The sequence below is a fragment of the Streptomyces sp. NPDC031670 genome (assembly GCF_055580545.1).
In genome coordinates this window covers 562,977-658,684 of the sequence record NZ_JBVILC010000001.1, presented here as the reverse complement: position 1 = coordinate 658,684, position 95,708 = coordinate 562,977, and the positions used below count along the sequence as shown (strand labels likewise).

78 protein-coding genes and 2 pseudogenes are annotated in these 95,708 nt (G+C 73.3%); 44 read left to right on the top strand and 36 right to left on the bottom strand.

Going from position 1 to position 95,708, the window contains the following annotated elements; all coding sequences use genetic code 11:
* Nucleotides 1–212: 212 nt before the first annotated feature.
* Both ACZ5ID_RS02930 and ACZ5ID_RS02925 read right to left on the bottom strand, forming a co-directional pair.
* On the bottom strand, nucleotides 213–749 hold the full coding sequence (locus ACZ5ID_RS02930) for an ATP-binding protein (RefSeq protein ID WP_406553280.1): 537 nt from the start codon (nucleotides 747–749) through the stop codon (nucleotides 213–215).
* Between the two features lie 145 nt (nucleotides 750–894).
* Nucleotides 895–1,221: a hypothetical protein gene (locus tag ACZ5ID_RS02925; RefSeq protein ID WP_468892814.1), complete on the bottom strand. Its 327-nt coding sequence runs from the start codon at nucleotides 1,219–1,221 to the stop codon at nucleotides 895–897.
* A 286-nt stretch (nucleotides 1,222–1,507) separates the two neighbouring features.
* Here ACZ5ID_RS02925 and ACZ5ID_RS02920 point away from each other — a divergent pair, with 286 nt between their 5' ends.
* A complete protein-coding gene (locus tag ACZ5ID_RS02920; protein WP_468892813.1) occupies nucleotides 1,508–2,605 on the top strand; it encodes a PLP-dependent cysteine synthase family protein in 1,098 nt (365 codons plus the stop codon).
* A 54-nt stretch (nucleotides 2,606–2,659) separates the two neighbouring features.
* On the opposite strand, the gene ACZ5ID_RS02915 is transcribed toward ACZ5ID_RS02920, so the two are convergent.
* Together ACZ5ID_RS02915 and ACZ5ID_RS02910 are read right to left on the bottom strand one after the other, a co-directional pair.
* The gene (locus tag ACZ5ID_RS02915; protein WP_468892811.1) at nucleotides 2,660–3,151 is read right to left on the bottom strand and encodes an SRPBCC family protein; all 492 of its coding nucleotides are present in this window, start codon (nucleotides 3,149–3,151) and stop codon (nucleotides 2,660–2,662) included.
* Between the two features lie 72 nt (nucleotides 3,152–3,223).
* A complete protein-coding gene (locus ACZ5ID_RS02910) occupies nucleotides 3,224–4,084 on the bottom strand; it encodes a DeoR/GlpR family DNA-binding transcription regulator (protein WP_406553284.1) in 861 nt (286 codons plus the stop codon).
* A 193-nt stretch (nucleotides 4,085–4,277) separates the two neighbouring features.
* Between ACZ5ID_RS02910 and ACZ5ID_RS02905 the strand changes: the two are divergent.
* Nucleotides 4,278–6,652 (top strand): annotated as a pseudogene (locus ACZ5ID_RS02905) (hypothetical protein).
* Here ACZ5ID_RS02905 and ACZ5ID_RS02900 read toward each other — a convergent pair.
* From ACZ5ID_RS02900 to ACZ5ID_RS02885, 4 genes are all read right to left on the bottom strand, one after another.
* A complete protein-coding gene (locus ACZ5ID_RS02900) occupies nucleotides 6,622–9,027 on the bottom strand; it encodes a right-handed parallel beta-helix repeat-containing protein (RefSeq protein WP_468892809.1) in 2,406 nt (801 codons plus the stop codon). The pseudogene ACZ5ID_RS02905 and the gene ACZ5ID_RS02900 overlap by 31 nt on opposite strands.
* Nucleotides 9,028–9,118: 91 nt before the next feature.
* Complete coding sequence (locus ACZ5ID_RS02895; protein ID WP_468892808.1) at nucleotides 9,119–9,724, bottom strand: Rv1733c family protein; 606 nt, start codon at nucleotides 9,722–9,724, stop codon at nucleotides 9,119–9,121.
* Nucleotides 9,725–9,866: 142 nt separating this feature from the next.
* A complete protein-coding gene (locus tag ACZ5ID_RS02890) occupies nucleotides 9,867–10,700 on the bottom strand; it encodes an MOSC domain-containing protein (RefSeq protein WP_468892806.1) in 834 nt (277 codons plus the stop codon).
* Nucleotides 10,701–10,785: 85 nt separating this feature from the next.
* The gene (locus ACZ5ID_RS02885) at nucleotides 10,786–11,241 is read right to left on the bottom strand and encodes a DUF6643 family protein (RefSeq protein ID WP_468892805.1); all 456 of its coding nucleotides are present in this window, start codon (nucleotides 11,239–11,241) and stop codon (nucleotides 10,786–10,788) included.
* A 231-nt stretch (nucleotides 11,242–11,472) separates the two neighbouring features.
* Here ACZ5ID_RS02885 and ACZ5ID_RS02880 point away from each other — a divergent pair, with 231 nt between their 5' ends.
* Entirely contained in the window at nucleotides 11,473–12,777 is a 1,305-nt protein-coding gene (locus ACZ5ID_RS02880) for a TerD family protein (RefSeq protein WP_468892803.1), read from the top strand.
* A gap of 95 nt (nucleotides 12,778–12,872) precedes the next feature.
* On the opposite strand, the gene ACZ5ID_RS02875 is transcribed toward ACZ5ID_RS02880, so the two are convergent.
* Entirely contained in the window at nucleotides 12,873–14,048 is a 1,176-nt protein-coding gene (locus ACZ5ID_RS02875) for a glycosyltransferase (RefSeq protein WP_468892801.1), read from the bottom strand.
* Between the two features lie 58 nt (nucleotides 14,049–14,106).
* On the opposite strand from ACZ5ID_RS02875, the gene ACZ5ID_RS02870 reads away from it, so the two are divergent.
* Together ACZ5ID_RS02870 and ACZ5ID_RS02865 are read left to right on the top strand one after the other, a co-directional pair.
* Nucleotides 14,107–14,892, top strand: coding sequence for a glutamate racemase (locus ACZ5ID_RS02870; protein WP_468892800.1), 786 nt, complete (start codon nucleotides 14,107–14,109; stop codon nucleotides 14,890–14,892).
* A 66-nt stretch (nucleotides 14,893–14,958) separates the two neighbouring features.
* A complete protein-coding gene (locus tag ACZ5ID_RS02865; protein WP_468892798.1) occupies nucleotides 14,959–15,543 on the top strand; it encodes a hypothetical protein in 585 nt (194 codons plus the stop codon).
* A gap of 199 nt (nucleotides 15,544–15,742) precedes the next feature.
* On the opposite strand, the gene ACZ5ID_RS02860 is transcribed toward ACZ5ID_RS02865, so the two are convergent.
* Nucleotides 15,743–16,804 (bottom strand): O-antigen ligase family protein, encoded by a 1,062-nt coding sequence (locus tag ACZ5ID_RS02860; protein ID WP_468892796.1) that lies wholly within the window; start codon nucleotides 16,802–16,804, stop codon nucleotides 15,743–15,745.
* Nucleotides 16,805–17,027: 223 nt separating this feature from the next.
* Between ACZ5ID_RS02860 and lnt the strand changes: the two genes are divergently transcribed.
* From lnt to ACZ5ID_RS02840, 4 genes are all read left to right on the top strand, one after another.
* Nucleotides 17,028–18,668 carry an apolipoprotein N-acyltransferase gene (lnt, locus tag ACZ5ID_RS02855; RefSeq protein WP_468892794.1) on the top strand — a complete coding sequence of 547 codons (1,641 nt, stop codon included), beginning with the start codon at nucleotides 17,028–17,030 and terminating at the stop codon, nucleotides 18,666–18,668.
* Between the two features lie 2 nt (nucleotides 18,669–18,670).
* A complete protein-coding gene (locus ACZ5ID_RS02850; protein ID WP_468892792.1) occupies nucleotides 18,671–19,150 on the top strand; it encodes an NUDIX hydrolase in 480 nt (159 codons plus the stop codon).
* A 55-nt stretch (nucleotides 19,151–19,205) separates the two neighbouring features.
* A complete protein-coding gene (locus ACZ5ID_RS02845; protein ID WP_468892790.1) occupies nucleotides 19,206–20,009 on the top strand; it encodes a 3-hydroxybutyrate dehydrogenase in 804 nt (267 codons plus the stop codon).
* Between the two features lie 129 nt (nucleotides 20,010–20,138).
* A complete protein-coding gene (locus ACZ5ID_RS02840; protein ID WP_468892789.1) occupies nucleotides 20,139–22,055 on the top strand; it encodes a helix-turn-helix domain-containing protein in 1,917 nt (638 codons plus the stop codon).
* Here the strand turns inward: ACZ5ID_RS02840 and ACZ5ID_RS02835 are convergent.
* From ACZ5ID_RS02835 to ACZ5ID_RS02820, 4 genes are all read right to left on the bottom strand, one after another.
* Nucleotides 22,045–23,412 (bottom strand): MFS transporter, encoded by a 1,368-nt coding sequence (locus tag ACZ5ID_RS02835; RefSeq protein WP_468892788.1) that lies wholly within the window; start codon nucleotides 23,410–23,412, stop codon nucleotides 22,045–22,047. The two genes, ACZ5ID_RS02840 and ACZ5ID_RS02835, sit on opposite strands and share 11 nt — an antisense overlap.
* A 167-nt stretch (nucleotides 23,413–23,579) precedes the next feature.
* On the bottom strand, nucleotides 23,580–23,861 hold the full coding sequence (locus ACZ5ID_RS02830) for a nuclear transport factor 2 family protein (protein ID WP_468892786.1): 282 nt from the start codon (nucleotides 23,859–23,861) through the stop codon (nucleotides 23,580–23,582).
* Nucleotides 23,858–24,745, bottom strand: a complete 888-nt coding sequence (locus ACZ5ID_RS02825; RefSeq protein WP_468892784.1) for an SDR family oxidoreductase — start codon at nucleotides 24,743–24,745, stop codon at nucleotides 23,858–23,860. Before ACZ5ID_RS02825 ends, ACZ5ID_RS02830 begins: the two co-directional genes overlap by 4 nt.
* Before the next feature lie 170 nt (nucleotides 24,746–24,915).
* Nucleotides 24,916–25,365: a MarR family winged helix-turn-helix transcriptional regulator gene (locus tag ACZ5ID_RS02820; protein WP_468892783.1), complete on the bottom strand. Its 450-nt coding sequence runs from the start codon at nucleotides 25,363–25,365 to the stop codon at nucleotides 24,916–24,918.
* Between the two features lie 158 nt (nucleotides 25,366–25,523).
* Between ACZ5ID_RS02820 and ACZ5ID_RS02815 the strand changes: the two genes are divergently transcribed.
* Both ACZ5ID_RS02815 and ACZ5ID_RS02810 read left to right on the top strand, forming a co-directional pair.
* Nucleotides 25,524–27,047, top strand: a complete 1,524-nt coding sequence (locus ACZ5ID_RS02815) for an MFS transporter (protein WP_468892781.1) — start codon at nucleotides 25,524–25,526, stop codon at nucleotides 27,045–27,047.
* 241 nt (nucleotides 27,048–27,288) lie between these two features.
* Nucleotides 27,289–27,888, top strand: coding sequence for a hypothetical protein (locus tag ACZ5ID_RS02810; protein ID WP_468892780.1), 600 nt, complete (start codon nucleotides 27,289–27,291; stop codon nucleotides 27,886–27,888).
* On the opposite strand, the gene ACZ5ID_RS02805 is transcribed toward ACZ5ID_RS02810, so the two are convergent.
* Complete coding sequence (locus ACZ5ID_RS02805; RefSeq protein ID WP_468892778.1) at nucleotides 27,854–29,752, bottom strand: ABC transporter ATP-binding protein; 1,899 nt, start codon at nucleotides 29,750–29,752, stop codon at nucleotides 27,854–27,856. The two genes, ACZ5ID_RS02810 and ACZ5ID_RS02805, sit on opposite strands and share 35 nt — an antisense overlap.
* 226 nt (nucleotides 29,753–29,978) lie before the next feature.
* Entirely contained in the window at nucleotides 29,979–31,337 is a 1,359-nt protein-coding gene (locus tag ACZ5ID_RS02800; RefSeq protein WP_468892777.1) for a DUF6777 domain-containing protein, read from the bottom strand.
* A 375-nt stretch (nucleotides 31,338–31,712) separates the two neighbouring features.
* On the opposite strand from ACZ5ID_RS02800, the gene ACZ5ID_RS02795 reads away from it, so the two are divergent.
* A complete protein-coding gene (locus tag ACZ5ID_RS02795) occupies nucleotides 31,713–32,936 on the top strand; it encodes a streptophobe family protein (RefSeq protein ID WP_468893170.1) in 1,224 nt (407 codons plus the stop codon).
* A gap of 3 nt (nucleotides 32,937–32,939) precedes the next feature.
* Here the strand turns inward: ACZ5ID_RS02795 and ACZ5ID_RS02790 are convergent, their stop codons facing one another.
* From ACZ5ID_RS02790 to ACZ5ID_RS02765, 6 genes are all read right to left on the bottom strand, one after another.
* Nucleotides 32,940–33,932, bottom strand: a complete 993-nt coding sequence (locus ACZ5ID_RS02790; RefSeq protein WP_468892775.1) for a serine/threonine-protein kinase — start codon at nucleotides 33,930–33,932, stop codon at nucleotides 32,940–32,942.
* The gene (locus tag ACZ5ID_RS02785; RefSeq protein ID WP_468892774.1) at nucleotides 33,932–34,555 is read right to left on the bottom strand and encodes an SH3 domain-containing protein; all 624 of its coding nucleotides are present in this window, start codon (nucleotides 34,553–34,555) and stop codon (nucleotides 33,932–33,934) included. Before ACZ5ID_RS02785 ends, ACZ5ID_RS02790 begins: the two co-directional genes overlap by 1 nt.
* Nucleotides 34,556–34,564: 9 nt before the next feature.
* Nucleotides 34,565–36,916: an ABC transporter ATP-binding protein/permease gene (locus ACZ5ID_RS02780; protein WP_468892772.1), complete on the bottom strand. Its 2,352-nt coding sequence runs from the start codon at nucleotides 36,914–36,916 to the stop codon at nucleotides 34,565–34,567.
* Nucleotides 36,917–37,069: 153 nt separating this feature from the next.
* A complete protein-coding gene (locus ACZ5ID_RS02775; protein ID WP_468893168.1) occupies nucleotides 37,070–37,861 on the bottom strand; it encodes an amino acid ABC transporter ATP-binding protein in 792 nt (263 codons plus the stop codon).
* Between the two features lie 37 nt (nucleotides 37,862–37,898).
* Nucleotides 37,899–38,699, bottom strand: a complete 801-nt coding sequence (locus ACZ5ID_RS02770; protein ID WP_468892771.1) for an amino acid ABC transporter permease — start codon at nucleotides 38,697–38,699, stop codon at nucleotides 37,899–37,901.
* Complete coding sequence (locus ACZ5ID_RS02765; RefSeq protein WP_468892770.1) at nucleotides 38,696–39,526, bottom strand: ABC transporter substrate-binding protein; 831 nt, start codon at nucleotides 39,524–39,526, stop codon at nucleotides 38,696–38,698. The genes ACZ5ID_RS02770 and ACZ5ID_RS02765 overlap by 4 nt, the downstream gene beginning before the upstream one ends.
* A 224-nt stretch (nucleotides 39,527–39,750) precedes the next feature.
* On the opposite strand from ACZ5ID_RS02765, the gene ACZ5ID_RS02760 reads away from it, so the two are divergent.
* Complete coding sequence (locus tag ACZ5ID_RS02760; protein WP_468892769.1) at nucleotides 39,751–40,581, top strand: SAM-dependent methyltransferase; 831 nt, start codon at nucleotides 39,751–39,753, stop codon at nucleotides 40,579–40,581.
* Between the two features lie 178 nt (nucleotides 40,582–40,759).
* On the top strand, nucleotides 40,760–41,431 hold the full coding sequence (locus tag ACZ5ID_RS02755) for a DUF6445 family protein (RefSeq protein WP_468892768.1): 672 nt from the start codon (nucleotides 40,760–40,762) through the stop codon (nucleotides 41,429–41,431).
* Between the two features lie 16 nt (nucleotides 41,432–41,447).
* Here ACZ5ID_RS02755 and ACZ5ID_RS02750 read toward each other — a convergent pair whose 3' ends face one another.
* Entirely contained in the window at nucleotides 41,448–42,242 is a 795-nt protein-coding gene (locus tag ACZ5ID_RS02750; protein ID WP_468893166.1) for a putative protein N(5)-glutamine methyltransferase, read from the bottom strand.
* Between the two features lie 128 nt (nucleotides 42,243–42,370).
* On the opposite strand from ACZ5ID_RS02750, the gene ACZ5ID_RS02745 reads away from it, so the two are divergent.
* Complete coding sequence (locus ACZ5ID_RS02745) at nucleotides 42,371–42,694, top strand: putative quinol monooxygenase (RefSeq protein WP_468892767.1); 324 nt, start codon at nucleotides 42,371–42,373, stop codon at nucleotides 42,692–42,694.
* A gap of 31 nt (nucleotides 42,695–42,725) precedes the next feature.
* Here the strand turns inward: ACZ5ID_RS02745 and ACZ5ID_RS02740 are convergent, their stop codons facing one another.
* The gene (locus ACZ5ID_RS02740; RefSeq protein ID WP_468892765.1) at nucleotides 42,726–43,145 is read right to left on the bottom strand and encodes a hypothetical protein; all 420 of its coding nucleotides are present in this window, start codon (nucleotides 43,143–43,145) and stop codon (nucleotides 42,726–42,728) included.
* Nucleotides 43,146–43,279: 134 nt separating this feature from the next.
* Between ACZ5ID_RS02740 and ACZ5ID_RS02735 the strand changes: the two genes are divergently transcribed.
* Nucleotides 43,280–43,993: a class I SAM-dependent methyltransferase gene (locus ACZ5ID_RS02735; protein ID WP_468892764.1), complete on the top strand. Its 714-nt coding sequence runs from the start codon at nucleotides 43,280–43,282 to the stop codon at nucleotides 43,991–43,993.
* A gap of 165 nt (nucleotides 43,994–44,158) precedes the next feature.
* Nucleotides 44,159–44,347: a hypothetical protein gene (locus ACZ5ID_RS02730; protein ID WP_406555849.1), complete on the top strand. Its 189-nt coding sequence runs from the start codon at nucleotides 44,159–44,161 to the stop codon at nucleotides 44,345–44,347.
* Between the two features lie 19 nt (nucleotides 44,348–44,366).
* Here the strand turns inward: ACZ5ID_RS02730 and ACZ5ID_RS02725 are convergent, their stop codons facing one another.
* Nucleotides 44,367–45,884: a carotenoid oxygenase family protein gene (locus tag ACZ5ID_RS02725; protein ID WP_468892763.1), complete on the bottom strand. Its 1,518-nt coding sequence runs from the start codon at nucleotides 45,882–45,884 to the stop codon at nucleotides 44,367–44,369.
* 229 nt (nucleotides 45,885–46,113) lie between these two features.
* Here ACZ5ID_RS02725 and ACZ5ID_RS02720 point away from each other — a divergent pair, with 229 nt between their 5' ends.
* Nucleotides 46,114–46,530, top strand: coding sequence for an SsgA family sporulation/cell division regulator (locus ACZ5ID_RS02720; protein ID WP_468892761.1), 417 nt, complete (start codon nucleotides 46,114–46,116; stop codon nucleotides 46,528–46,530).
* Between the two features lie 26 nt (nucleotides 46,531–46,556).
* Here the strand turns inward: ACZ5ID_RS02720 and xylB are convergent, their stop codons facing one another.
* Entirely contained in the window at nucleotides 46,557–48,029 is a 1,473-nt protein-coding gene (gene xylB / locus ACZ5ID_RS02715; RefSeq protein ID WP_468892759.1) for a xylulokinase, read from the bottom strand.
* 186 nt (nucleotides 48,030–48,215) lie between these two features.
* Between xylB and xylA the strand changes: the two genes are divergently transcribed.
* Nucleotides 48,216–49,385, top strand: a complete 1,170-nt coding sequence (xylA, locus tag ACZ5ID_RS02710; RefSeq protein ID WP_468892758.1) for a xylose isomerase — start codon at nucleotides 48,216–48,218, stop codon at nucleotides 49,383–49,385.
* Nucleotides 49,386–49,434: 49 nt separating this feature from the next.
* Here xylA and ACZ5ID_RS02705 read toward each other — a convergent pair whose 3' ends face one another.
* Nucleotides 49,435–50,661: an ROK family protein gene (locus tag ACZ5ID_RS02705; RefSeq protein ID WP_468893164.1), complete on the bottom strand. Its 1,227-nt coding sequence runs from the start codon at nucleotides 50,659–50,661 to the stop codon at nucleotides 49,435–49,437.
* 94 nt (nucleotides 50,662–50,755) lie between these two features.
* Here ACZ5ID_RS02705 and ACZ5ID_RS02700 point away from each other — a divergent pair, with 94 nt between their 5' ends.
* From ACZ5ID_RS02700 to ACZ5ID_RS02685, 4 genes and pseudogenes are all read left to right on the top strand, one after another.
* Nucleotides 50,756–51,418 (top strand): LUD domain-containing protein, encoded by a 663-nt coding sequence (locus tag ACZ5ID_RS02700; RefSeq protein WP_468892756.1) that lies wholly within the window; start codon nucleotides 50,756–50,758, stop codon nucleotides 51,416–51,418.
* Between the two features lie 296 nt (nucleotides 51,419–51,714).
* Nucleotides 51,715–53,136 (top strand): annotated as a pseudogene (locus tag ACZ5ID_RS02695) (alpha-amylase); the annotation flags it as partial.
* Between the two features lie 97 nt (nucleotides 53,137–53,233).
* On the top strand, nucleotides 53,234–58,627 hold the full coding sequence (gene pulA / locus ACZ5ID_RS02690; protein ID WP_468892754.1) for a pullulanase-type alpha-1,6-glucosidase: 5,394 nt from the start codon (nucleotides 53,234–53,236) through the stop codon (nucleotides 58,625–58,627).
* A 76-nt stretch (nucleotides 58,628–58,703) separates the two neighbouring features.
* Nucleotides 58,704–60,596: a cellulase family glycosylhydrolase gene (locus tag ACZ5ID_RS02685; protein WP_468892752.1), complete on the top strand. Its 1,893-nt coding sequence runs from the start codon at nucleotides 58,704–58,706 to the stop codon at nucleotides 60,594–60,596.
* On the opposite strand, the gene ACZ5ID_RS02680 is transcribed toward ACZ5ID_RS02685, so the two are convergent.
* On the bottom strand, nucleotides 60,583–60,888 hold the full coding sequence (locus tag ACZ5ID_RS02680; RefSeq protein WP_468892750.1) for a MazG nucleotide pyrophosphohydrolase domain-containing protein: 306 nt from the start codon (nucleotides 60,886–60,888) through the stop codon (nucleotides 60,583–60,585). The two genes, ACZ5ID_RS02685 and ACZ5ID_RS02680, sit on opposite strands and share 14 nt — an antisense overlap.
* A 185-nt stretch (nucleotides 60,889–61,073) precedes the next feature.
* Between ACZ5ID_RS02680 and ACZ5ID_RS02675 the strand changes: the two genes are divergently transcribed.
* The 7 genes from ACZ5ID_RS02675 to ACZ5ID_RS02645 all read left to right on the top strand — a co-directional run bounded on the left by ACZ5ID_RS02675 (nucleotide 61,074) and on the right by ACZ5ID_RS02645 (nucleotide 66,804).
* Nucleotides 61,074–61,394 carry a hypothetical protein gene (locus ACZ5ID_RS02675; protein WP_468892748.1) on the top strand — a complete coding sequence of 107 codons (321 nt, stop codon included), beginning with the start codon at nucleotides 61,074–61,076 and terminating at the stop codon, nucleotides 61,392–61,394.
* A gap of 181 nt (nucleotides 61,395–61,575) precedes the next feature.
* Nucleotides 61,576–62,952 (top strand): ATP-binding protein, encoded by a 1,377-nt coding sequence (locus ACZ5ID_RS02670; RefSeq protein ID WP_468892747.1) that lies wholly within the window; start codon nucleotides 61,576–61,578, stop codon nucleotides 62,950–62,952.
* Nucleotides 62,949–63,371, top strand: a complete 423-nt coding sequence (locus tag ACZ5ID_RS02665) for a roadblock/LC7 domain-containing protein (protein ID WP_406557338.1) — start codon at nucleotides 62,949–62,951, stop codon at nucleotides 63,369–63,371. Before ACZ5ID_RS02670 ends, ACZ5ID_RS02665 begins: the two co-directional genes overlap by 4 nt.
* Nucleotides 63,368–63,727 carry a DUF742 domain-containing protein gene (locus tag ACZ5ID_RS02660; protein WP_406557337.1) on the top strand — a complete coding sequence of 120 codons (360 nt, stop codon included), beginning with the start codon at nucleotides 63,368–63,370 and terminating at the stop codon, nucleotides 63,725–63,727. Before ACZ5ID_RS02665 ends, ACZ5ID_RS02660 begins: the two co-directional genes overlap by 4 nt.
* Nucleotides 63,702–64,334 carry a GTP-binding protein gene (locus ACZ5ID_RS02655; protein WP_406557336.1) on the top strand — a complete coding sequence of 211 codons (633 nt, stop codon included), beginning with the start codon at nucleotides 63,702–63,704 and terminating at the stop codon, nucleotides 64,332–64,334. The genes ACZ5ID_RS02660 and ACZ5ID_RS02655 overlap by 26 nt, the downstream gene beginning before the upstream one ends.
* Complete coding sequence (locus tag ACZ5ID_RS02650) at nucleotides 64,331–65,578, top strand: cytochrome P450 (RefSeq protein WP_468892744.1); 1,248 nt, start codon at nucleotides 64,331–64,333, stop codon at nucleotides 65,576–65,578. Before ACZ5ID_RS02655 ends, ACZ5ID_RS02650 begins: the two co-directional genes overlap by 4 nt.
* On the top strand, nucleotides 65,575–66,804 hold the full coding sequence (locus ACZ5ID_RS02645) for a cytochrome P450 family protein (RefSeq protein ID WP_468892742.1): 1,230 nt from the start codon (nucleotides 65,575–65,577) through the stop codon (nucleotides 66,802–66,804). The genes ACZ5ID_RS02650 and ACZ5ID_RS02645 overlap by 4 nt, the downstream gene beginning before the upstream one ends.
* Nucleotides 66,805–66,901: 97 nt before the next feature.
* On the opposite strand, the gene ACZ5ID_RS02640 is transcribed toward ACZ5ID_RS02645, so the two are convergent.
* Nucleotides 66,902–67,618, bottom strand: a complete 717-nt coding sequence (locus ACZ5ID_RS02640; RefSeq protein WP_468892741.1) for a flavodoxin family protein — start codon at nucleotides 67,616–67,618, stop codon at nucleotides 66,902–66,904.
* Between the two features lie 112 nt (nucleotides 67,619–67,730).
* Nucleotides 67,731–68,240 (bottom strand): Asp23/Gls24 family envelope stress response protein, encoded by a 510-nt coding sequence (locus ACZ5ID_RS02635; protein WP_406553737.1) that lies wholly within the window; start codon nucleotides 68,238–68,240, stop codon nucleotides 67,731–67,733.
* Between the two features lie 282 nt (nucleotides 68,241–68,522).
* Between ACZ5ID_RS02635 and ACZ5ID_RS02630 the strand changes: the two genes are divergently transcribed.
* The 4 genes from ACZ5ID_RS02630 (at nucleotide 68,523) to ACZ5ID_RS02615 (ending at nucleotide 74,323) form a co-directional block, all read left to right on the top strand.
* On the top strand, nucleotides 68,523–70,073 hold the full coding sequence (locus ACZ5ID_RS02630; RefSeq protein ID WP_468892740.1) for an FG-GAP-like repeat-containing protein: 1,551 nt from the start codon (nucleotides 68,523–68,525) through the stop codon (nucleotides 70,071–70,073).
* Nucleotides 70,074–70,282: 209 nt separating this feature from the next.
* A complete protein-coding gene (locus ACZ5ID_RS02625; RefSeq protein ID WP_468892738.1) occupies nucleotides 70,283–71,479 on the top strand; it encodes a glycoside hydrolase family 64 protein in 1,197 nt (398 codons plus the stop codon).
* 128 nt (nucleotides 71,480–71,607) lie between these two features.
* Complete coding sequence (locus ACZ5ID_RS02620; RefSeq protein ID WP_468892736.1) at nucleotides 71,608–72,657, top strand: glutathione S-transferase family protein; 1,050 nt, start codon at nucleotides 71,608–71,610, stop codon at nucleotides 72,655–72,657.
* 142 nt (nucleotides 72,658–72,799) lie between these two features.
* Nucleotides 72,800–74,323 (top strand): beta-ketoacyl-[acyl-carrier-protein] synthase family protein, encoded by a 1,524-nt coding sequence (locus ACZ5ID_RS02615; protein WP_468892734.1) that lies wholly within the window; start codon nucleotides 72,800–72,802, stop codon nucleotides 74,321–74,323.
* A gap of 76 nt (nucleotides 74,324–74,399) precedes the next feature.
* Here the strand turns inward: ACZ5ID_RS02615 and ACZ5ID_RS02610 are convergent, their stop codons facing one another.
* The 3 genes from ACZ5ID_RS02610 to ACZ5ID_RS02600 form a co-directional block, all read right to left on the bottom strand.
* Complete coding sequence (locus tag ACZ5ID_RS02610) at nucleotides 74,400–76,715, bottom strand: glycosyl hydrolase family 18 protein (protein ID WP_468892732.1); 2,316 nt, start codon at nucleotides 76,713–76,715, stop codon at nucleotides 74,400–74,402.
* 175 nt (nucleotides 76,716–76,890) lie between these two features.
* On the bottom strand, nucleotides 76,891–77,751 hold the full coding sequence (locus ACZ5ID_RS02605) for an alpha/beta fold hydrolase (RefSeq protein ID WP_468892731.1): 861 nt from the start codon (nucleotides 77,749–77,751) through the stop codon (nucleotides 76,891–76,893).
* Nucleotides 77,744–78,337 carry a TetR/AcrR family transcriptional regulator gene (locus ACZ5ID_RS02600; protein ID WP_468892729.1) on the bottom strand — a complete coding sequence of 198 codons (594 nt, stop codon included), beginning with the start codon at nucleotides 78,335–78,337 and terminating at the stop codon, nucleotides 77,744–77,746. The genes ACZ5ID_RS02605 and ACZ5ID_RS02600 overlap by 8 nt, the downstream gene beginning before the upstream one ends.
* Nucleotides 78,338–78,531: 194 nt before the next feature.
* On the opposite strand from ACZ5ID_RS02600, the gene ACZ5ID_RS02595 reads away from it, so the two are divergent.
* Genes ACZ5ID_RS02595 through ACZ5ID_RS02580 form a run of 4 tightly spaced genes read left to right on the top strand, consistent with a single transcriptional unit; the run spans nucleotide 78,532 to nucleotide 82,947 of the window.
* Nucleotides 78,532–79,581, top strand: coding sequence for a PP2C family protein-serine/threonine phosphatase (locus ACZ5ID_RS02595; protein ID WP_468892727.1), 1,050 nt, complete (start codon nucleotides 78,532–78,534; stop codon nucleotides 79,579–79,581).
* A gap of 33 nt (nucleotides 79,582–79,614) precedes the next feature.
* Complete coding sequence (locus ACZ5ID_RS02590) at nucleotides 79,615–79,971, top strand: hypothetical protein (RefSeq protein WP_365101350.1); 357 nt, start codon at nucleotides 79,615–79,617, stop codon at nucleotides 79,969–79,971.
* A 34-nt stretch (nucleotides 79,972–80,005) separates the two neighbouring features.
* Nucleotides 80,006–81,751, top strand: a complete 1,746-nt coding sequence (locus ACZ5ID_RS02585; RefSeq protein ID WP_468892725.1) for a sodium/solute symporter — start codon at nucleotides 80,006–80,008, stop codon at nucleotides 81,749–81,751.
* On the top strand, nucleotides 81,748–82,947 hold the full coding sequence (locus ACZ5ID_RS02580) for a sensor histidine kinase (protein ID WP_468892724.1): 1,200 nt from the start codon (nucleotides 81,748–81,750) through the stop codon (nucleotides 82,945–82,947). The genes ACZ5ID_RS02585 and ACZ5ID_RS02580 overlap by 4 nt, the downstream gene beginning before the upstream one ends.
* A gap of 53 nt (nucleotides 82,948–83,000) precedes the next feature.
* On the opposite strand, the gene ACZ5ID_RS02575 is transcribed toward ACZ5ID_RS02580, so the two are convergent.
* On the bottom strand, nucleotides 83,001–83,534 hold the full coding sequence (locus tag ACZ5ID_RS02575; RefSeq protein ID WP_468892722.1) for a GNAT family N-acetyltransferase: 534 nt from the start codon (nucleotides 83,532–83,534) through the stop codon (nucleotides 83,001–83,003).
* A 186-nt stretch (nucleotides 83,535–83,720) separates the two neighbouring features.
* Here ACZ5ID_RS02575 and ACZ5ID_RS02570 point away from each other — a divergent pair, with 186 nt between their 5' ends.
* Entirely contained in the window at nucleotides 83,721–84,608 is an 888-nt protein-coding gene (locus ACZ5ID_RS02570; protein WP_468892720.1) for a phosphatidylinositol-specific phospholipase C, read from the top strand.
* Nucleotides 84,609–84,748: 140 nt separating this feature from the next.
* Nucleotides 84,749–86,803 carry a SpoIIE family protein phosphatase gene (locus ACZ5ID_RS02565; RefSeq protein WP_468893162.1) on the top strand — a complete coding sequence of 685 codons (2,055 nt, stop codon included), beginning with the start codon at nucleotides 84,749–84,751 and terminating at the stop codon, nucleotides 86,801–86,803.
* 62 nt (nucleotides 86,804–86,865) lie between these two features.
* On the opposite strand, the gene ACZ5ID_RS02560 is transcribed toward ACZ5ID_RS02565, so the two are convergent.
* Nucleotides 86,866–88,473: a phosphodiester glycosidase family protein gene (locus tag ACZ5ID_RS02560; RefSeq protein WP_468892719.1), complete on the bottom strand. Its 1,608-nt coding sequence runs from the start codon at nucleotides 88,471–88,473 to the stop codon at nucleotides 86,866–86,868.
* Between the two features lie 443 nt (nucleotides 88,474–88,916).
* On the opposite strand from ACZ5ID_RS02560, the gene ACZ5ID_RS02555 reads away from it, so the two are divergent.
* A complete protein-coding gene (locus tag ACZ5ID_RS02555) occupies nucleotides 88,917–91,037 on the top strand; it encodes a SpoIIE family protein phosphatase (protein WP_468892717.1) in 2,121 nt (706 codons plus the stop codon).
* Here ACZ5ID_RS02555 and ACZ5ID_RS02550 read toward each other — a convergent pair.
* Nucleotides 91,024–92,037 (bottom strand): LacI family DNA-binding transcriptional regulator, encoded by a 1,014-nt coding sequence (locus ACZ5ID_RS02550; protein ID WP_468893160.1) that lies wholly within the window; start codon nucleotides 92,035–92,037, stop codon nucleotides 91,024–91,026. The genes ACZ5ID_RS02555 and ACZ5ID_RS02550 overlap by 14 nt on opposite strands.
* A 374-nt stretch (nucleotides 92,038–92,411) precedes the next feature.
* Between ACZ5ID_RS02550 and ACZ5ID_RS02545 the strand changes: the two genes are divergently transcribed.
* The 3 genes from ACZ5ID_RS02545 to ACZ5ID_RS02535 all read left to right on the top strand — a co-directional run bounded on the left by ACZ5ID_RS02545 (nucleotide 92,412) and on the right by ACZ5ID_RS02535 (nucleotide 95,689).
* Complete coding sequence (locus ACZ5ID_RS02545) at nucleotides 92,412–93,698, top strand: ABC transporter substrate-binding protein (RefSeq protein WP_468892715.1); 1,287 nt, start codon at nucleotides 92,412–92,414, stop codon at nucleotides 93,696–93,698.
* Nucleotides 93,699–93,869: 171 nt separating this feature from the next.
* Nucleotides 93,870–94,739, top strand: a complete 870-nt coding sequence (locus tag ACZ5ID_RS02540) for a carbohydrate ABC transporter permease (RefSeq protein WP_468893158.1) — start codon at nucleotides 93,870–93,872, stop codon at nucleotides 94,737–94,739.
* Between the two features lie 104 nt (nucleotides 94,740–94,843).
* Nucleotides 94,844–95,689, top strand: a complete 846-nt coding sequence (locus ACZ5ID_RS02535) for a carbohydrate ABC transporter permease (protein ID WP_468893156.1) — start codon at nucleotides 94,844–94,846, stop codon at nucleotides 95,687–95,689.
* Nucleotides 95,690–95,708 lie beyond the last annotated feature (19 nt).

The window sequence follows — 95,708 nt, the reverse complement described above, 5'->3', positions numbered from 1 at the left end:
TCTGGTCTTGGGGGGAAAGGGGGGGGGGGGGGGGGGGGGGGGGGATTGCTGGTGTCCTTCGGCGGGGGAGGGGGGTTCCGACGACGAAAAGCCTCCCCCCCCCCCCCCCCCCCCCCCCGCGCCCCCGCCGCCCGGCCCGATGGGGCGCGGGCGGCGGGGGCGTGGCGAGGAGCGGGCCGGCCGCCACCGCGCGGTCCGGCCCGTACGCCCGGTCAGCCCGCGGCGGGCAGCCGGGCGGGAGTGCGCGGATGGCCGCCGCGGCCTTCGGCGCGTACCAGGGCGGGCCGCTTGTGCAGGCACGGCCCGGCCGTCTTCGTCCCGTACGCCGGACGGGACGGCAGCGCCACCGGGGCCGGCGGCGCGGGAAGCGTGAACCATACGGTCTTGCCCGAGGCGCCCAGCGGGCGCACGCCCCAGCTCTCGCTGACCGCCGCGATCATCGCGAGTCCGCGGCCATGGGTGGCGAAGGGGTCGGTGCTGCGGACGACGGGCATCCGCGGGTCGTGGTCGTGGACGGACACCGTGAGCCGGTCGCGCAACAGCTCGATCTCCACGGTGCAGAGTTTGTCCGGTTGGGCGTGCCGGTGGACGTTGGTCAGCAACTCGGTGACGCCCAGCGCCGCCTCGTCGATCAGAGGATCGAGATGCCAGTAACGCAACTGTGCTGAAACGATTCTGCGGACCTGTCCGATCCGCGACGGCAGGGCTTGGAGCTCCACCGTGCAATGCCTGCTCGACTGGCTGATCACGGCTGCGACTCCCCGATTGAGGTCCGGAAGAAGCTTGTCTGTCCGGCGGGCTGGATCACAGCGTGACCGCCGGTAAACCCTCAGTGATGTGAGACCAGGGTGGCTCAGGGGTGGACCCTCCGCAACTCGCGCCCCGCCCGCCCCCTCAGCCGCGCGACCCGCTCGCCGGGCGCACCGCCTGCAGAAAACGCTGCGCGAGCTCCGCGCCGCGCGGCCTCCCGGGCTGCTGGCCCATGGTCAGCCGGTAGCGGTGGCCGTTGAGCCTGGCCACCGTGCGGTCGGCCTTGGCGGCCCACGGCAGCAGCGGCTTGCCCGCGCTCACCGCACGCAGCGGCGCGCTGTCGATCTCCCGCCCGTTGCTGGTGAGCAGGGCGAGCCGCCCGTCCTTGATCAGGACCTGCCCCGCCCTGGTCAGTGAACGCGTCCACCGTTCGATCCGCACACCCCTGGCGCTGAACTCCGGCTCGGTCATGGCCGCTGTGCCCCCTTCGTACCGTTCCTGCTGGGCAGTCTGCACAACGATCGCCGTACGCACCAGGGCGCACGTCGGATCGGCCGTCGCCCGTTGCCGCACGCCCCCCTCCAGGGTGTCCCACAAGCCACCCCTATGGATCCTCAAAGGGAAGGTTTGTGCAGGTGAGGGCGGTATTGTCAAGTGGCGGAGCCGCGCCTTTCCAGCCGACTTCCGCCAGCAGCTTCACGATCTTTCCAGCCCAGGGCGCCGCCGCCCCCGGAGCGCCGACACATGGAGGAGTGGCATGGAGACCATCGACGTGGACCGCAGCGACGCGGCCTACCGGGCGTGGCTGAAGGACGCCGTGCGCAAGGTCCAGGCCGACGCCAACCGCTCCGCCGACACCCATCTGCTGCGCTTCCCGCTGCCCGAGCGGTGGGGCATCGACCTGTACCTCAAGGACGAGTCCACCCACCCCACCGGCAGCCTCAAGCACCGCCTCGCCCGCTCGCTCTTCCTGTACGGGCTGTGCAACGGCTGGATCCGGCCCGGCAAGCCGGTCATCGAGGCCTCCAGCGGCTCGACCGCCGTCTCCGAGGCGTACTTCGCGGGCCTCGTCGGCGTGCCGTTCATCGCCGTCATGCCGCGCACCACCAGCGCCGAGAAGTGCCGTCTGATCGAATTCCACGGCGGCCAGTGCCACTTCGTGGACGACTCGCGCAAGATGTACGAGGAGGCCGCGGCCCTCGCGCTGGAGACCGGCGGCCACTACATGGACCAGTTCACGTACGCGGAGCGGGCCACCGACTGGCGCGGCAACAACAACATCGCCGAATCGATCTACCAGCAGCTGAGGCTGGAGCGCTACCCGGAGCCCGCCTGGATCGTGGCCACCGCCGGCACCGGCGGCACCTCCGCCACCATCGCGCGCTATGTGCACTACATGCAGTTCGACACCCGCATCTGCGTGCCGGACCCGGAGAACTCCTGTTTCTTCGACGGCTGGACCCGGGGCGACGCGTACGCGACCAGCGACTGCGGCTCACGCATCGAGGGCATCGGGCGTCCCCGGATGGAGCCGAGCTTCCTGCCCGGCGCCATCGACCGGATGATGAAGGTCCCGGACGCGGCGAGCGTCGCGGCCGTACGCGCCCTCGAAGCGGCCATCGGCCGCAAGGCCGGCGGCTCCACCGGCACCGGCCTGTGGTCCGCCCTGAAGATCGTCTCCGAGATGGTGGCCGCCGGGCGCACCGGCAGCGTCGTCACCCTGCTCTGCGACCCGGGGGACCGCTACCTCGACAAGTACTACTCGGACGCCTGGCTGGCCGAACAGGGCCTGGACATCGCGCCGTACGCGGCGACGATCGACACCTTCCTGGCGAGCGGAGTGTGGCCGGAGTAGACCGGTCGGGCCGGGGCCCGACGGCCGGAAGCGGCCGGAAACGCCCGGTGCTTTCTAGGACGCCGCCGACGGGCCGGCGCCGGGCGCCGCGAGGCGGCGGTCCAGTGCCCGCACCGCGTCGCGGAACGCCCGGTCGAAGCCGGCCCGGCCCAGCCGCAGGGCGAACCGCACGGGTGCGCCGGCGTCGGCCGCGAAGGTCCACCGCACCCGGGTGCCCCCGGCGGTGGGGGTGAGGCGCCACTCCTCCAACAGGGCACGCAGTCCGGGGGCGTTGGTGGCGTCGACCCGGTAGGCGTAGCGCGCGCGGGGCTCGGCGGCCATCACCGTCTCCCGGAACCGGGTGCCGCCGCGCAGCCGGACCTCCCGGCCGCCGTCGGTGGCCCGCGCGTGGGTCACGGCCGTGAACCACGTCGGCCAGGCCCCGGTCTCCTCGGCGAGCGCGCGGTAGAGGGCGTCCGCCGGGGCGACCGCGTCGGCGGTGAAGACCAGGCGCAACGGGGCGGACTCGACGAAGTCGAGCTCCACGGGACGGAGTCGGCGAGCCATCGGGCCGCACCTCCAGTGGTCGGTGTGGACGGGCACGGGCGAGCGGGCCCGCACACCCTAACTGTCGGTGCGTCAGATGTCTTCGGCGGGGCCCGGCTCCGCCTCCGCCCCGTCGTCCTCGCCCGCCACGAGCAGCCCCGGCAGATGCTCGGCCATCTCCTCGCGCGCCGCGTCCGTCAGCCCCGCGTCCGTCACCAGCGTGTGCACCTCGTCCAGCGAGGCGAACGAACTCAGCCCCACCGTGCCCCACTTGGTGTGGTCCGCGACCACCACGACCCGCCGCGCGGACCGCACGAACCGGCGGTTGGTCTCCGCCTCCGCCAGGTTCGGCGTGGACAGCCCCGCCTCCACCGAGATGCCGTGCACCCCGAGGAAGAGCACATCGAAGTGGAGCGAGCGGATCGCCTGGTCCGCGACCGGCCCCACCAGCGAGTCCGACGGGGTCCGCACTCCACCGGTGAGCACCACGGTCGCCGCCCCCGGCCGGCTGCCCGAGGAGCCCGCGGCCCGCTGCGCCGCGTGGAAGACGTCCGCGACCCGCACCGAGTTGGTCACCACCGTCAGATCCGGGACGTCCAGCAGCCGGTGGGCCAGGGCGTACGTCGTCGTACCGCCCGAGAGCGCGATGGCGCTGCCCGGCACCGCCATCGCCGCCGCCGCGCGCGCGATGTCCTCCTTGGCGTTCAGCTCCAGGCCCGACTTGGCCTCGAAACCGGGCTCGTGCGTGGAGGCCTCGACCACCGGCACCGCCCCGCCGTGCACCTTCTCGATCACACCCTGGCGGGCCAGCGCGTCCAGGTCCCGGCGCACCGTCATGTCCGAGACGTTCAGCTTCCGGGTGAGCTCGTTGACCCGGACACCGCCGCGCCGTCTGACCTCGTCGAGGATCAGGGCGCGACGCTGCTCCGCGAGCAGGTTCTGGTTGTCGCTCACTGCCGGGTCGGTCCTTCCGCGTGGCCGTACATGTCGTCGCCGTACATCCGAATCCTGTCACGGGGAGATTCCGTGAGGACACCGCACTGCGCCCCCCGATCCGAGATCCTGGAGAACCCGCATGCCACGGCCGCGCGCCGGGGCAGGACGGCCCCCGCACGACGCCCGACCCGCACGATCCGCGATCCGCACGATGCCCCGCCGTGTCCCGCCGCCGATCCTCCCACCGCGAGAGCGAGTCACAGAAGTGTCCCGTGCCACACCGGCCGCCGACGACGGCGGGCCCGCGCTCGAACTCCTCGTCCACGGCGTCGGCGGCGCCACCCCGCAGTCCATGCTCGACGACCCGCGTACGGTCCGGGTCACCGGGGACGAGACCGCCGCCGTGTACCGCCGCGCCGACGACGCCGACGCCGAGGACCACCCCGAGCGCCACCGCGAGGGGCCGGTCGCCGAGGCGTACTGCTGGGCCAACCTCACCTCCGGCAACGGCGCCCGCGCCCTGTGGCTGCTGCTCCTGCCGTTCATGGTGGTCAACCTCGCGCACTGGATGCGCCCGCCCGCCCGCGACTCGGCCCGCGCGGTGCGGCTCTACGGAGTGCTGGTGCGGCTCGTCGCCCTCAGCCTCACCGTGCTGCTCACCGCCGCCGTCTGCGAGGTCGCGCTCGACCTGGCCGCCTGGCAGTGCGCGGGCACGGCCGGCTGCGCCGAGGGGAAGTCCTGGCTGGGCTTCCTGTCGCCCTCGCGGCACGGCTGGTGGAGCGCGCCCGGCCGCCGTCTGGCGCTGGCCGCGCCGGTCCCCGCCGCGCTGACCGGCCTGCTCTGGTACCTGTCCAACCGCACCTGGAGCGCGTACGAGTCGCAGCAGCCGCTCGGCGCCGCCGGGGACGAGGGCGAGCCGGACGCGCCCGCGCTGAGCCGCCCCGGCTTCTGGTACGGACGGCGGCTGGTCGCCCGGCTGCGCGCCGCCCACACCGCCGCCGGGTTCCTCACCGTCGCCGCCGCCGTCACCACGGCCGCCGCCCGCCACGACCGGGCCGCCTCGAACACCTCCCTCGACGTGCTGGGCCGCGCCCTGACGGCCGCTCTGCTGGTCGGCGCGGCCGTGGTGGTGGGTGTGGTGTGCGGCCGTGGCCGCAGCGAGTCGCGCCTCGACGAGCACCTGGACCGGGCCGTCGTCACCTTCCTGCCCACCGCCGCCCTCGGCCTGCTGGCCCTGTCGATGGTGTACGCGTCGTGGGAACGGCCCGGCTGGACCTCGCACTCCACGCTCCCCGGCGACCGCACCTTCGGGATCATCGCGCTCGGCCAGGGCGTCCTGGTCGTGCTGCTCGCCGGGGTGGCGTTCGTGCTGCGGCGCCGCGCCCATGACTCCCGTACCGCCCTGACCGGCCTCGGCGGCCCCGCCGTGGCCCTGCTGGCGTGTGCACTGGGCGGGGTGATGACGGGCGGCGTCGCCCAGCGCGTGGCCGACTGGCTGGACGGCGCGGGCACCCCCGGCGTGGCCCGGGACGGCTTCGCGGGGCCGCCGCCGCTGCTCACCTGGCAGGCCTCGGTGATCCCGGCCCTGCTCGTCCTCCTCGTCCCGGCCGTCGTGTACTTCGCGTTACGCACCTGGCGCGTCGCGCGCGCCGAGGAGCCGCGGCTGCTGGCCGACTACCCGGGAGAACTTCCCGACGCCGCCCGCTCCCGGCGGATCGCCACCGTCCGCGCGCGGGCCCGGCTCACCGACCGCGCACCCGTCTTCGTCGGGATCGTCGGCGCCGCCACCCTGCTGCTCGGCGGGGGCGCGCTCGCGGGCTCCTGGGCCACCGGACAGGTCCCCGGGCGGGCGGCGGCCGACGCGCCCGGCGTGGTCTCCTCGGCCGCCGACACCATCCAGGGGCTCGGCTCCTGGTTCACCGGCCTCGGCTTCCTGCTCTTCGTCACCTGGGGGCGGCGCGCCTACAAGGACGCGGCGGCCCGGCGCACCATCGGCATCCTGTGGGACGTGGGCACCTTCTGGCCGCGCGCGGCCCACCCCTTCGCGCCTCCCTGCTACGCCGAGCGGGCCGTGCCCGACCTCGCCTGGCGGATGAACACCTGGACCGGACGTACCGGGGGCCGTCTGGTCATCTCCGGCCACTCCCAGGGCAGCGTGCTGGCCGCCGCGGCCGTCTGGCAGCTTCCCGCCCGGACCCGCCGAAGCGTCGCGCTGCTGACCTACGGCTCGCCCCTGGAGCGTCTGTACGGACGCTGGTTCCCCGCCTACTTCGGGCGCCCCGAGCTGACCGCCCTCCACCGGGAGCTGCACTGCTGGCGCAACCTGTGGCGGGCCACCGACCCGATCGGCGGACCGGTGCTGCCCGGCACGAACGTCGACCGGGGCCCGCTCCTGGACCCGCTCGCCTTCGGACGTACACGCCGGCAGCCGCTGCCCGCGCCCATCCTGGCCCACTCCGACTACCAGGCCGACCCGGTCTTCGCCGAGGAGCGCACCGGACTCTTCGACGCACTGTCACCGAAACTCCCGCGCCAGCGCTGACGCGCCCTGGCGCTCAGGGCAGTTCGGGCAGATCGTCCGGGTAGAGCAGGCTCAGGTCGTCCGGGCTCGCGTCCGCGAACTGGGCGACCCGGCCCGCGTGCCGCTCCACCATCGACTCGAACGTCTGGCGCGCGGTGCGGCCGTTGCCGAACGCCGGGCCCTTGGGCAGCACCGTGAAGTACTTGAGAAGCGCCTCGCCCGTCCCGCTCCCGAGCCGGTACTCGTGCTCCTCGGCCTGCTGCTCCACGATCCGCAGCAGCTCCTCCGGGTCGTAGTCGCTGAAGGTGATGGTCCGTGAGAAACGGGAGGCCACCCCGGGGTTGACGCTCAGGAAGCGTTCCATCTCCGCCGTGTACCCCGCGACGATCACCACCACGGCCTCGCGGTGGTCCTCCATCAGCTTCACCAGCGTGTCGATGGCCTCGCGCCCGAAGTCCCGGCCGGAGTCCTCGGGCGACAGCGCGTACGCCTCGTCGATGAACAGCACTCCGCCCCGGGCCCGGTCGAACGCCTCCTGGGTACGGATCGCCGTCGACCCGATGTGCTCGCCCACCAGATCGACCCGGGACACCTCCACGAGGTGGCCGCGCTCCAGGACCCCGAGCGAGGCCAGGATTGCGCCGTAGAGCCGGGCGACGGTGGTCTTGCCGGTGCCGGGGGAGCCGGTGAAGACCAGATGGCGGCGGACGGACGCGGCCTTGAGACCGGCCCGCTGCCGTTTGCGGCCCACCTCGATCATGTCGGTCAGCGCCCGCACCTCGCGCTTGACGCTCTCCAGGCCCACCAGGGCGTCGAGTTCCCCGAGCACGTCCTGCGAGGAGCGCGCCGGAGCGGCGGCGGGCTCCGGCGCCGCGGCGGCCTCGGTGGGGCGCTGCGCCGGAACCGCGGTGAGCAGGCCCAGGGTCTGGGTCGCGGTCTGCGCGGCGGCCGACTGCGCCGGCCCGGTGCGCACACCGCTCTCGTCGCTGGTGCACTCCTCGGACACCGGCCCGTCCTCGCCGAACTCGTACCCCCCGCGCGCGCAGCGCTCCGTACGGCAGCGGGTCAGCGTCGTACGGCAGCCGTCCACGACATGGAAGCCGTAGCCCCCGCTGCCGGTGACCCGGCAGCCGTGGAAGGTGCCCCGGCCCTCGGCCGAGACGTAGAACCCGGCCTCCGCGGGCGCGGACACCGTGCAGCGCTCGATCCGGGGATCGGCCCCCTTGGTGACGATCACGCCGGTCTGCGCCGCGTCGATGGTGCAGTTGGCGAGCGTGCCGCCGCTGCCGTGGTCGCGGAACCAGGCGCCGGTGGAGACCTCCCGGATCCGGCAGTCGTCGAGCTGCGCGGTGGCCCCGTCGCTCACCGACACCGCCGTGTTGCGCACCTGCGAGATGTCGCTGTCGACGACATCGGCGCGCGAGCCCCGGTCGAGCACGAACAGCGCGTCCGGCACGTCGTGGACCCGGCAGGACTCCAGTACCGCGGTGGCGCCGTCGCTGACCCACACCGCCGGGTAATCGCCCGTACTGTCGTGGATCTCGCACTGGTTGGCGTCCACCCGGGTCCCCGGGTCCCACACCGACAGGCCGTTGCGGCCGAAGCCGCGCACCACCGAGCGGGTCAGGGTCAGCACCGAACGGGAACGCAGGTCCACCGCGTTCTCGGGGATGTCGTGGATGTCGCAGTCCGCGAGCGTGAGCACCGCGTCCGTGTCGAGGGTGACCCCGTCCGCCGAGGTGCGGTGCACCGTGCAGTCGGTGAGGTGCGCGGTGGCGCGCGCGGCGATCTGCACCCCGGCGCCCTTGATCTCGTACACCTCGCAGCCCAGCGCCTCCAGACCGGTGCCCTCCCCGGTGACCGACAGACCCGCGCCCGAGGCGTGGTGCACCCGGCAGCGCTCCAGCCGGGGATGGGCGCCCGCGCGGACCGAGACGCCCGACTGACCGGCCGCGACCACCTCGCACTCCTCGAAGAGGCCGCCCGCGCCGTCCAGTACGCCGATACCGACGCCGCCGGGGTTGTCCACCGTGCACCGGCGGACCGTGGGGCGGGCGGCGCCGCGCACCTCGATGCCCACCGCCGACCGGGTCACCACCCGGAGGTCGCACAGCTCGGGCGCGCCGTCCTCGATCAGCAGGGCGGGCGCCGCCGCGTCCTGCCCCTCCAACTGGAGGTCCTGGACGGTGGCGGAGGCCCGCACCGTCAGCGGTACACCGTCGACCGGGGCGATCCGCACCGAACCGGCCGACCCCTCGGGGCCACGCAGGGTCACGGCCCGCCGGAGGACCAGGTTCTCGCGGTAGGTGCCGGGCGCGACCGTGAGGACGTCGCCGTCGGCGGCGGCCTCCAGGGCTGCGGCGAGCGAGGCGTATTCGCCGGTACGGCGCCGCCACCTCGAAGTGCCCGTGTGGGTTACCTGGACCGTGCCCTGAGCCATGGCGCTGCTCTGCCCCCACCTCGTGCGTGCGAACGCTGTACGTGCGACTGATGGTCCACCGTAGCGCGCGCGGGGCCGCGGGGTTGACCGCTCAGCTGCCCGCTCCCGCACGGCCCCAGTCCGGACCGTATCGGGCCCAGGCGCGGTCGAGACGGGCATACCGCCGTCGCATCAGACGCCATACGACCAGCCGCCGCACGACCTCCAGGAGGCCGGCCGCCGCCGCAGCCGCGCCGAGGCCCGCGAACACCGCGTGCGCGTGCGCGGTCGTGGGGTCCAGGGGGCGCCCGGTGCGTATACCGCGGCGGTCCGTCCATATGCGGAAGGTGGAACCCACCGGGGCCGCCCGCCTGGGGGCCGCGACCGTGCCGGTGTGGAGCGTGCCGTCGTACGCCGTCCAGTTGGCCCTGACCCGGATCCGGCCCTCACGGCCGCCCGCGCCCTGTGTGTCGGCGAGCGAGCCGCGCTCCTGGGCCGCACCGATCACCACGGCCGTCGTCGGATGCCGCTCGCGCTGCTCCCTGGCCGCCGTGCGCTGCAGGGCATGGTCGGTGACCGCCCCGCACACGCCGCCCAGCACCGGTGAAGCCACCACCATCAGCACCAGGGCGACCAGCGCCACCCATGCCTCGACCAGGTCCGTACGGCGGCATAAGCGGTTCCTCCGCCAGCGCCACACCCCGACTGCGGATCGCACCGGATCGCACCCCCTTCCGCTTGCGTCCTGGCCCCGCACGGCATGCCCTACGCGTGAGCGGGCCCGGAAGAGAGCAACATCACCCGGTCCCTCTCCCGCACAACGCGTCCGCTGCTCCCACGAGTTCCCGCCGACGGGTGCCTTACGCGAGAACGCGCAGGGGATCACCGGTGCGGATGACGCCGGGGCGCTCGGGGACCAGGTTCTGCCCGAACACCAGCTGGCTGCCGAAGCGGCGGTGGCGGCCCAGGGTGCGCAGCGGCTCACGGCCGCGCTCGGCGGTCGCCTGGTCCGTGGTGGTGATGACACAGCGCCCGCAGGGCTTGGCGACCCGGAAGACGACGTCGCCCAGCGCGATGCGCGACCAGTCGTCCTCGGCCCAGGCCTCGGTGCCCTCGATCACCACATTGGGGCGGAACCGGTTCATCGGCAGCGGGCCCTCGTCCGGGCGATCGCCCCGCGCGATCAGGGCGTTCAGGGCGTCCAGTGAGGCCGTGGTGGCGATCAGGAGCGGGAAGCCGTCGGCGAAGCTCACCGTCTCGCCGGGCACGGCGAAGTCCGGGTCGATGGGCCGCCGGGTCGCGGGGTCGTCGAGGTGGACCAGCCGGACCTCTGCCCCCAGGTGGTCGCTGAACCACGCGTGCGCGGCCTCGTCCGCCGCTATCGCCTCGACCTTCTTGCCGAAGAGCGTCACCGTGACCGGCGCGATCGGCTCGGGCACGGCGACGGTCAGATCCTCCTTGCCGGGCGCGGACACCCGGACGGCGCCGTCCGGGAGCGCCCGGGCGGCGGCCAACGCGAGCCGCGCCTTCTCCCGTTGGGTCACGGCCTTCCCGGCGGCGTCGACGACCATCCAGCGGCGGTCACCGACCGGCCCCCAGGGCTCGACCGCCACCTCGTCGAGTCGGTACCCCCGGACCGACTTGACGGGGTAGACGTTGATGTGGCGCACGACGGGCTGAACCGGACTCTCCATGAGCCAATCCTGCCAGCCGCCTCGGACATCCGGCCGGACCCCTGGGAGCGGGGGGCGGTAGGCCGTCCCGCTCGGTGGTTCCCGCTCAGTACCCCGTGTTCTGGTACGGCTGCTGGTAGCCGTCGTAGTAGGGCGTCGGGGCGGGCGCGGGCCGCGGGGCCGCGGGGCGCATCGCCTCGTAGCCGGACGGGGCAGGCGGGCGCTGCTGCTGGACCTGCGGGCCCGGGTAGGCGCGCGGGGCCCCGGTCTGCTGCGGGATGTAGGGCGCGGGCGCGCTCTGCAGCGGCATCGGCTGCGGTGCCTGCTGGTAGCCGTACGACGAGGCGTAGGCAGGCTGCTGGGAGGGGCCGGCGGGCAGGGCGGGAAGCGCGGCCGGGAGGGCAGGCAGATAGCTGCCGGCGGTGTCGTACAGGGCGGGTACTCGGATCGGGGCGATCTGAGGCGTACCCCGTTCTGCGACGAGGGAGTCGTAGATGGGGGTGTCCGGGAAGGACGGCGCGGAGTAGTAACCGCCGCCATAGGTGGAGCGGGGGGAGGTCATGGCACATAAGTTAAGCCCACGATGTGGTCGTTGGGGAGCCCGATAAGGGGGTTGTTTTACGGGTTCGGAGTGACCGCATCGCCCCAATGCGAGCGAACGTGGGAAAATCGGTCGCCCGGGAACGCATGGATCCTGTAAAGGCCGAGCTCGGGAGGGGTTACCGGCGGGTGCCGGAACGTCCGGCGGGGTTTAGGTTGACGGTGCGGAAAATCTTCGGCACCCCGACTCGCGATGGGGGCGAGCATGTCCATGCTTAAAGGGTCCAACGTTCCGGTGCCGGCGCCGGTCGTCCGGGTGGAACTGGCCTGGCGTTCGGGTCCCGGGGTGCCGGACGCCGACGCCTCGGCCCTGCTGATCTCGGCGGGCACCGGCAAGGTCCGCTCGGACGCCGACTTCGTCTTTTACAACCAGCCGGCCCATTCCTCCGGCGCGGTACGGCACGAGGGCAAGCGGAGCTCGGCCGAGGAGGTCACGGACACGCTCCTCGTCGACCTCGCGCGCGTGGAGGGCGAGGTGGACCGCGTGGTGCTCGCCGCGTCCGCCGATGGAGGAACGTTTGGCCGCGTCCCGGGGCTGCGCGTCCGCGTCCTGGACGCGGCGAGCGGCGCGGAGCTCGCCCGCTTCGACAGCGCGGACGCGACCGTGGAGACGGCGTTCATCCTGGGGGAGCTCTACCGGCGTCAGGGCGACTGGAAGTTCCGCGCGGTGGGCCAGGGGTACGACTCCGGACTCGAAGGGCTCGCAACGGACTTCGGGATCACCGTCGACCGGCCGGGCACGGCGGCCCCCGCTCCTGCTCCCGTACCGGCCGCCCCCGCTGCCGCACCCGCAGCGACCACCCCCGCCTTCCCGGCGGCGACCCCGCCGCCTCCGTCCGTGCCGCCCGCCGCCACCCCCGTACGGCTGTCGAAGGTGACCCTGACGAAGGCCGCCCCCACCGTCTCGCTGGCCAAGCAGGGCGGCAGCTCGGGCGCGCTGCGGGTCAACCTCAACTGGCAGACGCGCAAGCAGTTCTCCGGCTGGGGCGCCAAGCTCGGCAGGGCCGTCGCCAACCACGCCGACCTCGACCTGGACCTGTGCGCCCTCTACGAGCTCACGGACGGGCGCAAGGGGGTCGTCCAGGCACTCGGCAACGCCTTCGGCTCGCTCAGCGGACCGCCGTACATCCACCTCGACGGCGACGACCGCACCGGCGCCCTCACGTCCGGCGAGAACCTCACGGTCAACCTCGACCACAAGGACCGGCTCCGCCGCGTCCTGATCTTCGTGACGATCTACGAGGGCGCGCGCAGCTTCGCCGACCTGCACGCCACGGTCACCCTCCAGCCGCAGCACGGCGCGGCGATCGACTTCTCGCTCGACGAGTGCACCGTGCCCTCCACGGTCTGCGCCCTCGCCCTGCTCACCAACGACGGCGGCGACCTCGTCGTCCAGCGCGAGGCCCGCTATCTGGTGCCCGCGCGCGGTGTCAGCCCGCAGCGCACCGTCGACCAGGCGTACGGGTGGGGCATGAACTGGACGCCCGGCCGCAAGTGACGCGCGCGTGGTCGCGGTTCCGGCCCGGCCCGCAGCCGCGAGCCCGGATCGAAAGCCGGCGGAGGCCGTGTGGGCCGGCGCCCGGCCGTCCCGGCTCACTGATCGGGTGCGGCCTCCGGACGCGCATAGGTGCGCCCCTTCCACGCCGCCCCGCGCCCCCGGTAGTGCTGGACGGCCGAGTCCACCGTCATCAGGAGGTACAGGAACGCGGAGAACGGCAGCAGCGGGGCCAGCGCCGCCGACTGGCGGTAGTAGCGCAGCATCGGTACATACGTCCCGGCCATCACCAGCCACGCCAGCCCGCCCGCCCAGCCAGCCGCCGCGTCGCCCAGGACCACCCCGGCGACGACCGCGACCGGGGGCGCCAGGTAGACGAGCGCGAGCCCCGCGACCGTGCCGAGCAGCAGGAGCGGACTGTGCCGCAGCTGGGCGTAGGCGCTGCGCGCGATCATCCGCCACAGGTCGGCGAGGCGCGGATAGGGGCGCACGCTGTCGACGCGCTCCGCCAGCCCCAGCCAGATCCGTCCGCCCGAGCGGCTCACCGCCCGCGCCACCGACACGTCGTCGATGACCGCCTGGCGCACCGACTCCGGAATGCGGGCCCGCTCCGCGGCCTCCGTGCGCAGCAGGACGCAGCCCCCGGCCGCCGCCGCCGTGCGCGCGCCGGGGCTGTTGATCCAGCGGAAGGGGTAGAGCTGCGCGAAGAAGTAGACGAAGGCCGGCACCACCAGCCGCTCCCAGCCGCTCGCCACCCGCAGCCGCGCCATCTGCGACACCAGGTCGAGGCCGCCCGCGCGGGCCGCGGCCACCAACTCCCGCAGGCTGTCCGGCTCATGGGCGATGTCGGCGTCGGTGAGCAGCAGGTACTCGGGCTCGCGCGCGCGGGCCAGGGCGATGCCCTGCCGCAGCGCCCACAGCTTCCCCGTCCAGCCGGGTGCCGGCTCGCCCGGCTCGACCACGGTCAGCGGCAGCGCGCACTCCTCGCGCGCGGCCAGCGCCCGCGCCAGCTCACCCGTGCCGTCCGAACTCCCGTCGTCGACGAGGAAGATCTCCGCCTCGCCCGGATAGTCCTGGGCGAGGAGCGTGGGCAGACTGTGCGGCAGGACCTGGGCCTCGTCCCTGGCCGGGACGACGACAGCGACATACGGCCAGTCCGACGGGGCGGACCGGGCGGGCAGCCGCTGGTCGGTGCGCCAGAAGAAGCCCTGGCCGAGCAGCAGCCAGAGCCAGCAGACGAGGGACACCGCGGCGATCCATGCGAGGGCGCTCATCCGCCGCAGTCTGCACCACCTGAGCCGGTGCGCAAGGGCGGTCGACTATGGTGACCGGGTGAAGATCGCGCTCATGGACTCCGGAATCGGCCTGCTGGCGGCAGCCGCCGCCGTGCGCCGGCTGCGGCCGGACGCCGACCTCGTCCTCTCCTCCGCCCCCGACAGCATGCCGTGGGGCCCGCGTACGCCCGAGGACGTCACCGCCCGCGCGCTCGCCGTGGCGCGCGCCGCGGCGGAGTTGCGGCCGGACGTCCTGATCGTGGCCTGCAACACCGCCTCGGTGCACGCGCTTCCGGCGCTGCGCGCCGAGCTCGAACCGGGTATCCCGGTGATCGGGACCGTACCGGCGATCAAGCCGGCCGCGGCCCACGGCGGTCCCGTCGCCATCTGGGCCACCCCGGCCACCACCGGCAGCCCCTACCAGCGCGGGCTGATCCGTGAGTTCGCCGCCGGTGTCGAGGTGACCGAGGTGCCCTGCCCCGGCCTCGCGGACGCGATCGAGCACGGCGACGAGCCCGCCATCGAACTGGCCATCGCCGCGGCGGCGGAGCGGACCCCCGAGGACGTAAGGGACGTCGTCCTGGGCTGCACCCATTACGAGCTGGTCGCCGAGCGGGTCCGTGAGGCCGTCCGCCGGCCGGGTCGGGCCGCACCCGGTCTCTACGCCAGTGCCCCGGCCGTCGCCGCCCAGGCGCTGCGCAGGGCCGGAATGGAGGCCGCCCCGGACGCGGCCCCGACCGGGGAGCTGACCGTGCTGCTCAACGGCCGCACGGGCACCCTCTCGGACACCGCGCTCGGTTATCCGGAAGGCCGGCTCCTGCAGAAGGTCACCGTCTCCGGCTGACCGTGACACCGGTCACTGAGAGTGGCGTCACTGCCGGTTCAGGGGATTCTGAGTACTCTGCTAGGCATGAGGGACCCTTCCCCCGAGCCTCCGGCGCACGATCGCGACCCCTGTGCGCCGACGCTCACTCCGCAGCCGGCGATCTGGACCGGTCGTGCGACCAATCGTGTCCAGTGGCTGCTCGCCGCGGCGGGCGCGGCCTGTGTGGCGCTCGGCGTGGAGCTGGCCGTCGACTCCACCTGGACGTCCGGTGTCGCCCCACTGCTCATGTCCGTGATCGGCTGTGTCGCCGCCGGGCTCCTGGTCATCTACGGAACGCTCGCGTTCGTCCATGTGGCGGTCAAGGTGGAGGACGACTGCCTGGAAGTGCGCTGCGGCCACATCGGGCTGCCGCGCCGCCGCATCTCGCTCGCGGAGGTGGTGGACGCGGACTTCGCGCCCCGTGTCACCCCGCGCCAGTGGGGCGGCTGGGGCTACCGCTGGCGCCCGGAGAAGGGCACCGCCGTGGTCGTACGCCGGGGCGAGGGCCTGGTGCTGCGGCTCGGGGACGGCCGCGTCTTCACCGTGACGGTGGACGACGCCGAGGCCGCGGTCCGCGTCATCCGCGCCCGTCTGCGCCTCCTCGGCACCACCGAGCGCGCCGGGGCCTGACCTGCCCCCGGGGGCGCACTCCCGGGCTTCCCCTTCTGTACGTATGCCGCAGGTATGTCGCCCTGTCATCCGTCGCTCTGTCTTACGCCGCGCTGCCATCCGTACGGACCACGTGCGGACCCCCCCCAGCACCGCGCACCCGAAAGCGGCACCTACGCGCGCGTACGCGACCACACCCGACCCGTTCGCGCGTACGCCCTCACCCGCCCGCGTGCACGACCTCACCATCCCGCTCCGCCTCCTGCTGACCGTCCCCCTGCGGGCGCGCGGTCGCCAGGCCCGCCAGCAGGCCCGCGCCCATGGTCACCGGGGAGAAGCTCAGCGCGTTGCCGACGCAGGCGAAGGCGGCCAGCGCGGTGAGCGCCGCGCCGGCCGTGAGCACGACGGGGGTGGCGCGGGGCGAGCGCCACAGCGCGTACAGGATCCAGCCGTAGGTGGCCGCGAGCAGCCCCGTGCCCACCACGCCCTGCTCGGACGCCTGCTGGAGCAGGGCGGAGTGCGGCTTGCCGGCGGCGACCGGCGACTGCCGCGCCACCGGGCTCAGCCCGCCGAACCGGTCGGGGCCCGTGCCCCGCAGGGGATGCTCCTCGGCCAGGTCCACCGCGTCCCGCCACAGCAGCACGCGCTCCGGGGTCAGCTGGCCCTCCAGGGAGACGGTGAGCCCGGCGGGCAGCACGTCCTCCGCCACCGCGACCGAACCCATCGCCACCAGTGCGGCGACCGCCGCGAGACCGGCGAGACCCACCGTCCGGTGCCGCATCCGGGCCGCCGCCAGCGAGCACAGCAGGATGCCGAGCGCCGCCGCGCACCCCGCCGCCGAGCCGAGCGCGAGGGCCGTGCCCGCGCACCCCGCGGCCAGCAGCCGCAGCGTGAGGCGGGCCGCCGCCGTACGGGCCGCCCAGGCGCCGCAGCACGCCGCGCCGGCGGCCAGCGCCGGAAGCGCGGCGGAGACGCCGATGTGGCCGGGGAGGGGATCCACCGTGGCGCCGGGAGCGCCGTCCCGGGAGGCGTAGGCGAGGAACAGGCCCGTGGTCGCGGCGCAGGTCGCCGTCGCCACGGGCACCAGGCTGCCGCTGATCCTGCCCAGCGCGTACCCGGCGGCCACCGCGAGCACCGCCAGCAGGACGCCTTCCGGCCGGGCCTCCCGCCCGGCCGCCGTGACCAGCGACCATCCCGCGCAGGCGCCGAGTGCCAGGACGCCGGCGAGATCCGGCCCGGTCCGGCGTCCGGGTGCGGCGGACCGGCCTGTCGCTGCGCTCATCCCCGCCCCCCGGCCGTCTACGGACTGCGCACACCGTAGTGGTGTCGGGCACGATCTGGGTACAGATCGTGCGGAAACGTTCCGGCGCCGTGTGCGGACCGCAGCCCCTACGCGCGCGTACGTACTGTCGCGCGCGCTCCCCGGTGGTGCTCGTGCGCATATGGACGGTTACTGTACGAACCGGTCTGACGCCGACACAGCTCGCGGCCGTAGACTCCGCCGGGTGAGCACGACCACCACCCCCACAGCCGAGCCAGAGCAGCTCGAACCGCAGCCCGCCCCCGCCTCGCGCGGCCGTCGCCTGCTGCACCGGCTCGTCCGGCCCGCCACGGCCGCGCTGTCCGGTGTGCTCCTGTATCTGAGCTTCCCGCCCCGGCCGCTGTGGTGGCTGGCGGTGCCCGCCTTCGCCCTCCTCGCCGGATGTCTGCGCGGGCGCACCTGGAAGGCCGGGTTCGGTCTCGGCTACCTCTTCGGCCTCGGCTTCCTGCTGCCGCTGCTCGTCTGGACGGGCGTGGAGGTCGGCCCCGGCCCCTGGCTGGCCCTCGCGGCCATCGAGGCGCTCGGGGTCGCCGCCGCCGGTGCCGGGATGGCGGTGGTGTCACGGCTGCCCGGAGCACCGGTGTGGGCCGCGGCCATGTGGATCGCCTCCGAGGCGGCACGCGCGCGTGTGCCCTTCGGCGGCTTCCCCTGGGGCAAGCTCGCCTTCGGTCAGGCCGACGGGGTGTTCCTGCCGCTGGCCGCCCTGGGCGGCACCCCCGTCCTCGGCTTCGCCGTCGTCCTGTGCGGCTTCGGGCTGTACGAGTGCGTGCGCCAGGCATCCCGCCTGCGCGCCTCCGGCGCCGTGCGCAAGGGAGCCGCGGCCGTCGCCCTGGCCACCCTGCTCGCCCCCGTCGCCGCCGCGCTCGCGGCGACCGGGCTGGTCAGCGACGCGGCCGAGAAGGGCACCGCCACGGTCGCCGTGATCCAGGGCAACGTGCCGCGCCTGGGCCTGGACTTCAACGAGCAGCGCCGCGCGGTGCTCGACTACCACATACGCGAGACCCTGCGCCTCGCCGACCGGGTCCGGGCGGGCAAGGCCGCCAAGCCCGACTTCGTGCTCTGGCCGGAGAACTCCTCGGACGTCGACCCGTACACCGACGCCCAGGCGTACAACGACATCGACCGGGCCGCCAAGGCGATCGGCGCGCCCATCTCGGTGGGCGCGGTCGTCGAGCGCCCCGACGGACAGCTCTTCAACGAGCAGGTGCTGTGGGACCCCAGGACGGGCCCCGGAGCCACCTACGACAAGCGGCAGATCCAGCCCTTCGGCGAGTACATCCCGCTGCGCGGCCTCATCAAGCAGTTCAGTCCCGGCTATGTCTCCATGGTGCGCCAGGACTTCAGCCGCGGTACCAAGGCCGGTGTGTTCGACATGGCGGGCTCCCGGGTCGGCATCGCCACCTGCTACGAGGCGGCCTTCGACTGGGCCGTGCGCGACACCGTCACCCATGGCGCGCAGATCATCTCCGTACCGAGCAACAACGCGACCTTCGACCGCAGCGAGATGACGTACCAGCAGCTCGCCATGTCGCGGGTGCGCGCGGTCGAGCACAGCCGGACCGTCACCGTCCCGGTGACCAGCGGGGTCAGTGCGGTGATCATGCCGGACGGGGAAGTCGTCCAGAAGACCGAGATGTTCACCCCGGACTCGTTGGTGGCCAAGGTGCCGCTGCGCTCCTCCCGGACCCCTGCGACCCGCCTCGGCACCGCGCCCGAATGGGCCCTGGTGGCGCTCGCCGCGGCAGGTCTCGGCTGGGCGGTGAGCCGTACGGTCCGCGCGCGCCGCGCCCCGGGGACCGATGTCGGCGGGGGTCTAGGGTCGTAGGCATGGCGACACCAGACTTCATCCGCGAGATCCGGGCCTCGGCCGGCCATCAGCTGCTGTTCCTGCCCGGGGTCAGCGTGGTCGTCTTCGACGACGAGGGCCGGGTGCTGCTCGGCCGGCGCGTCGACACCGGTGAGTGGTCCATCATCGGCGGTATACCGGAACCGGGCGAGCAGCCCGCCGAGACGGCCGTGCGCGAGGTCTACGAAGAGGCCGCCGTGCGGTGCGTGGTGGAGAAGGTCGTCCTGGTGGACGCGCTGCCGCCGGTCACCTATCCCAACAGCGACCGGTGTCAGTTCATGGACATCTGCTTCCGGTGCCGGGCCGTCGGCGGCGAGGCGCGGGTCAACGACGACGAGTCCCTGCAGGTCGGCTGGTTCCCGGTCGACGCGCTGCCGGAGCTGGATGAGTTCGCGCTGTTCCGGATCAAACAGGCCATGACCGATGACCCCACATGGTTCGCGCCTACGACCGAGCGCTGAAGTATGGGCTCGGACCACATGGGTGGGGGCAGTCACCCTGCCTAGGGTCGACAGCATGACCACGCCCACCACACCTGGTCCCGTCCCCGCGTCCATCGACCTCGACCTGGGCGGCCGTACCGCCCTGGTCACCGGGGCCGCCGGCGGCATCGGCCGGGCCTGCGCGCTGCGCCTGGTGACCGCCGGCGCCAAGGTGAGGGCCGTCGACCGGGACGCCGAGGGCCTCGACGCCCTGGCCGCACAGGGCGCGGGCCTCGCCGGCTCGATCGAGCCACTGGTCCTGGACCTCACCGATCTCGAAGCCGCCGAGCAGGCCGCCACCGGCACCGACATCCTGGTGAACAACGCGGGGCTGCAACTGGTGCGCCCCATCGAGCACTTCCCGCCCGAGGTGTTCCACACCGTGCTCACGGTGATGCTGGAGGCGCCGTTCCGGCTGATCAGAGGCTCCCTGCCGCATATGTACGGGCAGGGCTGGGGGCGGATCGTCAACATCTCCTCGGTGCACGGACTGCGGGCCTCCGCGTACAAGTCGGCCTACGTCGCGGCCAAGCACGGCCTCGAAGGGCTCTCCAAGACCGCCGCTCTGGAGGGCGCCCCGCACGGCGTCACCTCCAACTGCGTCAGCCCCGGCTACGTCCGCACCCCGCTCGTCGAGCGGCAGATCGCCGACCAGGCGGCTGCCCACGGCATCCCGCGGGAACGCGTCCTGGCCGAGGTGCTGCTCAAGGACTCGGCGCTCAAACGGCTGGTCGAGCCGTCCGAGGTGGCCGAGGCCGTCGCCTACCTCTGCACCCCCCAGGCCTCCTTCATCACCGGCACCTCGCTCGCCCTGGACGGCGGCTGGACCGCGCACTGACGCCCGCCGGTGCGCTCCGGCACGGTCCGCCGCCGCGCCACCACCGCCCCTCCGCCTCTTGACCGGCGCCTGCCAAGAGTTGTCCACAGGGCTGGCGCGGCCGTCCGTACGGCAGGTATCCCTGTGAACATGTCCCACGATCACCCGCAGTCCACCGATTATGCGGAGGCTCCCTACCTGGAGCTTCTGGCGCGCGGCGCGGCGGCCGAGGCGTACGACCGGCCCGCGCTGCTGGCCCGCGCCGACGGGGCCGGACCCGGGGCGCTGGCCGCCCTGGAGTCCGCCCGGCAGCTCGCCCTGCGGGTCCGCGCCGACCTGGAGGGCAGAAGGCGCCGCGAGGCCGAGCTGTCCGCCCTCTTCGAGACCGCCCACGACTTGGCGGGCCTGCGCGATCTGGACGCGGTGCTGCGCGCGATCGTGCAGCGCGCGCGATCCCTGCTGGGCACCGAGGTCGCCTACCTCAGCCTCAACGACCCGGTGGCGGGCGACACGTATATGCGGGTCACCGAGGGATCGGTGGCCGCCCGCTTCCAGCAGCTGCGGCTCGGCATGGGCGAGGGCCTCGGCGGTCTCGTCGCCCAGACCGCCCGGCCGTATGTGACGTCCAGCTACTTCGACGACGAGCGCTTCCGCCACACCCGGACCATCGACACGGGGGTGCGCGACGAGGGACTGGTCGCGATCCTGGGCGTGCCGCTGACGCTCGGCAGCAGCGTCATCGGTGTGCTGTTCGCCGCCGACCGGCACAGCCGCGTCTTCGCGCGCGAGGAGATCGCCCTGCTGGGCTCCTTCGCGGCGCACGCCGCCGTCGCCATCGACACCGCCAATCTGCTCGCCGAGACCCGCTCGGCGCTGGCCGAGCTGGAGCGCGCCAACGAGATCATCCGCGACCACAGCGCGGTCCTGGAGCGCGCCTCCGAGGTCCACGACCGGCTCACCGAACTGGTGCTGCGCGGCGGCGGGGTGCACGACGTGGCGAGCGCGGTCTCCGAAGTCCTCGACGGCACGGTCGAGTTCGCCGAGCCCGACTCGGCCGCGTTCGCCGCCCTCGACCTGAGCGGTACGGACGGCCACGCGGTCCGGAACGGAAGGGACTGGGTGGCCACGGTCGCGGCGGGCAACGAGGTGCTGGGCGCGCTGGTGCTGCGCGGCCACCCGGCGCTCGACCCGGTGGACCGGCGCACCCTGGAGCGGGCCGCCATGGTCACCTCACTGCTGCTGCTCGCCCGGCGCTCGGCCGGCGAGGCCGAACAGCGCGTGCGCGGCGAGCTCCTGGACGACCTGCTCGACGCGCCGGGCCGCGACCCCCGGCTGCTGCGCGACCGTGCCGCCCGGCTGCGGGCCGACCTGGACGCGCCGCATGTGGTCCTCGCCGCCCGGATCGAGAGCCCCGAGGACGGCACCGCCGAGCGGCGCACCGCCGATCGGCAGCGGATGGGATCGGCCGCCGCGCATCTGGCGGCGACCCGGCACGGCCTGGCCGCGACCCGCGACGGCGGCACGGTGCTGCTGCTCCCGCTGGGCCCGGCCGACACCCCGGCCGAGGCCGCCCGGCAGGTCGCCAGGCAACTCGGCGGCGCTCTGCGCGAACGGGTCACCGTGGGCGCCTCGGCCCCCGTAGAGGCCCCGGCGGCCCGCCCCGGCGCGACAGCGGAGGCGTACGCGGAGGCGCGCCGCTGTCTGGAAGCGCTGCGACTGCTCGGCCGACCGGGCGAGGGAGCGGCTGCCCAGGACCTCGGCTTCCTCGGCCTGCTCCTCGCGGACACCCGGGACATCGAGGGCTTCGTCGACCGGACACTCGGCGCGGTCGTGGCGTACGACGCGAAACGCGGCACCGACCTGGTGCGCACCCTCGACGCGTACTTCGCGAGCGGGATGAGCCCGGCGCGTACCAAGGACGACCTGCACGTCCATGTGAACACCGTGGCGCAGCGGCTGGAGCGGATAGGCAGGCTGCTCGGGCCGGACTGGCAGTGTCCGGCCCGAGCGCTGGAGATCCAGTTGGCGCTGCGGCTCCATCTGATGTCGTCGGCCGTCAGACGCTGACGGAGTCCTCGGAGCGGCTCTCGGCGTCGTCCTCCGCCAGGTCGCGGTGGCGCGTCTCCTGGGCACAGACCAGCGCGATCACCGTGAGGAGGGCCGCCGCGATCACATAGAGGGCGATGGGGGTGGAGCTGTCGTAGTCCTTCAGGAGCGCGGTGGCGATCAGCGGGGCGGGCGCACCGGCCGCCACCGAGGCGAACTGCGCGCCGATCGAGGCCCCCGAGTAGCGCATCCGGGTCGCGAACATCTCGGTGAAGAAGGCGGCCTGGGGTGCGTACATGGCGCCGTGGAAGAAGAGCCCGACGGTGACCGCGAGGACGAGGTTGCCGAAGTCGCCCGTGTCGATCAGCGAGAAGAAGGGGAACATCCAGGCACCCACACCCACCGCGCCGATCAGGTAGACGGGCCGGCGCCCCACCCGGTCGGAGAGCGCGCCCCAGGCGGGGATCACCGCGAAGTGGACGGCGGAGGCGATCAGTACGGCGTTGAGCGCGGTCTGCTTGGCCATCCCTGCCGAGGTCGTCGCGTACACGAGGATGAACGCGGTGATCACGTAGTAGCTGATGTTCTCCGCCATCCGCGCGCCCATCGCGACCAGCACGTCGCGCCAGTGGTCGCGCAGCACGGCGACGAGCGGCAGCTTCTCCGCCACCCGGTCCGGCTCGGCGGCCCGCCGCGCCTCGGCGCGCGCCAACGCGGCCTTGAACAGGGGGGATTCATCGACCGAGAGCCGTATCCACAGACCGACGAGCACCAGCACGCCCGACAGCAGGAACGGCACCCGCCAGCCCCAGGAGAGGAAGGCGTCGTCGGAGAGCAGGGCGGTGAGCGCCGAGAGCACCCCGGTGGCGAGCAACTGCCCGGCGGGCGCCCCGGTCTGCGGCCAGGACGCCCAGAACCCGCGCCGCCGCGCGTCCCCGTGCTCCGACACCAGCAGGACGGCCCCGCCCCACTCCCCGCCGAGCGCGAACCCCTGCACCAGCCGCAGCGCGGTCAGCAGCACGGGAGCGGCGGAGCCCACGGTGGCGTGCGTCGGCAGCAGCCCGATGGAGAAGGTCGCGCCGCCCATCATGAGCAGACTCAGCACGAGCAGCTTCTTGCGCCCGACCCGGTCCCCGAAGTGCCCGAAGACCAGCGCGCCAAGCGGCCGGGCGGCGAAGCCGACGGCATACGTCAGGAACGAGAGCAGCGTGCCGACGAGCGGGTCGGAACCGGGAAAGAACAGCTTGTTGAAGACGAGCGCGGCGGCCGACCCGTACAGGAAGAAGTCGTACCACTCGATGGTGGTGCCGATGAGGCTGGCGGCGACGATGCGGGGGAGGTTGGAGCGGGCTGGGGGAGAGGCCGAGGGGGAGGACATCAGCACCACTTCCTGGCGTTCGCGGGGACGGTTGGGTGTGGCCATACCGTAGGAACGCGCAGGTCAGGGGCGTATGTGGTGGGGCACCATAGTTCTGGGTGGGGGAGTGCGCGCGGGCACCATGGGGGTGGGGCCGCAGACGTCCGGGCGGGGAGTGTGCCTGCCCGTCACGGGGGTGGTCGGCCGATTTGGGCGCCAGGGCCGTCCCCGGACGAGCTCATCGTCTCCCGCGCGATGCCCGCGTGCCCGCGCGCCGGGGGGATACCGGGGGAGTGGGCGAACACACCGTCCTGGGTGAAGGTCCGGGCGAAGGGCTCGGCCCGGACGGCGTCGAGGAGGTGGGCCTGGCGGGCGTAGAAGAGCTGGACCTCGGCGTAGAGCCCGGAGCGGGCGGAGTCGCCGGTCGCTGCCGTCGCCGTGGTGTCGGTGCCGTGTACCGCGGTGTTCACGATGCCTCCTCGAATGACCGCGCCCGGTCGGGGGCACCGAATGCTGCCAAGTGGTCCCGGACCCAGGTGCGGAAGGACCGGGGCGTCGATCCGGTGATCTCCCGTACGCTCGCCACGACGGGAAGCTGCCGTTCAATCAAGTAGCGCTCCACCTCCAGGAGTTGCCGGGCATAGGCCTCCGGGAGCCGTCCGGCCGCCAGGCGCACCCACTGCTCCTCCGCGATCCGTGCCACCTTCAGCTCGCGGCCGAGCACCTCGCCCAGTACCCGGACGCGCGCGTGGACGTCTAGGGCCTGGGGCCCGGAGAGCGGCAGGATCCGCACGCCGGAGGGCTCGGGCCCGAGCAGTACGGTGGCCGCGACCTCGGCGATGTCGCGCGGGTCGATCACCGGCACCGCGAGGTCCGGGTGGACGACGCCCACCACGTCACCCGCGGCGAGGGCGGGCACCCACTGCAGGGCCAGCGAGGCGAACGGCCCCGGCCGCAGCACGGTGAGCGGCACGCCCGTGGCCCGCAGGCGGGCTTCTCCCTGTACGTGCTTGACGAACAGCGGGTTGTCGAAGCCCGGTCCCCGGGGCGCGTCGGCGGAGAGCGCGACGAGCCGGCGCAGTCCCGGCGCGCGCTGTGCTGCCAGGGCGAACGCCGCGCCCGCGTCCTCGGCGCGCAGGACGAAGGCGGCGTCCACCCCCCGCAACGCCGGTTCGAGCGTGGCGCTGTCGGTCAGGTCGCCGCCCGCGATCTCCGCGCCCTCGGGCAGCAGAGCCGCCGCGCGTGCGGGGTCGCGGCACAGGGCGCGGACCCTGACGCCGTGCGCGAGCAGCCGCCCCACGAGATGGCGGTCCACCGTCCCGGTGGCCCCGGTGACCAGTACTCCGTGCCCCATGTGCCCTCCGGCGGTCGCGGGACCGGGCCGGATGCCCGATCCCGCGCACAGCTCAGAGGCGGGGGCTCGAATCCCGCTCCAGCACGGCTCGGCCGCCGACCCGGCCGTACCGGAGCCGGCCCCGGCCGGACCTGCCGGAGGGGGGCTCGGTCGGGGGCGGGGGCCGGGTCCTACTCCGTCGCGCCGGAGGCTCCGCTCTCGTACGCCTCCATGGTGCGCACGAACATGGCCCGCTCCTGCGGGGTGAGCGGGTCCAGGGCCTTCTCCCAGGCGTCGGCGCCGCGTGCGAGCCAGCTGTTGATGGCCTCGCGGGTCTCCGGGTCCTCGGTGAGGGAGACGATCGTGCGCCGCCGGTCGGAGGGGTCGGCCCGGCGCTCGACGACGCCCTGACGGTTCAGGTCCGCGACCATCAGGCTCACCGTGGTGGGGGCGACCTCCAGGCGGGCCGCGAGTTCGTTGACGAGGGCCGGGCCGTCGAAGACGAGGTGGGAGAGGAGGGAGAGGTGGCGCGGGGCGAGGTTCATCGAGCGGAGTTGCTCGGGGACGGTGGTGCGCTTCAGCCGCTGCGCGACACGCGGCATCAGCACGAGCATGGCCCGGATCGCGTCGTCCCTGCTCATCCCGGTCTCCCGGGCGGCCTGCCGCTTTCGCTCCGCCTCGCGCTCCGTTGACATCCCGCCGACCCCCCTTATAGCTTTGCTTTCAAAGCAAACTCTCTCTTTGCTCGTCCACCCTACCGGACACGTGCGCTCCGGGCCTGCTCAGGAAGGGATGGCCCATGTCCTTAGCCTCGCCTCCCACCACCGCCGCACCCGAGTTCAATCCCCGGCGGTGGGCGGCGTTCGTCGTCACGCTGTCGGCGGTCTTCATGGATCTGGTGGACACCACCGTGATCAATGTGGCGCTGCCCTCGCTGAGGGGGGAACTGCGCGCGTCGAGCACCCAGCTCGAATGGTCCATCGCCGGGTATGTGCTCGCCTTCGCCTCCGGGATGATCACCGCCTCCCGCCTCGGTGACCGGTACGGCCGACTGCGCGTCTTCCAGCTCGGCCTGGTGGCCTTCACCGTCACCTCCGCGCTCACCGGCCTCGCGGTCAACCCCGAGATGCTGGTGGCCGCCCGGATCGCCCAGGGAGCCTCCGCCGCCCTGATGGTGCCCCAGGTGCTCGCCATGCTGCGTGTGGAGTTCCCGCCCGCCGAGCAGTCCAAGGCGGCGGCGATCTTCGGCCTCAACTTCTCCATCGGAGGCGTCGGCGGCCCGCTGATCGGCGGCCTGCTGCTCAACGCCGACCTCTTCGGCCTCGGCTGGCGGCCGATCTTCTTCGTCAACGTCCCCATCGGCATCGCCGCGCTGATCGCCACGCACTACCTGTGCCGTGACTCGCGGGCCGAGCACGCGGCCACCACCGACATCCCGGGTCTGGCCATCGCCACGGCAGCCGTCCTGGCCCTGCTCTATCCCCTCGTCGAGGGCCGCACCCTGGGCTGGCCCTGGTGGAGCTTCGCCCTGATGGCGGCCTGCCCGGCGCTGCTGTGGGTCTTCGCGTGGTACGAAAGAGGTGTCACCCGCCGCGGCCATGCCCCGCTGATCGACCCCCAACTCCTGCGCGAACGCGCCCCCTTGGGCGGGCTGCTGGCCGCCGTGCTGTTCTTCGCCGGCACCGGCTACACCCTGGTGATCACCGTCCATCTCCAGAGCGGGCTGGGCTACTCGCCGCTGCACACCGCCCTGAGCATGGTGCCCTTCGCGGTCGGCGTCGGTCTGTTCACGCCCTTCGCGCCCAAGATCCGGCAGTTCGGCAGGCCGGTCGCGGCGGTCGGCTCACTGATCGCGGCGGGCGGCATGGGCCTGGTCCTCTCGGCGTTCCAGCGGTACGGGACCGGACTGCACTCCTGGCAGATCCTGCCCGGACTCCTGCTGGCCGGTCTCGGGGTCTCCATGACCTCGGGCGTACTCGTCACCACGGTCCTGGCCAAGACCCCGGGCCGGCACGCGGGAGCCGCCGCTGCACTCGTGAACACGGCGATCCAGATCGGCGTCGCGACCGGCATCGCCGTCGTCGGCACCGTGTTCTTCGGGCACCTCGACGACAACGGCGACCCCGTGGACGCGGCCGTGGCCGGTCTGGTGACCGTGGTGATCCTGTGGGTGCTGGCCGCGCCGGCCGCGTTCATCCTGCCGCCCGGCCGCCTCGTGTTCGGGCCCGCGTCCGCCCCCAAGGCCCCACAACAGGCCGACCCGCAGGGTGAGACGGCCCCCGCCGAACCGCGGCGCGTGACCGCGCCACCGGCGTCGGACTGACACCGCACCCCACAGAACGCGGCCCGCGGCATCCCCCGCACGCGGTCCGTCCGGTCTCCCCGGCCGCCCTCCATCGGCCGGGGAGACCGTTGTGCGTCCGCGCGCCATGGGCGGAGGCGGACCGGCCGGGCCGACCGGCGGCTGTCGAGCGCTCGTCAAGGCACTTTCGACCTCTACGGCCGACGCTCGGGCCCTTCGTCCGTCGCGGGGCCGTGCCGCGACACTCCCGAGGGGAGCCCCGTTGTCCGAAACTATCTCCAACCCGATGACCGACAAGCCCGGTTGGCCGCAGACCGGCTCGCTCCGCCCGGACGAGGTGGTGCCCCTGGCCGCCGAACACGCCCGCGAAGGCGACCGGGACCGGCAACTGCACCCCAAGGTCCACGAAGCGCTGCGCGGCGCGGGTTTCGCGCGCCACTTCGTCGCCGCCCGCTGGGGCGGTGCCGAAGGCGGTTTCCTGCCCTGCCTCGAAGCGGAGGCGCGGATCGCGCGGGAGGATCCGTCCGCCGGGTGGTGCGCCTCCGTCACGGCGACGCTCTCGCGGATGGCGGGCTTCCTGCCCGAGGAGGGACAGCGGACCGTCTGGGCGGACGGCCCCGTCGCGCTGGTCGTAGGGGCGCTCGTGCCCGGCGGCAGTGCCGTGGCCGCACCGGGCGGCTGGCTCCTCCGTGCGCATACTGTTGCCGCTCAGCAGCGCCCCGGCCCGCTCCCGGACCGCGGCCGGGGAGGTACCGGGAGGCTCGCCCGGCAGCCCCCGGACCCGCCCGACGGCCCCCGGGACCGAGGGGCGGGCCCCGCCCACCGTCCTAGCGGTCCTGCGACAGCGCGTGCAGCTCGCTGAACAGGCCTCCCGAGTGCAACAGGTCGTCGAAGGTGCCCTGTTCGGTGATGCGGCCCCGCTCCATCACCACGATCCGGTCCGCCGTACGGGTGTTCTCGATGCGGTGGGTGACGACGATCGTGATGCGGTCGCGGGCCATTTCCTTGAGGACCGTGAACATCCGGTGCTCGCCGCGCGCGTCCATCTCCGACGTCGGCTCGTCCAGGATCAGCACCGGCGGCCGGCGGTAGAGCGCGCGGGAACAGGCCAGGCGCTGCCACTGGCCGCCGGAGAGTTCACTGCCGCCCCACAGCTCCCGGGCCAGCAGCGTGTCGAGCCCGTGCGGCAGCTCCTCCACGGCCGTGCGCATCCCCACCGCGTCCACCGCGTCCCACACCGGGGCGTCGTGGTGGGTGCGCGGCTGGCCCAGGGTGACGTTCTCCCGTACGGCCAGCGGCCACTGCCCGAAGAACTGCGGGACCAGACCGGTGCGCCGCCAGACCGTCTCGGGGTCGGCCGTGGCCAGGTCGACACCGTCCCAGACCACCCGGCCCTTGTCGGGCAGATAGAGACCGGTGATCAGACGGGTGAGGGTGGACTTGCCCGAGCCGTTCTCGCCGACGACCGCGACGACCTCGCCCCGGCGCAGGGTGAGCGAGACGCGGTCCACGGCCGGGGCCTCCTTGTTGGGGTACTGGTAGACGACCTCGTCGAGCCGGATCTCCTCCGGTTGCTCCGGAGCGGTCAACGCGCCCCGTCTCGGGGCGCGTTCGGCCGCGAAGTCGAGGAACGCGCGCATGTCGGCCAGGTACAGACTGGTGTGGAACATCGCTGCCCCGTTGGCGACGACCTGCGACAGGGCGCCCAGCGAGCTCCGCACCGCGACCACCGCCGTCGCCGCCACCCCCAGCTCGACCCGGCCGGTGACGGCGAGCCACGCCAGGGTGGCCCAGGTGGCGAGGAGGAAGGCGCCCCCCAGCGCCGAGGTGACCAGGTCGATCCGCAGCAGCCGGGGCGCCATCGCGAGTGTGCGCCGGTCGATGCGCTCGGACAGGGAGCGGTACCAGAACATCAGATAGGCGGTCATACCGTTGGCCCGCACCTCGTCCGCGAGCTTCGGCGTGGTCACCCACCAGCGCATCATCCCGCGCACATTGCGGTCGCCCACATTGGCGTAGTGCGTCTCGTAGTCGACGCGCGCCGACATCACGGCGCCCGTCCCGGCGGGCAGCACCGCCAGCAGGAGCAGGGCGAGCATCAGGGGGTGCAGCACCGCGAGGACACCCGCCGCCGCGACCATACGGATCACCGCCGCCATGAACTGCTCCGCGTCGCGCACCATCAGATTGGTGCGCATCACCCCCATCTCGGCCGCCTCCTGGCGGTCCGCGAACCCCTCCTGGCCGTACGCGGCGGCCTCCACCCGGCACACCGCCTCGACCAGGTCGGCGTCGGCCGCCGTCGTCAGCGGCGGGGTGATCCTGCCCTCCGCGTACGACGCGAGCGCGGCGGTCACGCGCGCGACGCCGGCCGCGACGGCGATCACCACCAGCGCCGGTAACGCCGCGTCGATCCGGTCGGCCGCCCGGCCCCCGCCCAGGATCGGCGCCATGGCGCGGGCCGTGGCGCCCAGCAGCACCGCCGCCGCGACCCCGGTCACCACCTGGCAGACCAGCAGCAGCAGGACGGAGGTCCGGTCGATCCGCCACGCCATCCGGCAGGTCTGCCCCAGCACGGACGGCAGCCGCCCGCACATCTGCCGGAACGAGGCCCCGCCCAGCGGGTTCTTCCCGTAGTGCCCCGAGAACGTGATCTCCGCGGGCGGGGGCGGCGGAACCGGGGGCGGTTGGAGAGGTGGCGCCGAGGGCGCGGTCTCACCGCTCATGCCCGCCTCCCCGTATGCGTCTGATCGAACACCGGATGAACGTCTACGGCATGACCACGGGCATCCACGGCGACTCCTCGGACGGTGCTTACGGACCTGACGCAAGCAACAACGCTGCTGATCAGCGCGGCGTAACGGCCGACTCGTCGAGAAATCGTTCGACGGTGCGGGAGGAACGTTCGGGCTCCGTGGCAAGGCGCCCGTCAGACGTAGTTCGAATCGGTGCTCAGTAACCGCCCGGGGCCGAGGCCGGGGCGCTCGTCACCGGGGTGTACGGGGTCGAGTTGCCCGGAGCGGGGGCCGAGGTCGTCGGGGGCCGCGAGGCGGGGGCCTGCGGTCGCGCGGACCCGGAGGCACTGGCGGGCGAGGGGGCGCAGGACGCCGGCGCGGATGAACCGGCGTACGGCGACGCGCAGTTCGTGGGCGACGAGCCGTAGGGCATCGACGTGCTCGGCGGTGGGGTCTTCCGGTCGCTCCCGCCCGTGTCGCCCTGGGGCCGCGAGAACCACTCCTCGTGGTCCGGGTCGAACATGACGAACGTGTGGACCGGGCGGGCGGCGGGCGCGACGACGGCCACGTTCGACGGCCGGTAGGCGGGCCAGGCGTCGCCGGTGGGCTTGGGCGTGCCCCGCTGGGCGACCGGCGGCATCAGCGGGTTCCCGCAGGCGCAGCGCACCCTCGGCACGCCCCGGTCGTCCACCAGCACGGCCGTACCGGCCTGAAGGACGGCCTGGTAGGAAGTGGCGGAGCCGTTCTCGTAACCGTGGTTGGTCACCCGGGTGTCGACACGGAGCTGTACGGGGGTGAGGGCGCGCAGATATGACGGCACGCCGTCGGGCGCGATGCCGAGGACGGACGCGAACGCCTTGTTCTTCGCCGGTTCCGCCGCCAGCGCGCCGATCTGCTTCTCCACGTCGCAGCTGGCCCTGTTGCGGGTACCCCCGTACAGACCGGGGGCCGAACCGTCCACGCCGCGCGTCACATTGGCGGACGTCGGCGCCGACGCGCTGGGCAGGGACGGCGGGGACGGGGGCGGCGAGCTGTAGCGCGCGCTCGACGGGGTGAAGGGCCGCGGCCCGTCCTTCCCCGCCGCCTGGAGGAACACCTCGCCGCCGGCGTCCTTCTTCCCGGACGAGCCGTCGGGGCGGGTGAAGACGATGATCAGCGCCACGGCGGCCACGATCACGCCGGTCGTGAGGGCGACCCGGGGGGCCGAACGCCACCAGGGACGGTCGGGGCCGCCCTTGCGGGCCGGGGTGGCACCGTCGCCGGACCCTCCGCCGGGTCCGCCGGGTCCGGACGGGGGGCCGCTGCCGCGCCCGGAGTCGTCCCCGCCGCCCGAGCCGCCTCCGCCGCCAGGACCCCTGGGGCCGTACGGTCCGCCGCCCGTGCCCGTCCCGACCGCGATCGTCTCGTCGTGGCCGCCCCCGCTTCCGCGGTCGCCGCCCCCGCCGCCGCCCCGGCCCGTACCGCCCTGGTCGCCGCCGCTCGGCGGGCCCGTCGGCGGGCCGGGGCGGGAGGGGCCCGAAAGGGGGCCGGACGGGGGGCCGGTGGGTGGGCCGGACGGGGGAGGTTCGACGCTCACGAGCTCTTCTCCCGGCGTTGGGGTCCCGCGGGGTGCGGGGCGTTCGGTGCGGGGTCTGGGCCGAGGCATCCCCCCGGGACCGGGCGCCGTCGCAGCACGGTGGGTACGGCGGTACACGGCCGGGCGGCCCGGCTCGTCCCTCGCGCTGTGCGCGCGAGGCGTCCGGTATGTCCTCGACCCGCCCATTGTGTGCCCGGGGCCCGGCGGACCCGCAAGCTGACGCGGTCGGCCCCCCATGAGGGGCGGACCGGCCCGGCGCTGCTTAGCGTGACAGGCGTGAGCCAGGACAAACAGCCCGATTCGTCCTCCGTGCGGGGACGCGCGCGCCACGGCTGGGTCGAGGCCCTCGTGGCGGTGCTGACCGGTCTGATCGCCATGGCCGTCGTCGCCGCCCTCGGGCTGCTCGCCGCCGGGGCCTCCGACCTGCCCGACAACGCCTTGCCGCAGGTCGTCGCCGCCGTGGTCGTCATGGCGGTCGGCGGCTCCGTCGAGCTCAAGGGCGACGCCGGGGTGATCGGCGACACCGACGCGGGGCTGACCGTGCTCCCGCTCTCCGTCACGCTGGTCGGCGCGCTGCTCATCGCCGCCGGGTTCCTGAGGCCGCTGCGGCACCGGGCCGTGGCGAGCACCCGCGAACTGGCCCTGTGGGCCGCCCGGGTGGCCGTGCTGTGGCTCCTGGCGCTCCTCGGCCTGTCCTTCCTCGCGCGCAAACGGTTCACCATCGGGCTCGGGAACGGCGCCATCGGCGACATCGGGGATCTGCTGGGTGCCACCCCCAGGGTCGGCTTCGAGACCGATGTGCCGCTCACCCTGCTCTTCGGGCTGCTCTGGCTGGCGGGACTGCTCTTCCTCGCCCTGGTGATCTCCCGCCGGGCCCCGCTCCCCGCCCGTCTGCTGCGCTTCCAGGAGTCGGTGCGCCCGGCCGCGTTCGCGATGCTCGTGCTGCTGCTGGCGTATGTGGCGCTGGGCATCGTGGTGGGGCTGGTGGTGGCGGTGGTGCGCGGGCATACGGCCGAGACCTTCGCGGTGATACTGCTGGGCCTGCCGAACCTCGTCTGGCTCGCCTTCACCCTCGGGCTCGGCACCTCGTGGGAGGGCCGGGTGGACGGGCCGTTCGGGCTGCCCATGCCGCACGTACTGGACCAGGTGCTGCGTACGCCCGACATCTCCACCCTGAATCTGCGCACCCTCGCGGACTACGACGGACGGGTGTGGTGGCTGCTCGTCGCCGCCGCCGTACTGGTCCTGGCCGCCGGGTTCCTGATGGCGGTCCGCTCGCCCGCCCGGATCCCGGCGTGGCGGCACGCGCTGCACATGGCCCTGGCGCTCGCCCTCACCGTGCTCGCCGTCTGTCTGCTCTCCCGGATCTCCGCGCACTACGGGCTCTCGCTGCTCGGCATCGGAGACCTCGGCGGCGGTCTGTCGGGCCGGGTGTCGCTGACGCCGCGGCTGTGGACGGGGCTGGGCTTCGCGGTGCTGTGGGGGCTGGTGGCGGGCTTCCTCGGCAGTCTGCTCACCCGGCGCGTACGGCGGCGCGGGGAGGTGGCGCCGACGGGGCCGCCCCCCTCGGCCGGTCCTCCCCGGGAGCCCTCCGGCTGACGCTCACCCCGTGCCCGGGAACACCGGGCGGGCCCACTCGGGCGGTTCGGGCGGCGGCCCCGGCGCACCGGCCACCACCCGCAGATCCACCCGCGTCGGCGGGTGCCCTCCCGGCCCCACGCCCTTCGCCGCCGCGCGCAGCGCGGCCACGAACGCCAGGCACGAGTCGTACCGGTCGTCCGGGATCTTCGCCAGCGCCTTCGCCATCACCCCGTCGACCCCGGCGGCGATGTCGGGGCGCCGCTCGGTCAGCGCGGGCGGCTGGTCGTACTGGTGCGCCCACAGCAGCGCCATGTCGTCGTCGCGCTGGAACGGCGGGGTGCCCGCCATCGTCTCGTAGACCACGCACGCGAGGCTGTAGACATCGCAGCGGCCGTCCACCGGGCGACCCGAGATCTGCTCGGGCGCCACGTAGTCGAGGGTGCCCACGAACTGGCCGACCGAGGTGAACCCGGTCAGCGACAGGGACTTCTTCGTCAGGCCGAAGTCGGTGAGGTAGACGTGCTCGGGGTGGTCGCTGTCGGTGCCGGGCGCCACCAGGATGTTGCCCGGCTTCACATCGCGGTGGACGAGGTCGTGCTCATGGGCGGCGTCCAGCGCGGACGCCACCTGGGCGGCGATCCGGGCCGCCGTCGCGACCGGCAGCGGGCCCTCCTGGTCGAGCAGGGCCCGCAGATCGCGCCCGGCGACGTACCGCATGGCGATGTACAGGACACCGTCGGTCTCCCCGGCCTCGAAGACCGGCACGATGTGCGGGTGGTCGATCGCGGCGGCCACCCGCGACTCATGCGTGAAGCGCCTGCGGAAGGTGTCGTTGCGGGCCAGTTCGGGGGCGAGCAGCTTCAGCGCGACCGTCCGCTCCAGGCGCAGATCGCGGGCCCGGTAGACCACCGCCATCCCGCCGCGCCCGACCTCCCCCTCGATGCGGTACCCGGCGATCCGCCGTCCGACGAGGTCGGCGGGGCGTCCGGCGTACAGGTCGCTCTCGGGTGCCATCAGGTGTCACCGGACCAGGCGCGGGTGCCGTCCATGGCGTCGGGGTACGGCCCGCCGCCGTCCGGGCCGACCACCCGCGTCGCGTCGGCCGGTCCCGGGCCGCCGGCCGGGGATTCGGCGCTCACGCGCGCCGCGGACGGCGGCGCGGACGCCGCGAAGGTGCTCAGCCGCGTCCCGTCGCAGTACACCCACCGCTCGTGCTCCGCGTCGTACAGCCACACCGCCTCGCCGTCGACGACGATGCCCGCCCGCAGCCCGTGGGTGCGCCGCCGGAACGTCTCTCCGTCCAGGCGCCCGGCGGCCAGGTCCTCCGCCGCGCCCCGGTAGCGGTTGAGCATGTCCTGGACGCGGGCGAGGAGCGGGCGCGGGTCGGCCGTACGGGCCAGGGGAGCGCCCGCGACCGGCGGCCCCTGCGGGACGGTCACCAGGAGGCGGCCGTCGACCCAGGCCGACCAGGAGTTGGCGCACACGATGCGGGCCCAGTCGCCCCGCCGGTCGATGAGCTGCACCGGAAGCAGCGCGTCCAGCGGCACCGTGGGGCGCCCGGTGTCCGGGCTCTCCCAGGCGGCGAGTCCGCCGGGAGGGACGACATGGGTGGGACGGAAGTCCAGGGGAGTGCTCATCGGGGCCGCCTACTTCCGCATCACGGCGGGCTCGTGCCGCCGCAGCAGCCGGGCGACCGCGAAGCCGAACAGCACCGACAGGGCCACCAGCATGCCCATGTCGAGCAGCCACACGGCCGTGTCGTGCCTGAAGAGCGGATCGCCGGTCAGTTCCCCCGGCACGATCCTGGACAGCCCGATCGTGCCCGCCATCCCGCCGAGCGCCCACCGGGAGGGCACCAGCCAGGCCAGCTGCTCGATGCCCGGGACGCCGTGCAGCTTCAACAGGGCGCCGCAGAAGACCACTTGGACGATGGCGAGCAGCACCAGCAGCGGCATCGTCACCTCCTCCTTGCGCACCAGCGCCGAGACGAGCAGGCCGAGCATCATGGCGGTGAAGGAGAGCAGGGCCACCGCCACCGTGATCTCCACCAGCGGCGGCATGATCACGCCCTTGCCGCCCGGCGCGTTCAGTTTGACGCCGAAGAGGGCCACCAGGGTGAGGACCACCGCCTGGAGGACCGTGATCGTCCCCAGGACCACCACCTTGGAGAGCAGGTACGCCGATCTGGACAGCCCCACGGCCCGTTCGCGCTGGTAGATCACGCGTTCCTTGACCAGCTCCCGTACGGCGTTGGCCGCACCCGTGAGCACACCGCCGACACACAGGATGAGCAGCGCGTTCATCGCCGTCTCCTGGGTCAGTCTGCCGCCCGCGAGGGCCCGGGCCATGGCGCCCATGACGAAGGGCAGCGCGATCATGATGGCGAGGAAGGTGCGGTCGGCGCCGAGCGCCGCCGCGTACCGGCGCACCAGGGTGTTCAGCTGGGCGCCCCGGCTCTGTGCCTTGGGCGGCCGGCCGACGACCCGGGCGGCGGCGCCCGGGCCCAGGCGCGGCTGGGTGCTGGAGGCGACCACGTACCGCTGGTGGAAGCGCGAGCGGGCGTAGTCGCCCGCCCAGTCCCGGTCGCGGTCCCGCTCGAAGGCCTCGAACGCCTCCGGCCACTCGGCGAAGCCGAAGAAGTCCAGGGTGTCGCGGGGCGGCCCGTAGTACGCGATGTGGCCGCCGGGGGCGAGGACGAGGATGCGGTCGCAGACGTCGAGGCTGAGGACGCTGTGGGTGACCACGATGACGGTGCGGCCGTCGTCCGCGAGGCCGCGCAGCATGTGCATCACCGAGCGGTCCATGCCCGGGTCGAGGCCGGAGGTGGGCTCGTCGAGGAAGAGCAGCGACGGCTTGGTCAGCAGCTCCAGGGCGACGCTCACACGCTTGCGCTGGCCGCCGGAAAGGCTGTGGATGGACTGGTTCGCGCGCTGTTCGAGGCCGAGCTCGCCGATCACCTCGTCGACCCGGGCGCGGCGCTCCGCCTTGGCGGTGTCCTGCGGGAAGCGCAGCTCGGCGGCGTAGCCCAGGGCCCGGCGCACGGTGAGCTGGGCGTGCAGGATGTCGTCCTGGGGGACGAGCCCGATGCGCTGGCGCAGCTCGGCGTAGTCGCGGTAGAGGTCGCGGCCGTCGTAGAGGACCGTGCCCCGGTCGGCGGGGCGCAGCCCGGTCAGGGCGTTGAGCAGGGTGGACTTCCCGGCGCCGCTCGGGCCGACCACGGCGAGCAGACACTTCTCACCCACCGGGAAGGAGACCTGGTCGAGGAGGGTCTTGCGGCCCCGGTCGACGGCGACCGTGAGGTCCTGGACGTCGAGCGAGACCTCGCCGGTGTCCACGTACTCCTGGAGCTCGTCCCCGACCAGGCAGAACGCCGAGTGGCCGACGCCGACGATGTCACCGGGGGAGACCGCCGCGCGGTCGACGGGCTGGCCGTTGAGGAAGGTGCCGTTGTGGCTGCCGAGGTCGACGATCTCGTAGCCGCCGTCGGGGCGGGCGCGCAGTTCGGCGTGCCGGCGCGAGACGATCAGGTCGTCGACGACGAGGTCGTTCTCGGGGGCGCGGCCGATCCGTACCGTCCTGGCGGGCAGGGGCCGTACCGAGGTGGGCCGGCGGAAGGCGCCGGTCGCGGAGGGCATGGACACGGCCGAAAGCCGCTCGGGCGGCCGGACCCGCGGTGGGGCTCGCCCCACCAGTACGGCGCGGGGGCCGTCGGCCGGGCTGCCGAAGCGGATGACGCTGCCGGGGCCCACACCCCATTCGTGGACGCGGCGCCCGTCGGCGTACGTTCCGTTGGTGCTGCCCTCGTCCTCGACCGTCCAGTGGTCGCCCGCGGCGCGCAGCACCGCGTGGTGCCACGAGACGCGGGCGTCGTCGATGACGATCTCGCTGAGGGGGTCGCGCCCGACGTGGTAGTCCCGGCTCGGACTCATCACCGTGGAGCCGGTGTCGGTCTCCAGGACGAGTTCGGGCGCTGTCGGCGCGGCAGACCGCTCTCCCATGGGTGGAATTCTACCTATTGGTCCGTTGGTGTGCCTGGTGATGAGCCCCGACCGGGGCGTCCACGCACCGGACGGCTCCCCTCGCGCCCGGCGGCCCGCCGGCTGTCCGGACCTGCCCGCCCCCGGCGCGTCCCGGGGGCGGGCACCGCGTCCTCAGCCGGGCCCGTCCCCGGGCGGCAGGTGCGAGGTCGGGGGGGCCTCGGCCGCCGGGTCGAGGATGCGGTTGAGGAAGTTCCGGGTCCGCTCCTCCCGCGGGGCGCCCACGACCTGGGCGGCCGGGCCCTGTTCGACGACGACACCGGCGTCCATGAACACCACCCGGTCCGCGACCTCCCGGGCGAAGCTCATCTCATGGGTGACCACCATCATCGTCATGCCCTCGCCGGCGAGCATCCGCATCACCGCCAGGACGTCCCCGACCAGCTCGGGGTCGAGCGCCGAGGTCGGCTCGTCGAAGAGCATCACCTCGGGGCCCATGGCGAGCGCCCGGGCGATGGCGACGCGCTGCTGCTGGCCGCCGGAGAGCTGCGCCGGATACGCGCCGGCCTTCTCGGCGAGCCCCACCCGCTCCAGGTTCTCGCGGGCCACGGCGGCGGCCTTCGCCCTGTCCCGGCGCAGCACCCGGCGCTGCGGCAGGACCAGGTTCTCGGTCACCGTGATGTGCGGGAAGAGGTTGAACTGCTGGAAAACCATGCCGATACGGCGGCGCACCGCGTCGATGTCGACGTCCAGGTCGGTGACCTCGGTGCCGCCGACGAACACCTGTCCCGCGCTCGGCTCCTCCAGCAGGTTCACACAGCGCAGCAGCGTCGACTTGCCCGACCCCGAGGGGCCGATGACGCACACCACCTCGCCACGGGCGACCTCCAGGTCGATCCCGCGCAGCACCTCGTTGTCCCCGAACGACTTGCGCAGCCCGCGGATCTCGATCTCGTTCCGTGACATCTCGTTCCGTGACATCTCGTTCTGCGGCATCGCTTCCTCACCTCGCCCGGTCGGCACGGGCTTCGAGACGGCGCACCACGAAGCTCAGCGGCACGGTCACCATCAGGTAGCAGAGCCCGGCGACCAGGATCGGGGTGGAGTTGGCGCTCTGGCTGGCCAGGTCCCTGCCGTACTTGGTCAGCTCCCGCTCCTCCAGGGTGACCCCGAGGAAGAGCACGAGTGAGGAGTCCTTGAAGAGCAGCACCAGTTCGTTGGTCAGGGGCGGGATGACGATCCGGAACGCCTGCGGAATGATCACCGACACCATGGCCCGGGCGTGCGAGAACCCCAGCGAGCGGGCCGCCTCCATCTGGCCCTTGGGCACCGCCTGGATGCCCGCCCTGATCGTCTCGGCCATATAGGCCGCGGCGACCAGACCGAGCCCGAGGGCGACCTTGCCGTACGTACCGCCGGGGATCTCCGTGCCCGGGAAGGCCAGCGGGACCGCCACCCCCACGAAGATGAAGATCAGCAGGGCGGGCAGCCCGCGGAACAGTTCGATGTAGATGCCCGCCACCCAGCGGTAGGGCGCCACCGACGAGAGCCGCATCAGCGCGACGATGAGACCGAGCACCAGGCCGAAGACGAAGCCGGAGAGCGTGTACACCACGGTGTTGCGCAGCGCGATGGTGATGATCTCCGGGAAGAGCTTCGCGACGAGGTCCTTCTGCGCGAACTGGTTCTGCAAGCGGTCCCAGTCGGCCAGCAGCCCGATGGTGACCAGCACCGCCACGAAGACCGCGTACTGGATGCCCTGCGAGACGCGCCTTCGTTGACGCCTCGTCAGGCGGGAAGTCACGGCTGGACCTTGGGCAGCGGACCGATCCACTCCTCGTAGATCTTCTTGTACGTGCCGTCCGCCTTGGCGTCGGTGATCGCCTTGTCGATGGCGGCGAGCAGCTTGCTGTTGCCCTTCTTGACCGAGAAGCCGTACCGCTCGCCGGTCGCGATGTTCTCCACCAGGGCGAACCGGTCGGCGTTGGCCTTGTCCTTGAGCCAGCCCTGGACCACCGGGTAGTCGATCACCACGGCGTCGACCTGCCCGGTCCGCAGCCCGTTGAGCACCGCGTCGGAGCTCTCGAAGGCGACCGGGTTGAAGCCCTTGCCCGTGGCGTAGCTCTCGCCGGTGGTCTCGGCCTGCGCGCCGAGCTTGCGGCCCTTGGCCTTGACGTCGGCGAGCGAGGTGATGCCGCTCTTCTTGGTGACGAGGAGCGCCTGGGTGGCGTCGAAGTACGGGACGGAGAAGTCCACGTTCTTCTTGCGCTCGTCGGTGATGGTCATACCGGCGGCGGCGAGGTCGCACTCGCCGGAGTTGAGGAAGGCGCCGGTCTTGAAGTTCTCGAACGGAGTGTCGAGGATCTTCTGTTCGACCTTGAGGTTCTTGGCGACGAGGTCGATCAGGGACACGTCGAAGCCCACGACCTTGCCGTTCCGCTCCGACTGGAACGGCGGATACGGCAGATGGGTGCAGGTGGTCAGCTTGCCCTTCTTGACCACCGGCACCCCGCCGGCGGCCTCCCCGGCGCCCTCCCCGCCCGAGGAGCAGCCGGTGGCGACGAGCAGCAGTCCTGCCGCGGTGGCTGCGGCGGTGGTCAGATTGCGGATACGGTGAGCCGTCCTGGTCACGGTTGACCTCCATCGGTACGGGGGTGGCTGAGGAGCGGAACCGTTCAGCCATGATCGTATGAGACTGGGGGTGACTCCGCCCCCGAACGCGGCAGGCGCGCCGATGACGTCGTCCGGGACACCCGCCTGCCGGGGCACCGGCCGACGGGGTTCCGGGACGCGGGTCAACTTGGCCATCTAGGCTGATCATTGACCGTTCCACCAGGCCCCAGGAGACAACGCCCGTGACCGAGAACCCGGCCCACCTCGACGCTCCCGAGCACGTTCGGAGCAGAATCAACACCTCCCAGCCGCACACGGCCCGGATCTGGAACTACTGGCTCGGCGGCAAGGACAACTACGAGGTCGACCGCGCGGTCGGCGACCAGATCCGCGAGCTCCACCCCGGCATCGGCGACTACGCCCGCGCGGACCGGCTCTTCCTCGGCCGCGCCGTGCGCCATCTGGTGGCCGACCGGGGCATCCGGCAGTTCCTCGACATCGGCACCGGTCTGCCCACCGCCGACAACACCCACGAGGTGGCGCAGAGCATCGCGCCCGAGTCGCGGATCGTCTACGTCGACAACGACCCGCTGGTGCTCGCCCACGCCCGCGCGCTGCTGACCAGCACCCCCGAGGGCCGGACCGACTACCTCGACGCGGATCTGCGCGATGTGGACAGCATCCTGGAACACGCCTCGAAGACGCTGGACTTGAGCCGGCCGGTCGCGCTGATGCTGCTGGGCGTGGTCATCTTCATCGAGGACGACGACCAGGCGTACGGCCTGGTGCGCGACCTCATGGAGCGGTTGGCCCCCGGCAGCTTCCTCGTCCTGTCGCACACGGTGACCCACCCCGGGATGCCGGACGTCGACCAGGCGGTGGCGTTCTGGAACGAGCACGGCACCCCCAAGCTCACCCAGCGCACCCCGGAGCAGACCGCCCGGTTCTTCGACGGCCTGGAGCTCCTGGAACCCGGCGTGGTCTCCTGCTCGCGCTGGCGGCCCGAGAACCCCGAGGGCGAGGGCGAGCCGGCCGAGGTGGCCATGTTCGGCGGGGTGGGCCGCAAGGCCTGACCTGCGCCGGAGCCGTCTCCTGGGACGACGATGACTCCGCCTTTGCCATTGCGGGGACCTCCCGCCGGGATGTCCCCGCAATGCGCCCTTCGTCACCCGGGCGGCTTCACCGCACCTTGGGGCAAGGTTGACCAACACGCGGACGGATCGGGAAGGTTGCGGACGTAGGTTCGGCCGCATGGCCCCCACCCCCTCCGCCCTCCCGGTACTGCCGTACCGCAAACCCACCCCCGGCCGCGACTACTGGGTCCTCGACGACGTCCTGCCCAACGCGGACGAGGTCCGCGCGCGCTGCCTCGCGAAGGACGACTGGGTCGAGGGATACCCCCGCAAGCCCGAGACCTGGCCCGGGCTGCGCACCATGCCCGGCCTGGAGCCCGCCGAACTCGCCCGGGTGGAGCGGCTGGTCAAGAAGGCGACCGGGGCCGGGGAGCTGTGGTTGCAGAAGGCGCCCGGCGGCGCCACGCTCAACCACAACTGCGTCCAGGTCGTCGGCAGGGACGAGGGCGAGCCCCGCCCGCACACCGACTCGCGCGCGCTGTGCCGGTATGCGGCCGTGCTCTACCTCAACCCCGGCGTCCCCAAGGACTGCGGCACCAGCTTCTACCGGCAGAGCCTGCCCGGCGGAGTCCTCGGCGGCAATCTGGTCGCGGCCCCGCACACCAACCTGGTCGAGGCGCTCGGCACCCGCTTCGTACCGGGCGACTCCTTCACCGAGGACGTCCGCGTCGCCCACCGCTACAACCGGCTGCTCCTGTACAACGCCAACATGATCCACACGGCCACCGGCTACTGGGGCAGCACCCTGGAGGACAGCCGGATGACGGCCGTCTTCTTCTGGATGGCCTGAGCCGGACGGCCGAGCGCTACAGCGTGGCCGGCGGGCCGGGGCGGGTGGCGACGACGACCGTGGCGTACCGCTCCTCACAGGTCGCCACCTCCGGGACGAGACCGCCCCCGGTGACCGCCGCGACGGCCGACGGCACCTGGCGCTCGCCGGTCTCGAAGAGCAGCCGCCCGCCGGGCCTCAGCCAGAGCGCCGCCCCGGCGGTCACCCGGCGCAGCACGTCGAGACCGTCGGCGCCGCCGTCGAGCGCCACCCGGGCCTCGTGGACGCGCGCCTCGGAGGGGAGCAGCTCGATCTCCTCGCTCGGTACGTACGGCACATTGGCGAGCAGGACGTCCACCCGGCCGCGCAGCCCGGCCGGGAGCGCGGCGAACAGATCACCCCGGTGGACCCGGCCCCCGGCGGCGGTGACATTGCGCCGGGCGCACTCCACGGCCGCCGGGTCGATGTCGGCGGCGTGCAGCTCGGCGCCGGTGAGCCCCGCGACGAGCGCCACGCCCAACGCCCCCGAGCCGCAGCACAGATCCACCACGACCGCGCCCGCCGGTGCGAGGGCGGCGGCCCGCTCCACCAGGAACTCCGTGCGGCGCCGGGGCACGAAGACGCCCGGGTCCACCGCGACACGTACACCGGCGAACTCGGCCCAGCCCACCACGTGTTCCAGCGGCAGGCCCTCGGCGCGCCGCGCCACCATGGCGTCGAGCTCGGCGGGGGTGCGGGCGGTGGAGAGCAGCAACTCCGCCTCCTCCTCGGCGAAGACACAGCCGGCGGCGCGGAGCCGGGTCACCACGGCGGAACGGGACAGCACGGTAATGGGTCTCACCTGGGGTCTGGGCCGGAACCCGTCCGGGTCCGGAAGCCTGCGGGGCGCGGTCACCCTACCCCGGGCGTGTCGACGGGCCGCAGTGATTTATTCGTGCATACCGTGCATAGAATGACTCAATGATCTTTATTGTCGCCAAGTTCCCCGTGAAGTCCGAGTACGCCGAGGAGTGGCCCCGGCACGTGGCGGACTTCACCGCCGCGACCCGGGCCGAGCCGGGCAACCTCTGGTTCGAGTGGTCCCGCAGCATCGAGGACCCGGACACCTATGTGCTGGTCGAGGCGTTCCAGGACGGCACGGGCGAGGCGCACGTCGGCTCCGACCACTTCCGGGCCGCCATGGAGACGATGCGCCCGCTCCTGCGCCGCACCCCCGACATCGTGAGCACGACGATCGAGGGTACGGCGGGGTGGAGCGCCATGGGCGAGCTGAAGGTCGGCTAGCCGACCGGCCGCCCCGGCTCGCGCCGGGCCGTCACTTGACGGTGACGTTCACGGTCGGCGACACGGTCTCGCCGTCCTTGACCCGCAGCTCCTCCTTGCCCTTGGTGTTCAGCTTGGCGTCCAGCGAGTAGCTGGAGCCCTGCTTGATGGTCGTACTGGCCTGCAACGTCGTCCACTTGCCCTTGTTCTTGTGCTGGAGCACGACCTTGCTGCCGACCGGCAGCCCCTTGGAGCGGCCGGTGAAGGTGACCTTGTCGCCCGCCTTCGCCGTGGTGGCGCTCGCCTTGATGGTCAGGGACCCCTTCGCCGAGGACGCGTACTTGCTGCCGCTCGGCGTCGGCTTGGGTGTGGCGGCGGTCGCGGTGGCCGTGGCCCCGCCGGCCAGCAGGGCGAAGGACAGGGCGCCCGCCGCCGCCATCCGGGCGCAGCGGTTGCTCAGAGTGGATTTCACGATGGATCTCCCGTCTTGACCTACTCCCCACTCGGTCGGTTCGTACCTTTTCCGAGGTTATCCATGGATGTTGGGAAACGGCGACCGGGCGTCCCGTCCCGGCGGTGAGCGCATCCGCCCCTATGCTGAGGGCGATGTTCGCTCCCCAGGGCCCCACCGTCCGTGAACTCGCCGTCCAGGCACTGTCGTCGGTCGAGCGCGGATACGACCTGCTCGCCCCGAAGTTCGACCTCACGCCCTACCGCACCCCGGACCCGGTCCTCCACGCCACCACCCGCGTCCTCGCCGGACTCGGCCCCTTCGGCCGCGGCCTCGACCTGTGCTGCGGCACCGGCGCGGGACTGGACGTGCTGCGCGCGGTCTGCCGAGAGCGGGTCACCGGGGTCGACTTCAGCGCCGGGATGCTCGCGGCGGGCCGGGCACGAGGCGCCCGGGACGCCGACTGGATCCGCGCCGACGCCCGCGCCCTGCCGTTCCGGGACGCCTTCGATCTCGTGGTGAGCTTCGGCGCGTTCGGGCACTTCCTGCCCGCCGAGCGGCCGGGGCTGTTCGCCCAGGTCCGCTCGGTGCTCGCGCCCGGAGGCCGTTTCGCCTTCCCGGTCGCGGCCCCCGCCCGCCCCGGCTCCCCGGGCTACTGGGCGCTGCTCGGCTTCGACGCGGCGATGCGGGTGCGCAACGCGCTGTGGCGGCCCCGTTTCGTCATGTACTACCGGGACTTCCGGCTCGCCGATCTCCGCGCGGAGCTCGCGGGAGCCGGGTTCCACGTGGACCTCCACGCGCTGGAGGAGCTCGGCAGGCGCCCCGACGGAAGTCCCCGCTGCCGCCTGGTGGTCGCCACGGCCCGGTGACCGTCGGCCACCCCACCTGCGGGGATGACACCCCGTAATGTTCGTGTGGCGCCGGGTGAGCGGTGGTCGTACCGTGGCGGAGGTGGTTTCCACCGCATCGCCGCCCAGGGGCGGCGGAACGGTATTCGACTCTCTCGGGGTCACGAGGTGAGCACCTTGCCCTCCGTGCACTTTCCTCTGATGCTCGCGCTGGCCGCGGGTTCGTTCTTCCTCTGGCGCAAAGGCGGCACCAAGCTGTCCCACGCGCTGACCTGCGCCGGCTTCGGCTTCTACTTCGCCGATACGGCGGCGGCCCCCTCGCTGCACAGCGCGGTCAACTCGGTGATGGGCATGCTCGGTCAGCTCGGCGGCTGAGCACGCCCCCGCACCGCGCTCAGGCGTCCGCCACCCAACTCCCGTGGAAGCCCAGCGGAATCCGCCCCGGCAGGTGGATGCGGGCGAGCGGACGCCCGGAGAAGTCCTGCGCCGCCAGGATCAGCAGATCGGCGGCGCCCCGCAGCGGGTCGTGGACGTACGCCAGTGTGCAGCCGTCGTCCTCGGCCGCCCGCGGGTCCGGGTCCGGGCCGTGCGCGGGCACGAACACCGCCTCGCCCACGGCGGCGCCCCGGGGCAGCCGGTGCGACTGCGAAGTGCCGCGCAGGAAGTCGTGCTTGATCAGCGCGTTGCCGAACGAGCGGTCCGGCGGCACGCCGTCGGCGGTCAGATAGGCGGTGGACATCTCGGCGCACGCCGCCGTGTACCCGTACCGGTGGCGCCGGGAGACCAGCGACTCGTTGACGCGCGGGAACTCCTGCGGCCGGTCGTCGAGCCGCCGGGTGCGCACCCGGCCCTGCGCCAGATCCACGGTCCAGCGGTCCAGCGAGGCCGTGCCCAGGGCGGTCGGGCCGTCGCTGCCGCGCCCCGCGACCTGGAACGGCGCCGGGAACGTGGTCAGTTCGACCACCACCGAGGAGCCCTCGTCGTAGGCGTTCAGCGTGTGCGAGACGAAGACCGGGTCGATCTCGAACCAGCGCACGCTCCCTCCGCTCCTCGGCAGCACGCCCACCCGCGCCGGGTGCCGGTCGTTCCACACGTACGGAACGGACGCGCCCGCCCCGGCCGCCGCCGCGTCGAAGGTGACGGGGATGTCGAAGAGCACCACATGGCGCTCGGTGAGCGCGAAGTCGTGCATCATCGGGCTGTCCGTCACGGGGATCCGTGTCGTGCGGGCCACCCGCCCGGTCCGGTCGACGACGAGGTGACGCACATGGTCCCAGGTCGGGTAGTAGGCGATGGCGTGCAGCTCGTCCGCGTGGACGTCGTACTTGGTGTGCGCGGTGAACGCGCCGCTCAGTGTGGAGCGGAAGTCGTAGCCGCCCAGGGTGTTGAGCTCCCCGTCCAGTTCGTACGGCAGCGGCCCGCTCTCCTGGAGGGCGAGGATGCGGCCCTTGTACGGGATGACGTGGGTGTTGCAGGCGAAGTCGTCCTCGGGGACGGGTCCGGGGTGCGGCTCGCCGAGCTTGCGGCAGACGGCGGCCGAGCGGACCCACCGGTTGCGGTACCACTCGGCCCGCCCGTCGCGCAGCCGTACCCCGTGGACCATGCCGTCCCCCAGCATCCAGTGGTGGGCGCGGGGGTCCTCCAGGCCGAGGACGTTGGGGCCGGTGCGCAGATAGCGCCCGTTCAGCGAGCGGGGGATGCGGCCGGTGACGGGCAGGTCGAAGGCGGTGAGCTCCTCGGTGACGGGCGCGAAGGCCCCGTGCAGGAACGGCTGCTTCACGGTGGCGGACGCCGCGGTCCGCGGAGCGCTGCGCGCGGTTGCGGACGCGGCCGTCCCGCTGCGTGCCGCCAGCACACCCGCCGCCGCGCCCGCCGCGCCGCGCAGTACGTTCCGCCGTGTGTGGTCGCTCATGTCCAGCCCCCTGCTCTTCCGTCCGTGCGATCCGTCGGCCACGATCGTCCGCCCGGCACGGGGCCGCGGTCAGGAGGGCTGGGCCCCGGCCGGGGGTGGTGCCAGGCCCCCGGTCCGCCGGGCCCTTTCGGGGTTTTCGCACGAAATCCCAGGCAAGGTGTTGAATGTGCGACTATTGAGATGATGTGATGCGGGTCACAGATCGGGAGTGGCAGCAAGGAGCGAGTCGATGTCCACCACCGTCGAACAGTCCGTCCTGGCCCGCCTCGTCACCGACGCACCCCACGGCGTCCCCGTCCCCGTCACCCTCACCTACGACGCGGCCGACCCGCTGGCCGTCCGGATGCTGTTCCCCGCCCAGGTCTCCCTGGACGACACCGGCGTGACCTGGGTCTTCGCCCGCAACCTCATCGACCGGGGACTGCGCGCCCCGGCCGGTACCGGCGATGTGCGCATACGGCCGCTCGACCCGGCCCGGACCGTGGTGGAGCTGCGCTCCCCGGACGGTCTGGCGCTCCTGGAGTTCGGCACGGCGGCGCTGCGCCGCTTCCTCCTCCTCACCTACGCGGTGGTCTCCGCCGAGGCCGAGAACCAGGACCTCGACATGGACGGCGCCCTCGCCGAGCTGCTGCGCCAGAGCCGATGAACGCGCGGCCCCGCTGAGGGCCGTGGTCAGCCGAGCACCGGCGCCGCCCGGTCGAGGACGGCGCCGATGCGCTCCCAGGCGGCCGTGTCACGGGCGACCGGCTCCAGCGCGGTCCCCTCGCCGGTGCCCCAGGCCGCGGCGGTCGCCACCGGGTCCGCGCCGGTGACGGCCGCCGCGGCGAGGGCCGCGGCGCCCAGCGCGACCAGCTCCGTCGCTCGGGGCACCAGGAGCGGCCGGCCCGAGAGCCTGCGCACGGTCTCCAGCCAGATACGGCCCCGGGCGCCCCCGCCGATCAGCCGCAGCGGCCGGCCGGCGGCGCCCGGGTCCGCCGGGTCGAGTCCGCACGCGCGCAGCAGGTCGTCGAGGGCGCGCAGGGCGGTGAATACCGCGCCCTCGTAGGCCGCGCCCAGGAGCTGGGGCCCGGTCGTGGCGTGGCGCAGCCCCGTGAGCAGCCCGGCGGCGGTCGGCAGGTCGGGGGTGCGCTCGCCGTCGAGGTACGGCAGGAGCACCGCCTCGCCGCCGGGCTCGGCCTCGTCGCGGCCGAGACCGAGCAGGGCCGCGATCCGGTCCACCGCGAGCGTGCAGTTGAGGGTGCAGGCGAGCGGCAGGAAGGTGCCGTCGGTCGCGGCGAACCCGGAGAGCCCGCGCGAGGCGGGACGGGTGCGGGTGGCGGCGAAGACCGTACCGGAGGTGCCCAGGCTGAGGACGGGGTGGTCGAGCAGGCCCGCGCCGCCGAGCCCGAGCCCCACGGCGGCGGCCATGTTGTCCCCGGTCCCGGCGGCGACCGCGGTGGTGGCGGGCAGCCCGAGCACCTCGGCGGCCCGCGCCGTCAGGGACCCCACCCGGGTGGCGCCGGTGGGGGCTACCTCGGGCAGCAGACCGGCGTCCAGACCGAGCAGGTCGAGCAGGTCGGGGTCGTAGGCGCCGGTGGCCGTCGCGTACCAGCCGGTGCCGGAGGCGTCCCCGGGGTCGGTCGCGGCGGCTCCGGCGAGGCGCTCGGTGAGGAAGTCGTGGGGGAGGCGGACCCGGGCGGCGGCCGAGGCGTGCGCGGGCTCGTTCTCCCGCAGCCAGCGCCACTTGGCGGCGGTCACGGCGGCGACGGGCACCGAGCCGGTGCGCGCGGTCCACGCGTCCGGGCCGCCGAGCGCCCCGGTGAGGGCGGCGGCCTGCGGGGCCGAGCGGGTGTCGTTCCAGAGCAGGGCCGGGCGCAGCGGACGCCCCTCGCGGTCCAGGACGACCAGGCCGTGCTGCTGGCCGGCGACCGCGATGCCGGTGACGGCGGAGGCGGGCACCCCCGCCTCTCTCAGTCCGGCCCCGACCGCCTCGCCCAGCGCGCGCCACCACTGCTCGGGGTCGCTCTCGCGCGCCCCTGCGGAGCCGTCGACGCGGTGCGGGGCGCGGCCCACGGCGAGCGTCCGCCCGGTCTCCGCGTCGGCGAGCAGGGCCTTGGTGGACTGCGTGGAGCTGTCCACCCCGATGGCGACCGGGGCCTGCGGCATACGGCACCCCTCTCCTTGCGGAATTCGAAGTGTACGGACGCGCCGGACCTATTTGCGCGTTCCTGGAACAAATTAGATGACCGCCCGGGGTTCCGGAAGCAGCAGTGATCATGTCATATTCGTCAGGTCAGTAAACAAATAGCATCCGGGGCCCTTCGGGCGCCCCGCACCGAGGTGGACACGACGATGACGGAACGCTTCACACCCACCCCCGAGGACAAGTTCACCTTCGGTCTGTGGACCGTCGGCTGGCAGGGGCGCGACCCGTTCGGCGACGCGACCCGGCCCGCGCTCGACCCGGTCGCCACCGTCCACCGGCTCGCGGAGCTCGGGGCGTACGGGGTGACCTTCCACGACGACGACCTGATCCCGTTCGGCGCGTCCGACGCCGACCGCGACGCCCACGTCAAGCGCTTCCGCGCGGCCCTGGACGCCACCGGCCTCGCGGTTCCCATGGCCACCACCAACCTCTTCACCCACCCCGTCTTCAAGGACGGCGCCTTCACCGCCAACGACCGGGACATCCGGCGGTACGCGCTGCGCAAGACGATCCGCAACATCGACCTCGCCGTGGAACTCGGCGCCCGGGTGTACGTGGCGTGGGGCGGGCGCGAGGGCGCGGAGTCCGGGGCCGCCAAGGACGTCCGGGTCGCGCTCGACCGGCTGAAGGAGGCCTTCGACCTGCTCGGCGAGTACGTCGTGAGCCAGGGCTACGACCTGCGGTTCGCGGTCGAGCCCAAGCCGAACGAGCCGCGCGGGGACATCCTGCTGCCCACGGTCGGGCACGCGCTCGCCTTCATCGAACGGCTGGAGCGGCCGGAGCTGGTCGGGGTCAACCCCGAGACGGGGCACGAGCAGATGGCCGGGCTCAACTTCACCCACGGCATCGCGCAGGCGCTCTGGGCCGGAAAGCTCTTCCACATCGACCTCAACGGGCAGTCCGGCATCAAGTACGACCAGGACCTGCGGTTCGGGGCGGGCAACCTGCGCGACGCGTTCTGGCTGGTCGACCTCCTGGAGTCGGCGGGCTACGAGGGTCCGCGCCACTTCGACTTCAAGCCGCCGCGCACGGAGGACGCCGACGGGGTGTGGGCGTCGGCGGCGGGCAATATGCGCACCTATCTGATCCTGCGGGAGCGTGCGGCGGCGTTCCGCGCCGACCCGGAGGTGCGGGCGGCGCTGCGGGCGTCCCGCCTCGACGACCTCGCCCGGCCGACGGCCGACGACGGCCTGACCGGACTGCTCGGGGACCGCGCGGCCTTCGAGGACTTCGACGCGGAGGCGGCGGGGGCGCGGGGGATGGCGTTCGAGCAGCTGGACCAGCTGGCGCTGGAGCATCTGATGGGGGTGCGCTGAGGGGTTGGCACCCGGCCCGGCCAAGGGGCGGGGCGCCCCGGCGCCCCGCTCAGCCCGTCGCCCACCCCGCCGGATCGTCCAGCACCGCCTCCACCACCAGCGCCGCCGCGCCCCGGGCCGCGTCCCCCGCCAGGGACGAGGCGCGCAGCCGGCCGCTGTCGCGGGGCCACAGGCCCGAGACCACCCGGGCGGCGAGCTCGGCCCCGGCCGGGGGAGCGAGCCAGGGGGACAGGGTGCGGTAGACGCCGCCGAGGACCACGCTCTGCGGGTCCAGCAGGTTCACCGCGCCCGCCAGCACCCGGCCCAGCATCCGCCCGGCCGTGTCCAGCGCCGTCAGCGCCCGCTCGTCGCCCGCCCGCGCCCGGCGCTCCAGCTCGGCCACGCCCGCCGCTCCGGCGCCCTCCTCGATGCCCGCGCCGCGCAGCAGCGCCGACTGGCCCGCGTACTGCTCCAGGCAGCCCCGCGCCCCGCAGCGGCACTCGGGGCCGGACGGGTCCACCGGGACATGGCCGATCTCCCCGGCGAAGCCGTGCGCGCCGCGCAGGAGTTCACCGTCGAGGACGAGGGCGCCGCCCACACCGATCTCGCCGGAGAGGTAGAGGAACGTACGGGCCTGATCCGGGGCGCCGAACCACAGCTCGGCCAGCGCCGCGAGATTGGCCTCGTTCTCCGAACCCACCGGCAGGGCGGGGGCGCCGGGGCACTCCGCGAGCGCCCGCGCGAACAGGTCGTCGGCCGGTACGCCGTTCCAGCCCAGGTTCGGTGCCTGGCGGACGGTGCCGCCCGCGACCAGGCCCGGCAGGGCGAGCGTCACCCCGGCGGGCCGCAGCTCCTGCTGCCCGGCGGAGTCCAGTGCCCGTGAGGTGAGCCGCGCCGCCCGGGCGAGTACCTCGGCGGGCGGCGCGACCCGGTTGTCCAGATGCTCGGTGAGCCGCACCCGGTCGGTCCCGGCCAGATCCACCACACACACCGACGTGTAGTCGACGTTGATCTCCGCGCCCACCCCGGCGACGCCGGTCCTGGCCGGCTTGAGGACGGTGCCGGGCCGCCCCGCCTGCCCGCTGAAGGTCTTGCCGGACTCGGTGAGGAACCCGCCCTCCAGCAACTGCTCCACCAGCGAGGACACCGCCGCCCGGGTCAGTCCGACGCGCGCCGCGACGGCCGCCCGGGTGGTCTCGCCCTCGTCGTGGACGGCCCGCAGCACCAGGCTGAGGTTGTGCCGGCGCACGGTGTCCTTGTCGGCCTTGGGCGCCAGCGGGGCGAGGTTGCTCTTCATCGTGGCCGAGCCTATGCGATGGCCGGGGCGCCGCAGTTGCCCGATCCAGCGGCGCTCGAACGGGACTCGCGGCGCGGCGCTAAGTTCATCGGGCATGAGCGAGAAGACCATCACCAGTGAGAAGGCCGTCACCGTACTGCCCGCCGACGAGTCCTTCGCCGTCGCCGCGAGCGCCGAGAGCCTGGAGCGGGCCGCCGAGGCCCTGCGGGGCAACGGATTTACGGTGCACATAGTGGACACCGCCGCCGACGCCCGCGCGCTCGTGGCCGAGCAGTTGCCGACCGACAGGGCGATCTTCGCCTCGACCAGCGAGACCCTGCGGCTCTCCGGGATCCAGGAGGACATCGACGCCTCGGGCCGGTACAAGAGCATCCGCGCCGAGCAGGCCGACTGGGACCCGCGCGCCCGTCGCGACGAGGTGCGCACCACGCGTTCGGCGCCCGACGTCGTCGTCGGCAGTGTGCACGCCGTGACCGAGGACGGCCGGCTCGTCACCGCCTCCGCGAGCGGCAGCCAGCTCGCCGCGTACGCGTTCGGCGCGGACCGGGCGATCTGGGTGGTCGGCGCCCAGAAGGTCGTCGCCGACCTCGACACCGCGCTGCGCCGCGTCGAGACGTACTCGCTGCCCAAGGAGGACGTCCGCGCCCAGCGGGTGATGGGACAGCGCAGTGTGCTCGCCAAGATCCTGATCAATGGGCGCGAGGTGGTGCCGTACCGCAGCACCGTCGTCCTGGTCCGCGAGCCGATCGGGTTCTGAGCGGACCGCTCCCGGGCCCCGGCACCACGTTCCGAGCCGTCGCACCCACCGGGTGCGGCGGCTTCCGGCGTTCGGGGGCGAGTTCGCGCCACCCCGGGAGGGAGCGCGGAGGTTTCCCCGGTGTGGCGAGGGTGTGTCCAAAGGGTTGACCAGCAGGTCCGGGAGGCCTACGGTCTCGACCGCAATACCTTTCTGGTTGTTTCAGCAAGAACATTCAAAGACCTTCCGGGGCGGCCGGGCCGCGCCGCTCCGAAGGGCCGTTCCCCCCCCCGCACTCCCGCCACGGAGGTCCCCCCATGGACGGTCGTACCGCCTGCACCACCCGCACCCGCCGTACACGCAGAACCCTGGCCGCCGCCCTCGCTCTCGTCGCCGCAGCCACGGGCAGTGCCGTCCTCGGCGCACCGCCGGCCGGGGCCGCCGCCCCGGGGCCCAAGGACGTGACCGCCGTCCTGTTCGAGTGGAACTTCGCCTCGGTCGCCAAGGCCTGCACCACCGAACTCGGGCCCGACGGCTATGGGTACGTCCAGGTCTCGCCGCCCCAGGAACGTATACAGGGCGACGCCTGGTGGACCGCCTACCAGCCCGTCAGCTACCGGATCGGCAGCCGGCTCGGCGACCGCGCCGCCTTCCGCTCCATGGTCGACACCTGTCACGCGGCGGGCGTCAAGGTCGTCACCGACGCGGTGGTCAACCATATGACCAGCGGCTCCGGCACCGGCTCGGCGGGCTCGTCCTACAGCAAGTACGACTACCCCGGCACCTACTCCGCGGCCGACCTGGACGACTGCAGGGCCGAGATCGGCAACTACCAGGACCGGTGGAACGTCCAGCACTGCGAGCTCGTCGGTCTGGCCGACCTCGACACCGGCGAGGAGCACGTCCGTAACACCGTCGCCGGGTACCTCAACGACCTGCTCTCGCTCGGCGTCGACGGCTTCCGGATCGACGCCGCCAAGCACATCCCCGAGGACGACCTCGCCGCCATCAAGTCCCGGCTGAGCAACCCCGGCGTCTACTGGAAGCAGGAGACGATCTACGGCGCGGGCGAGGCCGTGCAGCCCACCGAGTACGTCAACACCGGTGACGTCCAGGAGTTCCGCTACTCCTGGGACCTCAAGCGGGTGTTCACCAACGAGAGACTCTCGTACCTGAAGAACTTCGGCGAGGGCTGGGGCTATCTGCCCGGGAGCAGGGCGTCGGTCTTCGTCGACAACCACGACACCGAGCGCGGCGGCCAGACACTCACCTACAACGACGGCGCCCGGTACACCCTGGCCCATGTCTTCATGCTGGCCTGGCCCTACGGCTCCCCGGACGTCCACTCCGGCTATGTGTTCAGCGACAAGGACGCCGGACCGCCCAACAGCGGCCGGGTGAACGCCTGTTACAGCGACGGATGGAAGTGCCAGCACGCCTGGCCGGAGATCCGCTCGATGGTGGCGTTCCGCAACACGGCGGGCACGGCGCCGGTCACCGACTGGTGGGACGACGGCGGCAACGCCATCGCCTTCGGACGCGGCGCCAAGGCGTTCGTGGCCATCAACCACGAGGGCTCCCCGCTCACCCGTACCTTCCAGACGTCGCTGCCGGCGGGCGGCTACTGCGACGTGCAGAGCGGCAGGACCGTCACCGTCGACGGCTCCGGGCGCTTCACCGCGACCCTGGGCCCCGACACCGCCCTCGCCCTGCACACCGGCGCCCGGACGTGCGGCGGCTGACCTGAACGCCCCTGGCGCGGCCGGCCCGCCGGTCCGACGCTGCCCCCGGGTCCCACGCCCGTACCCGTAGTCCCCCCGAAGAAGGAGTAGGTCCGTGATCGGCTCTCCGCGCCGAACCGCCGTCACCGCCGCCGTGGCCCTCGCGCTGCTGGCGTCGGCCGCGCCCGCGGCGCATCCGGCGCCCACCGCGCCCCCGGCCCCGCCGTCCGACGCCAAACTCGCCGCCGAGCCCGCCCGCCACGAACTCACCCGGGAGCAGCCCTACTTCGTGCTGCCGGACCGGTTCGCGGACGGCGACAGCGCCAACAACCGGGGCGGCCTGACCGGTGGCCGCTCGGTGACCGGCTACGACCCGGCCGACAAGGGCTTCTACCAGGGCGGCGACCTCAAGGGCCTGACGGGGAAGCTGGACTACATCAAGGGGCTGGGCAGCACCGCGATCTGGCTGGCGCCGATCTTCAAGAACAAGCCGGTCCAGGGCACGGGCGCGGACCAGAGCGCGGGGTACCACGGCTACTGGATCACCGACTTCACCCAGGTCGACCCGCACTTCGGCACCAACGCCGACCTGGCCCGGCTGATCCACAAGGCCCACGCCAAGGGCATGAAGGTCTTCTTCGACGTCATCACCAACCACACCGCCGACGTCGTGGGCCACCGCGAGCAGAGCTCGGCGTACCTCTCCAAGGGCGCGTTCCCGTATCTGACCAAGGACGGCGTGCCCTTCGACGACAGCGCCTACGCGGCCGGCGGCAAGGGCTTCCCGGCCGTCGGCCCCGGCTCCTTCCCGTACACCCCGGCCGTGCCCGCCGCCGAGAAGGACACCAAGGTCCCGGCCTGGCTCAACGACCCCACGCTCTACCACAACCGGGGCGACTCGACCTTCGCCGGGGAGAGCGCGGAGTACGGCGACTTCTCCGGCCTCGACGACCTGTGGACCGAGCGGCCCGAGGTCGTGCGGGGCATGGAGAAGATCTACGAGAAGTGGGTGAAGGACTTCGACGTGGACGGCTTCCGCGTCGACACGGTCAAACACGTCGACCTGGACTTCTGGACCCAGTGGGCGACCGCGCTCGACGCCTACGCGGCCAAGCGCGGACGCCCGGACTTCTTCATCTACGGCGAGGTGTACTCCGCCGACCCGTCCGTGACCTCTCCGTACGTCAGACGGGGCAGGCTGGACGCGACCCTGGACTTCCCCTACCAGCAGGCGATGCGCGGCTATGTCTCGCAGGGCGGCTCGGCGGCGGACCTGGGCGCGGCCCTGGGGCAGGACTACCGCTACACCACCGACAAGGCCAACGCCTATGAGCAGGTGACCTTCCTCGGCAACCACGACATGGGCCGGATCGGGAGCTTCCTCGTCCAGGACAACCCGAAGGCCGACGCCGCCGAACTGCTGCGCCGCGACCGGCTCGCCCATGAGCTGATGTTCCTCAGCCGGGGCAACCCCGTCGTCTACTACGGCGACGAGCAGGGCTTCACGGGGTCGGGAGGCGACAAGGACGCCCGGCAGACGATGTTCCCGTCCAAGGTCGCGGACTATCTGGACGACCCGCAGATCGGCACCGGCCGTACGCACGCGAGCAGCGCTTTCGATCCGGAGCACCCGCTCTACAAGGCGATCGCCGCTCTCTCCAAGCTCCGCCGGCAGCACCCGGCGCTCGCCGACGGGGTGCAGACGGAGCGGTACGCGGCGCCGGGCAAGGGCATCTACGCCTTCTCCCGCACCGACGCCGGGACCGGGACCGAGTACGTCGTGGCGGTCAACAACGCCACCGAGGAGAAGAGCGCCACGTTCGCGACCGGCTCCGCCGACGCCGCGTTCACCGGCATCTACGGCGCCACCGGCACACTCACCAGCGGCGCCGACCGCCGCGTCTCGGTACGGGTCCCCGCCCTCTCCGCCGTCGTCTACCAGGCCGCCGGGCCGCTGGGCGCGCCCGCCGCACGGCCCTCGCTCACCCTGACGGCCCCGGCCGCGGGCGCCACCGGAGACGTCGAGATCACGGCCGACGCCGACGGCGGCCAGTTGAACCGGGTGGTGTTCGCCGCCCAGACCGGCACCGGCCGGTGGCAGGTCCTCGGCTCCGCCGACCACGCCCCGTACAAGGTCGTCCAGCACCTGCCCGCGACCCTCGCGACCGGAACGCCCCTGCGCTACAAGGCCGTCGTCGTCGACTCGGCCGGGCGCACCGCGAGCGCGACCGCCCTGACCACGAGCGGCACCCCCGCGCCCGACCCGGCGCCCACCGCCTCCCGGCGCGACTACGCCGTGGTCCACTACAAGCGCCCGGCGGGCGACTACACCGACTGGCGGCTCTACGCCTGGGGCGACCTCGCCGACGGCGAGTCCACCACCTGGCCCGCGGGCCACGCCTTCACCGGCCGCGACGCCTACGGCGCGTTCGCGTACGTCAAGCTGAAGCCGGGCGCCTCCAGCGTCGGGTTCCTCGTCATCGACAAGGACGGCACCAAGGACGTCACCGCCGACCGCACCATCGACGTGGGCCGCACCGGGGAGGTCTGGGTCGAGCAGGGCAAGGACGCGCTCCTCACCTCGCCGCCCGCCGGCGCCCATCCGCCGCAGGACACCACCAGGGCCGTGATCCACTACCGGCGCGCCGACGGCGACTACAGCGGCTGGGGCATCCACACCTGGACCGGCGCCGCGGCGCCCACCGACTGGTCCAAGCCGCTTCCCCCGGTGCGCACCGACGCCTTCGGCGCGGTCTTCGAGGTGCCGCTGAAGGAGGGCGCCGCAAGCCTCAGCTACATCCTCCACAACGGTGACACCAAGGAGTTCGGCTCCGACCGCACACTGGACCTCTCCGCGTACGGGCACGAGGTGTGGCTCCTGGGCGGGGTCGAGAAGTACCTGCTGCCCATGGGGTCCGGCTCCGCCGCCGACCTCGACCTGACGAAGTCGCGGGCGCAGTGGATCGACCGGTACACCGTCGCCTGGAACACGGGCGGCACGGCCGCGAGCCACCAGCTGGTGTACGCGCCGGACGGCGGCCTCGCCGTCAAGGACGGCGTCCTCACCGGCGAGGGCCACTGGCTGCGCCTCACCCCCGTGCCCGGCGGCCTCACCGACGCGCAGAAGGCCCGGTTCCCGCAACTCGCGAAGTACGCGGCCTTCACCGTCGACCCGCGCGACCGCGACCGGATCGGCCGGGCCCTCACCGGGCAGGTCGTCGCCACCCAGCGCCTCGCCAACGGCGCCCTGCTCGCCGCCACCGGCGTCCAGACCCAGGGCGTCCTCGACGACCTGTACGGCGCCCGCGCCGGAAAGGCCGCCCTCGGCCCGGTCTTCTCCGGCGGTCGCCCCACCCTCTCCCTCTGGGCACCCACCGCCCGGCGGGTCGCCCTCGAACTCGACGGCCGGACCGTCGCCATGCGCCGCGACGACGCCACCGGCGTCTGGTCGGTGACGGGCCGCCGCGGCTGGTCGGGCAAGCCGTACCGGTACGCCGTGACGGTGTGGGCGCCCAGCGTCCAGAAGGTCGTCACCAACCTGGTCACCGACCCGTACTCCACCGCCCTGACCACCGACTCGGCCCGCAGCCTCGTCGTCGACCTCGCCGACCCCCGGCTCGCCCCCGGGGGCTGGGCCACCCTGCGCAAGCCCGCGGCCGTACCGCTGCGCGCCGCACAGATCCAGGAGCTCCACATCCGCGACTTCTCGGTCGCCGACCCCACCTCCCGCCACCCCGGCCAGTACCTGGCGTTCACGGACACCGGCTCGGACGGCATGAAACACCTCAAGGAGCTCGCCCGCTCCGGGACCTCCTACGTCCACCTCCTCCCCGCCTTCGACATCGGCACCGTCCCCGAGAAGAAGTCCGACCGGGCCGTCCCCGGCTGCGACCTCAAGGTGTATGCGCCGGACTCGCCCGAACAGCAGGCGTGCGTGGCGAAGACCGCCGCCAAGGACGCCTACAACTGGGGGTACGACCCGCTGCACTACACCGTGCCCGAGGGCTCCTACGCGAGCGACCCCGAGGGGACCCGGCGCACGGTCGAGTTCCGGCAGATGGTCCAGGGCCTCAACGGCGCCGGGCTGCGCACGGTGATGGACGTGGTCTACAACCACACCGTGGCGAGCGGCCAGGCCGACAAGTCGGTCCTCGACAAAATCGTGCCCGGCTACTACCAGCGCCTCCTCGACGACGGCACGGTGGCCACCTCCACCTGCTGCGCCGACACCGCGCCGGAGAACGTGATGATGGGCAAGCTCGTCGTGGACTCGGTGGTCACCTGGGCCCGGCAGTACAAGGTCGACGGCTTCCGCTTCGACCTCATGGGCCACCACCCCAAGGCCAACATCCTCGCGGTCCGCGAGGCGCTCGACGCGCTGACGCCCGCCAGGGACGGCGTCGACGGGAAGAAGATCGTCCTGTACGGGGAGGGCTGGAACTTCGGCGAGGTCGCCGACGACGCCCGGTTCGTCCAGGCGACCCAGAAGAACATGGCGGGCACCGGCATCGCGACCTTCTCGGACCGGGCGCGCGACGCGGTGCGCGGCGGCGGCCCCTTCGACGAGGACCCGGGCGTCCAGGGCTTCGCCTCGGGCCTGTACACCGACCCCAACTCCTCGGCGGCCAACGGCACCCCGGCCGAGCAGCGGGCCCGGCTGCTGCACTACCAGGACCTCATCAAGGTCGGCCTCTCCGGCAACCTGGCCGCGTACACCTTCACCGACACCTCCGGCCGTACGGTCAAGGGCGCGGACGTCGACTACAACGGCGCCCCGGCCGGGTACGCGCGGGCTCCCGGTGACGCGCTCGCGTACACCGACGCGCACGACAACGAGTCGCTCTACGACGCGCTCGCCTTCAAGCTGCCGCGCACCACTTCGGGCACCGACCGGGCCAGGATGCAGGTGCTCGCGCTGGCGACCGCCACGCTGTCGCAGGGCCCGGCGCTCTCCCAGGCCGGTACGGACCTGCTGCGCTCCAAGTCGCTGGACCGCAACTCCTTCGACAGCGGCGACTGGTTCAACGCGATCCACTGGGACTGCCGGGACGGCAACGGCTTCGGCCGCGGGCTGCCTCCGGCGGCCGACAACCGGTCCAAGTGGGCGTACGCCAAGCCCCTGTTGACGGTTCCTTCGCTCACTGCGGGCTGTGCGGAGATCACCGGGGCCTCGGCCGCCTACCGTGACCTGCTGAAGATCCGTGCGACCGACCCGGCGTTCCAACTGGCCACCGCGGCGCAGGTGCAGTCGGCGCTCTCCTTCCCGCTCTCCGGAAAGGACGAGACACCGGGCGTGATCACCATGCGGCTCGGCGCTCTGGTGGTGGTCTTCAACGCGACGCCGGACCGGCAGAACCAGCGGGTCGCGGCCCTGGCGGGCCACGGGTACGCGCTCCACCCGGTGCAGGCGGCGGGCGGTGACGCCACGGTCAGGTCGGCCTCGTACGAGGAGGGTTCGGGCACCTTCACCGTCCCGGGGCGGACGGTGGCGGTGTTCACCGGCCGGTAGCGGGCCGCGGGTCCGCCGCGAGGGGCGGCGGCCCGGAGTGTTGACTGTGCTCCGGGCCGCCACGATGGTGATGGGCATGCCAAAGTCGTGGGCGCGTCCGTTCGGGGTCCTCGTCCTGCTCGCCGCGCTCCTCGGGGCGGGGGGCACGGGCACCCCGGCCTCCGGGGCCGACGGGCTCCCCGGCGCCCAGTGGTTCGACGGCGCCACCGCCTCCGCGCTCACCGTCGAGGACGGGCGCCTGGTCGACGGGCTCGGCCGCGAGGTGGTGCTGCGCGGCTACAACGTCTCCGGTGAGACCAAGCTGGCCGAACACGGCGGACTGCCGTTCGCCTCGGTCGCCGACGCCCGCGCCGCCGCGACCGCCGTACGCGCGCTGGGCGGCGCCAACACCGTACGGTTCCTGCTCTCCTGGGCGTCCGCCGAACCCGTCCGCGGCCAGGTGGACCAGGGGTATCTCGCGGCCGTCACCGAGCAGATGCGGGCCTTCCTCGACGCCGGGGTCCGGGTGCTGCCCGACTTCCACCAGGACCTGTTCTCCCGCCACCTCTTCGACACCGGCAGCTGGTACACCGGCGACGGCGCTCCCGCCTGGGCCGTCGCGGACGGCGGCTATCCGCACGAGTCCTGCGGGATCTGCCTGTTCTGGGGCCAGAACATCACCCAGAACGAGGCCGTCGAGCGCGCCGCCCACGACTTCTGGCACAACGCGCGCGGCATCCAGGACGCCTTCCTGGCCACCGCCCAGGCCACCCTGGGCTACCTGGCCCAGCACCTCACCGCCGAGGAGTTCGCGGCCGTCGCCGGATTCGACCCGTACAACGAACCGCACGCGGGCAGTTACGACAGCGGGCAGACCAGCCGCGCCTGGGAGCGTGATGTGCTCTGGCCGTTCTACACCCGCTTCCGGGCCCGGATGGACGCGGCGGGCTGGCAGGCCAAGCCCGCGTATGTGGAGCCCAACCTCTTCTGGAACGCCAACATCGACTTCCAGCGCCAGGAGGGCGGTCTGCTCGACGCGGGCGGCCTCGGGCCGCGCTATGTGTTCAACACCCACTTCTACGACCAGAAGGCGATCTCGGGCGTCTTCATGTGGGGCAAGGCGGGCGACGGCCAGTACGCGCGCGACCTCGGCGCCGTGCGCGACCGGGCAGCCGCCGCGAGCACGGCCGCGGTCGTCGGCGAGTTCGGCCATCCGCTCTCCGGAACCGTCGCCGACAAGGCCCCCAGTGTCCTCAAGGCGATGTACCAGGGGCTGGACTCCCGTCTGGCGGGGGCCGCCTGGTGGTCGGACCCGTCGGCGTCGGGGCCCGTCCTGTCCGGCACCCAGTGGCAGTGGGACCTGTACAGCGGACGCCACCACGAGCTCATGAACGGCAACCCCGGCAAGGTCCTGACCGCCGGCGACGCCTGGAACGACGAGGACCTCTCGGCCGTGCGCCGCGACGACTCGGGCACGCCCGTGCTGCGCCAGGACGCCCGTCTCCTCGACCGGCTCTACCCCTCGGCCACGGCGGGCCGGGTGCTCGCCTTCACCTACGAGGACCGTTCCCGCGACGGCTCCACCACCCAGACCTGGAACCCCGTCCCGGCCTCGCTTCCACAGGTGGCCCGGCTCGTCGGCGGCGGCCGTTACGGCGTGCTCCTGTGGCGCTCCAGCGGCGTGGCCGCGCCCACCGAGCTCCATCTTCCGGCCTCGTACGCCACCACCACCGTCGTCTCCGATCTCGGCGCGGTCTGCGGCCCGCCCGTCTACTCGGCGCACACCCCCGTCGCCGTGGCACCCGAGCCGGGCGGCACCGGCAGCCGACGGCTGCTGCTCACCGCACCCGACCCGGGCGGCGTCCACTTCGCGCTGATCACCGACGGCGCCACCGATCCGTCCGCCGAACTGCTGAGCGCCGCCCGCGCCGAACTCGCCTCCTGGGCGGCGGCCCACACCTGGGCCCGCGGGGTTCTCAGCCCTCGGTGACCCGGACCAGGGCGCCGCGCTCGTCGCGCGCGTACGTGCGGCGGCGGTTCTTCTCCAGTTTGCGGGCGACCTCGTCGTCGAGGTCCACGCCGTTCATCTCGGCCAGCGCCACCAGGTAGAGGAAGACGTCGGCCAGCTCCTCCCCGAGGTCGGGAAGCCGTTTGCGCCAGGCCGTGAACGCCTCGCTCACCTCGGCCGTGAGCAGACCGAACTCCAGGGGCACATCGGTGACGTTGAACCCCTTCTCGATCTTGTTCGCCCAGGCCTGCTCCTGTGCGGTCCGGATGTCCAAGACTCCTCCGAGCGGTCCGTGCGGCGGTGTCCGTCCAGCCTAACGAGCGCCGAACGGGGCCCACTCGCCGAACCGGTTCAACACCGGGGCGCCGGTGGCCGATAGGAGGGGGACAGGCAGACGGCGAGGAGTACGGAACATGCTCAACGAGTGGCACACGGCCGCCAACGCGGACCAACGCGCTGGTGGCGGCGGGGTCCGCGCTCTTCGTGCTGCTCTCGACGTACGGCTTCGTCGACGCCACCAGCACCAGCGGCTACGACGGCTCCCGGGTGGCCGCCCAGATCGTCTCCGGCATGGTGACGGTGACCGCCGAACTCACCACCGAGCGCCGCGAGGACAGCCTCCTCGAAGAGGCGGTGAGCAGGCTGTCGTTGGAACCGGCCGTCTCGGCGGTGAGCTGGACGGTGCTGCACCACCCGGACGACGACGAGGACGACGGCGGGTACGACGGCCCGGGGCGGCGGCGCCGCTACCGGGTCCGCGATTTCTTCAACAGTCCCTGAGCGCGGGCCCGCGCTGACACTCCGACGTTTCATAAAGAATCGGACTCCCGCGTTCAGGTTCGAAAGGATCTTCGTGTAAAACAGTGCGGGACCGGTCAATGACAGTGTGTACTGGCCACGTTCGCCTCCCGGGGCGGCCGTTCACATGCCCTTCTTCCGATCTCCCCCGAAGGCCCATCAGATGATTGAGATACCGGACCTGGCCGCCGGAGGCCTGGCGGCCGGGACCCTGTCCGCGTTCGTGCTGGGGGGCGGGCTGCTGCGCTCGCGGCGCCGGGCGGCCCGGCAGCGGGAGGAGATCGCCGAGCTGCGCTCCCAGGGGGAGGGCGCCCGCGCCGAAGTGGCCCGCGTCGCACGGGCGTACGCCGCGGAGGTCGCCCATCTCGCCCAGCGCCGCGTCCCGGCCGAGGCGATGCGGGCCGCGCATCCGCACGTGCAGGTGCCCGGCCCGCTCCACCCGGACCTCGCCGGCACCGAGCTCGGCGCGGGCCTGGACGGCGTCCTCGAAGGGGTCACCACCGCCGTGGCGCAGGAGCGCAAGCGGGTCGACGCCGCCGCCCGCGCGGGCATGCGCGGAGCCACCCGGGAGATCCAGGCCGGGCTCTACCGCCTCCAGGACCACCTGCGCGGCCTCCAGCAGCGCTACGACGACCCGGAACTAGCCCAGACGCTCTTCGCCCTCGACCACGAGAACGAGCAGTCGCTGCGGCGCGCCCAGGTCACCGCCGTGGTCTGCGGCGCCTGGGTCGGTCTGGCCCGCGAGGAGTCGCACCTGGTGGACGCGGTGACGGGTGGTCAGTCCCGGCTGGTGGGCTACCACCGGGTGCGTGTCCACAACCACCTGGAGCCGGGCACCGCGCTCGTCTCGCACGCCGTCGAGCCCGTCGCGATCATCGTGGCCGAGCTGCTCGACAACGCGCTGCGCCACTCCGCCCCGGACACCGAGGTCGTCGTCAACCTCGAACGCGCCCACCACGGCGTCTCGGTCACCATCGACGACGCCGGGGTCGGCATGAGCCGCGACGAGCGCGCCTACGCCCAGCGGATGGTGGCCGGCACCGAGGCGATCCTGCTCTCCGAGCTCGGCGACCCGCCCCGGATGGGACTGGCCGCGATCGGCCAGCTCACCCGGCAGTTCGACCTCTCGGTGGACCTCTCCTCGCCGTCGCCCTACGGTGGCGTACGCGCGGTGCTGCTGGTCAAGAGCCATCTGCTGAGCCGGATCGACCCGGCCCACCGGCGGCCCGCCGCGGCGGCCCCCCGCTCCACGCGCACGCCCGAGGCGCAGCCGGTCCCGGAGCACGTCCTGGAGCCCGTCGTGCCCCCCGCGCCCCGGCCCGCCGCCGTGTACGCCACCGGTGCCCCCACCCATGAGTCCGCGCCCGACGGCGACGCGCTGCCCCAGCGGCGCCGCCGCACCCGGGCCGCGCTGCCCGCCGAGACGGCCGCGGCGCCCGCCCGTACCCCCGAGGAGTCGGCCGCCGCGCTCGGCGCACTGCAGTCCGGTACCGCCGCGGCCCGCTCCGCCGCCCCCACCGAAGGGAACGAACCGCGATGACCAGCGGCACTACCGGCGAGACGGCGTGGGTGCTGGACGCGATCCTGGAGATCCCGCACGTCCAGGCCGCCGTCCTGCTCACCCGGGACGGTCTCGTCTCCGGCTACACCCAGGCCCTGTCCCAGGCGTCCGCCGAGCGCACGGCCGCCATCATGAGCACCGTGCAGGGCGCCTGCCGCACCGCGGCGGCGGCCTTCGCGGACCAGGAGGACGCCCGTATCCGTCAGGTCGTCATCGAGTCCGACCACGGCTACATCCTGGTCGCGCCGACCGCCCACGGCACCTGTGTGGCCGCCTTCGGCGACCCGGAGGTCCGGCTCGACCTGCTCGCCCACCGCGTCCACTCCCAGGTGGCCCGGCTCGGTGAGAAGACCATGGCGGCGGCGCCGCGCGGAGCCGACGGCGCCACCCACGCATGACGGGCCGCCGCGGCGGCCGTCCGCTGGTTCCCGCCTATCTGTCCACCGGTGGAGTCGCCCGGCCCAGCCGCAACAGCCTGGAGCGGCTGTCGGTGCTGACCGGCGGGGGCGGCCCGGAGCCCGCCGGACTGCCCGCCGCCCAGCACGCCCTGCTGGACGTGCTGGACGGCGGCTCGCTCACCGTCGTGGAGACGGCGGCGCTGCTCGAACTGCCGGTCTCCGCCGTGCGGGTGCTCGCCGCCGCCCTGATCGACCAGGGGCTGGTGAGCGCCCGTCCGCCCATTCCCGTCGCCGCCCTGCCCGCCCCCGATCTGTTGAAGAGAGTGGCCGATGGCCTCCGCGCCCTCAAGCAGTAGCCCCGGCCCCACCGGCGCCGCCGGGGCCCGTGGGATCCATCTGCCCGACACCGCGCGCGAGCTGGTGAAGATCCTGGTCGCGGGCCCGTTCGGGGTGGGCAAGACCACCCTGATCGACTCGGTCTCCGAGATCCGCCCGCTGCACACCGAGGAACACCTGAGCGAGGCGTCCGCCACGGTGGACGACCTCGCCGGGGTCCGGGACAAGACCACCACCACGGTCGCCATCGACTTCGGACGGATCAGCCTGGGCGGGGGAGTGGTCCTCTACCTCTTCGGCACCCCCGGACAGGAACGTTTCCGCTCACTGTGGGCGGACATCGCCTACGGGGCGCTCGGCGCGCTGGTCCTGGTGGACACCCGCCGCATCGACGACTCCTTCGACGTGCTCGGCCTGGTGGAGGAGACCGGACTGCCGTACGCGGTCGCGCTCAACACCTTCCCCGACTCCCGCCCGTACACCGAGGAGCAACTGCGCCGCGCCCTCGACCTGGAGGCCGGCACCCCGATGGTGACGTGCGACGCGCGCGACACCAACTCCTCCATCGACGCCCTCCTCGCGCTCGTCCAGCACCTGATCGCCCGCAACCGCCCGGAGACCCGGTGAACGCCCACCCCGCCTATCCCGCCCCCGCAGCCGCCTTCTCGCTCTCCGCGCCGGTGCGGTTGTGGGAGGACGGGTTCGCCGCCGACCCGCACGCCTACTACGCGGCGCTGCGCGCCCAGGGACCCGTCGGCTGGGCCGAACTCGCCCCGGGCGTCCCCGCGTACGTCGTCACCGACCGGCGGGCCGCGCTCGACCTGCTGCACGACAGCGACACCTGGTCCCACGACCCCCGGCCCTGGGAGACCACGGTCGCCGCGGACTCGCCGGTCCTCGGCATGATGCGCTGGCGGCCCAACGCCCTCTTCGCGGACGGTGACGCCCACATCCGCTACCGGCGGACCCTGCTGGACGCCTTCGACCTGGTCGAGCCGCACGACCTGCGCGAGCGGGTGCACCGGGCGGTGGACATCCTGGTGAACCGGTTCGGGCCGGCCGGGCGGGCCGACCTCGTCACCGACTTCGCCCGGCCACTGATGGCGCTGGTCTTCAACAACCTCTTCGGCCTGCCCGACAGCGAGAGCGGCCGGCTCAACGACGCGCTCGGCCAGATGATGGAGGGCGGCGAGCGGGCCGCCCACGGCGAGGCCGAGTACGGCCGCTACGTCCTCGAACTCATCGCCGCCAAGAGCGAGCGGCGCGGCGACGACCTCACCAGCCGCCTCCTGGACCACCCGGCCGGGCTGACCCCCGAGGAGGTCACCTGGCAGGTCTTCCTCACCCTCGGCGCGGGCCACGAGCCCACCGCCAACCTCGTCTCCAACGCGCTCTCGCGCATCCTCGGCAACCCCGCCTACTACTCGACCCTGACCAGCGGCTCGCGTCCGGTCGCGGACGCCGTCGCCGAGGTGCTGCGGTACGAGACCCCGCTCTCCAACTACGGCATCCACTTCGCCCGCCGGTCGCTGAGCTTCCACGGCGTGTGGATCCAGGCCGCCGTGCCGGTGGTCGTCTCCTACGGCGCCATCGGCCACTTCGCCGAGCACGAGTTCGCCGGGGCGCACCACCCGCACGACGCCTCGCACCTGTCCTGGTCCGCCGGCAACCACGGCTGCCCGGTCAAGCAGCACACCCTGCTCATCGCCACCGAGGCCATCGAGCGGCTCACCCAGTGGCTGCCCGACCTCGACCCCACCACCGAGCGCGCTCGCCTGACCTGGCGCCCCGGCCCGTTCCACCGTTCGCTCACGTCGCTGCCCGTCCGCTTCACTCCGCGCACCCCCGACCAGCCAGGAGAACGAGCATGACCCCGTCCACGCGAGTGCCCCTCGACCCGTTCGGCGCCGACATCCCCGCCGAGAGCGCCAGGCTGCGCGCCCTCGGCCCGGTGGTGCCCGTCGAGCTGCCGGGGGGGATCCCCGCCTGGGCGCCCACCCGTTACGACACCCTCAAGTCCCTCATCCTGGACCCCCGGGTCAGCAAGGACCCGCGGCAGCACTGGGGGCTCTGGTCCGAGCTGGGGGAGCACCCCGACTGGGGCTGGATCCTGGGCTGGGTCGGTGTGATCAACATGCTCTCCACCTACGGGCCCGACCACACCCGGCTGCGCAAGCTGGTCGCCCCCAGCTTCACCGCCCGCCGCACCGAGGCGATGCGCGCCCGGGTGGAGCAGATCACCGCCGAACTGCTCGACTCGCTGGCCGAGGCGGGCGCCTCCGGCGAGACGGTCGATCTGAAGGCCGCCTACGCCCACCCCCTGCCGATGCGGCTGATCTGCGAACTGTTCGGTGTCCCCGGCTACCTGGTCAAGGACATGGCCCGGCTGATCGCGGCCATCATGGACACCTCGGACCCGAGCCCCGAGCACGCCGAGTCCGTCCAGAAGCAGATCGCCTATGTGCTGCCCGCGCTCATCGCCTTCAAGAGCGAGGTGCCCGGCGACGACATGACCACCGAGCTGATCAAGGTCCGCGACGAGGACGGCGACCGGCTCAGCAACGAGGAGCTCGTCTACACGCTGCTGCTCGTCATAGGCGCCGGCTTCGAGACGACCGTCAACCTCATCGGCAACGCCGTCGTCGACCTGCTCCACCACCCCGACCAGCTCGCCGCGGTCCGCTCCGGCGAGATCAGCTGGGACAACGTGATCGACGAGGTGCTGCGCGTCCACCCGTCCATCGCCACCCTGCCGCTGCGGTTCGCGGTCAGCGACATCACCGTCGACGGGGTCACCATCCCGGCGGGCGACGCCATCGTCACCACCTATGCCGCGGCCGGCCACGACCCGGCCCACTACGGCGAGGACGCCGGGTCCTTCGACGCCACCCGCGCCGCCGACGACCACCTGGCCTTCGGCATCGGCGTGCACCGCTGCATCGGCGCGCCGCTGGCCCGGATGGAGGCGCTCACCGCGCTGCCCGCCCTCTTCGACCGCTTCCCCGGCCTGAGCCCGGCGGCGAAGCCGGACGAGCTGAGCCAGGTGCCCTCGTTCATCGCCTTCGGCTACCGGGAGATCCCCGTCCGGACCTGCTGAGCCGGCTGCGGCGGGCCCCATGGGGCCCGCCCGGCGGCGCCGTACCGCTCGGTTTCGGACGATCTGAACGGGCGCGCCGCCGGGAGTCCGCCCCCGCTCACCGGTGCTCGGGGTTGGGGAAGTCGTCGCGGCAGCCCGCGTCCCACGCCGAGCGCTGGTTGCCGAGGGCGGGGATGCCGCCCGCCTGTTTGAGCATGGCCGCCAGGTGCATCAGGTTCCAGCTCATGAAGGACGTGTTGCGGTTGGTGAAGTCGTTCTCGGGGCCGCCGGAGCCCGGGTCCAGATAGGACGGCCCCGGCCCGGCCTCACCGATCCACCCCGCGTCGGCCTGCGGCGCGATGGTGTAGCCGAGGTGCTGGAGGCTGTAGAGCAGGTTCATGGCGCAGTGCTTGACGCCGTCCTCGTTCCCGGTGATGAGACAGCCGCCCACCCGGCCGTAATAGGCGTACTGCCCCTGTTCGTTGAGCAGGCTGGAGCAGGCGTAGAGCCGCTCCACCACCCGTTTGGCGACCGAGCTGTTGTCGCCCAGCCAGATGGGGCCGCAGAGCACCAGGATGTCGGCCGCCATCACCTGGGCGTACAGCTCCGGCCAGGCGTCGCTCTCCCAGCCGTGCTCGCGCATGTCGGGCCAGACGCCGGTCGCGATGTCGTGGTCCACGGCGCGGACCACCTCCGTCGTGACGCCGTTCCCCTCCAGCACCGCGCGGCTGCGGTCGATCAGCCCCTCGGTGTTGCTGACCTCGGGGGAGCGCTTGAGCGTGCAGTTGACGTAGAGGGCGCGCAGGTCGTCGTAGCGGTACGGCGTCGGGGCCATCGGCTCTCCTCGGGGCGGTGGGAGTCCTGCCCAGCCTTCCGGGCAGGGGGCCGCCGGGCCACCTCGGCGGCCCCGAACGAATGAGCCGGGCCCCGGCGGCCCCGCACACCGGCTACTGCACGCGGACCTCGGAGCCCTCGGAGGCGCCGTCGTCGGGCAGATGGACGTCGTCGACGGAGATGTTGACCTCCACGACCTCCAGACCGGTCATCCGCTCCACCGCCGCGATGACGTTCTCGCGCACCTCGGCCGCGACCGCCGTGATGCTCACGCCGTACTCCACCACCACGTCCAGGTCGATCGCGGTCTGCCGTTCACCGACCTCGACCTTGACGCCCCTGCTCACAGAGGCGCCGCGGGCCCGCGGCACCCGGTCGCGCATCGCGCCGATGGTACGGGCGAACCCGCCGCCCAGCGCGTGGATGCCCGGCACCTCGCGCGCGGCGAGTCCGGCGATCTTCTCCACCACACCGCCGGCGATCGTCGTGCGGCCCCGGGTCGCGGGTGGCTGACCCGCGCCGCTGCGCGCGGTCTGCAGGGTGGTGCCCGAAGTACCGCTGCGGTATTCGTCGATGTCGGGGCTCTCGGGCTTCTCCACGGCCGGGCTGATCGGCTCCGTCATCCGAAGCCACCTCCTGGGGGTTGGAAGTCGGTGCGCGGGCTTCGCGCGTTGTCGTCCTGCGAGTACCGTGCGCGCGCCGCGTCATGCGGGCAAGGGGGCGTTCTTCGCCCCGATATTTGTCCAGCGCGCGTCAACACGGGCGCCGTCCGCTGCTCCGGCCGGGTTCTCCTGCTGTACAAGAACGCGCGAGACGGTGGTCGGGAGTGATCCCATGACTGCCGTGCCAACTGATGCCCCGTCAAGACAAGGTGCCACCGGCGCCTTTCCGGCTGGAGGAAGATCATGAGACGTATCCGGTTGACCCGCTGTCTCCTCGCTCTCACGGGCGCGCTCTCCCTGGCGACGCTGCCCGCCAGCCCCTCGGCCGCCGACCACAGGGGCGCCCCGGTCCTGCGGGTGATGCCGCTGGGCGACTCGATCACCTGGGGCGGCGGCAGCCCCACCCTCTCCTCGTACCGCCGTCCGCTGTGGCAGATCATGCGGCTGGAAAGGCGCTACACCGTACGGTTCGTGGGCTCCAAGGCCTCCGGGAGCTTCGCCGACTTCTCCAACGAGGGCCACAGCGGCTACGTCATCGACCAGCTCACCGCCGGCATCGACGGCTGGATGGCGGGCGCCCGGCCCGACGTCGTGCTGCTCCACATCGGGATCAACGACATCGCCCGGGGCATCGACCTGCCGCACGCCCCCGACCGCCTCGCCGCCCTCGTCGACCGGATCTACGCGGACAAGCCGGGCGTCACGGTCCTCGTGATGGGGCTCATCCCCACCACGAGCGGTCTGGAGAAGCCCGCCGAGGAGTTCAACGTACGGGCCGGGGAGCTGGAGGGGACCGAGCGCGCGGCCGGGCACAAGTTCCGCTATGTGGAGCCGCCCGCGCTGACCTCGGGTGAGTTCCTGGACCAGCTCCACCCGAACGACGCCGGGTTCCGGCGGATGGCCTGGTCCTTCTTCAAGCCCCTGGAAGCGGCGTGGCGCGAGGGGTGGGCGTCCGGCGGCCCCGCCCTCGGCGCGGGCACCGAGGCGGGCGGCGCGAACCCGGTGCGCTGGGCCGACCTCGACGGCGACCGCCGCATGGACCACTTCACGCTGGACGGGCACGGCGGCGTCCTGGTCCGCCTCAACCGGGGCGGCGACGGAAACGGTGGCTGGCAGCCGCTCGGCCGGGTCCTCGATGGCCTGCCCGCCGACCCGGCCCGGGTCCGCTTCGCGGACTTCGACGGCGACGGGCGCGCCGACTGCCTCACCCTGGACACCGGCGGCGCCGTCTCCGTGCGGCTCCAGCGGCGCGGCGCGGGCCACAGCGGCTGGCAGCCGCCGGAGCGCGTCACCGACGGCGGCACGGCGGACGCGGGCCGGGTGGTGTTCGCGGACTTCGACGGCGACGGCCGCGCCGACTACGTCACCCTCGGCCCCACCGGCGAGGTACGGGTCCGGCTGAACCGGGGCGGCGACGGGCACGGCGGCTGGACCGACTGGGGCCGGGTCGCCACCGGCGTGACGGCCGACGCGTCCCGGGTGCGGTTCGCCGACCTCGACGACGACGGCCGCCCGGACTACAGCGTCGTGGGGCAGGACGGTTCGGTCCGCGGCTTCCTCAACCGGGGCGGTGACACCCGGGGCGGCTGGGTCGACCTGGGCATCATCACGGCCGGCTCCACGCCCGACGCGGACCGCGTGTCCCTGGCCGACTTCAGCGGCGACGGCAACGCCGACTACATCCTGGCCGGTCCCTCGGCCACCGAGGCGTCCGTGCGCGCCTGGGCGGGCGGCGACGGCCACGGCGGCTGGATCGACCGGGGGCCGGTGGTCTCGGCGGCGCCGAGGCCGTAGCCCTGTCGGCCCGCACCATCCGGCGGGGCCACACCAAATGAACGGTGTGGCCCCGCCAACACCCCTTTCCCGTCAAGGAATTGACGCGCGACGCATTGACACGTCTGGTCCGGACCACGATTCTGAGAGCGCTCTCACGAGGTGGAAGGGAAGATTCCTCCTCGCGGCGCCCCCCACGTGAACCGCCGAATCCGATGAGGAGTTGGAGCGTGTCCGTCCAAGGAAAGCTGCTCGCACCCCTGGTAGCCGCGGTGCTGCTGGCAACCGGGCTCACCGCCGCCGGCGCGGCCACCCCCGCGACCGCCGCCGTGCCGCCGACCATTCCGTTCACCGTGACCAACAACTCCGGCCGCGGTGAACCCCTCTACCTGTACAACCTCGGAACGCTGCTCTCCACCGGACAGCAGGGCTGGGCCGACGCCGACGGCACGTTCCACCCCTGGCCGGCCGGGGGCAATCCGCCCACCCCGGCGCCGGACGCCTCGATCGCGGGCCCGGCGAACGGGCAGTCGAGGACCATCCGGATACCCAAGTTCTCCGGACGCGTCTACTTCTCGTACGGTCAGAAGCTCGTCTTCAAGCTCACCACCGGCGGGCTGGTGCAGCCCGCGGTGCAGAACCCGAGCGACCCGAACCGGAACATCCTCTTCAACTGGTCCGAGTACACCCTCAACGACGCCGGGCTGTGGCTCAACAGCACCCAGGTGGACATGGTCTCGGCCCCGTACGCGGTCGGGGTGAAGGCCGCCGACGGCACCGTCCGGTCGACCGGGCACCTGAAGCCCGGCGGCTACAGCGGCTTCTTCGACGCGCTCAGGGGAAAGCCGGGCGGCTGGGCGAACCTCGTCCAGACCCGCCCCGACGGATCGGTCCTGCGGGTGCTCTCCCCCGGCCACGGCATCGAGACCGGGGCGCTGCCCAGGAGCGTGCTCGACGACTACATCAACCGGGTGTGGCAGAAGTACAGCACCTCGACGCTGACCGTCACCCCGTTCGCGGACCAGCCGAACACCAAGTACTACGGGCGGGTGTCCGGCTCCACGATGGACTTCACCAACAGCGCGGGCGCGGTCGTCACGCGCTTCCAGAAGCCCGACGCCGACAGCGTGTTCGGCTGCTACAAACTGCTCGACGCCCCGAACGACCTGGTGCGCGGACCGATCTCGCGCACGCTGTGCGCCGGCTACAACCGCTCCACGCTGCTGGTCAACCCCAACCAGCCGGACACCGGGTCCGCCGCCTTCTACCAGGACGCGGTGACCAACCAATACGCCCGTGAGCTCCACGCCCGGATGGCCGACGGGCGCGCCTACGCCTTCGCCTTCGACGACGTGGGCCACCACGAGTCGCTGGTGAACGACGGCGACCCCCGGCAGGCGTATCTGACGCTGGACCCGTTCAGCTAAGCCACGGCCCGCCCCCGACGGGGGACGGTCGTTCGACCGGGCGGCTCATCCCGTGGGAGATCTCCCGCTCCGGGGGAAGGCTCGCAGGCAGTACGCCAGTACGCGAGTCCAGCCGGAAGGAGACCGGGATGAGCCGCCCCGAGCGGAGCGACACGGCGGGAATGGAAGGCAGCGGCGGCAACGCGGGGTACGGGAGCAAACCCTTCAAGCGCTCGCACAGCCACTTCGTGGACCGCGTCACGCGCGACGGGCGCGACGGCTGGCCCGTCGAGTACGGCCGCTACCGGCTCGTCGTCAGCCGCGCCTGCCCCTGGGCGAGCCGCGCCCTGGTCTCCCGGCGCCTCCTGGGCCTCGACGACGCGCTCTCGCTCGCGGTGGCCGACCCCATCCAGGACGACCGCAGCTGGCGCTTCACCCTCCAGCCCGACGGCCGCGACCCGGTGCTCGGCATCCGCTACCTCAGCGAGGCGTACGAGGCGCGCGAGCCGGGCTACCCGGGCGGCGTCAGCGTCCCGGCGATCGTGGACGTGCCCAGCGGGGAGCTGGTCACCAACGACTTCCAGCAGATTACCCTCGACCTCGCCACCGAGTGGACCGAGCTGCACCGGCCGGGGGCGCCCGACCTCTACCCGGAGCGGTCGCGCGAGGAGATCGACGAGGTCATGGACGGGGTCTACCGCGACCTCAACAACGGGGTCTACCGGGCCGGCTTCGCCACCGGCCAGCAGGAGTACGAGGCCGCGTACCGCGATGTGTTCCGCCGGCTCGACCTGCTCTCCGGGCGCCTGGCGGACCGCCGCTACCTGGTCGGCGACACCATCACCGAGGCGGACATCCGGCTGTTCACCACACTGGTGCGCTTCGACGCCGTCTACCACGGGCACTTCAAGTGCAACCGGAACAAACTGGCCGAGGACCCGGTCCTCTGGGCCTACGCCCGGGACCTCTTCCAGACCCCGGGCTTCGGCGACACCGTCGACTTCGACCACATCAAACGGCACTACTACCTGGTGCACTCCACCATCAATCCCACCGGCATCGTGCCCGCCGGCCCGGATCTGTCCGGCTGGCTGACCCCCCACCACCGGGAGCAGCTGGGCGGCCGGCCGTTCGGGGACGGCACCCCGCCCGGGCCGGTGCGGCGCGGGGAGGCGATCCCGGAGGCGGGCCGTCCCTGACCCCGCCCGCGCGTGGCGCGGGACGGCTCGCGGTGGCCGCGGACCGGTGGCACGGGCAAGATGTTCACAGATCGCTTTATCGACTTCGTAAGTTCCTTGTGGGGTTCTGAAGTCGTTCACGTGTGCGAACTGGGAAGCGCCGATGAGCGAAGAGTCGGTCATGGGCGGGGAGTGCTGGCTCCTGACCACCGGAGAGCTGATGCCGGGCGACGTAGTCGCGACCGGCGTGGACAGCTGGCACGTCGTGCTGCGCACCGCCCCCGCCGGCGAGGCCCGGACCCGGCTCGCGCTGCGTCCGCTGGGCGGCGGCCCCGACCAGGAGCGCCTGGTCGACCGGCGCGCGCGCCAGGTGGTGCGGACGGGCCGGGTCGACCCCGCCGGGGCCGGGCGGCCCGAGGGCGCGGGGACGGGCCGGCGGCGGGTGGTGGTGACCGGTCTCGGCGCGCTCACCCCGCTAGGCCCCGATGTGTCCGGGCTCTGGCAGGGACTGCTCTCGGGGCGTTCGGCGGTCGGCCTGCTCGACGACGAGGAGTTCGCCGCGCTCCCGGTGCGGCTCGCCGCCCGCGCCGCGGTGGACCCGGCCGAGCTGCTGCCCAGGCCCCAGGCGCGCCGGATGAACCGGTCCGCGCAACTGGCCCTGCTCGCCGCCCGTGAGGCCTGGCGCGACGCGGGCCTCGACCCGGAGGGCGCCCGGCACAGCGGACTGCTGCCCGCCCGCGCCGGCGTGTCGATGGGCTCGATCCTGGGGGGCGCGCCGGTTCTCGTCGAGGCCCAGCGGCGGCTGGAGGAGCGCGGCCCGCGCGCGGTCTCGCCGCACACGGCGCCGATGCTGGTGCCGTCCTCGGCCGCCGCCCAGATCTCCATCGACCTCGGCATCCTGGGCGAGGCGAGCACCCTGGTGTCGGCCTGCGCCTCCGGTACCGAGGCCATCGGGCGCGCCGTGGACCGCATCCGCGACGGACACCTCGACCTGGTGGTGGCGGGCGGCACCGAAGCCGTGATCGTCCCGGCCGTCCTGGCGGCCTTCGCCGCGATGCGGGCCGTTTCCACCCGCAACGAGGAACCGGCCTCCGCCTGCCGCCCCTTCGACGAGAAGCGGGACGGGTTCGTCCTCGGCGAGGGCGCGGGCGTCCTCGTCCTGGAGGCCGAGGAGCACGCCCGGGCCCGTGGCGCGCGCGTCTACTGCGAGGCGGCCGGCTGGGGGCTGTCCGCCGACGGCTTCCACATGGCGGCCCCCGAACCGGGCGGGCGCGGCATCGAGGCCGCGCTGCGGGCGGCCCTCACGGACGCCGACGCCACCCCGGCGGACGTGGTCCACGTCAACGCCCACGCCACCGCCACCCTGGAGGGGGACCGGGCCGAGGCGCGGGCGCTGGGCCGGGTCCTGGGCGCCCACACCCCGGACGTCCCCGTCACCGCCAACAAGGGCGCGCTCGGCCACCTCCAGGGCGGCGCGGGCGGGGTGGAGGCCGTCGCCACCGTCCTGGCGCTGCGGGACGGACTGATCCCGCCGACGGCCGGGTGCGACGACGTCGAGGACGGGATCGCCCTCGACGTCGTACGCGGCAGCCCGCGCTCCCTGCCGCTGGACGGGGACATCGCGCTCAGCGACTCGTTCGGGTTCGGCGGGCACAACGCGGTGCTCGCCTTCCGGAGCATCGGCTAGGGCGTGCCGGCCGTCGCGGGGCCGGCGGGACTTTCGCAGCACGCCCTGGCGCGCCGGGCCCCGGGAGCCGCCCGGCTCAGCCGAGTCCGCCGGCCAGCGCGCTCATCAGCGTGCCGCCGGGGGTGTCCCCGGACATCTCCCAGACCATCGCGCCGAGCAGCCCCTTCGTCTTGAGATAGGCCGTCTTCCTGCCGATGGACCAGGTGTCGTCGAAGCTCCACCACTGCCCGTCGGCCCCGGTGCAGCCGTACGTGGAGACCGACTGCTCGTCGTGGAAGACCGTCAGCCCCGGCACCGCGCCGATCATGTTGCCGTAGCCGCGCACCCCCGCCTCCTCCGGGAACTGGCCGGGCGCGGCCCCCTTCGCCGCCTGCCACTCGCCGTGCGCACCGCCGTCCGTGACGCTCTGCCAGCCCCGGCCGTAGAACGGGAAGCCGATGGTGAGCTTGCGCGGGTTGACCCCGGCGTCCAGATAGGCCTGGACGGCCGCGTCGACGCTGAAGTGGGTGGCGTAGGGGTCCTGGGTGTCGGCGTAGAGGTTCGCCTGGTGGCCGGTGCGGTCCGGCTCCCAGGAGTTGTCGCTGCCGGCGCCGTGGAAGTCGTACCCCTGCACATTGGCGAAGTCGAGGGAGGAGAAGACCGTGTCCAGGTCCCAGCCCTGCTGGAGCTTGGCCGGGTCGGCGGGTGTGAAGGCGGTGAGCAGCCGGTGCGGGCCGCCCAGCGCGTCGAGCTGCTTGCGGAACTCGGCCAGCAGCAGGCCGAGGTTGGCTTTGTCCGCCGCCGAGTAGTGGTTGCCCGCGTGGCCGTCGGGCGGGCCGGGCCACTCCCAGTCCAGGTCGATCCCGTCGAAGACCCCGGCGCCGGTGCCCGGGCCGCCCGCGCCGTTGTAGGCCGGGAGATTGCCCTTGATCCACACGTCGACGCAGGAGGAGACGAACTTCTTGCGCGAGGCGTCGGTGGCGGCGGCGTCCGTGAAGTACTTCGAGTACGTCCAGCCGCCGAGCGAGACGACGGCCTTCAGACGGGGGTACTTGGCCTTGAGCTTCTTGATCTGGTTGAAGTTGCCGCGGAGCTTGGCGTAGCCGTCGTCGGCGACGCCGTCGACCGACTGGGCGGCGGCGATCGGCCGCGCGTAGTCGGCGTCCGCGTCACCCGCGCCGGTGCCCTGGTCGGGGTCCTGGGGGTTGCCGCCCACGCCCTTGGTGACCCCGGCCAGACAGGTCAGATTGGCCGGATCGATATTCTCGAAGGCGTAGTTGACGACATCCAGCCTGGCGGCCGAGCCGGAGGTGTCGAGGTTCCTGACGAAGTACTGGCGGCCGTAGATGCCCCACTGCGCGAAATAGCCGACCTTCAGGTACTTGCCGGCGCCCGCCTGGTCGTCGGTGGTGACGGCCAGCGCCGCGGAGGCGGGCGAGGTGTTGTCGGCCGCGTCGCGTGCCCTGACCGTGAACGTGTACGCGGTGGCCGGGGTCAGCCCGGCGACGGTCGCGGTGAGCGTGGTGGCGGGGAGCGTCTGGGAGAGCGCCCCGTCGCGGTAGACGTCGTACGCGGCCACGCCGACGTTGTCGCTCGACGCGTTCCAGGCCAGGCTCACGCTCGTCGACGTCCGGCCGGTGGAGCGCAGCCCGTCCGGCGCGGTGGGCGGGACCGGGTCGGAGGCCGGGTCGGTGGTCGTCGCCGTGACCGCCGCGCTGGGCGGACCGGTGTTGCCCCGGGTGTCCCTGGCCCGGACGGTGAAGGTGTAGGCGGTGGCCGGGGTGAGGCCGGTGACCGTGGCGGAGGGGGTGGTCGCGGTGGCGACGACCGCATCGCCGCTCAGTACGTCGTACGAGGCCACGGGGTGGCCACCGCCGGTCGCCGCCGCCCAGGCGAGCGAGACGCCGTGCGCGGTGACCGAGGTGACCCGGGGGGTGCCGGGCGCGGACGGCGGGACGTCCGGGGAGCCGTCGCACTTGTCGCCGTTGACCGTGCACGCGCCGGGCGCGCCGACCGGGCCGTTCGCCACGAACCAGTAGCTGTACGGCTCGGTCGTGGAGCCGGCCTTGACGGTCGCGTTGTAGTACGCGTTCCGCACCGTCACATGGCGCCCGCTGACGGTGGCGTCGCCGTTGTAGTGGCCGCTGACAAAGACCCCGGCCGGCAGGTCGAACTCCAGGGTCCAGCCGGTGACGGGGGAGGAGGTGGTGTTGCGGATGACGTACGTCCCCTTCCACCAGGAGCCGTTGTCCTGGCTGGAGAAGGAGGCGGTCAGACCGCTCGCCGCGTGGGCCGGGGTGGCGGCGAGACCGGTCAGGAGGGCGACGGGGAGCAGCAGCGCGCCGAGCAGGGCGAGCAGTCCGCGGCGCGGCGAGGAGCCCGGTAAGGGGGTGGGTGGCGAGGACGGGGACATCGTTCCTCCCTGTGGTGCCGTGGGGGATGGGACAGGGCGGATCGCTGGGCAACGTAGAAGGTCTGGACCAATCGGTCAACCGTCTGGTCCAGACCTTTTTCGTACCGCTGCCCCCGACCGGTCCACCGCCTTGCCGCCCGCCCCGGCCGGTCCACCGCCTCCCGGCGGGTCCCCGCTACACCGCCGCCTCCCCGGCCATGGCCGCCACCAGCGTCCGCCGCAGCACCGCGGCGAACCGCACCGGATGGGTGCTCAGACCCACATGGCCGCCGGGGAACTCGACCAGCCCGGTGCCGAACCGCTCCGCCAGCACCTCGGCCGGACGGGCGAGCAGCAGGCCCCGCGAGGCGCGCCCGCAGGCCGGGACCAGCCGCCCGGAGTGCGCCGCCAGCGCCTCCAGGTCCGGCATGTGGCCGCTGAACTGCCGCAGTTCGCGCTCCAGGAACTGCGGCATGTTCTCCCGCATCCGCCGGAAGCGCTCGGCGTCGTCCGGAGCGCGCTCCGGCGCCGCGGCCCGCTCCCGTTCGTCGTCCGGCTCGTCGGCGCGCTCCTGGCCCGCCGCCGCGCCCAGCGCGGCCATCGCCGCCTCCAGACCGTCGCGGCCGAACGCCTCGACGACGCCCGCGAACGCCGCCCGCCACCGGTCCGCGTCGGGCAGCAGCCCCAGCGTGGGCGGCTCGTGGGCCACCACCAGGCGCAGCCGCTCCGGGTGGCGGGCGAGCAGGTCGAGCGCGGTGATCGCGCCCGAACTGGCGCCGAAGACGAACGCGGGCCCGTCCGGCGAGACCTCGTCGAGCAGCCGCCGCATGTCGTCGCTGTGCGTCCGCACCGACTGGTCCTGGCCGCGCTCACCGGCGGCGCTGCGGGACTTGCCGCGCGGGTCGACGGCGACGACGGTGAACCGGTCGGCGAGGTCCGCCCCCACCGCGTCGAAGGAGGCGGCGTCCCCGCCCCCGCCCGGGATCATCAGCAGCACCGGACCGGTGCCGCGCTTCTCGTAGTACAGGGTCGCGCCGGGTACACGCAGGTCAGGCATGGTTCGCTTCCTCGGGGGACGGGGCCGGCCAGTGGGTGAGGGCGACGTGCAGGGCGGCCACGGCCCGCCGCCACGAGGTGTCCACGTCGCGTACGTGGTTGAAGCCGCCCTGGGCTTCGAGGCTGAGGTAGCCGTGGAAGGTGCTGCGCAGCAGCCGCACCGCGTCGGTCAGGTCCGGCTCGGCGAGCCCGTAGCCGCGCAGCATCCCGTAGGTGATCTCCACGGTCCGCCGCATCGCTGGCGCGTCGGCGACGAGCTCCGGGTCGACCTTGATCTGGGTCGCGGCGTACCGGCCGGGGTGGGCCCGCGCGTACGCCCGGTAGGCGTCGGCGTACGCCGTCAGGGCGTCCTGCCCCGAGCGGCCCGCCACCGCGACCGCGATCTGGTCGATCAGCTCGCCGCCGGCCAGCAGCGCGACCCGGGTGCGCAGCTCCCGCACGTTCTTGACGTGCGAGTACAGGCTCGCGTCCTTGACGCCGAAGTGCCGTGCCAGCGCCGACAGGGTGACCTGGTCGAACCCCGCCTCGTCCGCCAGATCGGCGGCGGCTGCCGTGATCCGGTCCGCCGTGAGTCCCGCACGCGCCATGCGCCCCGTACCTCCGTGGTCGATGTCCGCCACCCCGGGCGGGCGTGTTTCCTAGGCCTCCTAGGTTGAAACCTAGGATACATAGGTACGGAAGCGGGCGCCATCCCGATCGCGGGTGAAGGGATTCGGAAGACGTGTCGCCGGGGACGGAAGAGGACATGGCGGCGCTCTGTACCGGAAGGGGTGGGACGGCCATGGCGGGAAGAACGGGCACCGACGTCCTCACGGTCCTCCCGTACGCGGTCATGGCCGTGGTCGCCGCCGTCGACGTGGCCGCGGGCCCCGGCGTCGGCCTGCTCGCCCTCGTCTCCCTCGGCCCCGCCTTCGCGGGCCTGGTGGGAAGCTGGCGGCGGCCGGTCGCCGTCGGGGCCGTGGCCCTGCTGGTCGGCTGCGGGCTCGGCCTCCACAACGGGCTCTTCCAGGAGCGCCGGGGCTTCGCCGCGCTCGCCTCGGTGGTCGGGGTGACGGTGGCGGGCGTCGCCGCCGCCCGGATGCGCGAGCGCCGCGAGGCCGAGCTCGCCGGGGTGCGCTCGATCGCCGAAGCCGCCCAGCGCGTCCTGCTGCGCCCCGTGCCGCGCGGCGCCGGACATCTGCGGGCGGCCGTCTCGTACACCTCCGCGGTCGCCGAGGCGAGGATCGGCGGCGATCTGTACGAAGTGGTCGCGGCGCCGGACGGCGTACGGGTCATCATCGGCGACGTCCAGGGCAAGGGCCTGGACGCCGTGGAGACCGCCGCCGCCGTCCTCGGCGCCTTCCGGGAAGCCGCGCACGACGAACCCGACCTCAAGGGCGTCGGGGCGCGCGTCGAGCGCGCGGCCGGGCGCGCCATGGACGGGGAGAGGTTCGTGACCGCCCTGATCGCCGAGCTCGTGCCCGACGGAGGCGCGGTCTTCCTCAACTACGGGCACCCGCCGCCCGCCCTGCTGCGCGCCGACGGCACGGTCCACTTCCACGAGCCGCCCCGGTACGCCCTGCCGCTCGGCCTCGGCCTCTGTCCGGGCGGCGGACCCGAGCCGCACCGGGTGGACTTCGGCCCCGGCGACCAACTGCTGCTCTACACCGACGGCGTCACCGAGGCCCGCGACCGTTCGGGCACGTTCTACCCGCTGTCCCGCCGCGCCCTCCTGCTGAACGGCCCCGACCCGCAGACGGCGCTGGAGGACCTGCGCGCCGATCTGATGCGGCACACCGGCGGCCCCCTCCACGACGACGCGGCCATGCTCCTCCTGCGCTACCGGGACTAGTCTCTGGCGACACACAGCCTTGGGGAGGCAGCCGTGCCGCAGGATCCGACGGAACGCCGTGTCGTCGTCACCGGGGTGCCCCGGCGCACCCGCGGGCCCGCCGGCTACCGGCCCCGGACCGAGATCGACGAGCAGACCACCCTCGGCCACACCTATGTGCGCTCGCTCATGCGCAGCCAACTGCTCGCCGGACTGACCGTGTTCGCCGTGCTCGTACTGCTGGTCGGACCGTTGCCGCTGGTGTTCGCGGTGCGACCGCAGAACCCCGGCCTCGTCTGGGGCGTGCTCGGCTTCGGCGTCTACCCGCCGCTCGTGCTGCTCGCCCGCTGGTACGTGAAGCGGGCCGAGCGCAACGAACAGGACTTCGCCCGCCTCGTCGAGGACCGCTGAGCGCCCGCCCGGCGCCGCCCAGGAACGTGGACACGTGAACCAGAACTACGCCGTACCGGCCGTGGCCCTCGTGGTCCTCGCCACGGTCCTCGTCGGCGCGCTCGGCCTGCGCATATCCCGGACCACCTCCGACTTCTACGTGGCCTCGCGCACGGTCGGCCCCCGGCTCAACGCCGCGGCGATCAGCGGCGAGTACCTCTCCGCCGCCTCCTTCCTCGGCATCGCGGGACTCGTCCTCGTCCAGGGCCCCGACATGCTCTGGTACCCGGTGGGCTACACCGCCGGCTATCTCGTCCTGCTGGTGTTCGTCGCGGCCCCGCTGCGCCGCTCCGGCGCGTACACCCTGCCCGACTTCGCCGAGGCGCGCCTCGAATCGCGCTCCGTGCGCCGGTTCGCCGCCGCCCTGGTCGTCGGCGTCGGCTGGCTCTATCTGCTGCCGCAGCTCCAGGGCGCGGGCCTCACCCTGAACGTACTGACCGGGGCACCGCGCTGGTTCGGCGGGGTGCTGGTCGCCGTGGTCGTCGTCGCCACCGTCGCCGCGGGCGGCATGCGCAGCATCACCTTCGTCCAGGCCTTCCAGTACTGGCTGAAACTCACCGCCCTCCTGGTGCCCGCCCTCTTCCTGGTCCTCGCCTGGCACGGCGACGGCGCCCCCCGCGTCGCCTTCGACGAGCCCGCCGCCTTCCGCGAGCAGCGGTCGGTGCGCGTCGACGACACCCTCGACCTCACCCTCGCCGCCCCGCTCACCGTCACCGCGACCGGCACCGTCGACGGCACCCGCCACCAGGGCGAACGCGTGCTCTTGCCCGCCGGCACCCACCGCGTCGAACGCGGCACCCGGCTCGTCTTCGCCGCCGGCGACCGGGTCCCCGGCAGTGACGCGGGCAGCGCGGGCATGTCCACCCCGCTCGCCCACGCCCGCAAGGAGCGTCCGCTGTACGCCACGTACGGGCTGATCGTCGCCACCTTCCTCGGCACCATGGGCCTGCCGCACGTCGTGGTCCGCTTCTACACCAGCCCGCACGGCGTCGCCGCCCGCCGCACCACGGTCGTCGTCCTCGGCCTGATCGGCGCCTTCTATCTGCTGCCGCCCGTCTACGGCGCCCTGGGCAGGCTGTACGCGCCCGAACTCGCCCTCACCGGACAGGCGGACGCGGCCGTCCTCGTCCTGCCGCACCTGGTCATCGGCGGAGTCGGCGGCAACCTGCTCGGCGCGCTGCTCGCGGGCGGCGCCTTCGCGGCGTTCCTGTCCACCGCGTCGGGGCTGACCCTGGCGGTCGCGGGCGTCCTCACCCAGGACGTACTGCCGGCCCGGGGCGTACGGCACTTCCGCCTCGCCACCCTGCTCGCGGTCGCGGTGCCGCTGGCCGCCAGCGCCCTGGTGGGCGGGCTGCCGGTGGCCGACGCGGTGGGCCTGGCCTTCGCGGTCTCCGCCTCCTCGTTCTGCCCGCTGTTGGTGCTGGGCATCTGGTGGCGCGGGCTCACCCCGCCGGGCGCGGTCGCCGGGATGGTGGCGGGCGGCGGTTCGGCGCTGCTCGCGGTCACCGCCACCATGGCCGGGCTGCCCGGTGGCGGACCGCTGCACGCGCTGCTCGCCTGGCCCGCCCTGTGGTCGGTGCCGCTCGGCTTCCTGACGATGGTCCTGGTGTCCCTGGCGACCCCGGCCCGCGTCCCGGCGGGCACGGCCGCGACCCTGGCCCGCTTCCATCTGCCGGAGGCGCTGTACGCGGGCCGGCGGGGCACACCGGCCCACCCCGCGCCCCGTCAGGAGCGGGCGTGAACGGGTTCCTGGCCGGGATGTTCGCGGCTGCCCTGCCCCTGGTCGCGGCCGGCTTCTGGGCGGGGCGGCGCACCGCGCGCCCGCAGGGCCTCGGCGATCTGGGCACACCCGTCGAGCACGCCACGTTCCAGACCCTGCACACCGCGTCGCTCGCCGCGCCGCCGCTGCGCGCCGGGCTCACCCCCGACACCGCGCGCCGCGCCGCCCGGCGCCTGCGCACCCTGCTCGGCACCGACGCGCTGTGCCTGACCGACGGGTCCTCGGTGCTGACCTGGGACGGGGCGGGCGAGCACCACGCCGGGGAGATCCTGGAGCGGCTCGGCCGCATCCGCGAGACCGGCCGGGGCGAGGCGTTCCGCATCCGCTGCGACGACGACGGCTGCGCCCTGCGCTGGGCGGTCGTGGCCCCGCTCACCGTCGACGACCGGGTGCACGGCGCCCTCGTCACCTGCGCGCCCCGCGAGTCGGCGGTGCTGGTACGGGCCGCGGGCGAGGTGGCCCGCTGGGTCTCGGTGCAGCTGGAGCTCGCCGACCTCGACCGCTCCCGCACCCGGCTCATCGAGGCCGAGATCAAGGCGCTGCGGGCGCAGATCTCCCCGCACTTCGTCTTCAACTCCCTGGCCGTCATCGCCTCGTTCGTCCGCACCGCCCCCGACCGGGCCCGCGAACTGCTCCTGGAGTTCGCGGACTTCACCCGCTACTCCTTCCGCAGGCACGGCGACTTCACCACCCTGGCCGACGAACTGCACGCCATCGACCAGTACCTGGCCCTGGTCCGCGCCCGCTTCGGGGAACGGCTCTCGGTGACGCTCCAGATAGCCCCGGAGGTGCTGCCGGTGACCCTGCCGTTCCTGTGCCTGCAACCGCTCGTCGAGAACGCCGTCAAACACGGTCTGGAGGGCAAGACCGACAAGAGCCACATCGCCATCACCGCGCGCGACGCCGGGTCGGAGGCCCTGGTGGTCATCGAGGACAACGGCGTCGGCATGGAGCCCGACCGGCTGCGCCGCATCCTGGCGGGCGAGGCCGGCCCGTCCACCGGCATCGGCCTGTCCAACGTGGACGACCGGCTGCGCCAGGTGTACGGGGACGGGCACGGCCTGGTCATCGAGACGGCGGTCGGCGCCGGAATGAGGATCACGGTCCGGCTGCCCAAGTACCAGCCGGGCGTCCACCCGGCGCCGGAGCGGCCCTGAAGCACCTCGCGGAAAGCCGTCTCCGGGCAGGCCGGGGCCTTCCGCGCCCCGCCCTAGCCGGCGTACTCGGTGAGGTCGATGGAGTGCACCGCCAGCTGGTTGCCGGTGCGGGGGTCGGTCGTGACCCTCTCGGGGACCATGCCCAGCTTGCGGATGACGTTCTCGGACGCGCTGTCGCCCACGCGCGCGATGGCGAGGACCCGGTCGAGGCCCCGGTCCTGGAGGGCGAACTCCAGCGAGGCCTGCGCGGCCTCCGACGCGTACCCCTGCCCCCAGAACTGCCGTCCCAGACGCCACTCGACCGCCACGGCGGGCAGCACCTCGGGCAGGTACTCGGGCACGGTCAGGCCCGTGAAACCGGCGAGCTCGCCCGAGCCGAGGAGTTCGACGGCGAAGAGCCCGAAGCCCTCCTCGTCCCACTCCTCCTCCCAGCGCTCGATGTCGTCGGCGGTCCGCTCCAGATCGAGGACCGAGCCGTCCCCGGTCCAGCGCATGACGTCCGGATCGGCGTTGATGTCGGCCAGGGCGGGCAGGTCGTCCTCGTCCCAGCGGCGCAGGAGCAGACGGGGGGTGTGGATCTCGGTCATGCGCCCATCCTGTCGAATACGGGCCCGAACCGGTAATCAGCGCCTCCCCGGCGGTCGCCGTCCGGCCCGCGCCGACCGCGATCCGTGCCGCGCGACGCCTGTTCTCCGACGGCCCGCTGTGCTTCCATGCCACAGCGACGACCGGGGGGCCCACGGGGGCCGCCGAGCGGCAGGGGGAGCGTGGGCATGGACCGGCGGGGATTTCTCAAGGGCGCGGCCGTGCTTCCGGCCGCCGGGCTCCTGGCGTACGCGGGCGCCGCGTCGAGCACCAGCGACTGGATGTCGGTTCTGAGCGGCTCGACCGACCTGCGCCGGCTGACGATCCCCGGCACGCACGACTCCGGCGCCCGCTTCGGCGGCCTGTGGGTCGAGTGCCAGAACGCCGTCGTCGCCGCCCAGCTGAACGCCGGCGTCCGCTTCCTGGACGTACGCTGCCGGGCCACCGGCGACTCCTTCGCGATCCACCACGCCGCCTTCTACCAGAACCTGATGTTCGGCGACGTGCTGATCGCCTGCCGGGACTTCCTGGCCGCCCACCCGGGCGAGACGGTGCTGATGCGGGTGAAGCAGGAGTACTCGACGGTGAGCGACGCCGAGTTCCGCCGGATCTTCGACCTCTACCTCGACCAGAAGGGCTGGCGCCCGCTGTTCCGCCTCGACGCCGCACTGCCCACGCTCGGCGAGGCCCGGGGCAGGGTGGTCCTGCTCGCCGACAACGGCGGTCTGCCCGGCGTCCGCTACGGCGACCCCGCGCTCTTCGACATCCAGGACGACTACAACGCCGAGCCCTTCGGCAAGTACCCGAAGATCGAGGCCCAGTTCCGCAAGGCCGCCGACCAGCCCGGCAGGCTCTACGTCAACTATGCGAGCACGGCGGCCGGGCTGCCGCCCGAGTGGAACGCCGCCCGGCTCAACCCGCAGGTGTGCTCCTTCCTGGACGGTTCCGCGATGGCGGGCCGGACCGGGCTCGGAATCGTCCCCATGGACTTCCCCGAAGCGGCCCCGGGGCTCATCGACGCGCTCCTGCGGCACAATCCCGCCCCGGCCGCCCTCCGGGCGCAGCCGAACGGGTGACCGCGGGCCGTTCGCACCACGGGGGGCCCAGTGGGCACGGCCTGCTGATGCGGAGGAAAAACCCCCGAAGTTAAGCTGACGCAGTGGCTGGACGCGAGCGACGGCGGATCGGGCCGGGCGAGAGGCTGGCCCTCAACCGCATGGGCAGCTTCGACTGGGACCTGGAGAACAACACCCTCGCGTTCGACGAGGCCGGTCTCGCCGTCTTCGACCTGAGGCCGGGCGAGTACGACGGGAACCCCGACTCGCTGGCCTCCCGGGTGCCGCCCGAGGAGGGCGCCCGGGTCGACGGCGTCATCGCCGAGGCCATGCAGACCGGCCGCTCCTCCTACGGCGCCTACTTCCAGCTGAGGCGGCGCAACGGACACCGGCAGTGGACCCATGTGCGCGGACGCATCCTGCGCGACGACCGGGGCAACGCCTACCGCGTCCTAGGGATCGTCCGCAACGCCTCCACCGAGCTCACCGAGTACACCTTGATCAGCCCGCTGGAGGCGGGCCGGCGACGCATCACCGGCATGGTGCAGGGCACCACCGAGGCGCTCTCCAAGGCGGTGACCGTCGACGACGTCGCCGAGGTCCTCACCGGCAGCGGCGGGCGGGAGCGGTTCGGCGCCGACGGGCTGCTGCTCGGGCTGGTCGAGGGCGGCGCGCTGAAGGTCATCGCGATGTCCGGCGACTCGATGGAGGCGCTCGACGAGCTGAAGCTGCACCGCCTGGACGACTCGCTGCCGCTGGCCGAGGCCGTGCTGACCGGCCGGCCCCGGTTCGTCACCTCGCTGGGCGAGCTGGGCCACACCTTCCCCCGGCTCGCCCCGTACATCCAGCGCCTGGAACTGGACGCGGCGGCCTTCCTGCCGCTGATCGCCCAGGCCCGCCCGGTCGGCGGCCTCGCGCTCTTCTTCCGGGGCCGCAGCGACTTCTCCGCCGAGGACCGCAACCTCTGTCTGGGGCTCGCGGGCATCGTCGCCCAGTCGCTCCAGCGGGCCATCCTCTTCGACCAGGAACGCGAGTTCGCCACCGGCCTGCAGGCCTCGATGCTGCCCCGCCATGTGCCGGAGGTGAGCGGCGCCGAGATCGCCGTGCGCTACCACGCGGCCTGGGGCGGGCGCGAGGTCGGCGGCGACTGGTACGACGTGATCGCGCTGCCCCGGGGCCGGGTCGGCGTCGTGGTCGGCGACGTCCAGGGCCACGACACCCACGCCGCCGCGATCATGGGCCAGCTCAGGATCGCGATCCGGGCCTACGCCGGGGAGGGGCACGCGCCCGCCACCGTGCTCGCCCGCGCCTCGCGCTTCCTGGCCGAACTCGACACCGAGCGCTTCGCGACCTGTACCTACGCCCAGGTGGACCTGGTCTCCGGCGGGGTCCGGGCCGTGCGCGCCGGCCACCTGGGGCCCTTCATCCGGCACACCGACGGCCGGGTGGGCCGCCCCAACCTGCGCGGCGGCCTGCCGCTCGGGCTCGCCACCGAGTTCGACAACGAGGACTTCCCCGAGACCCGCCTCGACCTGGTGCCCGGCGAGACGATGGTGATGTGCACCGACGGGCTGGTGGAGGAGCCGGGCCTGGACATCACGGCCGGGATGGACGCCCTGGCGGCGGCGGTGCGGACCGGCCCCGAGGGGGCGGACGCGCTCGCGGACCACCTCTCCGCCAGCCTCTGGGAGCGCTGGGGTACCGGTGACGACGTGGCCCTGCTGGTGCTGCGGCGCGCCCCCGACCCGGGCACCCCGCAGGCCCCCCGGATCCACCAGTACATCCACCAGGCCGACCCCGAGGGCCTGGCGGAGTCCCGGGTGGCCCTGCGCCGGGCCCTGGAGGACTGGGGCTTCGCGGAGCTCGTCGACGACGTGGAGCTGGCCGCGGGCGAGCTCCTCGGCAACGTCCTGCTGCACACCGAGGGAGGCGCCGTCCTCACCCTGGAGGTGCTGCCCGAGCCGGTGCGGCGCGTACGGCTGTGGGTCAAGGACCGCTCCAGCGTCCGGCCGCGCCGCAGGACGCCCGGGGAGGCGGCCACCTCCGGGCGCGGCCTGCTGCTCATCGAGGCGGTCTCCGCCCGCTGGGGCGTGGAGCCCCGGGGCGACGGCAAGGCGGTGTGGTGCGAGTTCGTCCCGCAGGACGCGCGGGGCCCGGCCGCCGAACCGCCGGCCGGGCGGCCGGTGGTGCCGCCGGAGGAGCCCCCGGAGGACTGACCGGCCCGCGCCGCTGTACCGAGCACGGACCGGTCACCCCGGGGGGCGGGGAACGTACCGGCTCAGGGCTTGATGACCCAGGCGTCGCCGAGCGAGCGCTCACCCGAGGAGTCCGACGGGTGGTTGATCACGCCGTCGGCCGCCGTCACCATCACGCTGGAGCCGCCCCCGTCGAGGTTGAGCGCCTCGCGGGCGCCGAGCTGGCGCATCAGCTCCGCGGTCCGCGCGATGCTCAGCCCCTCGCTGTAGCCCGCCTGGCGGCCGTCGACGACGGCCAGCATCAGCCGGCCGCGGTCGTCCACGCCCATCATCGAGCGCGGGTTGGCGCGGTTGGTCCAGTCGTACGTGAAGGACTGGTCGGAGCCGGACCGGATGATGCCGTCCCCCAGCGCGTTCACCGACACCCGCCCGTGGCGCACCAGGGTCGGACCGACCTGCATGATCGTGGTGTCCCGGGTGAGCGGGACCGGGCGGCCGTAGCCGTCGGTGACGCGGGTGCGGATGCCGAGCCGGTCGCCCTCGCGCACATGGCCGAGCAGCCACTCGGCGCTGTCCCCGATGGCCTGGACGGTGGAGCCCCCGGCCGGGACGGCGGCCCCGCGCGAGGAGTTCACCTCGACCACCCTGTCGTCGGCGTCGAGGACCGCCTCGGCGCCCGCGCCGGACGGCGGGGTGCCCCACTCGGGAGTGAACCGGACCAGCTCGCTGGGGTCCGTGCACTCGAAGTCGTGCTGCGGCTTCTCGGTGGGCGTGTCGCCGCCGACGCCTCCGCAGTTCCAGACGTCGCCGGGGAAGCGGTTGACGCCGTCGATCTCCTGGGTGGCGCCGCCGGGCGTGCGCAGCGAGATGTGCGCCTTGATGGTGCCGACACGGACGTCGCGCCCGCCCTTGGTGATCGTGATCGCGCCCCGGCCCTGGGTCGCGGAGGCGAGCACCTTGCCGTCCTTGACGTAGAACCCGCCGGGGGCGTCGTTGTAGAACCACTGGCCGTTGATGCCCGCGACCGCGTGCGCCCGGGCGACGAGATCGGTGGCCGGCTCGGTGCCGTGCAGGGTGGGTCCGAACTCGGTGTCGATCTTGCCCTGGAACTCGTGGAAGTCGACCCGCAGGACGTTGACCTTCTGCGGGGCCCCGGGGTCGGTGCCGTCCTGCGCGGTGTAGCGGGTGTCCCCGGTGAACCCGGCGGCCTTCACCCTGGCCAGCTCCGCGCCCGCCCCGGAGCGCTCGGCGAAGGAGCCCACCCGGACCGTCCAGCCCAGCGTGCCCGCCGCGAGGTCGGCGTACGCGGGGGAGCGGACCTCTTCGACCCGCGGTGCGAACCCCCGCTCGCGCAGGGCCTGGGCGACCCGGTCCGCGGTGTCCTTCGGGCCGAGCTCGGTGGTGGCCCGGTCGAGCCGGCCGGCGGGGTCGGCCGGCAGGAACACGTGTGCGGTCCAGAAGTCGTCCGCGTCCTTCTTGCCGAAGGTGTAGGTGGTGAGGGTGACGCCCGGGCTCAGGACCCGGGTCACCGGCGCCGCGGTGGTCGGCAGGGGCGGCAGGAACGGTCTGGCGGACGAGACGAGGGAGGGCCGGAGGGCACCGTGGGGGGCGGCCTCGGCGGTCGGGACGACGACCGCGGCGGTCAGGGCGACGGCGGCTGACAGCGCGGTGGCGAGGGTGGTTCGGCGCATGAGGCTTCCTTCATGGGTGGGAAGGTGCGTCGAAAAGTAGATGGTGTGGACATGACTTGCGCTGATACGTGACACGCTGCCCACATGAAGTGACTCTCACTGATGAGTGAACGAGGCAGGCGGCCAGAAGTAGTTGGCCCGGCCGAACTTCAACCTCCGTTCGCACCACGGCTGTCGCGTCCCCACCGGGGCATGTGTCGCACGCGGCGCCCTCTTCCCACATGATGATCCGTCAGTTATTTAGTCCGATTTATAACGGAGGCGGAGGGATCTTCCACACGAATCGCCGAGGCCCGCCCCGCGCTGTCCCCCGGTCGGCTCCCCGCCGCTCCCCGCCGCCCCGGCACGCCGCCGGGCCCGCTCGCCGTGCGGTGACGGCCGTCAGCGGGCAGCCTGGATCTTCCAGAGGTGTCCCCGTGCGGCCCTGGAGGAGGTGGTCCGCCGTGCCCGACCGGGATGCGCCCGGTCCTCCGCCCGACCGCGCGCCCCCGCACCAGGCGGTGCTCTCCCGCGTACTGACCGGGCTGCTGGACGACGTCCAGGCGCACTCCGGAGCCGTCTATGTGCTCGATCCCGGGGAGAACGTCCTGGTCATGGCGGCTATCGCGGGCCTGCCCCGGGTGTTCGCCGCGCCCTGGGAGCGGGTCGGGCTCGCCGCCCCCATCCCGGTCGCCGACGCGGCCCGCGAACGCCGTCTGGTCTGGGTGGGCGGCGAGGAGGAGATGGCCGGCCGCTACCCCCGGATCGCGGTCGTGCTGCCCTACCCCTTCGCCCTGGCGGCGCTCCCCGTGGCCACCGCCGACACCGTCTACGGGGCCGTCTACACGACCTGGCCCGGCTCGCACCCGGCGGACCTGTCCCGCACCGAGCGGCAGCGCCTGACCGCCGCCTGCGACCGGCTCGCCGAGTACATGGAGTGGGCCGCCCGCCAGGGCATCCCGGTGCTGCCCGAGTCGGCGATGCGTCCGGTGGAGCTGCCGCCCGGGGAGAACGGCGCCGCCCAGGCCGCCCGGATGGCCGCCCGCCTGCCGTACGGGCTCTGCGCGCTCGACCTCGACGGCCGGGTCGAGTACGCCAATCAGTCCGCAGCCGACCTGCTCGGCGTCCCCGTGGAGCGCCTGCTCGGCACCCCGCCCTGGGTGACCCTGCCGTGGCTCAACGACCCGATGTACGAGGACCGCTACCGGGCGGCGCTGCTCAGCCAGCAGATCACCTCGTTCGTGGCGCTGCGCCCGCCCGGCGACTGGCTCTCCTTCCGGCTCTACCCGAGCACCACCGGGCTCAGCGTGCGCATCACCCGGGCCCGTGCCACCCCCCGGGGAGGCCGTCCGCAGCGCGACGAGGGGGAGGGACCGGGGCGGCTGGTGACCATCTCGCACGTCCTGAGCCTGGCCAGCGCGCTGACCGAGGCCGTGGGCGTACGGGACGTGGTCGATCTGGTGGCCGACGAGATCATGCCGGCGGTGGGCAGCCGGACCCTGGTCATGCTCGGCTCCTCCGGCGGCCGGCTCCATGTGCTGGGCCAGCGCGGATACGACGACCCCTCGCTGGTGGACCGCTTCGACGGGATGCCGCTCACCGCGCACACCCCGGGCGTACGCGCCCTGCTCACCGGCGTACCGGGGTTCTACGAGTCGCGCGCGCAGCTGGAGCGGCTCTACCCGCTGCGGAACGCGACCCCCGACGGGATGGCCGCCTGGGCCTATCTGCCGCTGATCGCCTCCGGCCGGGCCGTGGGCACCTGTGTGCTCGGCTACGCCGAGGAGCGCGCCTTCACGGCCGAGGAGCGCGCGGTGCTGACCAGCGTGGGCGGGCTGATCGCCCAGGCTCTGGAGCGGGCGAGTCTCTACGACGCCAAGCACCGGCTCGCCCACGGCCTCCAGGAGGCCCTGCTGCCGCACACCCTGCCGGACCTGCCGGGTCTGGAGGTGGCCGCGCGCTATCTGCCGGCCACCCAGGGCATGGACATCGGCGGCGACTTCTACGACCTGCTGCCGGTCGGGACGGCGGCAGCCGCCGTGATCGGGGACGTCCAGGGCCACAACGTCACCGCGGCGGCCCTGATGGGGCAGGTCCGCACGGCCGTACGCGCCTACACCGCCGTCGGGCAGACCCCCGGCCGGGTCATGGAGTCCACCAACCGGCTCCTGGTCGAGCTGGCCGCCGAGCGCTTCGCCAGCTGCATCTACCTGCACCTGGACACCGCGCGCGGCCGTGCCCTGCTGGCCCGCGCCGGGCATCCCCAGCCGCTGCTGAGGGACCCGGACGGGCGGGTGCGCACGCTGGACCTGGCGGGCGGCCCGCTGCTGGGCATCGAGGCCGGGGCCGTCTACCCGACCACGGAGGTGCCGCTGCCGCCCGGGTCGGTCCTCGCCCTGTACACCGACGGTCTGGTCGAGGTCTCGGGCGTGGACCTCGACGAGTCGGTGGCGGCCGTCGCCGACCGGCTCGCCGAGGTGGGCGGGCGTCCCCTGGAGGAGGTCGCCGAGGCCCTCGTACGCCATGTGCAGGAGACCCAGGGGCGCAGCGACGACGTGGCGCTCCTGCTGCTCAGGCCCCGGTGAGCGGCGGGGGAGCGGTGCTCTCCCGCTCGATCAGCCGGGGCGGCGGCATCGGGACCGACCGGGCGGCGGCGCCGTCGAGCAGCGCCGTCAGCTCGCGCGCGGCGAGCCGCCCGAAGGCGAGGGTGTCCCGGGAGAGCGCGGTGAGCCACGGATGGACCATCCGGCACAGCACCGAGTCCTCCCACGACACGATGGAGACGTCCCCGGGCACCGAGAGGCCGAGCCCCGCGACCACGGCCGCGCCGGCCGCGGCCATCACGTCGTTGTCGTAGACCAGCGCGGTCGGCGCCGCCCGGCCGCCCAGCACCCGGCGGGTGACCGCCGCGCCCTCGGTGTCGGAGTAGTCGGTGGTCACCGAGCGGACCCCGGCCAGGCCCCGCCGCTCGGCCTCGGCGCGCAGGGAGCGGATACGGCGGTCGGTGTGGGCGAGTGAGCCGAGGCCCGCGATGTGCACGATCCGGCGGTGGCCGAGCGCATGGAGCCTGCCGACGACCGCGGCCATCGCCGCGGCGTCGTCGGCGCGCACCTGCGAGAGGTCGGGGTGGGTACCCGCCAGACCGCCGATGACGACGCCCGGCAGCCCCAGTTCGCCGAGCAGCTCCGGGCGCGGGTCGTCGGTGCGCGGGTCGACCACCAGGACACCGTCCACCCGGTGCTCGGCCCACCACCGCCGGTACACCGCGCACTCGGCCGCCACGTCCTCCACCACCTGGAAGAGCAGACCGAGCTGACGCTCCGCCAGGACCTCCTGGATACCGGAGATCAGCTGGAGGAAGAACGAGTCCACACCGAGCGTCGCCGCCGGGCGCGCCACCACCAGGCCGACCGTGGCCGCGCCCTCGCCGGAGAGCGCCCGGGCCGCCGTGCTCGGCCGCCAGCCCAGTTGCTCGGCGACCCGGCGGACCCGGTCCCGGGTGACCTCGGAGACGCCCGGGCGGTCATTGAGCGCGAACGACACCGCGCTCTCCGACACCCCGGCGCGCTGGGCGATGTCCTTCATCGTCGGGCGGCGCGCCGGTGTGCGCCGGGCCGCCCGTGTGTCCTTGCCGGCCGGCGGGCTGTCCGTCACCCGTGCCCCTTCCCCGCTGGTTCCGGCCGATCGCGGCCGGTGAATGCCCCAGCGTACTAATGCGCTTGAGCTCCCCGACTCTAAAGCGCATTAGTAGATCACCGCAACTGCCGTGCGCACAGCGGTGACCTGCGTCTACGTCATCCAACTGGGGCGGCCTATTGACTTTTTGACAAATCGCACCGCAAAGTCTGCCGATGTGAGCGCCCGGCATCGCGTCCTTGCCGGGGGCGGCCTCGAGGGGCGCCCCCGGCGGCCGGGCTCCGCCGTCCGCACGTCTGGTCCGAGCAAAGGAGCCGTACACCGTGCGCATCCCCCGCAGGGCACTCGCCGCTGCCGCCGTCCTCGCCACCGTCCTGCCGCTGAGCGCCTGCTCCAGCGACTCCGACTCGGGCTCCTCCGACGCGTCCGGCAAGGTCGAAGGGAAGATCACCTTCCAGACCTGGAACCTCCAGGCGAACTTCAAGGACTACTTCAACGGTGTGATCGCGGACTTCCGGAAGAAGTACCCCGGCACCGAGGTGAAGTGGGTCGACCGCCCCGCCGAGGGCTACGCCGACAAGATCAGCGCCGACGCGGCCGGCGGCACCCTCCCCGACGTCGTCAACGTCTCGCCGGACCTGGTGGCCCCGCTCGCCAGAGCCGGGCTCGCGCTCGACCTCGACAAGGCGGCCCCCGACTACCGCAAGGAGTACCTGCCCGGCGCCTGGGAGAGCCACCGGATACCGGGCACGCAGGGTACGTACGCCTTCCCCTGGTACCTCAACACCGGTCCGCTGTTCTACAACAAGCGGCTGTTCACCGAGGCGGGCCTCGACCCGCAGAAGCCCCCGAAGACGTACGACGAGGTCTTCGCGGCCGGGCTGCGGATGGCGAAGCAGAGCAACGGGAAGATCGCCACCTTCGCGAACATCCCCACCATCGAGGACTTCGGCCGCTACGGCGTCGAGCAGATGAACAAGAACGGCGACGGCTTCGCGTTCAACGACGCCAAGGGGGTCGAACTGCTCACCAAGTACAAGGAGTTGTACGACGCCATGGCGCTCGACCCGCAGGCGCTGACCGCCACCCCCGAGTCCACCGGCCACAAGTTCCTGACCGAGTCGGTCGCCATGAACCCGGGCAGCGCCCTCGACCTCGCCAACTTCAAGAAGCAGGCGCCGACGCTCTACAAGAACATCGGGATCACCGACCAGATCAGCAGCACCGGCAAGGCGAACATGTACGTCATGGGCGTCATGGTGAACGCCAGGAGCGGCCACAAGCCCGCGGCCGTCGCCTTCGCGCACTTCGTCACCGACGCCACCCGCCAGATGGAGTTCGCCAAGAAGGTCGCCATCTTCCCCAGCACCGCGGGCTCCCTCGACGACCCGTACTTCACCAAGGAGGACGGCGGCGACGAGACCCGGGTGCGGATCGCCGCCGCCAAGTCCCTGAAGACGGCCGTCAACTACACACCGGTGCTCTTCAGCGAGCAGATGAAGGTCGCGCTGCGCAACGAGGTGGCCAAGGCGCTCCAGGGCAAGGAGAGCCCCAAGGAAGCGCTTGACAACGCTGTCAAGGCGTGTGACCAGCTACTGAAGCAGAGCTGAGCCGTCCGATGGACAGCCCTGCCGCCCCCACCGCACACCCCTCCGGCGCCCGCACCGCCGCCCCGGGGGGCCGGGGCCCCCCCCCCCGGCCGCCCCGGGGCAGCCTCCCCCCCCCCCCCCCCCTTCCCCCCCCCCCCCCCCCCCCCCCCCCCCCCGCGGGCCGGCCGCCGCATCCGGCGCCATCTGCCCACCAGCCCCTGGCTGTTCGCGGCGCCCGGACTGCTCGTCGTCGGCGTGTTCAGCCTGTACCCGTTCGTCAGCACCGTCCTGAACTCCTTCACCGACCGCCGCACCCTGGTGCCCGGCCACTACGTCGGCCTCGCCAACTTCCGCGAGCTGTGGCACGACGACATGTTCTGGACCGGCCTGCGCAACAGCACCCTGTACGTCCTCGGCGTCGTCCCGGCGCTCGTCGTCCTGCCGCTGCTCCTGGCGATGCTCGTCCAGCGGCACATCCCCGGCATCGCCTTCTTCCGGGCGGCGTTCTACACCCCGGTGGTGGCCTCCATCGTCGTGGTGGGCCTCATCTGGGTGTGGATGCTCGACGACCGCGGGCTGATCAACTCGGTGCTGGAGGCGGTGGGCGTCGGCAGGGTCGGCTTCCTGAGCGACCAGTGGCTGCTGCTGGGCAGCGCCATGGCGGTCACCGTCTGGAAGGGCCTCGGCTACTACATGATCATTTACTTGGCGGCGCTGGCCGACGTACCGCGCGAACTCCACGAGGCCGCCGCGGTCGACGGGGCCGGCGCGGTGCGCCGCTTCTTCACCGTCACCGTGCCCGCCCTGCGCTCCACCATGGTCCTGGTCGCGGCGCTCTCCTCGGTCTCGGCCTTCAAGGTCTTCTCCGAGGTCTATCTGATGGCGGGCCCCGGCGGCGGCCCCGCGGGCGAGGACACCACGCTGGTGATGCTCGTCCAGCGGGTCGGCACGGGCCTCACCGGACGCGTCGGCTACGCCTCGGCGATCTCCGTCGTGGTCTTCGTCATCACCGTCGCACTGATGCTGCTCGTCCTGCGGGCGGACCGGAGGGAGGACGCGTGAACACCGACACCGACACCGAGAGCGATACCGGCACCGGCACCGGCACCGGCACCGACGCCGGGTCCCGGCCGCGATCGGGGCCCGCCGCACCCCGCGCGCGCGGAATCACCGACGCGGAGGGACGCCGCGTCCCGCTCTGGCAGCTCCTGGTGCGCTACGCCCTGCTCCTGGCGGTACTGGCCCTCACCGTCGGCCCGTTCCTGTGGCAGCTGTCCACCTCGCTCAAAGGGCCGCACGAGGACATCTTCAGCTCCCCGCCCCGGTTCCTGCCCGGCGAGCCGACCCTCGGCAACTACACGCGCGTGGCCGACACCATCCCGGTCTGGGACTACGCCCTGAACTCGCTGAAGGTCGCCGCCGCCAACGTCGTCACCAACTGCGTCGGCGCCTCGCTGGCCGGCTACGCCCTGGCCCGGATGCGCTTTCGGGGCCGCCGGGCCGCCGCCCTCGCGTTCGTCCTCGCCATGCTGGTCCCCGTCGAGGGCATCATCATCGCCCAGTTCACCACCATGCGGGAGCTCGGCCTCAACAACACCCTCGTCGCGGTCCTGCTGCCCGGCTCCATCGGCGCGATGAACGTCCTGCTGATGCGCAACGCCTTCCGCAACCTCCCGTACGAGATCGAGGAGGCGGCTTACGTCGACGGGGCCAGCGCCTGGCAGCGCTATCTGCGGATCGCCCTGCCCGCCGTCAAGGGCACCCTCGCCGTGGTCGCCATCTTCGCCTTCATGGGCGCCTGGGACGACTTCCTGTGGCCCTTGATCGTCCTCAGCGACCCGGACCGCTTCACCCTCACCATCGGCCTGAACTACCTGCACGGCACCTTCGCCAACGACGAACGGCTCGTCGCGGCCGGCACGGTCATCGCCGTCGCCCCGCTCATCGCGCTCTTCGCCTGTCTGCAGCGCTACTTCTTCCGCGGCGTCGGCGAGGGAGCCGTCAAGGGCTGAGCCCCGGCCTCCCCGACCT

Excerpts from the sequence above, each read along its gene's own strand:
- ACZ5ID_RS02925 (WP_468892814.1), bottom strand. The coding sequence starts at position 1,221 with ATGACCGAGCCGGAGTTCAGCGCCAGGGGTGTGCGGATCGAACGGTGG.
- ACZ5ID_RS02920 (WP_468892813.1), top strand. The coding sequence starts at position 1,508 with ATGGAGACCATCGACGTGGACCGCAGCGACGCGGCCTACCGGGCGTGG.
- ACZ5ID_RS02915 (WP_468892811.1), bottom strand. The coding sequence starts at position 3,151 with ATGGCTCGCCGACTCCGTCCCGTGGAGCTCGACTTCGTCGAGTCCGCC.
- ACZ5ID_RS02900 (WP_468892809.1), bottom strand. The coding sequence starts at position 9,027 with ATGGCTCAGGGCACGGTCCAGGTAACCCACACGGGCACTTCGAGGTGG.
- ACZ5ID_RS02890 (WP_468892806.1), bottom strand. The coding sequence starts at position 10,700 with ATGGAGAGTCCGGTTCAGCCCGTCGTGCGCCACATCAACGTCTACCCC.
- ACZ5ID_RS02885 (WP_468892805.1), bottom strand. The coding sequence starts at position 11,241 with ATGACCTCCCCCCGCTCCACCTATGGCGGCGGTTACTACTCCGCGCCG.
- ACZ5ID_RS02880 (WP_468892803.1), top strand. The coding sequence starts at position 11,473 with ATGGGGGCGAGCATGTCCATGCTTAAAGGGTCCAACGTTCCGGTGCCG.
- ACZ5ID_RS02875 (WP_468892801.1), bottom strand. The coding sequence starts at position 14,048 with ATGAGCGCCCTCGCATGGATCGCCGCGGTGTCCCTCGTCTGCTGGCTC.
- ACZ5ID_RS02865 (WP_468892798.1), top strand. The coding sequence starts at position 14,959 with ATGAGGGACCCTTCCCCCGAGCCTCCGGCGCACGATCGCGACCCCTGT.
- ACZ5ID_RS02860 (WP_468892796.1), bottom strand. The coding sequence starts at position 16,804 with ATGAGCGCAGCGACAGGCCGGTCCGCCGCACCCGGACGCCGGACCGGG.
- ACZ5ID_RS02850 (WP_468892792.1), top strand. The coding sequence starts at position 18,671 with ATGGCGACACCAGACTTCATCCGCGAGATCCGGGCCTCGGCCGGCCAT.
- ACZ5ID_RS02845 (WP_468892790.1), top strand. The coding sequence starts at position 19,206 with ATGACCACGCCCACCACACCTGGTCCCGTCCCCGCGTCCATCGACCTC.
- ACZ5ID_RS02840 (WP_468892789.1), top strand. The coding sequence starts at position 20,139 with ATGTCCCACGATCACCCGCAGTCCACCGATTATGCGGAGGCTCCCTAC.
- ACZ5ID_RS02835 (WP_468892788.1), bottom strand. The coding sequence starts at position 23,412 with ATGTCCTCCCCCTCGGCCTCTCCCCCAGCCCGCTCCAACCTCCCCCGC.
- ACZ5ID_RS02825 (WP_468892784.1), bottom strand. The coding sequence starts at position 24,745 with ATGGGGCACGGAGTACTGGTCACCGGGGCCACCGGGACGGTGGACCGC.
- ACZ5ID_RS02820 (WP_468892783.1), bottom strand. The coding sequence starts at position 25,365 with ATGAGCAGGGACGACGCGATCCGGGCCATGCTCGTGCTGATGCCGCGT.
- ACZ5ID_RS02815 (WP_468892781.1), top strand. The coding sequence starts at position 25,524 with ATGTCCTTAGCCTCGCCTCCCACCACCGCCGCACCCGAGTTCAATCCC.
- ACZ5ID_RS02805 (WP_468892778.1), bottom strand. The coding sequence starts at position 29,752 with ATGAGCGGTGAGACCGCGCCCTCGGCGCCACCTCTCCAACCGCCCCCG.
- ACZ5ID_RS02795 (WP_468893170.1), top strand. The coding sequence starts at position 31,713 with ATGGCCGTCGTCGCCGCCCTCGGGCTGCTCGCCGCCGGGGCCTCCGAC.
- ACZ5ID_RS02790 (WP_468892775.1), bottom strand. The coding sequence starts at position 33,932 with ATGGCACCCGAGAGCGACCTGTACGCCGGACGCCCCGCCGACCTCGTC.
- ACZ5ID_RS02785 (WP_468892774.1), bottom strand. The coding sequence starts at position 34,555 with ATGAGCACTCCCCTGGACTTCCGTCCCACCCATGTCGTCCCTCCCGGC.
- ACZ5ID_RS02780 (WP_468892772.1), bottom strand. The coding sequence starts at position 36,916 with ATGGGAGAGCGGTCTGCCGCGCCGACAGCGCCCGAACTCGTCCTGGAG.
- ACZ5ID_RS02775 (WP_468893168.1), bottom strand. The coding sequence starts at position 37,861 with ATGTCACGGAACGAGATCGAGATCCGCGGGCTGCGCAAGTCGTTCGGG.
- ACZ5ID_RS02755 (WP_468892768.1), top strand. The coding sequence starts at position 40,760 with ATGGCCCCCACCCCCTCCGCCCTCCCGGTACTGCCGTACCGCAAACCC.
- ACZ5ID_RS02745 (WP_468892767.1), top strand. The coding sequence starts at position 42,371 with ATGATCTTTATTGTCGCCAAGTTCCCCGTGAAGTCCGAGTACGCCGAG.
- ACZ5ID_RS02735 (WP_468892764.1), top strand. The coding sequence starts at position 43,280 with ATGTTCGCTCCCCAGGGCCCCACCGTCCGTGAACTCGCCGTCCAGGCA.
- ACZ5ID_RS02725 (WP_468892763.1), bottom strand. The coding sequence starts at position 45,884 with ATGAGCGACCACACACGGCGGAACGTACTGCGCGGCGCGGCGGGCGCG.
- ACZ5ID_RS02720 (WP_468892761.1), top strand. The coding sequence starts at position 46,114 with ATGTCCACCACCGTCGAACAGTCCGTCCTGGCCCGCCTCGTCACCGAC.
- xylB (WP_468892759.1), bottom strand. The coding sequence starts at position 48,029 with ATGCCGCAGGCCCCGGTCGCCATCGGGGTGGACAGCTCCACGCAGTCC.
- xylA (WP_468892758.1), top strand. The coding sequence starts at position 48,216 with ATGACGGAACGCTTCACACCCACCCCCGAGGACAAGTTCACCTTCGGT.
- ACZ5ID_RS02705 (WP_468893164.1), bottom strand. The coding sequence starts at position 50,661 with ATGAAGAGCAACCTCGCCCCGCTGGCGCCCAAGGCCGACAAGGACACC.
- ACZ5ID_RS02700 (WP_468892756.1), top strand. The coding sequence starts at position 50,756 with ATGAGCGAGAAGACCATCACCAGTGAGAAGGCCGTCACCGTACTGCCC.
- ACZ5ID_RS02685 (WP_468892752.1), top strand. The coding sequence starts at position 58,704 with ATGCCAAAGTCGTGGGCGCGTCCGTTCGGGGTCCTCGTCCTGCTCGCC.
- ACZ5ID_RS02670 (WP_468892747.1), top strand. The coding sequence starts at position 61,576 with ATGATTGAGATACCGGACCTGGCCGCCGGAGGCCTGGCGGCCGGGACC.
- ACZ5ID_RS02665 (WP_406557338.1), top strand. The coding sequence starts at position 62,949 with ATGACCAGCGGCACTACCGGCGAGACGGCGTGGGTGCTGGACGCGATC.
- ACZ5ID_RS02660 (WP_406557337.1), top strand. The coding sequence starts at position 63,368 with ATGACGGGCCGCCGCGGCGGCCGTCCGCTGGTTCCCGCCTATCTGTCC.
- ACZ5ID_RS02655 (WP_406557336.1), top strand. The coding sequence starts at position 63,702 with ATGGCCTCCGCGCCCTCAAGCAGTAGCCCCGGCCCCACCGGCGCCGCC.
- ACZ5ID_RS02645 (WP_468892742.1), top strand. The coding sequence starts at position 65,575 with ATGACCCCGTCCACGCGAGTGCCCCTCGACCCGTTCGGCGCCGACATC.
- ACZ5ID_RS02640 (WP_468892741.1), bottom strand. The coding sequence starts at position 67,618 with ATGGCCCCGACGCCGTACCGCTACGACGACCTGCGCGCCCTCTACGTC.
- ACZ5ID_RS02635 (WP_406553737.1), bottom strand. The coding sequence starts at position 68,240 with ATGACGGAGCCGATCAGCCCGGCCGTGGAGAAGCCCGAGAGCCCCGAC.
- ACZ5ID_RS02630 (WP_468892740.1), top strand. The coding sequence starts at position 68,523 with ATGAGACGTATCCGGTTGACCCGCTGTCTCCTCGCTCTCACGGGCGCG.
- ACZ5ID_RS02620 (WP_468892736.1), top strand. The coding sequence starts at position 71,608 with ATGAGCCGCCCCGAGCGGAGCGACACGGCGGGAATGGAAGGCAGCGGC.
- ACZ5ID_RS02615 (WP_468892734.1), top strand. The coding sequence starts at position 72,800 with ATGAGCGAAGAGTCGGTCATGGGCGGGGAGTGCTGGCTCCTGACCACC.
- ACZ5ID_RS02610 (WP_468892732.1), bottom strand. The coding sequence starts at position 76,715 with ATGTCCCCGTCCTCGCCACCCACCCCCTTACCGGGCTCCTCGCCGCGC.
- ACZ5ID_RS02605 (WP_468892731.1), bottom strand. The coding sequence starts at position 77,751 with ATGCCTGACCTGCGTGTACCCGGCGCGACCCTGTACTACGAGAAGCGC.
- ACZ5ID_RS02600 (WP_468892729.1), bottom strand. The coding sequence starts at position 78,337 with ATGGCGCGTGCGGGACTCACGGCGGACCGGATCACGGCAGCCGCCGCC.
- ACZ5ID_RS02595 (WP_468892727.1), top strand. The coding sequence starts at position 78,532 with ATGGCGGGAAGAACGGGCACCGACGTCCTCACGGTCCTCCCGTACGCG.
- ACZ5ID_RS02575 (WP_468892722.1), bottom strand. The coding sequence starts at position 83,534 with ATGACCGAGATCCACACCCCCCGTCTGCTCCTGCGCCGCTGGGACGAG.
- ACZ5ID_RS02570 (WP_468892720.1), top strand. The coding sequence starts at position 83,721 with ATGGACCGGCGGGGATTTCTCAAGGGCGCGGCCGTGCTTCCGGCCGCC.
- ACZ5ID_RS02565 (WP_468893162.1), top strand. The coding sequence starts at position 84,749 with ATGGGCAGCTTCGACTGGGACCTGGAGAACAACACCCTCGCGTTCGAC.
- ACZ5ID_RS02560 (WP_468892719.1), bottom strand. The coding sequence starts at position 88,473 with ATGCGCCGAACCACCCTCGCCACCGCGCTGTCAGCCGCCGTCGCCCTG.
- ACZ5ID_RS02550 (WP_468893160.1), bottom strand. The coding sequence starts at position 92,037 with ATGAAGGACATCGCCCAGCGCGCCGGGGTGTCGGAGAGCGCGGTGTCG.